Source organism: Buchnera aphidicola (Therioaphis trifolii) (genome assembly GCF_005080705.1).
GTDB lineage: Bacteria > Pseudomonadota > Gammaproteobacteria > Enterobacterales > Enterobacteriaceae > Buchnera_L > Buchnera_L aphidicola_X.
Genome location: NZ_CP032996.1, coordinates 173,014 through 288,356, shown reverse-complemented (window position 1 = coordinate 288,356; position 115,343 = coordinate 173,014). Strand labels below are relative to the sequence as shown.

At 19.6% G+C, this 115,343-nt stretch carries 100 protein-coding genes, 7 tRNA genes and 1 rRNA gene (2 of these 108 only partly in view); 49 read left to right on the top strand and 59 right to left on the bottom strand.

The genetic code is table 11. The features are described 5' to 3' along the window. From obgE to D9V81_RS01325, 4 genes are all read right to left on the bottom strand, one after another. A protein-coding gene (gene obgE / locus D9V81_RS01340) for an Obg family GTPase CgtA (RefSeq protein WP_158349518.1) crosses the window boundary here: on the bottom strand, positions 1 to 156 show its 5' end (the start). The gene continues 855 nt to the left of window position 1, outside the view; only the first 156 of its 1,011 coding nucleotides appear in the window; it begins with the start codon at positions 154 to 156; the stop codon falls past the left edge of the window. A gap of 116 nt (positions 157 to 272) precedes the next feature. Continuing rightward, positions 273 to 527 carry a 50S ribosomal protein L27 gene (rpmA, locus tag D9V81_RS01335; protein WP_158349517.1) on the bottom strand — a complete coding sequence of 85 codons (255 nt, stop codon included), beginning with the start codon at positions 525 to 527 and terminating at the stop codon, positions 273 to 275. 17 nt (positions 528 to 544) lie between these two features. Continuing rightward, positions 545 to 859, bottom strand: coding sequence for a 50S ribosomal protein L21 (rplU, locus tag D9V81_RS01330; protein WP_158349516.1), 315 nt, complete (start codon positions 857 to 859; stop codon positions 545 to 547). Between the two features lie 229 nt (positions 860 to 1,088). Then, complete coding sequence (locus D9V81_RS01325; RefSeq protein ID WP_158349515.1) at positions 1,089 to 1,343, bottom strand: BolA/IbaG family iron-sulfur metabolism protein; 255 nt, start codon at positions 1,341 to 1,343, stop codon at positions 1,089 to 1,091. A gap of 172 nt (positions 1,344 to 1,515) precedes the next feature. Between D9V81_RS01325 and greA the strand changes: the two genes are divergently transcribed. From greA to D9V81_RS01265, 12 genes are all read left to right on the top strand, one after another. Continuing rightward, positions 1,516 to 1,992 (top strand): transcription elongation factor GreA, encoded by a 477-nt coding sequence (gene greA, locus D9V81_RS01320; protein ID WP_158349514.1) that lies wholly within the window; start codon positions 1,516 to 1,518, stop codon positions 1,990 to 1,992. 124 nt (positions 1,993 to 2,116) lie between these two features. Then, entirely contained in the window at positions 2,117 to 2,743 is a 627-nt protein-coding gene (locus D9V81_RS01315; RefSeq protein WP_158349513.1) for an RlmE family RNA methyltransferase, read from the top strand. A 60-nt stretch (positions 2,744 to 2,803) separates the two neighbouring features. Beyond that, positions 2,804 to 4,603, top strand: a complete 1,800-nt coding sequence (gene ftsH / locus D9V81_RS01310) for an ATP-dependent zinc metalloprotease FtsH (protein ID WP_158349731.1) — start codon at positions 2,804 to 2,806, stop codon at positions 4,601 to 4,603. 246 nt (positions 4,604 to 4,849) lie between these two features. Then, a complete protein-coding gene (locus D9V81_RS01305; RefSeq protein WP_158349512.1) occupies positions 4,850 to 5,089 on the top strand; it encodes a hypothetical protein in 240 nt (79 codons plus the stop codon). 73 nt (positions 5,090 to 5,162) lie between these two features. Further along, positions 5,163 to 5,247, top strand: a tRNA-Leu gene (locus tag D9V81_RS01300). A 122-nt stretch (positions 5,248 to 5,369) separates the two neighbouring features. Next, positions 5,370 to 6,665, top strand: coding sequence for a transcription termination factor NusA (nusA, locus tag D9V81_RS01295; RefSeq protein ID WP_261978184.1), 1,296 nt, complete (start codon positions 5,370 to 5,372; stop codon positions 6,663 to 6,665). Between the two features lie 106 nt (positions 6,666 to 6,771). After that, entirely contained in the window at positions 6,772 to 9,255 is a 2,484-nt protein-coding gene (gene infB, locus D9V81_RS01290) for a translation initiation factor IF-2 (protein WP_158349511.1), read from the top strand. Between the two features lie 34 nt (positions 9,256 to 9,289). Then, a complete protein-coding gene (gene rbfA, locus D9V81_RS01285) occupies positions 9,290 to 9,682 on the top strand; it encodes a 30S ribosome-binding factor RbfA (RefSeq protein ID WP_158349510.1) in 393 nt (130 codons plus the stop codon). A 44-nt stretch (positions 9,683 to 9,726) separates the two neighbouring features. Continuing rightward, positions 9,727 to 10,641, top strand: a complete 915-nt coding sequence (truB, locus tag D9V81_RS01280) for a tRNA pseudouridine(55) synthase TruB (RefSeq protein WP_261978183.1) — start codon at positions 9,727 to 9,729, stop codon at positions 10,639 to 10,641. A gap of 50 nt (positions 10,642 to 10,691) precedes the next feature. Beyond that, positions 10,692 to 10,952 carry a 30S ribosomal protein S15 gene (gene rpsO / locus D9V81_RS01275; RefSeq protein ID WP_158349508.1) on the top strand — a complete coding sequence of 87 codons (261 nt, stop codon included), beginning with the start codon at positions 10,692 to 10,694 and terminating at the stop codon, positions 10,950 to 10,952. Positions 10,953 to 11,072: 120 nt separating this feature from the next. Then, entirely contained in the window at positions 11,073 to 13,163 is a 2,091-nt protein-coding gene (gene pnp, locus D9V81_RS01270; protein WP_158349507.1) for a polyribonucleotide nucleotidyltransferase, read from the top strand. Positions 13,164 to 13,310: 147 nt separating this feature from the next. Then, positions 13,311 to 14,957, top strand: a complete 1,647-nt coding sequence (locus D9V81_RS01265) for a DEAD/DEAH box helicase (protein ID WP_158349506.1) — start codon at positions 13,311 to 13,313, stop codon at positions 14,955 to 14,957. Between the two features lie 109 nt (positions 14,958 to 15,066). Here D9V81_RS01265 and D9V81_RS01260 read toward each other — a convergent pair whose 3' ends face one another. Together D9V81_RS01260 and argF are read right to left on the bottom strand one after the other, a co-directional pair. Continuing rightward, entirely contained in the window at positions 15,067 to 15,450 is a 384-nt protein-coding gene (locus D9V81_RS01260; RefSeq protein WP_158349505.1) for a Rid family detoxifying hydrolase, read from the bottom strand. Between the two features lie 41 nt (positions 15,451 to 15,491). Further along, the gene (argF, locus tag D9V81_RS01255) at positions 15,492 to 16,502 is read right to left on the bottom strand and encodes an ornithine carbamoyltransferase (protein ID WP_158349504.1); all 1,011 of its coding nucleotides are present in this window, start codon (positions 16,500 to 16,502) and stop codon (positions 15,492 to 15,494) included. A gap of 276 nt (positions 16,503 to 16,778) precedes the next feature. On the opposite strand from argF, the gene D9V81_RS01250 reads away from it, so the two are divergent. The 3 genes from D9V81_RS01250 (at position 16,779) to D9V81_RS01240 (ending at position 22,478) form a co-directional block, all read left to right on the top strand. Further along, positions 16,779 to 19,622 (top strand): valine--tRNA ligase, encoded by a 2,844-nt coding sequence (locus tag D9V81_RS01250; protein WP_158349503.1) that lies wholly within the window; start codon positions 16,779 to 16,781, stop codon positions 19,620 to 19,622. Positions 19,623 to 19,862: 240 nt separating this feature from the next. Continuing rightward, positions 19,863 to 21,257, top strand: coding sequence for an asparagine--tRNA ligase (asnS, locus tag D9V81_RS01245; RefSeq protein ID WP_158349502.1), 1,395 nt, complete (start codon positions 19,863 to 19,865; stop codon positions 21,255 to 21,257). 96 nt (positions 21,258 to 21,353) lie between these two features. Beyond that, positions 21,354 to 22,478, top strand: a complete 1,125-nt coding sequence (locus D9V81_RS01240) for a porin (protein ID WP_187306080.1) — start codon at positions 21,354 to 21,356, stop codon at positions 22,476 to 22,478. A gap of 97 nt (positions 22,479 to 22,575) precedes the next feature. On the opposite strand, the gene ptsG is transcribed toward D9V81_RS01240, so the two are convergent. The 9 genes from ptsG to D9V81_RS01195 form a co-directional block, all read right to left on the bottom strand. Continuing rightward, on the bottom strand, positions 22,576 to 24,015 hold the full coding sequence (gene ptsG, locus D9V81_RS01235) for a PTS glucose transporter subunit IIBC (protein WP_158349500.1): 1,440 nt from the start codon (positions 24,013 to 24,015) through the stop codon (positions 22,576 to 22,578). Positions 24,016 to 24,064: 49 nt separating this feature from the next. Continuing rightward, entirely contained in the window at positions 24,065 to 24,847 is a 783-nt protein-coding gene (locus D9V81_RS01230) for a TatD family hydrolase (RefSeq protein WP_158349499.1), read from the bottom strand. 31 nt (positions 24,848 to 24,878) lie between these two features. After that, the gene (locus tag D9V81_RS01225; protein WP_158349498.1) at positions 24,879 to 25,874 is read right to left on the bottom strand and encodes a DNA polymerase III subunit delta' C-terminal domain-containing protein; all 996 of its coding nucleotides are present in this window, start codon (positions 25,872 to 25,874) and stop codon (positions 24,879 to 24,881) included. Then, positions 25,835 to 26,491: a dTMP kinase gene (tmk, locus tag D9V81_RS01220; protein ID WP_158349497.1), complete on the bottom strand. Its 657-nt coding sequence runs from the start codon at positions 26,489 to 26,491 to the stop codon at positions 25,835 to 25,837. Before tmk ends, D9V81_RS01225 begins: the two co-directional genes overlap by 40 nt. A gap of 21 nt (positions 26,492 to 26,512) precedes the next feature. Beyond that, positions 26,513 to 26,749 (bottom strand): acyl carrier protein, encoded by a 237-nt coding sequence (gene acpP, locus D9V81_RS01215; protein ID WP_158349496.1) that lies wholly within the window; start codon positions 26,747 to 26,749, stop codon positions 26,513 to 26,515. Between the two features lie 80 nt (positions 26,750 to 26,829). Continuing rightward, positions 26,830 to 27,564: a 3-oxoacyl-ACP reductase FabG gene (gene fabG, locus D9V81_RS01210; protein WP_158349727.1), complete on the bottom strand. Its 735-nt coding sequence runs from the start codon at positions 27,562 to 27,564 to the stop codon at positions 26,830 to 26,832. Between the two features lie 6 nt (positions 27,565 to 27,570). Beyond that, on the bottom strand, positions 27,571 to 28,500 hold the full coding sequence (locus tag D9V81_RS01205) for an acyltransferase domain-containing protein (protein WP_158349495.1): 930 nt from the start codon (positions 28,498 to 28,500) through the stop codon (positions 27,571 to 27,573). 121 nt (positions 28,501 to 28,621) lie between these two features. Beyond that, the gene (gene rpmF, locus D9V81_RS01200) at positions 28,622 to 28,795 is read right to left on the bottom strand and encodes a 50S ribosomal protein L32 (protein ID WP_158349494.1); all 174 of its coding nucleotides are present in this window, start codon (positions 28,793 to 28,795) and stop codon (positions 28,622 to 28,624) included. A gap of 25 nt (positions 28,796 to 28,820) precedes the next feature. Next, on the bottom strand, positions 28,821 to 29,777 hold the full coding sequence (locus tag D9V81_RS01195) for an RluA family pseudouridine synthase (RefSeq protein WP_158349493.1): 957 nt from the start codon (positions 29,775 to 29,777) through the stop codon (positions 28,821 to 28,823). Between the two features lie 694 nt (positions 29,778 to 30,471). Between D9V81_RS01195 and murJ the strand changes: the two genes are divergently transcribed. Further along, positions 30,472 to 32,007: a murein biosynthesis integral membrane protein MurJ gene (gene murJ, locus D9V81_RS01190; RefSeq protein ID WP_158349492.1), complete on the top strand. Its 1,536-nt coding sequence runs from the start codon at positions 30,472 to 30,474 to the stop codon at positions 32,005 to 32,007. A 25-nt stretch (positions 32,008 to 32,032) separates the two neighbouring features. Here the strand turns inward: murJ and D9V81_RS01185 are convergent. Beyond that, positions 32,033 to 32,120: transfer RNA gene (locus tag D9V81_RS01185), tRNA-Ser, on the bottom strand. Positions 32,121 to 32,296: 176 nt separating this feature from the next. Here D9V81_RS01185 and D9V81_RS01180 point away from each other — a divergent pair. Both D9V81_RS01180 and D9V81_RS01175 read left to right on the top strand, forming a co-directional pair. After that, positions 32,297 to 32,367, top strand: a tRNA-Cys gene (locus D9V81_RS01180). Positions 32,368 to 32,371: 4 nt separating this feature from the next. Then, positions 32,372 to 32,455: transfer RNA gene (locus tag D9V81_RS01175), tRNA-Leu, on the top strand. Between the two features lie 5 nt (positions 32,456 to 32,460). Here D9V81_RS01175 and D9V81_RS01170 read toward each other — a convergent pair. After that, complete coding sequence (locus D9V81_RS01170) at positions 32,461 to 33,447, bottom strand: methyltransferase (protein WP_261978193.1); 987 nt, start codon at positions 33,445 to 33,447, stop codon at positions 32,461 to 32,463. A gap of 100 nt (positions 33,448 to 33,547) precedes the next feature. Here D9V81_RS01170 and minC point away from each other — a divergent pair, with 100 nt between their 5' ends. The 7 genes from minC (at position 33,548) to leuD (ending at position 40,143) form a co-directional block, all read left to right on the top strand. Further along, the gene (gene minC / locus D9V81_RS01165; RefSeq protein WP_158349490.1) at positions 33,548 to 34,246 is read left to right on the top strand and encodes a septum site-determining protein MinC; all 699 of its coding nucleotides are present in this window, start codon (positions 33,548 to 33,550) and stop codon (positions 34,244 to 34,246) included. A 28-nt stretch (positions 34,247 to 34,274) separates the two neighbouring features. After that, positions 34,275 to 35,087: a septum site-determining protein MinD gene (gene minD, locus D9V81_RS01160; protein ID WP_158349489.1), complete on the top strand. Its 813-nt coding sequence runs from the start codon at positions 34,275 to 34,277 to the stop codon at positions 35,085 to 35,087. 3 nt (positions 35,088 to 35,090) lie between these two features. Further along, a complete protein-coding gene (gene minE / locus D9V81_RS01155) occupies positions 35,091 to 35,330 on the top strand; it encodes a cell division topological specificity factor MinE (RefSeq protein WP_158349488.1) in 240 nt (79 codons plus the stop codon). Positions 35,331 to 35,399: 69 nt separating this feature from the next. Further along, a complete protein-coding gene (gene leuA, locus D9V81_RS01150; protein WP_158349487.1) occupies positions 35,400 to 36,950 on the top strand; it encodes a 2-isopropylmalate synthase in 1,551 nt (516 codons plus the stop codon). A gap of 60 nt (positions 36,951 to 37,010) precedes the next feature. Beyond that, on the top strand, positions 37,011 to 38,105 hold the full coding sequence (leuB, locus tag D9V81_RS01145; RefSeq protein WP_158349486.1) for a 3-isopropylmalate dehydrogenase: 1,095 nt from the start codon (positions 37,011 to 37,013) through the stop codon (positions 38,103 to 38,105). Between the two features lies 1 nt (position 38,106). Further along, complete coding sequence (gene leuC, locus D9V81_RS01140; protein WP_158349485.1) at positions 38,107 to 39,507, top strand: 3-isopropylmalate dehydratase large subunit; 1,401 nt, start codon at positions 38,107 to 38,109, stop codon at positions 39,505 to 39,507. Positions 39,508 to 39,531: 24 nt separating this feature from the next. After that, complete coding sequence (leuD, locus tag D9V81_RS01135; RefSeq protein WP_158349484.1) at positions 39,532 to 40,143, top strand: 3-isopropylmalate dehydratase small subunit; 612 nt, start codon at positions 39,532 to 39,534, stop codon at positions 40,141 to 40,143. Between the two features lie 90 nt (positions 40,144 to 40,233). Here the strand turns inward: leuD and tsaB are convergent, their stop codons facing one another. The 4 genes from tsaB to zwf form a co-directional block, all read right to left on the bottom strand. After that, the gene (gene tsaB, locus D9V81_RS01130; protein WP_158349483.1) at positions 40,234 to 40,911 is read right to left on the bottom strand and encodes a tRNA (adenosine(37)-N6)-threonylcarbamoyltransferase complex dimerization subunit type 1 TsaB; all 678 of its coding nucleotides are present in this window, start codon (positions 40,909 to 40,911) and stop codon (positions 40,234 to 40,236) included. A gap of 35 nt (positions 40,912 to 40,946) precedes the next feature. Next, complete coding sequence (locus D9V81_RS01125) at positions 40,947 to 42,521, bottom strand: TerC family protein (RefSeq protein ID WP_158349482.1); 1,575 nt, start codon at positions 42,519 to 42,521, stop codon at positions 40,947 to 40,949. Positions 42,522 to 42,583: 62 nt separating this feature from the next. Beyond that, positions 42,584 to 43,462, bottom strand: a complete 879-nt coding sequence (htpX, locus tag D9V81_RS01120; protein WP_158349481.1) for a protease HtpX — start codon at positions 43,460 to 43,462, stop codon at positions 42,584 to 42,586. A 115-nt stretch (positions 43,463 to 43,577) separates the two neighbouring features. Continuing rightward, positions 43,578 to 45,017, bottom strand: a complete 1,440-nt coding sequence (zwf, locus tag D9V81_RS01115) for a glucose-6-phosphate dehydrogenase (protein WP_158349480.1) — start codon at positions 45,015 to 45,017, stop codon at positions 43,578 to 43,580. Between the two features lie 207 nt (positions 45,018 to 45,224). Here zwf and pyk point away from each other — a divergent pair, with 207 nt between their 5' ends. Continuing rightward, positions 45,225 to 46,664: a pyruvate kinase gene (pyk, locus tag D9V81_RS01110; RefSeq protein WP_158349725.1), complete on the top strand. Its 1,440-nt coding sequence runs from the start codon at positions 45,225 to 45,227 to the stop codon at positions 46,662 to 46,664. Positions 46,665 to 46,864: 200 nt separating this feature from the next. On the opposite strand, the gene aspS is transcribed toward pyk, so the two are convergent. Genes aspS through trxB form a run of 3 tightly spaced genes read right to left on the bottom strand, consistent with a single transcriptional unit; the run spans position 46,865 to position 49,809 of the window. Further along, entirely contained in the window at positions 46,865 to 48,562 is a 1,698-nt protein-coding gene (gene aspS, locus D9V81_RS01105) for an aspartate--tRNA ligase (RefSeq protein WP_158349479.1), read from the bottom strand. A gap of 34 nt (positions 48,563 to 48,596) precedes the next feature. Then, the gene (gene infA / locus D9V81_RS01100; protein ID WP_158349478.1) at positions 48,597 to 48,815 is read right to left on the bottom strand and encodes a translation initiation factor IF-1; all 219 of its coding nucleotides are present in this window, start codon (positions 48,813 to 48,815) and stop codon (positions 48,597 to 48,599) included. Between the two features lie 19 nt (positions 48,816 to 48,834). Further along, positions 48,835 to 49,809, bottom strand: a complete 975-nt coding sequence (trxB, locus tag D9V81_RS01095) for a thioredoxin-disulfide reductase (protein ID WP_158349477.1) — start codon at positions 49,807 to 49,809, stop codon at positions 48,835 to 48,837. Positions 49,810 to 49,996: 187 nt separating this feature from the next. On the opposite strand from trxB, the gene serS reads away from it, so the two are divergent. From serS to tpiA, 6 genes are all read left to right on the top strand, one after another. Next, a complete protein-coding gene (serS, locus tag D9V81_RS01090; RefSeq protein WP_158349476.1) occupies positions 49,997 to 51,292 on the top strand; it encodes a serine--tRNA ligase in 1,296 nt (431 codons plus the stop codon). Positions 51,293 to 51,323: 31 nt separating this feature from the next. Beyond that, positions 51,324 to 52,412: a 3-phosphoserine/phosphohydroxythreonine transaminase gene (gene serC / locus D9V81_RS01085; protein WP_158349475.1), complete on the top strand. Its 1,089-nt coding sequence runs from the start codon at positions 51,324 to 51,326 to the stop codon at positions 52,410 to 52,412. A gap of 76 nt (positions 52,413 to 52,488) precedes the next feature. Further along, complete coding sequence (aroA, locus tag D9V81_RS01080; protein WP_158349474.1) at positions 52,489 to 53,778, top strand: 3-phosphoshikimate 1-carboxyvinyltransferase; 1,290 nt, start codon at positions 52,489 to 52,491, stop codon at positions 53,776 to 53,778. Positions 53,779 to 53,865: 87 nt separating this feature from the next. Beyond that, a complete protein-coding gene (cmk, locus tag D9V81_RS01075; protein ID WP_158349473.1) occupies positions 53,866 to 54,558 on the top strand; it encodes a (d)CMP kinase in 693 nt (230 codons plus the stop codon). A gap of 86 nt (positions 54,559 to 54,644) precedes the next feature. After that, positions 54,645 to 56,267, top strand: coding sequence for a 30S ribosomal protein S1 (rpsA, locus tag D9V81_RS01070; RefSeq protein ID WP_158349472.1), 1,623 nt, complete (start codon positions 54,645 to 54,647; stop codon positions 56,265 to 56,267). Between the two features lie 137 nt (positions 56,268 to 56,404). Next, positions 56,405 to 57,172 (top strand): triose-phosphate isomerase, encoded by a 768-nt coding sequence (tpiA, locus tag D9V81_RS01065; protein ID WP_158349471.1) that lies wholly within the window; start codon positions 56,405 to 56,407, stop codon positions 57,170 to 57,172. A 105-nt stretch (positions 57,173 to 57,277) separates the two neighbouring features. On the opposite strand, the gene pfkA is transcribed toward tpiA, so the two are convergent. The 5 genes from pfkA to D9V81_RS01040 form a co-directional block, all read right to left on the bottom strand. Then, positions 57,278 to 58,240, bottom strand: a complete 963-nt coding sequence (pfkA, locus tag D9V81_RS01060; RefSeq protein WP_158349470.1) for a 6-phosphofructokinase — start codon at positions 58,238 to 58,240, stop codon at positions 57,278 to 57,280. 48 nt (positions 58,241 to 58,288) lie between these two features. Beyond that, positions 58,289 to 58,990: a 2,3-diphosphoglycerate-dependent phosphoglycerate mutase gene (gpmA, locus tag D9V81_RS01055; RefSeq protein WP_158349469.1), complete on the bottom strand. Its 702-nt coding sequence runs from the start codon at positions 58,988 to 58,990 to the stop codon at positions 58,289 to 58,291. A 95-nt stretch (positions 58,991 to 59,085) separates the two neighbouring features. Then, positions 59,086 to 60,246, bottom strand: coding sequence for a dihydrolipoyllysine-residue succinyltransferase (sucB, locus tag D9V81_RS01050; RefSeq protein ID WP_158349468.1), 1,161 nt, complete (start codon positions 60,244 to 60,246; stop codon positions 59,086 to 59,088). 15 nt (positions 60,247 to 60,261) lie between these two features. After that, entirely contained in the window at positions 60,262 to 62,949 is a 2,688-nt protein-coding gene (locus D9V81_RS01045; RefSeq protein ID WP_158349467.1) for a 2-oxoglutarate dehydrogenase E1 component, read from the bottom strand. A 61-nt stretch (positions 62,950 to 63,010) separates the two neighbouring features. Continuing rightward, the gene (locus tag D9V81_RS01040) at positions 63,011 to 63,754 is read right to left on the bottom strand and encodes a Nif3-like dinuclear metal center hexameric protein (RefSeq protein ID WP_158349466.1); all 744 of its coding nucleotides are present in this window, start codon (positions 63,752 to 63,754) and stop codon (positions 63,011 to 63,013) included. Positions 63,755 to 63,909: 155 nt separating this feature from the next. Here D9V81_RS01040 and fldA point away from each other — a divergent pair, with 155 nt between their 5' ends. Next, positions 63,910 to 64,431: a flavodoxin FldA gene (fldA, locus tag D9V81_RS01035; RefSeq protein WP_158349465.1), complete on the top strand. Its 522-nt coding sequence runs from the start codon at positions 63,910 to 63,912 to the stop codon at positions 64,429 to 64,431. Positions 64,432 to 64,572: 141 nt separating this feature from the next. Here the strand turns inward: fldA and gap are convergent, their stop codons facing one another. Continuing rightward, positions 64,573 to 65,565 (bottom strand): type I glyceraldehyde-3-phosphate dehydrogenase, encoded by a 993-nt coding sequence (gene gap, locus D9V81_RS01030; RefSeq protein ID WP_158349464.1) that lies wholly within the window; start codon positions 65,563 to 65,565, stop codon positions 64,573 to 64,575. Positions 65,566 to 65,696: 131 nt separating this feature from the next. Here gap and D9V81_RS01025 point away from each other — a divergent pair, with 131 nt between their 5' ends. Both D9V81_RS01025 and D9V81_RS01020 read left to right on the top strand, forming a co-directional pair. Continuing rightward, positions 65,697 to 67,751: a DEAD/DEAH box helicase gene (locus D9V81_RS01025; protein ID WP_158349463.1), complete on the top strand. Its 2,055-nt coding sequence runs from the start codon at positions 65,697 to 65,699 to the stop codon at positions 67,749 to 67,751. A gap of 36 nt (positions 67,752 to 67,787) precedes the next feature. Next, positions 67,788 to 68,786: a beta-propeller fold lactonase family protein gene (locus D9V81_RS01020; protein WP_158349462.1), complete on the top strand. Its 999-nt coding sequence runs from the start codon at positions 67,788 to 67,790 to the stop codon at positions 68,784 to 68,786. Between the two features lie 13 nt (positions 68,787 to 68,799). On the opposite strand, the gene bioA is transcribed toward D9V81_RS01020, so the two are convergent. Next, the gene (gene bioA, locus D9V81_RS01015) at positions 68,800 to 70,089 is read right to left on the bottom strand and encodes an adenosylmethionine--8-amino-7-oxononanoate transaminase (protein ID WP_158349461.1); all 1,290 of its coding nucleotides are present in this window, start codon (positions 70,087 to 70,089) and stop codon (positions 68,800 to 68,802) included. A gap of 79 nt (positions 70,090 to 70,168) precedes the next feature. Here bioA and bioB point away from each other — a divergent pair, with 79 nt between their 5' ends. Then, positions 70,169 to 71,182 carry a biotin synthase BioB gene (gene bioB / locus D9V81_RS01010; RefSeq protein WP_158349460.1) on the top strand — a complete coding sequence of 338 codons (1,014 nt, stop codon included), beginning with the start codon at positions 70,169 to 70,171 and terminating at the stop codon, positions 71,180 to 71,182. Positions 71,183 to 71,270: 88 nt separating this feature from the next. Next, positions 71,271 to 71,939, top strand: a complete 669-nt coding sequence (gene bioD, locus D9V81_RS01005; RefSeq protein WP_158349459.1) for a dethiobiotin synthase — start codon at positions 71,271 to 71,273, stop codon at positions 71,937 to 71,939. Between the two features lie 22 nt (positions 71,940 to 71,961). Here the strand turns inward: bioD and glyA are convergent, their stop codons facing one another. The 4 genes from glyA to sohB form a co-directional block, all read right to left on the bottom strand. Next, the gene (glyA, locus tag D9V81_RS01000; RefSeq protein ID WP_158349458.1) at positions 71,962 to 73,224 is read right to left on the bottom strand and encodes a serine hydroxymethyltransferase; all 1,263 of its coding nucleotides are present in this window, start codon (positions 73,222 to 73,224) and stop codon (positions 71,962 to 71,964) included. 77 nt (positions 73,225 to 73,301) lie between these two features. Continuing rightward, a complete protein-coding gene (hisS, locus tag D9V81_RS00995) occupies positions 73,302 to 74,567 on the bottom strand; it encodes a histidine--tRNA ligase (RefSeq protein WP_158349457.1) in 1,266 nt (421 codons plus the stop codon). A 66-nt stretch (positions 74,568 to 74,633) separates the two neighbouring features. Continuing rightward, positions 74,634 to 75,707 carry a 23S rRNA (adenine(2503)-C(2))-methyltransferase RlmN gene (rlmN, locus tag D9V81_RS00990; protein WP_158349456.1) on the bottom strand — a complete coding sequence of 358 codons (1,074 nt, stop codon included), beginning with the start codon at positions 75,705 to 75,707 and terminating at the stop codon, positions 74,634 to 74,636. Between the two features lie 211 nt (positions 75,708 to 75,918). Then, positions 75,919 to 76,875 carry a protease SohB gene (gene sohB, locus D9V81_RS00985; RefSeq protein ID WP_158349455.1) on the bottom strand — a complete coding sequence of 319 codons (957 nt, stop codon included), beginning with the start codon at positions 76,873 to 76,875 and terminating at the stop codon, positions 75,919 to 75,921. Positions 76,876 to 77,020: 145 nt separating this feature from the next. On the opposite strand from sohB, the gene trpD reads away from it, so the two are divergent. The 5 genes from trpD (at position 77,021) to yciA (ending at position 82,360) form a co-directional block, all read left to right on the top strand. Beyond that, positions 77,021 to 78,031, top strand: coding sequence for an anthranilate phosphoribosyltransferase (gene trpD, locus D9V81_RS00980; RefSeq protein ID WP_158349454.1), 1,011 nt, complete (start codon positions 77,021 to 77,023; stop codon positions 78,029 to 78,031). Next, positions 78,021 to 79,382, top strand: coding sequence for a bifunctional indole-3-glycerol-phosphate synthase TrpC/phosphoribosylanthranilate isomerase TrpF (gene trpCF / locus D9V81_RS00975; protein ID WP_158349453.1), 1,362 nt, complete (start codon positions 78,021 to 78,023; stop codon positions 79,380 to 79,382). The genes trpD and trpCF overlap by 11 nt, the downstream gene beginning before the upstream one ends. Before the next feature lie 59 nt (positions 79,383 to 79,441). Further along, positions 79,442 to 80,641 carry a tryptophan synthase subunit beta gene (trpB, locus tag D9V81_RS00970; protein WP_158349452.1) on the top strand — a complete coding sequence of 400 codons (1,200 nt, stop codon included), beginning with the start codon at positions 79,442 to 79,444 and terminating at the stop codon, positions 80,639 to 80,641. Continuing rightward, entirely contained in the window at positions 80,628 to 81,434 is an 807-nt protein-coding gene (gene trpA, locus D9V81_RS00965; RefSeq protein ID WP_158349451.1) for a tryptophan synthase subunit alpha, read from the top strand. Before trpB ends, trpA begins: the two co-directional genes overlap by 14 nt. A 530-nt stretch (positions 81,435 to 81,964) precedes the next feature. Further along, complete coding sequence (gene yciA / locus D9V81_RS00960) at positions 81,965 to 82,360, top strand: acyl-CoA thioester hydrolase YciA (protein ID WP_158349450.1); 396 nt, start codon at positions 81,965 to 81,967, stop codon at positions 82,358 to 82,360. Positions 82,361 to 82,405: 45 nt separating this feature from the next. Here the strand turns inward: yciA and ribA are convergent, their stop codons facing one another. The 8 genes from ribA to mnmA all read right to left on the bottom strand — a co-directional run bounded on the left by ribA (position 82,406) and on the right by mnmA (position 91,041). Beyond that, a complete protein-coding gene (gene ribA / locus D9V81_RS00955) occupies positions 82,406 to 82,996 on the bottom strand; it encodes a GTP cyclohydrolase II (protein WP_158349449.1) in 591 nt (196 codons plus the stop codon). Between the two features lie 293 nt (positions 82,997 to 83,289). Continuing rightward, positions 83,290 to 84,192: a lipoyl synthase gene (lipA, locus tag D9V81_RS00950; protein ID WP_158349448.1), complete on the bottom strand. Its 903-nt coding sequence runs from the start codon at positions 84,190 to 84,192 to the stop codon at positions 83,290 to 83,292. A gap of 66 nt (positions 84,193 to 84,258) precedes the next feature. Beyond that, entirely contained in the window at positions 84,259 to 84,891 is a 633-nt protein-coding gene (gene lipB / locus D9V81_RS00945) for a lipoyl(octanoyl) transferase LipB (protein ID WP_158349447.1), read from the bottom strand. Between the two features lie 30 nt (positions 84,892 to 84,921). After that, on the bottom strand, positions 84,922 to 85,569 hold the full coding sequence (locus D9V81_RS00940; protein ID WP_158349446.1) for a YchE family NAAT transporter: 648 nt from the start codon (positions 85,567 to 85,569) through the stop codon (positions 84,922 to 84,924). A gap of 111 nt (positions 85,570 to 85,680) precedes the next feature. Continuing rightward, a complete protein-coding gene (locus tag D9V81_RS00935; RefSeq protein ID WP_158349445.1) occupies positions 85,681 to 87,624 on the bottom strand; it encodes an exoribonuclease II in 1,944 nt (647 codons plus the stop codon). A gap of 58 nt (positions 87,625 to 87,682) precedes the next feature. Next, the gene (locus D9V81_RS00930) at positions 87,683 to 88,465 is read right to left on the bottom strand and encodes an enoyl-ACP reductase (protein ID WP_158349444.1); all 783 of its coding nucleotides are present in this window, start codon (positions 88,463 to 88,465) and stop codon (positions 87,683 to 87,685) included. Positions 88,466 to 88,507: 42 nt separating this feature from the next. Beyond that, the gene (gene purB, locus D9V81_RS00925; protein ID WP_158349443.1) at positions 88,508 to 89,884 is read right to left on the bottom strand and encodes an adenylosuccinate lyase; all 1,377 of its coding nucleotides are present in this window, start codon (positions 89,882 to 89,884) and stop codon (positions 88,508 to 88,510) included. A 50-nt stretch (positions 89,885 to 89,934) separates the two neighbouring features. Then, a complete protein-coding gene (gene mnmA / locus D9V81_RS00920) occupies positions 89,935 to 91,041 on the bottom strand; it encodes a tRNA 2-thiouridine(34) synthase MnmA (protein WP_158349442.1) in 1,107 nt (368 codons plus the stop codon). A gap of 134 nt (positions 91,042 to 91,175) precedes the next feature. On the opposite strand from mnmA, the gene lepA reads away from it, so the two are divergent. The 5 genes from lepA to acpS are packed head-to-tail and all read left to right on the top strand — an operon-like array spanning position 91,176 to position 95,895. Further along, a complete protein-coding gene (gene lepA / locus D9V81_RS00915; protein WP_158349441.1) occupies positions 91,176 to 92,960 on the top strand; it encodes a translation elongation factor 4 in 1,785 nt (594 codons plus the stop codon). A 33-nt stretch (positions 92,961 to 92,993) separates the two neighbouring features. Beyond that, positions 92,994 to 93,953 (top strand): signal peptidase I, encoded by a 960-nt coding sequence (gene lepB, locus D9V81_RS00910; protein ID WP_158349440.1) that lies wholly within the window; start codon positions 92,994 to 92,996, stop codon positions 93,951 to 93,953. A 33-nt stretch (positions 93,954 to 93,986) separates the two neighbouring features. After that, positions 93,987 to 94,667 carry a ribonuclease III gene (gene rnc, locus D9V81_RS00905; RefSeq protein ID WP_158349439.1) on the top strand — a complete coding sequence of 227 codons (681 nt, stop codon included), beginning with the start codon at positions 93,987 to 93,989 and terminating at the stop codon, positions 94,665 to 94,667. Further along, positions 94,664 to 95,509 carry a GTPase Era gene (gene era / locus D9V81_RS00900; protein ID WP_158349438.1) on the top strand — a complete coding sequence of 282 codons (846 nt, stop codon included), beginning with the start codon at positions 94,664 to 94,666 and terminating at the stop codon, positions 95,507 to 95,509. The genes rnc and era overlap by 4 nt, the downstream gene beginning before the upstream one ends. Before the next feature lie 5 nt (positions 95,510 to 95,514). Further along, entirely contained in the window at positions 95,515 to 95,895 is a 381-nt protein-coding gene (gene acpS / locus D9V81_RS00895) for a holo-ACP synthase (protein WP_158349437.1), read from the top strand. A gap of 27 nt (positions 95,896 to 95,922) precedes the next feature. Here acpS and tadA read toward each other — a convergent pair whose 3' ends face one another. The 9 genes from tadA to D9V81_RS00850 form a co-directional block, all read right to left on the bottom strand. Then, on the bottom strand, positions 95,923 to 96,399 hold the full coding sequence (tadA, locus tag D9V81_RS00890; RefSeq protein WP_261978190.1) for a tRNA adenosine(34) deaminase TadA: 477 nt from the start codon (positions 96,397 to 96,399) through the stop codon (positions 95,923 to 95,925). 24 nt (positions 96,400 to 96,423) lie between these two features. Further along, positions 96,424 to 96,906 carry an SsrA-binding protein SmpB gene (smpB, locus tag D9V81_RS00885; RefSeq protein ID WP_410051737.1) on the bottom strand — a complete coding sequence of 161 codons (483 nt, stop codon included), beginning with the start codon at positions 96,904 to 96,906 and terminating at the stop codon, positions 96,424 to 96,426. A 58-nt stretch (positions 96,907 to 96,964) separates the two neighbouring features. Then, on the bottom strand, positions 96,965 to 97,429 hold the full coding sequence (locus D9V81_RS00880; RefSeq protein WP_158349435.1) for a nucleotide exchange factor GrpE: 465 nt from the start codon (positions 97,427 to 97,429) through the stop codon (positions 96,965 to 96,967). A 73-nt stretch (positions 97,430 to 97,502) separates the two neighbouring features. After that, a complete protein-coding gene (gene gpt / locus D9V81_RS00875) occupies positions 97,503 to 97,973 on the bottom strand; it encodes a xanthine phosphoribosyltransferase (RefSeq protein WP_158349434.1) in 471 nt (156 codons plus the stop codon). 137 nt (positions 97,974 to 98,110) lie between these two features. Next, a tRNA-Asp gene (locus D9V81_RS00870) sits at positions 98,111 to 98,184 on the bottom strand. A gap of 20 nt (positions 98,185 to 98,204) precedes the next feature. Further along, entirely contained in the window at positions 98,205 to 98,909 is a 705-nt protein-coding gene (dnaQ, locus tag D9V81_RS00865; RefSeq protein WP_187306095.1) for a DNA polymerase III subunit epsilon, read from the bottom strand. A 32-nt stretch (positions 98,910 to 98,941) separates the two neighbouring features. Then, positions 98,942 to 99,014 (bottom strand) — tRNA-Ala (locus D9V81_RS00860). Between the two features lie 9 nt (positions 99,015 to 99,023). Next, positions 99,024 to 99,097, bottom strand: a tRNA-Ile gene (locus D9V81_RS00855). 58 nt (positions 99,098 to 99,155) lie between these two features. Continuing rightward, positions 99,156 to 100,713, bottom strand: a 16S ribosomal RNA gene (locus tag D9V81_RS00850). Positions 100,714 to 101,031: 318 nt separating this feature from the next. Between D9V81_RS00850 and argS the strand changes: the two genes are divergently transcribed. Then, positions 101,032 to 102,765 carry an arginine--tRNA ligase gene (gene argS / locus D9V81_RS00845; RefSeq protein ID WP_158349432.1) on the top strand — a complete coding sequence of 578 codons (1,734 nt, stop codon included), beginning with the start codon at positions 101,032 to 101,034 and terminating at the stop codon, positions 102,763 to 102,765. 5 nt (positions 102,766 to 102,770) lie between these two features. Here argS and D9V81_RS00840 read toward each other — a convergent pair whose 3' ends face one another. Together D9V81_RS00840 and D9V81_RS00835 are read right to left on the bottom strand one after the other, a co-directional pair. Then, a complete protein-coding gene (locus tag D9V81_RS00840; protein ID WP_158349431.1) occupies positions 102,771 to 104,870 on the bottom strand; it encodes a flagellar biosynthesis protein FlhA in 2,100 nt (699 codons plus the stop codon). Between the two features lie 76 nt (positions 104,871 to 104,946). Further along, on the bottom strand, positions 104,947 to 105,684 hold the full coding sequence (locus tag D9V81_RS00835; protein WP_187306094.1) for an EscU/YscU/HrcU family type III secretion system export apparatus switch protein: 738 nt from the start codon (positions 105,682 to 105,684) through the stop codon (positions 104,947 to 104,949). Between the two features lie 137 nt (positions 105,685 to 105,821). Between D9V81_RS00835 and D9V81_RS00830 the strand changes: the two genes are divergently transcribed. Beyond that, the gene (locus tag D9V81_RS00830) at positions 105,822 to 107,510 is read left to right on the top strand and encodes a proline--tRNA ligase (RefSeq protein ID WP_158349429.1); all 1,689 of its coding nucleotides are present in this window, start codon (positions 105,822 to 105,824) and stop codon (positions 107,508 to 107,510) included. On the opposite strand, the gene dnaE is transcribed toward D9V81_RS00830, so the two are convergent. The 5 genes from dnaE to pyrH all read right to left on the bottom strand — a co-directional run. Then, complete coding sequence (gene dnaE, locus D9V81_RS00825; protein ID WP_158349428.1) at positions 107,505 to 110,987, bottom strand: DNA polymerase III subunit alpha; 3,483 nt, start codon at positions 110,985 to 110,987, stop codon at positions 107,505 to 107,507. The two genes, D9V81_RS00830 and dnaE, sit on opposite strands and share 6 nt — an antisense overlap. Positions 110,988 to 111,037: 50 nt before the next feature. After that, complete coding sequence (gene fabZ / locus D9V81_RS00820; RefSeq protein ID WP_187306093.1) at positions 111,038 to 111,469, bottom strand: 3-hydroxyacyl-ACP dehydratase FabZ; 432 nt, start codon at positions 111,467 to 111,469, stop codon at positions 111,038 to 111,040. Positions 111,470 to 111,528: 59 nt separating this feature from the next. Beyond that, the gene (gene bamA, locus D9V81_RS00815) at positions 111,529 to 113,940 is read right to left on the bottom strand and encodes an outer membrane protein assembly factor BamA (protein WP_158349426.1); all 2,412 of its coding nucleotides are present in this window, start codon (positions 113,938 to 113,940) and stop codon (positions 111,529 to 111,531) included. A gap of 67 nt (positions 113,941 to 114,007) precedes the next feature. Further along, complete coding sequence (gene frr, locus D9V81_RS00810) at positions 114,008 to 114,565, bottom strand: ribosome recycling factor (protein ID WP_158349425.1); 558 nt, start codon at positions 114,563 to 114,565, stop codon at positions 114,008 to 114,010. Positions 114,566 to 114,628: 63 nt separating this feature from the next. Next, positions 114,629 to 115,343 carry the 3' portion of a UMP kinase gene (gene pyrH / locus D9V81_RS00805; protein ID WP_158349424.1) on the bottom strand. The gene runs 5 nt beyond the window's last position, so only the last 715 of its 720 coding nucleotides appear in the window; its start codon lies off the right edge, out of view; it ends in the stop codon at positions 114,629 to 114,631.

Here is a 115,343-nt window from a genome sequence, read left to right as displayed (position 1 = left end):
ATTACGATTTGTTTTTATCCATATATTTCCACCATCTCCCCCATTTCCACCATCAGGACCTCCTTTAGGTTCAAATTTTTCTCTTCTAAAATGTGTACATCCATTTCCTCCATTACCAGCAATAACTTTTATTTTTACTTGATCAATAAATTTCATTTACTAATATCTCTTGATTAATTATTGATTTTTTTATTTATGTTGTTTTTAATTATTCCCCTTTATTATTTTTAATAAAGGAGTAATAAAATATAAATAATTTTATATTGTAAACATTAAATAATGATATTTACATATTTTTTATTTTTTAATCCTTTTTTTTTAAATTGAACTCTCCCATTTTTAAGAGCAAAAATTGTATGATCTTTTCCTAATTTTGTATTATCTCCAGGATGAAATTTAGTTCCTCTTTGTTTAATAATAATTGATCCTGAAGATACATATTGTCCTCCAAATTTTTTTATTCCTAATCTTTTAGAACGTGAATCACGTCCATTTCTAGTTGAACCTCCAGCTTTTTTTTGTGCCATAATATTTCCTATAAAAATTATTTTGATATAATATCAATAATTTTGATTTCAGTAAAATATTGACGATGTCCTTGTTGTTTTTTATAGTGTTTTCTTCTTTTAAATTTTATAATTTTAATTTTTTTTTCTCTACCATGTCTAATAATATTACCTAAAATATTACTATTAATTATATTGGGATTTCCAATTTTAACTTTTTTATTATTAACAATCATTAAAATATTATTTATTGTAAAATTTAATCCTACTTTAAAATTGATTTTTTCTAATCGTATAATTTGTCCTTTTTTTGCGGTATATTGTTTTCCTCCATGTGAAAAAATTGCATACATAAATATACTCCTTATTTTATTAAAATAAATGATATAACTATTTTTTATTAGTATTTAAATACTTTATATTTTTTTATTATAATGTATTTAATATTATTTTTTAATTTTTATATTAATATAATTAATTAAAAAATTAATTATATTAATTATAAAAATTAAAAATATTTTTAAAAATTTTTTTGACAAAGTATTATTTTTTATATAAAATTATTTACTGTAAATTTAAATTTTATTTATAATTTTTTATTTTTTTTTTTTCCCATTCTTTGATAGTAAAAGTTTCTATAGTAATTGCATGAATTTTTTTTTTTATAATATATTTTGTTAATGGTTTATAAATAATTTTTTGTTTTTCTATATTTTTCATATTTTGAAATATATTTCCAATTGCAATAATATGAATATGATCTTTATTACCTTTTAAATATATTTTTTCTAATGGAACATTATTTTGAATATGTAATTTTAATTTTTCAATTTTCATTTTTAATTTTATTATTTTATGATAATTATATTATTATTATAATATAATATTTTATTTTAATTTGTAATATAAAATTTGAATAAAATAATTTATTTTTAATATAATATAATAATTAATATTATGAATGATATTATTATAATCTTTTAAAATTTTAATAATAAGGATTTATTTTATGAAAAAAATTCCAATGACAGCGAAAGGTGTTGAAAAACTTAATATTGAATTAAGACATTTAAAAAATGTTGTTAGACCAAAAATTATTTATGCGATTTCTGAATCAAGAAAACATGGTGATTTAAAAGAAAATGCTGAATATCACGCAGCAAGAGAAGAACAAGCATTTTGTGAAAAACGAATTAAAGAAATTGAATCTAAATTGTATCATGCTCAAATTATTGATATTAAAAATATATTGTTTACTGGAAAAGTTGTTTTTGGATCAACTGTTGATATATTAAATGTAAGTACAGGAAAAAAATTTGTTTTTTGTATTGTTGGAGATGATGAATCTAATTTTAAAAATGGATTAATTTCTATAAATTCACCTATTGCAAGAAGTTTAATTGGAAAAAAAATATTAGATACTGTTTCAGTAAATACTCCTTCTGGTATTATTAAATATAAAATTTTAAATATAAGATATATTTAAGAAATATTGATAAATATTTTTTTATATTGAAATAAAAATATATTAATAATTTAATATTATATTATTTATTTTTAATAAAATAAATTTAAAAATTTAATAAAAAATATATTTTTTAAATTATTATATGAAAAAAAAAAAATCTTCTAGTTCAAAACGTTGGTTATTACAACATTTTAAAGATCCATTTGTTAAACAATCTTATAATAATAATTTTCGTTCTCGAGCATGGTTTAAATTACATGATATAAACTTAAAATATCATTTATTTAAAATGGGTATGAATGTTATTGATTTAGGTTCTTCTCCAGGAAGTTGGTCAAAATATGCTATTAAAAAAATTGGTAAACATGGATGTGTCATATCATGTGATATTAATGATATGAAACCTATTCCTGGTGTTTTTTTTTTTAAAGGTAATATTTTAAAAACAAAAATATTAAATCAATTATTAAAATTTATTCAAAATAAAAAAATTCATTTAATTATGTCTGATATGTCACCAAATATAACTGGTATATCTTCTATAGATATTCCCAAATCATTATTTTTATCTAAATTAGCTTTAAATATTGCTTTAACTACATTATCAAATAATGGAGTTTTTTTATTAAAAATATTTCAAGGATTAGGTGTAAAAGATTTTTTAAATAAATTACGAACTTTTTTTTCTATTATAAAAATTTGCAAACCTAATGCTTCACGTAGTTGTTCTCGTGAAGTTTTCATTTTAGCAAGAGGTTTTAAAAAATAATATGTATCTAATTTTTTAAAAAATAATTGTAATTGTAATGAGGTTAGTGCTTTGCGTGATATATTTAAAAATTTATTTTTTTGGTTAGTAATATTAATTTTACTAATTTGTGTATTGATTGGATTAAATATTAATAATAATAAAAAACATGATGTTGATTATACTACATTTTTATCTATTATGAATAAAAATGAAATAAAAAAAGTATCTATTAATGGAAATCATATTAATTTTATTAAAAAAAATAATAGTAAATATAATACTTATATGCCTATACATGATCCTAAATTATTAAATAAACTTTTATTAAAACATATTATTGTATCTGGTATTGCTCCAAAAAAACAAAGTATTATATTTTCCATATTTATATCTTGGTTTCCAACATTATTATTAATTGGTGTTTGGTTTTATTTTATGAAACAGGTTAAAAATAACGTTAGTAAAGGTATAAATTCTTTTGGAAAAAGTAAAACTAAAATTTTTTCTGATAAAAAAATTAAAATTACTTTTTTAGATGTTGCAGGATGCGATGAAGCAAAAGAAGAAGTAAGTGAGTTAGTAGAATATTTAAAAGAACCAATAAAATTTCAAAATTTAGGTGGTAAAATTCCAAAAGGAGTTTTAATGATTGGACCACCAGGAACTGGAAAAACATTACTTGCAAAAGCAATTGCAGGTGAAGCAAGAGTGTCTTTTTTAACATTATCTGGATCAGATTTTGTAGAAATGTTTGTTGGTGTTGGTGCATCTCGTGTTCGTGATGTTTTTAATCACGCTAGAAAAATTGCTCCTTGTATAATTTTTATTGATGAAATTGACGCTGTAGGACGTCAAAGAGGTAGTGCTTTTGGTGGGGGTAATGATGAAAGAGAGCAAACTTTAAATCAAATGTTAGTTGAAATGGATGGATTTGAAGGTAATGAAGGTATTATTTTAATCGCAGCAACTAATCGACCAGATGTTTTAGATTCTGCTTTATTAAGACCTGGTCGTTTTGATCGTCAGGTAATAGTATCATTACCAGATATTAGAGGTAGAAAAAAAATTTTAGAAGTTCATATGAAAAATATACCTCTTAATACTGATGTAGATATTATGGTTCTTGCTCGAAGTACTCCTGGTTTTTCTGGAGCAGATTTATCGAATTTAGTAAATGAATCTGCATTATTTGCTGCACGATCTAATCAAAAATTTGTTTCAATGTCAAATTTTGAAAAAGCAAAAGATAAAATTATGATTGGTTCTGAAAGACGTTCAATGATTATGACTGAAATTCAAAAAGAATTTACAGCATATCATGAATCAGGACATGTTATTATTGGTAGATTAGTTCCAGAACATGATCCTGCACATAAAGTAACTATTGTACCTAGAGGAAGAGCTTTAGGAGTAACATTTTTTTTACCTGAATCTGATATGATTAGTTTAAGTAGACAAAAATTAGAAAGTCAAATATCAACTTTATATGGAGGTCGTTTAGCAGAAGAAATGATTTATGGTACTAAACAAGTTTCTACTGGATCAGTTAATGATATAAAAATTGCTACAAATTTAGCTCGAAATATGGTAACAAAATGGGGATTTTCTGAAAAATTAGGACCTTTATTATATACAGATAATGAAGATAATAATATGATTTTTAATCCTGTTTTTTCTAATAATAAATATGTATCTGATGCAACATCTAGAATTATTGATCAAGAAATTAAATTATTAATTGAAAAAAATTATAATCGTGCAAAAAAAATATTAAATGATAATTTAGATATTTTACATGCAATGAAAGATGCATTAATGAAATATGAAACAATTGATTCTAAGCAAATTGATGATTTAATGAATAGAAAAAAAATATAAAATATGTAAAATTAAATAATAATTTTAATAATATTATTTAAATTTTTTATATTTTTTTTATATTATTAAATTATAATATAGTTATTTATAATATATAAAGATAATATATTTTATAATATTTAATTATAAATTTATAAATACCTACTATTATGTTAAATTTGAGTGATAGTAGGTAAATATTGAAATATTATTAACATTATACTTTATTATATTATAAAATAATTTTTAGGATAAAGATAAAATTTTATGTGTAAATTAATTTTTATAATATTTACTATTATTTGTTTTATTTTAATAACTTTAATTATGTTAAATCCTGCACATTATAATGATTTATTTAAATTTAATAAAAATTATTATCAATTTAGTATATGGAATTTTATTTATCATGATTCTATATTAAATACTTTAACTAAAATTTTTATTATATTATTTTTTATATTTAGTATTATAATGTGTATTTTTGATTTTTATAAATTAATATAATTATAATAATTTTTTATAAAAATATAAATATAATAAATAAAAATTATTTTAATTATATTATTATCCATAATAAACCGAGATGGTGAAATAGGTAGACACGCTATCTTGAGGGGATAGTGCTATAATATAGCATGTGGGTTCAAATCCCACTCTCGGTATAAATATAATTTTTAAATATAATGATATTTTTTATATTTTTTAAAAATATATTTAATTTTATTTAAAAATTAATTTAATCAAAATAATATTTTATTATAATATTAAATATTTAGAGGTGAATATGATAAATAAAGAAATTTTATCAGTGGTAGAATTAGTTTCTAAATTAAAATCTTTACCTCGTGAAAAAATTTTTGAAGTTTTAGAAGATGCATTAATGATAGCAACAAAAAAAAAATATACTCAAGAAATTGATATTCGAGTAAGTATTAATCGTAAAAATGGTCATTTTGATACTTTTCGTAGATGGATGATTGTAAATACAGTTAAAAATCCAACAAAAGAAATTACTTTAGAAGCAGCTCGTTTTCATAATTCAAATGTGCAATTAAGTGAATTTATTGAAGATAAAATTGATTCAATAAATTTTGATAGAATTTCTACTCAAGCAGCTAAAAAAATTATAATAAAAAAAGTACGAGAAATAGAACAATCAATGATTTCAAACAAATTTCATAATTGTAAAGGTAAAATAATTCAAGGTATTGTAAAAAAAATTTATCGTGATTATGTTATTTTAAATTTAAATAATGATATAGAAGCAATTATTTTACGTAAAGATATGTTACCTAATGAATATTTTACAATTGGAGATCGCGTACGAGGTATTTTATATGAAATAAAATCTAAATTTAATCGTATTCAATTATTTATTAGTCGTACTAGAGCAGAAATGTTAATTGAATTATTTCATAATGAAGTTCCAGAGATGCGGGAAAATTTAGTATCAATTCAGGCTATTGTTAGAGATCCTGGTTTTCGTTCTAAAGTTGTTGTTAAAACTCATAATAAAAAAATCGATCCAGTTGGTTCATTTGTAGGTATTAAAGGAGCTAGAGTACAATCTGTTTCTAAAGAATTAAATGGGGAAAGAATAGACATTATTTTATGGAGTGATAATCCTGCACAATTTGTAATAAATGCTATGGCTCCTGTTCGCGTAGTATCTATTATAGTACATTCAAATATTCATGCTATGGATGTTATTGTAAAATTAAAATATTTAGCACAAGCAATTGGTAAAAATGGTCAAAATGTAAAATTAGTATCAAAATTAAGTGGTTGGGAATTAAATATAATGACAGAAAATAATTTAAAATATAATAATAAAATGAAAATTTATAGAATTCGTTCTTTATTTAATAAATATTTAACTATTAAAAGTTCTATAATTAATATTTTAATCAAATCTGGTTTTTCATCTTTACTAGAATTAGCCTGTATTCCTTATTTAATGTTAATAGAAATTAAAGGTATTGATTCAAAAATAGCACATCTTATACAAGAACAATCAGATAATTATATAACAAAATTATTATTAAAACAAAATCATAATTTTTTTTATAATATAATTTAATTAAAATAACATTATAAGAATATTTTAATAGAATTAATTTTATTTTTTAATAATAATTTTTATTTTCTATTAATAATAAATATTATTTGACATTATAAGGAAATATATGACTAATATTACTTTACAATCTTTATCATATGAAATGAATATAACAGTATTTGAATTAATAAAAAAATTTTCTAATATTGGAATAATAAAAAAAAAAGATGATTATATCAATTTACAAGAAAAAAAATTATTATTACATTATTTATCTTCAAAAAATGAATTATCATTTAATATAAAAAATGAACAAAAAAATGTTAAATCTATTTCAGATACTTTAATACAAAATCAAGAAAAAAAAAAATATTATTCTAATATTTTAAAAAAAAATAATAATGATAATAAAATTAATAATTATAAATATGAAAATATTAATTTAAAAAAAAATTTTTCTCACATTAAATCTAATTTAATTAATACATCAATTAAAAATAAAAATAATGTTATTAAAAATAAATTAGAAAAAATAAATCAAAAAAAAGATATTAATTCAAAAAATATCACGAATTATAAAAAAAATACTGTTAATATTTTTAAAAAAAATAAAATTACATCATTAAATCAAGCTATTATAAAAAATTTATCTTCTAATAATCATTTAAAAAAATTTACTAATTTAAATTCATTAGATGATATTAATAATATTATTGAATATGATATGCATTTTAATAATAAAAAAAAAATAAAAAATAAAAATATTAAAAATAAAAATGTTGATAATATTATAAAAAATAAAAAAAAAGATTTATTACATCATAATTTTATTAAACCTAAAAAAAAAATTATTAAAAATATTTTAATTCATAAAAAAAATTTAATATCAGAATTATCAGATAAAATGGCAATTAAAAGTATTCATTTAATTCAAGAAATGAAAAAAAAAGGTAATATATTTACAAGTAATCAAATTGTTGATCAAAAAACTGCACAATTAATTGTTGAAGCAATGGGTCATAAATCAATTGTAGAAAATTTGAATATATTAGAAGAATCAATTATTCAAGAACATAAAATAATGAATAAAAATATAATAAAAACTATTAGACCTCCAATAGTAACTGTTATGGGTCATGTTGATCATGGTAAAACTTCTTTATTAGATTATATTAGATCTACAAAGATTGCTTCTCATGAAGCTGGTGGTATTACACAACATATTGGTGCTTATTATGTTCAAAATAAAAAAGGAATCATTACTTTTTTAGATACTCCTGGACATGCTGCATTTACTTCAATGAGAGCAAGAGGGACACAAATTACTGATATTGTTATATTAGTGGTAGCAGTAGATGATGGAGTCAAACCTCAAACAATTGAAGCAATTCAACATGCAAAATTAGCTAATGTTCCAATAATAGTTGCAATTAATAAAATTGATAAACCTGATTCAAATCCTGAAAAAATTAAAAAAGAACTTGTAAAATATGATATATTACCAGAAGAATGGGGTGGTGAAAATATTTTTGTTAATGTATCATCAATTACTGGTTCAGGTATTGATGATTTATTAGATGCAATATTATTGCAAGCTGAAATGTTAGAATTATTTGCTTTACCATCTGGAATGGCTAATGGTGTGGTAATTGAAGCACGACTTGATAAAAATAAAGGTCCAATAGCAACAATTTTAATTCGTGAGGGTAAATTAAATAAAGGTGATAATGTATTATGTGGTTTGCATTGGGGTCGTATACGTGTTATTAAAAATTCATTTGGAAAAGAAGTAAAATCTGTTGGTCCATCTATTCCAGTTGAAATATTAGGATTATCTGGTATACCAATAAGTGGTGATGTATTTTATTCTATAAAAAATGAAAAAAAAGCTCGAGAAATTGCATTATTTAGAAAAAATAAATCTCGAGAAATGAAATTAAAAAAAACAAAAATAGTTGATTTAAAAAATGTTTTTCAAAATTTAAAAAAAGATGGTATTTTTTGTTTAAATATTATTTTAAAATCTGATCTTCAAGGTTCCTTAGAAGTTATTTCTAATATTATAAAAAATTTATCTAATGATAATATAGAAATTAAAATTATTACTGCTAATGTTGGTAATATTACAGAAACTGATGTATCTCTTGCAATTGCTTCTAATGCAATTATTATTGGATTTAATGTCGAACCTAATATGTCAGCTAAACGTTTAATAAAATTAGAAAATGTAAATTTTTATCATTATTCTATAATATATCATTTAATTGATGATATTAAATTAAAAATTTTTGAAATTACATCTCCAAAATGTAAAGAATTAATTTTAGGATCAGCTGAAATTAGAGATATTTTTAAACCATCAAAATCTGTTTTTATTGCAGGATGTATGGTTATTAATGGTATTATAAAACGAAAAAATCCAATTCGTATTTTAAGAGATAAAAAAATAATACATAGCGGTGAATTAGAATCATTACGTCGTTTTAAAGAAGATGTTAAAGAAGTTAGTTTTGGAAAGGAATGTGGACTAGGAATAAAAAATTATAAAAATATTCGTATTGGTGATATAATTGAATCATTTAAAATTATAGAATTAAAAAATGTAAATTAAAAACTAATTATATATTATAGATATAATAAAATTTATGAAATTTTTAAAAAAAAGTAATAATAAAAGTTTTCATCGTTCTATTCGTATATCTGAAGAACTTAAAAAAGAAATATCATATATTTTAAAAAATAAATTAAGAGATCCAAGAATTCATTCATTTATTACAGTATCTGAAGTTAAAGTATCTAAAGATTTATCATATGCAAAAATTTTTATTAATGATATGGAAGATATTAAGTTTTTAAAAAAAAATATTTTAAAAAATAATGTAAAAAATATTATTAGTATTTTACAAAATGCTTCTGGTTATATTAGACGTATTTTATGTAAAAAAATAATTTTACGAAAAATTCCAATATTATTTTTTTATAGTGATAATTCTTTAATAAAAGGCATAAAAATTTCTAATTTAATTAAAAATATTTAATTTTATAATAAATATGATATTATTATATTTAAAAATAAATAATAATGTATAAAAAAAATATTAATGGAGTATTATTATTAGATAAACCAATTGGATTATCATCTAATAAAATATTGCAAAAAGTAAAAAAAATATTTTGTGCTAAAAAAGCAGGTTATATTGGTACGTTAGATCCATTAGCAAGTGGTATATTACCTATTTGTTTTGGAGAATGTACAAAATTTTCAGATTATTTAAGTAATTCTAATAAACGTTATTATGTTATAGCAAAATTAGGAATAACTACTTCAACATATGATTCTTATGGTATAATATTAAAAAATCAAATAGTTAAATTTTCATTATTTAAATTATATGAATCTTTAAAAATAATAAAAAATCAACTATTTCAAGTGACACCATCGTATTCTGCTGTCAAATATCAAGGTCGCCCACTTTATAAATATGCTATAAAAAATGATTTTATTCCAAAAATTTTACGAAAAATTAAAATTCATCAATTAAATCTTATAAAATATAATTCAAAATTTATTGAATTAGATATTATATGTTCTAAAGGAACATATATTCGTAGAATTATACATGATTTAGGAAAATTATTACAATGCGGAGCTCATGTTATTTTTTTAAGAAGATTGCAAGTGCATTCATATAAAATACATGAAACTTTTACTTTTGAACAATTAAATTATATAATAAAAAATGATTTTAATAAAAATCATAATATTATACTTAATAGTTTTTTATTATCTATAAAAAATATTTTTTTTACATTACCTGAAGTAATTATTCCTAATTATAATAATATTATTAATATAAAAAATAATATTTTTTATTCTTATAAAAAATACCCTAGTATTTTTAGAATTACTATTCAAAATAATAATAAAATTTTTATTATGGCAAAAATTGATAAAAAAAAAAATATTTTTTTTTATAAATTTTTAAATATTAATTAAAATATTTGCATTATAATTTAATAATTAAATATATTTAAGAATAATATTTTATGAAAATAAATAAAAAAGAAATTATATTAAAATATAGTATTAATTGTAATAATACTGGTAAATCAGAAGTTCAAATTGCTTTATTAAGTCATCAAATTGATTATTTAAAAAATCATTTTAATATACATAAAAAAGATTTTTCAAGTAAAAGAGGTTTATTAAAAATGGTTTCTAAAAGACGTAAATTATTAAATTATTTAAAAAATATTAATATTATTAGATATAATAATATAATTTCTAAATTAGAATTACGTCATTAAATATTATATTATAAAAATATTAAATATAAATAATTAACATTTTAATATATTATATCATAAAAAGGGCAATTGAGCTCTTTTTATGTTTTTTTAAATTTTATATAAATAAGGATATAAATTTTGTTAAATTCTATTGTTAGAAAATTTCAATATGGTAAACATACAATTACTTTAGAAACGGGTATGATGGCCAGACAAGCAACTTCATCAGTTATGATAACTATGGATGATACCGCTGTTTTTGTAACAGTTGTAGGAGATAAAAAAACACAGTTAAATCAAAAATTTTTTCCTTTAAGTATTAATTATCAAGAACGTACATATGCTGCAGGTCGAATACCAGGAGGATTTTTTAGACGAGAAGGTAGACCGAGTGAAAATGAAATATTAATTGCAAGATTAATTGATCGTCCAATTAGACCATTATTTCCTAAAGATTTTTTAAATGAAATTCAAATTATTGCTACAGTAGTATCTGTAAATCCTCAGATTAATCCTGATATTGTTGCAATTATTGGAGCATCAGTAGCATTAAAATTATCTGGTATGCCCTTTTTAGGTCCAATTGGAGCAGCTAGAGTTGGATATATTAATAATAAATATATTTTAAATCCAACAATAAATGAAATGAAAAATACAAAATTAGATTTAGTAGTTTCTGGAACAAAAGATGCTATTTTAATGGTAGAAGCAGAAGTAAATTTATTAAATGAAAAAGAAGTTTTAAATGCCATTTTATTTGGTTATCGTAAACAACAAAAATTAATTGAAAATATTTGTTTATTTGCAAAAGATGTAAAAATTAATTCTTGGAATTACAATTCTAAACATATTGAAGATCATGAATTATTTAATTATGTTTTTGAATTTTGTCAATCTGATATTATTACATCTTATAAAATTGTTGATAAAAAAATACGACATGAAAAATTAGATATAATTAAAACTAATCTTATTGAGCATTTAAGATTAAATAATATTAGTTTTATAGAATCTGAAATAGAAAATATTTTATATAATATTGAAAGAACAATTGTACGTAATAAAATACTTTATGAAAATAATCGTATTGATGGTCGAAAAAATAATATTGTTAGAGAATTAGATATTCGAACTGGAATTTTACCTCGTGTTCATGGTTCAGCATTATTCACTAGAGGTGAAACACAATCTTTAGTTTCTGTAACATTAGGTACTTCGAGAGATGCTCAAAATTTAGATGAATTATTAGGAGATAGAACTGATAATTTTTTATTTCATTATAATTTTCCTCCATATTCTGTTGGAGAAATTGGAATTGTAGGTTCTCCAAAGAGAAGAGAAATTGGTCATGGAAAATTAGCTAAAAGAAGCATGGTAGCTGTTATGCCTGAATTAGATAAATTTCCATACACCATTCGAATAGTTTCGGAAATTACTGAATCAAATGGTTCTTCTTCAATGGCTTCAGTTTGTGGTGCTTCTTTAGCTTTAATGGATGCTGGTATTCCTATAAAATCAGCAGTTGCTGGGGTAGCAATGGGATTAGTAAAAGAAGGAGAAAAATATATTATATTATCTGATATTTTAGGAGATGAAGATCATTTAGGTGATATGGATTTTAAAGTATCAGGTACAGAAATAGGAATTACTGCATTACAAATGGATATGAAAATATCTGGAATTACAGAACAAATATTACATGACGCTTTAAATGAGGCTAAAAAAGCTAGACTTCATATTTTAAAAATTATGAAGCAATATATTAGTACTCCAAAAAGTCATATTTCTGAATTTGCTCCCCGTATTCATACTATGAAAATTAATCCTGAAAAAATTAAAGATGTTATTGGAAAAGGGGGTTCAGTAATTCGTATGTTAACAGAAGAAACTGGAACAATAATTGAAATTCAAGATAATGGCATTATTAAAATATCAGCATCTATTGAAAGAAAAGCAAAACATGCTATTAAAAAAATTAAAGAAATTACTTCTGAAATTCAAGTAGGAAAAATATATAATGGAAAAGTTATTCGAATTACAGAATTTGGTGCATTTGTATCTATTGGTTTTGGAAAAGAGGGATTAGTACATATTTCACAAATAGCAAATAAGAGAGTTAATAAAGTTACAGATTATTTAAATATTGAACAATCTGTTTTAGTAAAAGTATTAGAAATTGATCGACAAGGAAGGTTAAGATTAAGTATAAAAGCAACAAAACAATCTTAAATATATAATTTATTTTATTTATAAAAAATATTAATTTATTAATATTATTTTATATATTTTTGATTATTTAAATAATTATTTATATAAATATATTTATATTAATTAATATAAATATATTATCACTTTAAAAAAAGGTATATATATTACATGATTCAAATTGATAATTTATTTTTAAAATTTGGCTTAAATTCCTTTATTTTAAAAGCACTACTTGATTTAAAATATATAAAACCCTCTCCTATTCAAAAATTATGTATTCCTTATCTTTTAAAAGGTCAAGATGTTTTAGGTATGGCTCAAACTGGAAGTGGAAAAACTGCTGCTTTTGCACTTCCATTATTAAATAATATTATTATAAATTTAAAGCATCCTCAAATTTTAGTTCTTACACCAACTCGAGAATTAGCTATTCAAGTATCAAATGCATTTTTAGAATTTTCAAAATATATGGTAAATGTAAAAGTATTACCATTATATGGTGGACAAAGATATGATTTACAGTTAAAAATATTAAAATTAGGTCCTCAAATTATTGTGGGGACTCCAGGAAGATTATTAGATCATTTAAAAAGAGGAACATTAAATTTATCATATTTAAAATCATTAGTTTTAGATGAAGCTGATGAAATGTTAAGAATGGGTTTTATAGAAGATGTTGAAAATATAATGTCAAGAATTCCTAAAAAACATCAAACAGCTTTATTTTCTGCAACTATGCCTATGATTATTAAGAAAATTGCTCATAAATTTATGACATATCCAAAAGAAATAAAAATTCAATCTAACATTAAAACACAACCAAATATTTATCAAAGTTATTGGATTGTTTGTTGTAAAAAAACAGATGGATTAATACGTTTTTTAGAATCAGAAGATTTTTCTGCTACTATTATTTTTGTAAGAACTAAGAGTGCTACTTTGGAAGTTGCAGAAGTATTAGAACGTTATGGATATAATAGCGCTGCATTAAATGGTGATATGAATCAAAATTTAAGAGAACAAACTTTAGAAAAATTAAAAGATGGTCGATTAGATATTTTAATAGCTACCGATGTAGCTGCAAGAGGATTAGATGTTGATCGAATTAATTTAGTAATTAATTATGATATTCCTATGGATGCTGAATCATATATTCATAGAATTGGACGAACAGGTCGTGCTGGACGAAAGGGGCGTGCTTTATTATTTGTTGAATATCGTGAGCAAAGATTATTAAAAAATATTGAACGTATTACTAAACAATCTATAAAGAAAATAGAATTACCTAATGTGCAATTATTAAATCAATGCAGAATCAATAAATTTCATAAAAAATTATTACAAGAAATAAATAGTAAAGATTTTAATCAATATGTTGAATTATTAAAAAAAATTAATTTAGATAATAAATATGATATAAATATATTAGCTGCAGCATTATTAAAAATAGCTCAGGGTAATCGTCCGTTAATTATTTCTGATAATCATGTTATTAATCGAAGATCGTATGTAAAAACTAATATTCAAAAAAATATATTAAATATTAAATTTCAAAATAATAAAATAAAATCAAAAATGTCTTTATATCGAATTGCTGTTGGTAAAAATGATGGAGTAGAGGTGAGACATATAGTTGGTGCTATTGCTAATGAAGGGCATATTAGTAGTTATAATATTGGCAATATTAAAATTTATTCAAGTTATTCAACTGTAGAATTATCTAATAATTTACCTAAAATTATTTTTAATAATTTATCTTATACAAGAGTTTTAAATAAACCAATTCAAATTGAATTATATAATCGAAAAAAATAATATTAAATATGTATTTTATATAGAAATATTTTAAATAAAATTAAAATTATTACTTTAATATATAAAGAAATGATAATAAATTTTATGCCACTTTGTGGCATATTTATATTTAATTTATAGCAATTGCTTCAATTTCAATTTTTGCATTTTTAGGTAATTTATTTACTTCAACACAAGTTCTAGATGGAAATTCTGAATTATTTTTTTTAAAAAATTCTTTATAAATTAAATTAATTTTTTTAATTTCATTTAAATTGGTAACAAATATAGTTGTTTTAACTATATTGTTTATTTTTAAACCAGATTTTTCTATAATAATTTTAATATTATTTAAAACTTGTTTAGTTTGTTTTATAATATCATCTGATATTATTTTTGAATTTAAATTTATTGGAATTTGACCAGAAATTATTACTATATTATTTTTTTTAATTCCCTGTACATATGGTCCAATAGGTTGAGGAGCGTTTTTTGTATTAATAATAATATGCATATTTTTCTCTAAAATTAATTAATATTTTATTTATATATTTATTATTTTAATTCTATATTTTTTTTTAATGTTGCTATCATTAAAGCTTTAATAGTATGTAATTTATTTTCAGATTGAGTAAAAATAATTTTACTATTTTTTTGAAATACTGTATTTGTAATTTCTATTCCATCATTTAAATTATATAATTTTGAAATTTTTTTACCTATTATAGTATTTTTATCATGTAAAGCTGGTAAACAATGTAAAACTTTTATATTATTATTATTTGTTAAAGATAATAATATATCATTTACTTGATATTTTTTTAATATTTGAATTTTTTCATCAAATGAATTATTTGAATCCCCCATAGATATCCATACATCAGTATAAATAAAATCAGAATTTTTTACACCTTTTTGAATATTATCAGTACATAAAAAATTATTTTTATTTTTTTTATATGCTGCTTTAAGAATTTTTATTTTTGGCCAATATTGTTTTGGTGATACTAGATGTAATTTAAAATTTAAAATTAATGATGCTTCTAATAATGTATTAGCAATATTATTAGATGCATCACCTATATATGTACATTGAATTTCAGAAAATGATTTATTTGGCATGTATTCTTGCATAGTTAATATATCGGCTAATAATTGTGTTGGATGATGTATTTTTGTTAATGCATTCCAAACAGGTATTTTAGAATTTTGAGATAATAAATTAACATTTTCATGATTAATACCTCTATAACCAATTCCATTATACATTTTTTCAAGAACTTTCACTGTATCAATAATAGATTCTTTATATCCTAAATGTATATTTTTAGAACCTAAATAACTAATATTAGCACCTTGATCAAAAGCTGATATTTCAAATGCACATCTTGTTCTTGTAGATTCCTGTTCAAAAATTAAAGCAATATTTTTATTTTTTAAATATTTTTTTTCTTGTTTTTTTTTTTTAGATTTTTTTAAAAAATTAGCTAAATTAATAATTGTAATAATTTCATTTTTTGTAAAATCAGAAATTTTTAATAAGTGTTTTTTATATAAACTATTCATATTTTTATATAAATATCATATTAATTTTTAATATTATATTTTATTATATATTATATTAATATTATTTTATATACTATATCAAAATAATTTAATGATAAAAATATTTAAAACATTATTTTATTTTTAATATATATAAATATTTAAAAAAATATTTTTTATATTTTATAAATATAAAATAAAATATTATAGTATTTTTATTAAATTAATATTATATATTTATTTAATATCTTTAATATGAATGATTATTTTATTAAGTTAATTTTAGAGATTTAAAGTATGGAAAATCAATATAATCCTAAAAATATTGAAGAAAAAATATATAAATTTTGGGAACAAAATAAGTATTTTCAAATAAAAAAACATATTAATAATAATTTTTGCATTATTATGCCTCCGCCTAATATTACAGGAAATTTACATATGGGGCATGCTTTTCAACAAACAATTATGGATATTTTAATTAGATATCATCGTATGAAAGGTTTTAATACTTTATGGCAAATGGGTGTAGATCATGCAGGTATTGCGACACAAATACTCATATCTAAAAAAATAGAATTACAAGAAAAAAAAGATTTTAGAATTTTAGGAAAAAAATTTTTTATAAAAAAATGTTTAAAATGGAAGAAAAAAAATGATAATAATATATATTATCAAATAAAGAGGTTAGGTAGTTCAGTTAATTGGAGTAGAACAAGATTTACATTAGATGATATTTCAAAAAAAGGAGTTAAAAAAGTTTTTATAGATTTATATAAACAAGGATTAATTTATCGTAAAAAAAAATTATGTAATTGGGATAAAAAATTAAAAACAGTTATTTCAGATTTAGAAATAGAAAATCGTATAACAAAAGGTAATATGTGGAATATTAAATATTTTATAGTAGATAAATTAGGAAAAATTAATAAAAAACAATATTTACCTATTTCAACAACTCGTCCAGAAACGTTATTAGGTGATACAGCAGTTGCAGTTAATCCTAATGATATTAGATATAATGCATTTATAGGATGTATTGTACTTGTTCCTATTATTAATAGATTAGTTCCTGTTATTGGAGATAATGTTGTTGATATAAAAAAAGGTACTGGTTGTGTTAAAATTACTCCTGCTCATGATTTTAATGATTATGAAATTGCTGTACGAAATAAATTGCCTATGATTAATATTTTTACTATGGATGGTAAAATTTGTAATAATTGTCATATATATGATATTCATGGTAATATTTCAACAATATATGATAAATATATGCCTTGTTATTTAAAAGGATTAAAATTAAATCAAGCAAGAAAAAAAATTATTCATATTTTAAATAAGAAAAAAATATTACATAGTGTTAATAAAATAGACATTTTTATTCCTTATGGAGATAGGAGTGGTTCTAAAATTGAACCTCTTTTAACTAATCAATGGTATTTATGTACTAAAAAATTATCGAATCAGGCAATTCAGGTAGTTAAAAAAAATAAAATTATTTTTTTTCCAAAACAATATAAAAATTTATATTTATCATGGATGTATAATATACAAGATTGGTGTATTTCTCGTCAATTATGGTGGGGGCATTCTATCCCAGCTTGGTATGATAAATTAGGAAATGTATATGTTGGAAATAATGAAAAAGAAATTAGAAAGAAATATAAAATTTCTAAAACAACCGAAATTATACAAGATAAAGATGTTTTAGATACTTGGTTTTCTTCAAGTTTATGGAGTTTTCTTTCTTTAGATTGGCCTAAAAAAAATAATTTATTAAAAACATTTCATCCAACTAATGTTCTTGTTAGTGGTTTTGATATTATATTTTTTTGGATTGCAAGAATGATTATGATGACTTTACATTGTATTAAAGATAATTTTGGGAACTCACAAATTCCTTTTAAACATGTTTATATTACTGGTTTAATTAAAGATGAAATTGGTCAAAAAATGTCTAAATCTAAAGGAAATGTTTTAGATCCATTAGATATTATTGATGGTATTAATTTAATTGATTTAATCAAAAAACGTACCAATAATAATATTAAAAATAATATTATTAATGAAATAAATAATAACACAAAAAAAATTTTTCCAAATGGAATAAAAGGTTTTGGTGCTGATGCATTAAGATTTACTTTTTCATCGTTATCTTCAATAACTCGAAATATTAATTGGGATATGAATCGACTACAAGGATATAAAAATTTTTGTAATAAAATTTGGAATGCTAGTCGATTTATTTTAATAAATGTAAAATTAGAAGATTATAATAATAATTTATATAAAAATAATACTTTATTTTTTAATATTTGGATATCATTAGAATTAAATAATATGTTGAAATTATATAAAAATGCATTTAAATCATATCGATTTGATATTGCTTCAAATATATTATATGATTTTTTTTGGCATAAATTTTGTGATTGGTATTTAGAAATTATAAAAATAGTATTTAAAATAGGTACATTAATAGAAATAAAAAATTATAAATTTACATTAATTTATATATTTAAAAAAATATTAAAAATAGCGCATCCTATTATTCCTTTTATTACTGAATATATTTGGAAAAAAATGCATAATATTTTTAATTTTAAATCTAAAACTATTATGTTTCAAAATTTTCCTAAATTTAATTCTAATATGAATAATCAATATGTTATAAAATTTATGAATTGGTTTCAAAAAATAATGTTATTTTTAAGAAAAATACGTATTATATTAAAAAATAAAAATATTATTTTATCTTTATTTATCGTTAATATTAATGAAAAATATAAAAAAATAATTTTATTAAATAAAAATATTATTAAAAAGATAGGATTATTAAAAAATATTAATTTTGTAGATTTAAATTATAAAATTCCAAAAAATTCTATGATGAAGATTATTGATGAAAATAAAATTTTTGTTTTAATTAATGTAAAATGTTATAATAATATTAAATTAAATAATTTTAATAAAGAAATAAAAGATTTAAATAAAAAAATATTATCTTTAAAAAAAATATTATTAAATAAAACATTTTTAGAAAAAGCACCAAAAGAAATAATATATCAAAAACAAAAAAAATTAAAAAAATTAATTTTAAATAAAAAAAATTATTATAATAAAGATACAATTTTATAATCATTATATATAAATAAATATATTTTTGAATTTTAAATATTAAAATAATTATTTTAATTAAAATAATGATAAATATTATTTTATATTTATTTAATATAAATATATAATATTATATATAGTGAATTTTTTAAAAAAATGTAAAAAAATAATTTTTTTAAATTATATATATGATATAATTATTTTTATTTTATTTAAATAATTAATAAAATACTATTTTTATATAAATAGGTTATGTAAAGTATGAAAAGAATTACAATTAATCAAATATATAAAAAATGTAATTTAATTAATAAAATTATTAATATATATGGATGGATTAAAAATCGAAGACATTCTAAATCTGGTATTTCATTTATTGATATTTATGATGGGTCTTGTTCTAATATCATTCAGGGTATTGTAAAAAAAAATATTATTAATTATAATGAAGTATTAAAATTAACAATTGGTTGTTCAGTTAATATTATAGGAGTATTAATTTTATCACATGGAAAAAATCAAAAATATGAAATTAAAATTAATACAATTAAAGTTCTTGGTTGGATTGATTCTCCAAATGAATATCCAATTTCTTCTAAAAATAATACCCTTGAATTTTTAAGATCTATTCCTCATCTTAGACCTAGAACGAATTTAATTGGATCTATTACTAGAATTCGAAATAATATATTTTATTCTATTCATAATTTTTTACAAAAAAAAAATTATTTTTGGATTCCTACTCCAATTATTACTAGTTTAAATTCTGAAGGAGCAGGTTCAATGTTTCATGTATCAACATTAAATAAAAATCAAGATAATAAAGATAATAATATACATTTTATAAAAAAAAATTTTTTTGGTAAAAAAACTTTTTTAACAGTATCTGGTCAGTTAACAGCAGAAGCGTATGCATGTGCAATGACTAAAGTGTATACTTTTGGACCAACATTTAGAGCTGAAAATTCTAATACAACACGTCATTTATCTGAATTTTGGATGTTAGAAATTGAAGAAGCATTTTCTACATTAACTGATATTATTAAATTATCAAATAATATAATTAAATATATTATAAAAAATATTTTAAAAAATTGTAATTTAGAATTAGAATTTTTATATAATAAAATTGATAAAAATATATTTCTTAGATTAGAAAATTTTTTAAATTCAAAAATTACTATTATTGAATATAATGATGCTATTAAAATTTTATTAAAATCAAAAACATATTTTAAAAATTCTATTAATTTTGGTATTGATTTATGTTCAGAACATGAAAAATATCTTGTAAATAATTATTTTAATGCACCAATTTTTGTTATAAATTATCCAAAAAATTTAAAAGCATTTTATATGAGATTAAATAATGATCATAATACTGTAGCTGCGATGGATTTTTTAGTTCCTAATATTGGAGAAATAATAGGTGGTTCAGAAAGAGAAGAACGAAAAAATTTTTTAAAAAAACGAATAGTAGATTTGGGATTAAATAAAAAAGATTATTTATGGTATATTGATTTACGTCGTTATGGAAGCGTTCCACATTCTGGTTTTGGATTAGGTTTTGAGAGATTAGTATCATTTATTACTGGAATTAAAAATGTAAAAGATGTTGCTCCTTTTCCAAGAACAGTAAATAATGTTTTGTGTTAAAATAAAATATCAAAATTATTTATTTTTATATATAATATTAATATTAATTTAATTTAAAAATTTTATAATCTTTTAACTAATTACATGAGAAAATATATGATAAATATTAAAAATATTATAGTAATAATTTTTTCAGCATTATTATCTATTAATGTCGCTTATGGATTTACAATATTAGAAAATAAAGATGTTAATGTGAAATTAGATGTTTTAGTAAATCAAAATAAAAAATATTCATATAATTTAAAAGATCACAATATTCAAGATAGTAAATATAATGGTTCTTTAAATGCAGTATTATTTGGTTCAAATAAAAAATTCAATATTATTACTTATTTTAAAACAAGTTTTACTTTTAATAATGATAATAATTCTATTTATACAAGAAAATATTTTTTACACCCTATGATTATAGGAATGAAGATCAAAAAAATAGGAAATATAGAATATGGAACAGATTATAATTTAATTTATGATATAAATAAATTACATAAACAATATTTTTATGACAAATTTTATCATCAATCTCCATATTTTTTAAATGATTTAACAAATCAAGTAAATAATTTTATATCTTATTATAATACCGGTTTTTTTGGATTAATAGATAACCTAACTATAACATCGCAGTATCAATATAAACATAATGATTCATTAATAGATATGAATCATGACTTATTAAGTCATTCGATTCGATATAATTTTAATAATTCTAAAGGATATATTACAGGTATTTATGTATCCAATTTAAGTCATTATTTAAATCCAATAGATTCTAAATTTTTAAAAGATAAAAACGAAGCTTATGGGTGCTCTATAAAATATATTATTCATAATACAAAAATTATAGCATCTTATTGTGTTTCAGAACATATTTCAAAGATTTCAAATCAAAATATATATTTTGATCATATTCAAAATACTGAAATTTCATCAGAATATCATTTTACTCCTAAAATTTCTACTAATTTTTATTTTATGAGAAATAAATTAATAAGTTATTTATATAATGATCAGTCTACTTTATCAGAAAATTATAATTTATTTCAAAAAGATAAAGCATTACATATATTAAATAAATTTAATATTTCTTTTAAATATCAATATAATAAAAATATGTTTATGTATTTACAAGATAAAAATGAAATATTAAATGATAATATAATAGATATATTTAAAACAAATACTATTTTAGATGGTGGAATTACATATTCATTTTAATAATTTAAAAAAATATAGAATTAATATCTTCTACTATTATTATAGTATATTTTTAATAAAGTAATAGTAGTAGAAGTTATTTTTTATGTATTATATATTATTTTTTATTTATATTATTAATATAATTATCCATTTCAGTTTTTATATTATCTGATTTGGTTCCAAAAACAATTTGAATACCTAATCCTGAAATAATTATTCCAGATGCTCCTAATTTTTTAATTTTAATTTGATTAATTTTTTTTATATCTTTTACAGTAATTCGAATTCTTGTAATGCAAGCATCTAAATGATCAATATTATCTATTCCACCAAGAGAATGAATTAATAATGGTGCTAATTGTTTTGGATTTTGAACATTACTTTCTTGAAAACTTTTTCGTCCTGGTGTTAAAAGATTAAAATATTTAATAAAACAATAAAAAATAATATAATAAATAAAACCATATGCTATACCTACTACTGGAAACAACCACACTGATTTTCCATTTGCACTTAATATTATAAAATCAATTAACCCATGTGAAAAACTAGTACCAGCATGCATACCTAATAAAATACAAATAGGAAAAGCTAATCCAGATAAAATAGCATGTATAAAATATAATATTGGAGCAGTTAATAAAAATGAAAATTCAATTGGTTCTGTAATTCCAGTTAAAAATGCTGTTAAAGCTGCAGAAATCATCATTCCTCCAACTTTTGAGCGATATTTTTTATTTGCACAATGCCACATAGCAAATGCTGCTCCAGGAAGTCCATACATCTTAAATAAGAAACCTCCTGCTAATTTTCCAGCAGTTTTATCACCTGCTATATATCTTGCGATATCACCATGAAATGTTTGTCCTAATGAATTAGTATATTCTCCAATTTGCATTTGAAATGGAACATTCCATATATGATGTAATCCAAATGGAACTAAAGCACGTTCTACAAAACCATATATTCCAAATGCAAGCATAGGATTTTGATAAGCAGCCCATGTAGAAAAAATTTGAATAATATGACTAATTGGTGGCCATATTATTGATAATAAACATCCAAAAATTATAGCAAATAATCCGGCAATCATAGGAATAAAACGTTTTCCAGAAAAAAAACCTAAATATTCTGGTAATTCAATATTTGAAAATTTATTAAATAAGTAAGCTGTAATGATACCAGAAATAATTCCTCCAAAAATACCAATATCACAAAAATATTTATGATGTAAACAAATTGATTCATTTTTTAAAACTATAGGAATAACAATAGATGTTGTTTGAATCATAATTTCATGACAAACAACTGCAGCTAATGCAGCAATTCCATCATTATTTGTAAAACCTAAGGCAATACCTATTGAAAAAATAAGAGGTATATTTTTAAATACAGCACCTCCTGTTTCTGCCATAATATGAGATACGGTTGGAGATATTGTAGTAAAATTAGCAGATCCAACACCTAATAAAATACCAGCAATTGGTAATACTGATACTGGTAACATTAATGATTTTCCTAATTTTTGTAAATTTGAAAATATATTTTTTACCATATTAAATATTTCCTAAATATATTTTTATTTAAAAATTTATGATTTTTAATTAATTAATTTTAAATAACGAATAAAAATTTTTTTTAATTATTTTTGACATGTCATATATATGAATTTTTTTTAATTTTGAAATATAATTTGCAATATATAATAAATTAGCAGGTTGATTACTTTTACCTCTATGAGGTTCTGGAGATAAATATGGAGAATCAGTTTCAATAAGTAAACGATCAATTGGTATAAATTTTGCTATTTCTTGTACATATAATGCATTTTTGAAAGTAACAATACCAGAAAAAGAAATATAAAATCCTAAATTTAATAATTTTCTTGCCATTTCTATATCTCCTGTAAAGGAATGTATAACTCCCGAACAAGATTGAAATTCTTTATTAGATAAAATATTGATTGTATCTTTTTTTGCATTTCTAGTATGTATTATTATTGGTTTATTATATTTTTTTCCTAAATAAATATGTTTTTGAAATATATCTATTTGTATTTTACAATTACTTTTTGAATAAAAAAAATCAAGTCCAGTTTCACCTAATGCAATAATATTTTTATTACAAATAATAATTTTTTCTAATTTATCAATATTTTTTAAATTTTTAATATCTTTATTTAAAGGATGAATACCGCAACTATATAAAATATTTATATATTTTTTAAAATATTGAAATGATTCTAAATAATCAGTAATAGATGTTGAAATATTTAAAATTAATTTTACAGAATTATTTTTTGCGTTTTTTAGAATTGTATTAATGTTATATTTTTTATTATTAGATCTTATAAGATTTAAGTGACAATGTGAATCAATTAAATACATAAAATATACTCATTATTTTTTATAGTATTATTTAAGAATTTAAAATTTTCCATTTAAATAATTGTTTTAGTATTAATAATTCAAAATTAATGTTTTTAATATTTATTAATTGATATCTACATTTTATCCAAGATTTTAAAATATTATTTAAATGAATATATGAATATTTTTTTGATATTTTTTTAATTAAATCTATTTGATCTATATTAATTAGATGAAAAAATAATTTTTTTTTATATTTTAATCCATCCATTAATAATAAAATTATCCAATAAATTTTAATAAAAATATTATCAGTATTAATTTTAGGTAAAAGAATGAAAAAATTATTTATATTTATTGAAATATTAATATTTTTGTAAAAATTAATTCTTTTATTCCAATTTTTTTTATTTAATGCAATATATGCTAATTCTGGATCATAATTATGTATTTGTAATGCAATTAAACAATTTTTAGTTTTAAAATTATTTTTTTTTTTAATCCAAAGTAATCCAATTTTTTCACTTGGTTTAGGTATACGATATAATAAACATCTACTTTTAAAAGTCATTTCTATTTTTTTATTATAATTATTGCCAATAAAAAAAAATGTATTTTTAGGAGGTTCTTCTATAATTTTTAATAATATATTAATTCCAAAAATTGTTAATAAATTATAATTAGGAATCCATAATATTTTATTATTATTTTGTTGTGCGGTGTTTTGAATATTATTTAATATATTTTTAATTTTTTCTATTTCTAAAATATTATTTTTTTTATTAGGTAAAAAAATATAAAAATCAGGATGATTTTTATTTTTTATTAAAGAACATCCTGTACATTTTCCACAATATTTAATTCCATTCTTTTGATTACATAAAATCCATTTACTAATAGCCCATATTATTTTATATGTATTATTAATATTATATGATTCAATAATAATTGTATGATGTAATTTATTTTTTTGATAATTATTTATAATATTTTTATAAACTAAATTTAACCATGGATACCATCCTGTTTGCATTTTTTTAACCATTTTGTAAATTTATTTTTTATATCTTGATGTACAATATCTATTTTAAGATTAGCATTAATAAGTAAACTATTTATATCTTTAGATATTAAATTTAAATAAATATTTCTAATTCTTTTAAAAAAACTTAAATTATTTTTTTCTATTTTATCTAATTTACCTCTAATAATAATTCGTTTTAATGCATTTTTTGGAATAACATCTAAATATATTGTTAAATCTGGATTATAAGAATTAACAATTATATTTTTTAAATATTGAATAATATTATTATTAATTTTATAACCCCCTCCTTGATATGCAAATGATGATAAATCATATCTATCAGAAATTATCCAAATATTATTTTTTAATGCTGGTTTAATTATATTTTGTATAAGTTGCATACGAGAAGCATATACTAATAAAAGTATTGTTTTATTATTTAATATTTCATATAAATTAATATGTTTTATAATTTTTCTTATTTTTTCTGATATTGGAGTTCCCCCTGGTTCTCTAACTATAATATATTTAATATTATGTTTTTTTAATATTTTTGCTATTAATTTACAAGCCTGAGTTTTTCCTGATCCATCTATTCCTTCTAAAACAATGAATTTACTATTTTTAAAATTCATATCTGTATATTACATAATATTTTATTTTTTATTTTTTTGAATATATTCAGTAATAAAATTAATAGTGTTAAATTTTTCAACTTCTGATTCTGGTATTTCTATATTAAATTTTTCTTCAATAGCCATGATTATTTCAATAATATCTAAAGAATCAACTTTTAAATCTGTAATTAAATTTGTTTTATCATGTATTTTTTTAATTTCTATTTCCATAATATTTGAAATAATTTTTTTTATTTTATTTTTAATATTTTTCATTTTTATTTTTTTATTTAATAAAATTTTATATATATATATATATTATATATAATAAAATTATTTTTAATAATATTATTATTTTAATTCATATACATTCCACCATTAATATGTATATTTTGTCCTGTAATATAAGATGATTCTTTAGAAATTAAAAATAATATTATAGAAGAAATATGTTTTTTAGAACCGAATTTTTTTACAGGAATTTTTAATAAAAATTCTTTTTTTTTTTTTTTTGATATAGTTTTAGTCATTCCTGATTGTATAAATCCTGGTGAAATAATATTTGCTGTAATTCCTTTTGAAGCAACTTCTAAAGCTAATGTTTTATTAAATCCAATTATTCCAGATTTAGATGCTGAATAATTAATTTGTCCTATATTTCCTATATTTCCAATTATAGAACCAATTGTAATAATACGTCCATATTTTTTTTTTATCATTTTTTTTACAACTAATTGAGTAATATAAAATATAGCTGTTAAATTAATTTTTAAAACTGTATTCCATTCTTTTAAACTCATATTAATAAATAATTTATCAATTTTTATTGCCGCACTATTAATTAATATATCAATTTTTTTAAATGTTGCATAAATTATCTTTATGCATTGAGAAATTTCACAAAAATTATTTAAATTTAAAATAATACCATAACCTTTTTTATTTAACATATTATTAATTTTTTTTACACCTTCACGATTTGTTGATGTACCAATTACTATAATATTATTATTAGATAATTCCTGTGCAATTTTTTTTCCAATTCCCCGACTTGCTCCAGTAATTAAAGCAATTTTTTTATTTTTTTTTATCATTTTTTATTTTTTTAATAAATTTAATGTTATATTAATATTTTTTAAATTATTCATTGGTATAAATTTTATATTTTTATTATTTTTATGTAATTTTGTTAAAAAATTATTTGTTCCCATTTCTAATATTAAATCTGATTTAGGTATAATAAAATCCATTGTTTTTTTCCATTGTACTGTTTGAAATAATTGTTTAATTAAAGATTTTTGAATTGTATATTTAGAAATTTGTTTTTTTATTGAAATACTATTAATAACTGGATATTTAGTTTTTTTAATAGATATTTTTTTTATTTGTTTAGAAAATTTTCTTTTTATTTTTTTCATAATAAAACAATGTGATACAATATTAGTAGGTAAATTAATAATTTTTGCACCAATTTTTTTACATTCTAAACTAACTTTTTTTATAGATGTTTTATATCCAGATATAATAATTTGTTTTTTTGAGTTAATACTGGAAATATTAACTTTATTTGTTAATAAATTTTTTTTAAAGATTTTCAATATTATATTTTTTTTTATTCCAATAACAACTTTCATTTGCATATTAAATTTTTTAGTACATTGTTTCATCATTTTTTCTCTTTTATGTATTAATTTTAATCCATCTGAAAATGTTATTGAATGACTACATATTAATGCAGAATATTCACCTAGACTATGTCCTGTTGATAAATGAGGATCTATACCACCTAAATCTTTCCAAAATCTATATATAGAAATAGAAGAAGTTAATATTATTGGTTGTATATATTCATGTTTTATTAATATATTAAATGGTTTTTTTATTAAATTCCAAATATTATAATTTAAATATTCTGATGCTTCTTCAAAAGTTTTTTTTATAATATTATTAATTTTATTTAAATGAAGTAATTTTTGATTTTTTTGTAATCCCTGTCCTGGAAAAATCATAGATATTTTTAAATTCAATATATATTTCCTATATTTAAATTATATTTACATATTATAAAAAAATATAAATATAATTTAATATAAATAAAAATTATTATATTTATATTAAATTTTATTTATATTAAAATATATATTTATATTATTTTTTTTTAAAAATTTTTTTTCCTTTATAAAATAATTTTTTTGTCATACAATGACGAATATGATCTTCTTTACTAAATTTATCTTTAGATAATAGAGGGGATATTACTTTATCATGAGATCTTCTCATTCCTCTTTTTGAACGTGTTGGTTTACTTTTTTGAACTGCCATTTTATATTATTCCTAATAAATGTATTTAATTTTTTTGTTTATTAATTTGATTTAAAAATATTTTAAATCTATTTCTTAAAGGAGCATTTAAAAAATATTGTTTTTTTTGTTTAGGATGATAAAATCTAATTTCATTAGCATGTAATAAAATTTTTTTATATTTTTTTTTTAAATGAATATTATAATCTAATTCATGATTTCCATAAATATTATCAAAAATAATTGGATAACCAATATATGCACAATGTACTCGAATTTGATGTGTTCTTCCAGTCTTAGGAATAATTTCTATTAATGTATTTTCATTAAATCTTTTTTTTACTTTTATAATACTTAAAGATTTTTGACCTAATGGATCTATTTTAACTATTTTAATTCCATTTTTTAATTTATTTTTTTTTAGTGATGCAAATATATGTTGTTTATTTATATTTAAAATACCATGTACTATAGCAATATATTTTTTAAATATTTTTTTTTCTCGAAATTGTTTATGTATATCTCTTAATATTGATTTTTTTTTTGCTAACATTAATATTCCAGATGTATCTCTATCAATACGATGTATTAATTCTAAAAATTTACATTTTGGTTTTAATATTCTAAAAATTTCTATAATACCAAATTTTAAACCACTTCCCCCATGCACAGCAATTCCAGATGGTTTATTAATTACTAATAAATCATTATCTTCAAATAAAATAGAAGATAAAATTTTTTTTTTAATATTTTTACTTAAAATAATATTTCCATATTTATTTTCTTTTAATTGTATATCTTTAAAATATGATAATGTATCATTTATTTTTAATTTATAAGATGGAAAAGTTTTTTTTTGATTAACTTTAATACATCCTATTCTTATAATTTTATATAATTTATTTTTTGAAATTTTTTGAAATTTTTTACGTATGAAATTATCTATTCTTTGTTCAGACTCATTTGCTGTAATTTTTATATTTAAAATATTTTTATTATACATTTTATTCCATAAAATATTTAATTTTATATTTTATTTATTATTTTAGTAATTTGATAAAATATTTATATTAATAATAAATTATATTTTTTTTATAAATATTATTTTTTTTATTTTATATTAAATTATTTTATATTTAAATATATAATTTTTTTATAAAAATATTATATAATTATATATTAAGATAATAATATTTATATATTATATTTTATTAATTCAAATGCATCATAAAAAATTTTTAAATATTTTTAAATAATAATTTTATTAAAAATTTTATTTTATTATTATTAAATAATATACTTGAAAAATTTTTTATTTAATGATAAAATTATTAATTTATATAATTTATTAAAAATGTTTGATATTTTAAATAATTTTATTTTTTAATTTTATATTATTTAAATTATAATTTTTTTAATATAATATTCTAAAATAAATAAATTTTTAATTAAAAAAATTAAAAATATTTAATATAAATATTATTTTAATATATTATTATCTTTAATATTATTAATATTATTTTTTAATTTTTAATTAAGATAAATTATTTAAAATAATTTTATTATTGAATAATTTTTAATTAAATATTATATTTAAATTATTTATTTTATATTATTATAATAATTTAAGTTTTTATTTAATTAATTTTTTTAATTTTTTTTATATTATAAATTAATTTAATTATTTTATTAATAATATGAATCTTTTAAAATCTTTTATTAGTATTGGTTTAATAACTTTTTTTTCAAGAACTTTAAGTTTTTTACGTGATTTTATTATTGCATATACATTTGGAGTCTCAGTATCTACTGATGCATTTTTTGTAGCTTTTAAAATACCAAATTTATTAAAACGAATTTTTGCAGAAGGAGCATTTTTACAAATTATAATCCCTATTATAATTCAATATAAAAAAAAGAGTAATAATATTGCAAAAAAATTTTTTTCTTCTATTTTAGGTTTTATGATTTTAATGTTATTTTTTTTAACAGTTTTAGGAATATATTTTTCTCCTTATATTATTTTTTTTATTGTTCCTGGTTTTTTTAAAAAAAAAATTTTATTTGAGTTAACTATTAAATTATTAAAAATTACTTTTCCTTATATTTTTTTTATTTCTTTATCTTCTTTAACAACAGCTATATTAAATATTTGGAATTATTTTTTAATTCCTGTTTTTTCACCTATTTTACTTAATAGTAGTATGATTGTATTTTCTTTATTTTTTACAAAATTTTTTCATACTCCAATACTTTCTTTAGCATGGTCTGTTATTTTTGGAGGCATTTTACAATTTACATATCAATTTTTATTTTTAAAAAAAATAAATATGTTGGTATATCCTCAAATAAATTTAAAATTATTAAAAATATCAAATTTATTAAAAAAAATGGGAATAGGTATATTAGGAGTTTCAGCAAATCATATATCTTTATTAATTAATAGTGTTTTATCTTCATTATTTATTTCTGGATCAGTATCTTGGATGTATTATGCTGATAGATTAATTGAATTTCCAGTAGGAATATTAGGAATACCACTTGGTACTATATTATTATCTTCTTTAACGAAGAGTATTGTTTATAAAAAAAAAGATCAATTTTCTAAATTAATTGATTGGGCATTAAGAATTAGTTTTATGATTGGATTACCTAGCTCAATTATACTATATTACTTATCAAATCCATTAATTATAATATTATTTCAATATGGAAAATTTACAAGATTTGATACTTTAATGACAGAAAGATCATTAATTGGTTATTCTTTTGGTTTATTAGGTTTAATATTAGTAAAAATTTTATCTCCTGCATTTTATGCAAGAAAAGATGTTAAAACTCCAATGATTATTTCTTTTGTAACAATATTATTTACACAAATTATTAATATTGTTTTTTTATTTATGAAATTAGGAAATTTAGGTTTGTCTTTATCAATTAGTTTTTCTGCTTGGTTAAATTGTATTTTATTATATTGGTTTTTAAATAAAAGAAAATTATTTAATTTACAACCAGGATGGTTAAATTTTATATTTAAAATAATTATTTCATCATTAATGATGTTTTTTGTTTTAATGATATTATTTAATATAATACCAAATTGGAATAATAAATTATTTTTTTATAAAATAATAACACTTATAATAATATTTTTATTTTCTTGGATAGTATATTTTATTATGTTATTTATTTTAGGAATTCGATTAAGACAATTTTATTTTATTTTTAAATAATTTAAATTATATTGTATATAACAATTGGAGGAGGAGGGATTCGAACTCTCGGATAAGTATTACTCATCTGCGGTTTTCAAGACCGCTGCCTTAAACCACTCGGCCACTCCTCCTAAAATAACACTTTTTAACATATATAATAAAATATAAATTATATTATATATTAATATAATTTTTTTTCAATGTAAAGTTTTTTATATTTTTTTAATAATTATTATCTAAAAAATATTAAAAAAAGTTGGACAATATATTTAATACAGTTTAAAATATTAATTGATTAATAATTTTTGGCGCGTTGACAGATCGGTTATGTAGCGGACTGCAAATCCGTATAGTCTGGTTCAATTCCAGAACGCGCCTTTTAGCCCGGGTGGTGAAATAGGTAAACACAAGGGACTTAAAATCCCTCGGCATAACAGCCTTGCGGGTTCGATTCCCGCTCCGGGTAATATTTTATATATTTTTTTTAAATGTTTGATATATATTATAATGTTGTTTTTTTTTTAAAATTTTATAATTTCCAAAATATTTAATAAATATTTGTTTACATGATATATTAGAATGTAATATAATTCTTAATTCACCATTTTTATATAAATATTTTTTTGATTTTTTTATAATTTTATAAATAATATTTAAATTATTATAATTTCCATAATGTGTTGGAGGATTTGAAATAATTAAATTAAATTTTTCATTAATGTGAGAAAATATATTACTATAATAAACACATCCTGATATTTTATTAATTTTTAAATTATATTTACTGCATAATAATGCAGTGCTATTATTATCAATAAGTGTAATTTTAATATTTTTAAATTTTTTTTTTAAAAAAATAGATAATATTCCAGATCCAGACCCAATATCTAATATTTTACCTGTAATTTTTTTTTTAAAACTAGAAATCATAATTTTACTACCTAAATCAAATTTTTTATAACCAAAAACTCCTGGTAAAGTAATAATGTTTATATTAAATACATTATATTTTTTTAAATATTTTTTTAATATAAATATTGGTTTTTTTTGAATTCTTCCATAATATAATGTACATTTTTTTTTATACTTTATTTTTTTTAAAATAATCCATTCTTTAAAAATATTATTTAAACTATTAATTCCAAAATTATTTTTTCCTATTATAAAAATTTCATTTTTAATATTCATATTAGATAAAAAATACATTAATTGAAAAATTAATTCTTTTTTATCTTTTATTAAAAAAAATATTAATGTATTATATTGAAAAAAAAATTCTTTTCTTGGAAATATTCGAAAACAAATTTTTTTTTTAAATTTATTATTTATAATTTCATTATTATAACATTTTTGTAAATGCATTTTTTTTTTTTTTATTTTTAAATATAAAAATATTTCATCTTGAATATTTCCAGATAAAATTATTTTTTTATTTTTAAATTTTTTAAAATATTGAATTAATATTTTACTTTCATCAGTTAAATATAATATAAAATTTACCTCATTAAAATAATATATATATTTTAATATATCATTAAATAAATAATAATTTAAAAAAATGTTACAAAAAAAACCAATTGAATTTAAAGGTAATATTTTTACATTTTTAGTGTTATATATTAAAAATGATACTATAGATATAGTTAAACAAGCAATATATAAAAAAATTCAAGAAGCACCTAATTTTTTTAAAAATGCTTCTGTTATATTAAATATTTCTCATTTAACACATTCAGTAAATTGGAAAAATATGCAACAAGCTATTATAGATACTGGATTAAAAATTATTGGAATATGTGGTTATATAAATTGTATTTTAAAACATACAATATTAAAATCAGGTTTACCAATTATTAAAGAAGGAAAGAATTTTTTAAAAAATATTCAATTTCTCAAAAAAAAAAATAATTTTTTAAATTATAAACAACTAAATTCTAAAATTATTACTACACCAGTAAGATCAGGTCAAAAAATTTATGCAAATAAATCAAATTTAATTATTATTAATAATGTTAGTGCAGGTGCAGAATTAATTGCTGCAGGAGATATACATATTTATGGAACAATGAGAGGACGGGCTTTAGCTGGAGTACATGGAGATATAACAAAAAATATTTTTTGTACAAAATTTTTTGCTGAAATTGTTTCAATTTCAGGAGAATATTTATTAATTGATCAAATATCATCTAATTTTTTAGGACATGGAGTTCACATTTTTTTAAAAAATAATATTTTAAATGTTAATACATTTTCATAAATTTTTTATATTTCTATGGTATGAATATATGGCTCGTATTATTGTAATTACATCAGGAAAAGGAGGAGTTGGAAAAACTACTTCTAGTGCAGCAATTGCTACTGGTCTTGCTCAACTTGGTAATAAAACTATAGTAATCGATTTTGATATTGGATTACGAAATTTAGATTTAATTATGGGGTGTGAGAGAAGAGTAGTATATGATTTAATTAATGTTATTGAGGGAGATGCAATTATTCATCAGGCAATTATTAAAGATAAATATACAAAAAATTTATTTATTTTACCTGCATCACAAACTCGAAATAAAGATTCTTTAACTAAAGATGGTATTAATTTAATTTTTAAAAAATTATTAGATATGAATTTTGATTTTATTATTTGTGATTCTCCAGCTGGAATTGAAACTGGAGCTATTTTAGCTATGTATTTTGCAGATGAAGCTATTATTATTACAAATCCAGAAGTATCTTCTGTTCGTGATTCTGATCGTATTTTAGGTATTATTTCTTCTCAATCAAATAGATCTAAAAAAAATTTATTTCCTGTAAAAGAGTATTTATTATTAAATAGATATAATCCCAAACGCGTAAAACAAGGAGATATGTTAAGTATGGATGATGTTTTAGATGTTCTTCGTATTCCTGTAATTGGAGTAATTCCAGAAGATTCTGCTGTATTAAAATCATCTAATCAGGGTGAATCTATTATTTTAAATCAAAAATCAAAAGCAGGTCAAGCATATTTTGATACAGTTAATAGATTACTTGGAAAAAAATGTAATTTTCGTTTTTTAAAAGAAGAAAAAAAAAGTTTTTTTAGAAGATTATTTTGGAGATAAATAATGTCATTATTAGATTTTTTTTTATTTCGTAAAAAAAATACAGCATATATAGCTAAAAAAAGATTACAAGTTATTTTTTCCAAAAAAAATATAATACATCCAAAATATTTTTTTAAATTAAAAAAAGAAATTTTATCTGTTGTAGATAAATATATTAAAATAACTCCCAATATAATTAATGTTAAAACAAATCAAAAAAATCCTAATATATTTATTTTAGAATTAAATATGATTACTTAAATATAAAAATATTATTTAATGATAAAAGATATATTATAAAATTATTAATAATTTATATTGGATCATTTTATGAATGACAAAGTTATTATTTTTGATACATCATTACGAGATGGTGAACAAGCTTTACAAGCAAGTTTAAGTGTAAAAGAAAAACTACAAATTGCAATAGCATTAGAAAGAATGAAAATTGATATTATAGAAGTTGGTTTTCCTATTTCTTCTCCTGGAGATTTTAATTCTGTTAGAGAAATATCTAAAATAATTAAAAATACTAAAATATGCAGTTTAGCACGTTGTATTGATAAAGATATTGATGTTGCTGCAGATGCCATGTCAGTATTAGAAGATTTTCGTATTCACATATTTTTAGGTACTTCAGATTTACATATGAAATCTAAATTAAATAAAAATTTAAATGAAATTCTTGATATGACAATACATTCTATTAAACGTGCAAAACGTTATACAAATGATATTGAATTTTCTTGTGAAGATGCTGGTCGAACTTCTTTAGATAATCTTTGTAGAGTAGTTGAACATGCTATTTCTGCTGGAGCTACAACAATTAATATTCCTGATACTGTAGGTTATACTTTACCTAATCAATTTGGTAATATTATTAAATCATTATATCAAAAAGTACCAAATATTGATAAAGCAATTATTTCTGTACATTGTCATAATGATTTAGGAATGGCAGTTGGAAATTCAATTTCTGCAATTTTATCTGGAGCTAGACAAATAGAAGGAACAATGAATGGTATTGGAGAAAGAGCAGGAAATGCAGCTTTAGAAGAAATTATTATGGCAATTATTGCTAGAAAAGATATTTTAAATGTATATACTACTATTAAAACTAAAGAAATATATAAAACAAGTAAAATTGTTAGTCAAATTTGTAATATGCCAATACCAGCAAATAAGGCTATTATTGGAAGTAATGCTTTTTCACATTCGTCAGGAATACATCAAGATGGAATTTTAAAAAATCGACAAAATTATGAAATTATTTCACCTCAATTAATTGGTTTAAAAGAAAAAAAATTAAATTTAACATCTCGTTCAGGAAGAGCTGCAGTAAAACATAGAATGAAACAAATGGGTTATAAAGATAATGAATATGATATTAATAAATTATATGTTTCATTTTTAAAATTAGCAGATAAAAAAGGTCAAGTTTTTGATTATGATTTAGAAGCTTTAGCTTTTATAAATAATCAACAAGAAAAACCAGAATATTTTCATTTAGAATATTTTAATATTAAATCTAGTTCTAGTGGTTCTGCTACAGCTTCAGTAACATTATTATGTGGAAAAAAAATTATTACTAAATCTGCTACTACAAGTAATGGTCCTATTGATGCTGTATATCGTGCTTTACATAAAATTTCTGATTATAAAATTTTCTTACAAAAATTTCAATTATTTGCTAAAGGTCAAGGTAAGGATGCTTTAGGACAAGTTGATATTCTTGTAGAATATCAATCACGAAAATTTCATGGTATTGGTCTTGCAACTGATATTATTGAAGCTTCTACAAAAGCTATGATTAATGTTTTAAATAATATTTGGAGAGCAAAACAGGTTATTTTAAAATTAAATAAAATATATGAAAAATAATATTTTATATATTATTAAAAATTTATATTTAAAAATTAATTAAAATAAGTAATAAAAAATATGAAAAAAAAATTTAATTTAGCAGTATTACCTGGAGATGGTATTGGTCCTGAAGTAATGCAAGAAGGATATAAAATTTTAAATATCTTAAAAACAAAATGTCATATAAATTTTATTATTAATGAATATGATATAGGTGGTATAGCAATTGATAAATATGGTATTCCGTTACCTAAAAATACTTTATTAGGTTGTAAAAATTCTGATGCTATTTTATTGGGTTCAGTAGGAGGTCCAAAATGGAATAATATTCCTGATGAAAAAAAACCAGAACGTGGTGCTTTATTACCTTTAAGAAAATATTTTAATTTATTTGCAAATATTAGACCAGCGATTTTATATCCTGAATTAGTGGATTTATCTCCATTACGTCAAAATATTATTAATTCTGGTATAGATATATTATGTATTCGTGAATTAACAGGAGGAATATATTTTGGAAAATCAAATAGAAAAATAGATCCTAAGCTAGGAGAATTTGCTTTTGATACTGAAATTTATTATAAATATGAAATTCAAAAAATAGCAAAAATAGCATTCGAAATTTCAAAACAAAGAAAAAAAAAAATTATATCTATTGATAAATCTAATGTTTTAGAAAGTTCAAAACTTTGGAAAAATACAGTAGAAATGATATCAAAAAAATATCCTGAAATAAAATTATCACATTTATATGTTGATAATGCAGTAATGCAAATTATTAAAAATCCAAATCAATTTGATATAATATTATGTCCTAATTTATTTGGAGATATTATTTCAGATGAATTAGCAGCAATTACTGGATCTATTGGTATGTTACCATCTGCTAGTTTAAATAATGAAAATTTTGGTTTATATGAACCAGCTGGGGGATCTGCTCCAGATATTCAAGGAAAAAATATAGCTAATCCTATTGCTCAAATTTTATCTATTGCTTTATTATTACGTTATAGTATGAATTTATATGAACTTTCAGATATTATTTTTCAATCAGTAAAAATAGCATTAAAAAAAGGTTATAGAACTTTTGATATTTCAAATAATAAAAAAGATTATGTTACTACTAATGAAATGGGAGATATAATTTCTCAAATTTTTAAAAAAGAGATATAATATGGGAAAAACATTGTATGAAAAGTTATATGATAATCATATAATTTATAAAGAAAATAATGATACATCTATTTTATATGTAGATTTACATTTAATTCATGAAGTCACTTCACCTCAAGCATTTAGTGGATTACGTTTAAATAACAGAAGTGTACATTGTTCAAAAAAAACATTTGCAACCATGGATCATAATGTTTCAACTAAAACTAATGATATAAATTTATTAAATAATATGGCTCGTAATCAAATACAAGCTTTATTAAATAATTGTCGTGATTTTAATATTCCGTTATTTGATTTAAAAAATGAAAATCAAGGTATTGTTCATGTTATTGGACCAGAAAATGGTATGACATTACCTGGTATGTTAATTGTTTGTGGAGATTCTCATACTTCTACGCATGGTGCTTTTGGAGCATTAGCATTTGGAATAGGAACATCAGAAGTAGAACATGTACTTGCAACTCAAACAATTAAACAAAAACGTTATAAAACTATGAAAATTAATATTTCTGGTACATTAAATAATTATATTACTCCAAAAGATATAATTTTATATATAATAAAAACAATTGGGGTGTCTGGAGGAACGGGATATGTAATTGAATTTACTGGAGAAACTATTACTTCTTTAAGCATGGAAGGTAGAATGACATTATGTAATATGGCAATTGAAATGGGTGCAAAATCAGGTATTATTGCTCCTGATATTATTACTTTTAATTATTTAAAAAATAAAAAATTTTCTCCTAAAGGATCTGATTGGAATAGTGCTATAAAATATTGGAAAAATTTAAAATCAGATCATAATGCTGTTTTTGATAAATCTATATTTATTAATATTAATAATCTTGCTCCACAAGTTACATGGGGAACTAATCCTGAACAGGTAATTTCAATAGATGAACCTATTCCATTAATTAAATCATTTCAAAATATAATAAAAAAAGAATCAGCAAAAAAATCTTTATTATATATGGGATTAAAAGAAGGTGTATTTTTAACAGATGTAAAAATTAATAAAGTATTTATTGGTTCTTGTACAAATTCTAGAATAGAAGATTTAAGAATAGCTTCAAAAGTTATTTATAATCAACATGTTCATTCTAGAGTAAAAGCTATCGTTGTTCCAGGTTCAAAATTAGTGAAAAAACAAGCTGAAAAAGAAGGATTAGATAAAATATTTATTAATGCTGGTTTTGAATGGAGATTACCTGGATGTTCAATGTGTTTAGGTATGAATGATGATCAATTAAATCCTAAAGATCGATGTGCTTCAACTAGTAATCGTAATTTTGAACATAGACAAGGAAGAAATAGTAGAACACATTTAGTTAGTCCAGTTATGGCAGCTATAGCGGCAATTTTTGGGAAATTTAAAGATATTAGAAAATTATTATAATATAAAAAACATTTGGAGTTGAAATTGAAAAAGTTTATTCATCATACTGGAATTATAGCTCCATTAGATTTATCAAATGTTGATACAGATGCAATTATACCAAAACAATTTTTACAAAAAATAGATAAAACTGGATTTTCAGATAGTTTATTTTATAATTGGAGATTTTTAGAAGGTAATAAAAAACATGTAAATTTAAATTTTGTTTTAAATAAATCTCAATATCAAAAATCAAGTATATTAATTACAAGAAATAATTTTGGATGTGGTTCATCTAGAGAACATGCTGTATGGGCTTTATTAGATTATGGATTTAGAGTAATTATCGCTCCTAGTTTTGCTGATATTTTTTATAGTAATAGTTTTAATAATCATTTATTGTTAATAACATTGTCTGAAAAAAATATAAATAATATATTTCATATGATTTATAATAATCCGGGAATAAAAGCAACTATAAATTTATATAAAAAAAAAATAAAAATTAATAATTTAAAATATGATTTTAAAATTGATGATTTTTATCGATCTTGTTTATTAGAAGGTTTAGATAATATTGATTTAACATTAAAAAATAAAAAAAAAATTTTGAAATATGAAAAATCAATACCTAAATTTTTAATAAATTTATATTAATTAAAGAAATTATAATTTTTAATTTTAAACTACATATATTTATTTATAAATGAAATATGTAGTTTTTAATTTTTTTATTTTTTTATTAATTTAGTAATTGGGATTGTTTAAATAATTTAATTTAATATTATTTAATAATGAAAAATTTTTTTTTTGTTTTTCCATCATAGTAATTGAAATTAAATCTTTTTCATATGATTCTTTAATTTTAATATAATGTAAAAATGGATTATTTTGATATTTTAAATATTTAAATCCTGACCCAGTAATATACCATATTTTTTTTAAAGAATTAATTTTTATTAATATTTGATTTATATTTAATATTAATTCTTTACCTATCCAAAAATTCATTTTATTTCTTTTATATTGTACCCAAAAAAAATTTTTTTTATTTGCAATTTTACAAATAATAATATTTTTTATTTTATATAAACGCCATGCTTGTTCAGCTAATATTTTTAATGATGAAATTCCTATTAAAAGAGCATTATTAGGAATTGATAATCCTTGTGCAATACTTGCAGCAAGTCGTATTCCAGTAAAACTTCCTGGACCATTAACAAATGAAATAATTTGAAAATTATTTATTTGAATATTATTACATTTTAATAATGATTCAATCATATATAAAATATTTTTTTCATGATTATTATTGCATTTTTTAATTTTATAATGAAATATATTATTATATATAATAGAAATAATATTATATTTATATGATGAATCAATAGATATTATATTATTTTTTATTTTTTTAAATTTCATATTAATAAACCAAATTAATTTTTATAAATATTTATTTATTGTATTTGTGTATTTTTAATAATTCTAATTAAATTAATTTGATATTCTGTTACTAAAATAATATTAAATTTTAATGGAGGAATAATTATAATATCTCCTGGATTAGGTACTCTTCCAAATTTATTAATTAGTAATTTTGATAAAGAATGATTATTTTTTTTATTGTATAAAAAATTTTTTATTTTTAAGACTTGACTAATAGTAGAAATATTTGTACTTCCTTTAACTAACCAACTATTTTTTTCTATGATAATAGCTGGAGTTTCATCAGCATCTGGAAATTCTCCAGCAATAGTTTCTAAAATATCTAAAGGAGTAATTAATCCTTGTACTACATTAAATTCATTAATAACAATAACAAAATTACCCTTAGATTGTCTTAAAATTTTAATTAAATTAATTGGATCTAATGTTTCTAAAACAACAATTGGGGGTGTTGTAGAAGAAAATTGTTCAATATTTTTTTTATGACGATTTAAATGTACTAATAATTCTTTTGCACGTACAACACCTAAAATATTATCTAATTCCCCCCTACATACTGGAAACAAACTATGGGGTGTATCTAATAATTTTATTTTAATTTGTTCAATAGTATTATTAGTATCAATCCATGAAATTTCTTCTCTAGGTGTCATAATACTTCTAATTGATCGAGAAGCTAAATTTAATATACTACTAATCATATATTTTTCTTCATCATGAAAATTTTCTTTTCGAATTTTTAATACATTATATAAATTATTTTTTTTAATTTTTTGTAAATTTTTATTTTTTATAATATTTTTATAATGTGTTTTATTAATAATTCTTAAAATAATTTCTGTAATACGTTGACGAATTGGTTTTAAAGATTCATATTTTGTAAAATTATGAAATGCAATTTGATTAAAAGATTCAATTATTACAGAAAAACCTATAGCGACATATATATATCCTTTAGGAATATATATTCCTATTGATTCCGAAATTAAATTTAAACCAATTATTAAAAGAAAACTTAAACATAAAACTACTATAGTTTTATTAGAATTAATAAATTTTGTTAAAGGTTTAGATGCTATTAACATTAAAAATGTAGCAATTATTACTGCAAACATCATGATAAATAATTTATTTACCATGCCAACTGCAGTAATAACAGAATCTAATGAAAAAATTACATCTAATATAACAATCTGTATAACAATTGTCCAAAATCCAGAATAATTTTTATTATTAGTTGGATTATTTAAACATCCTTCTAATTTTTCATGTAATTCAATGGTAGCTTTAAAAAATAAAAATAGTCCACCGGATAATAGTATTAAGTCACGTCCAGATAAAATAAAATATTTATTATTAAATATAGGATCAGTTAATGTAATAATCCATGATATTATTAATAATAAAATCAAACGAATAGTTAATGAAAATCCTAAACCTATTAAACGAGCTTTATTCCTTTGTTTAGGTGGTAATTTACCAGATAGAATAGCAATAAATATTAAATTATCGATACTTAATACTATTTCCAGTAAGACTAAAGTTAATAATCCAAACCATAAATTTGGATTTAACAAACATACCATTAAAACACTCCGTAAAAAATAATATAAATGATTAAATTAATCAAATTTATTTTTTATAATAATTATTCATATTTTTTTTTATGTAATGCATCAATTCTATCTTGAACAGGAGGATGAGAAGCAAATAAATTAAAAATTGCTTTAGATTGTCCATTAATACAATATGTTTTAATATCTTCTGGAGGTTGAGGTTCAGTAACTTCTTTAAATCGAATTAATAATTTAATCATTTTATCCCATCCAATACGTTTTGCGGCATCAGCATCTGCTCTAAATTCTCGATATCTTGAAAATGCCATTACAATTATACTTGCAAACATTCCAAAAACAGCCTGCAAAAACATAGAAATTACATAATTAATTAAAAAACCATATGATCTTACATAATTAGAATTTCTATTAGTAATCAATATATTCATTACAAATCTTGATACATATGTAGATACAAAAAATATAAATGTATTTATTACACCTTGTATTAACGCTAAAGTAACCATATCACCATTTACAATATGACTAAGTTCATGTGCAATTACAGATTGTAAATCTTCTTTATCCATAACTTTTATAAGTTTAGTAGAAAAAGCAACTACAGAATTATTTTGACTGTAACCTGTTGCAAAAGCATTAATAGTATTTGATTCATAAATTGCAATTTCTGGAGTTTTAATTCCTAATTGACTAGATTGATATCTTACAGCATTAACAATTAAAACTTCTATTGAAGTTTGAGGTTTATCAATTATTCTTGCATTTACTGATCGTAAAGCAGACCATTTTGATAAAAATAATGATGTAATAGAACCAGTAAATCCAACAAGAGAAGAGAAAATAATTAATCCTCTGATACTGTTAGATTCAATTCCTGTCAAAAACAAAACTGTTCCAAACATAAAAGTCACAGATAGATTAGTGATTAAAAATAGAATGACTCGTATCATATAATTAAATATCCTATTTTAGAAAAGATTATATATATATTATAATATATCATATTCATTAATAATGTTAATAATTATTATATTTAAAATGATATTTTTTTAAAAATTAATAATATTATTTTATATTTTTATTTGAAAAATCCGGCCCCCAAGTTCCTGACGGATATAATTGTACTTTCATATTATTTAATTTCCAAGAATTAATAATAGAATCTATCCATTCCCATGAAGTTTCAATTTCTTCTTGAGAAACAAATAAAGATTGATCATTTTTCATACTTTCTAATAATAATCGTTCATATGCATCTGATATTTTATTTTTTATAATACTTGTATAATTAAAATTTAATTTAGAATTTATTAATTTATAATTAGAGTTAATATCGGGCATTTTATTGAAAAATTGAATTTCTATACCTTCATTAGGTTCTAATCTTATTATTAATTTATTTTTATAATTATCATTTAAATTTTTTTTAAAAACTGAATTAGGTATATTTTTAAAATATATTACAATTTCAGATTTTTTAGATTTTAATCGTTTTCCTGTTTTTAAATAAAAAGGTACTCCTTTCCACATTTTATTATCAATATTAGCTTTAATTAAAACAAAAGTTTCAATATCACTATTTTTATCAGATCCTTTTTCATTTAAATAAGAAGTAGCTAATTTTCCATTTATTACTCCAGTAGTATACTGTCCTCTTATAGTATTTTTAGAAATATCTTTTAATTTAATTTTTTTTAATGATTTTAAAACTTTAATTTTTTTTTCTCTAATGCAATTAGCATTTAATTTTTTTGGTTGAGACATTGTAATTAAGCTTAAAATTTGTAATAAATGATTTTGTACCATATCTCTAGTTTGACCAATTTGATTAAAATATTTCCATCTACCTTCAATTCCAACTTGTTCTGCAACAGTAATTTTAATAGCTTCAATAGTGGTATTATTCCAAATATTATAAAATATTGGATTTGTAAAACGTAATGCTAATAAATTTAATATTGTTTCTTTTCCTAAATAATGATCTATTCTAAATATTTGTTCTTCTTGAAAATATTTTCTTAATTGTTGATTTGTTTCTTTTGAAGATGCAAGTGATGTACCTATTGGTTTTTCAACAATAATTCTATGAGGTTTATTATTATAGTTAATTGATCCTAATCCTTTACAAATATTATTAAATGTATTAGGAGGCATAGCAAAGTAATAAATTTTTATATTTATTAATTGTGATAATATCATTTTTAATAAAAAAAAATCTTTTAAATTAGTAACATCAACATTACAAAAATGTAATTTTTTTTTAAATATATTCCAAATTTTAATATCAATTGGTTCATTACAAAATTTATTTAATGCTTTAAATACTTTTTTAGCATATTCTTTATTATTCCAATTTGCTCTTCCTACTCCAATAATTCTTATTTTTTGATTTAATATTTTTTTTTTTTCTAATTGATATAATGCAGGTATTAATTTTCTACAAGATAAATCACCTTTAGCTCCAAAAATTACTATATCATATGATTGAATAAATTTTATATTCACATATTCCTCATTAAACAATTTATATTTTTATAAATATATTTTATTATAAAAATTAAGATATTATATTAATAATATTTTAAAAAATATTTTTAATTAATATATTAATTATAAAATTAAATTATATATTTTTTATAAAATATTTTATATAATAGTTTATTATATTTATAATTTAAATATTAATTTACTAAATTATGGTTAATTAAAATGATTTTAAAAAAAACAAGAAGAACAAAAATAGTAATTACATTAGGACCAACAACAGATGATGGTAATAATCTTGAAAAATCAATATTAGCTGGTGCTAATGTATTACGTTTAAATTTTTCTCATGGTACTCAAGAAGAACATGAAAGTAGAGCTTATCATGCATTTCGAATTATTAAAAAAATTGGATGTCATGTAGCTATATTAGGAGATTTACAAGGTCCTAAAATTCGAATATCTGGTTTTAAAAATAATTATGTCTTTCTTATTCCAGGTAATACATTTATATTAGATACTAATTTAATAAATAATGAAGGTGATGAAAAACGCGTTGGTATAGATTATAAACAATTATCATCAGATTTAAAAATTAATGATATTTTATTATTAGATGATGGTAGAATACAATTAAAAGTATTTGAAATTTATGATTCAGAAGTAGTTACAAAAGTTTTAATTGGTGGAAAATTATCAAATAATAAAGGAGTTAATAAATTAGGAGGTGGTTTATCCGCAGATTCTTTAACAGAAAAAGATAAAAAAGATATTATTGTAGCAGCTAATATTGGTGTTGATTATTTATCAGTATCATTTCCAAGACATCCTAGAGATTTAATGTTAGCTAGAGAATTATCATATAATTTAGGAAATAATCCAAAAATAATAGCAAAAATGGAAAGAGCAGAAGTTGTTTCAAATGTAAATATTATGAAAAGAATGATATTAGCATCAGATGCAATTATGGTGGCAAGAGGAGATTTAGGAGTAGAAATTGGTGATTCGGAATTAGTTGGTACTCAAAAAAAATTAATAAAATATGCAAGACAACTTAATCGAATAGTAATAACAGCTACACAAATGATGGAATCTATGATTAATAATCCAATTCCTACAAGAGCTGAAGTTATGGATGTTGCTAATGCTGTTCTTGATGGAACTGATGCAGTAATGTTATCAGCTGAAACAGCTACTGGAAATTACCCATCTGAAACTGTACAAGCAATGTCAAATATATGTAAAGGAGCAGAAAAAATACCTAGAATGAGTATTTCTAAACACAGACTTAATACTAAATTTGATAATATCGAAGAAACTATCACAATGTCTGCAATGTATGCTGCAAATCATTTAAATGGTGTACGTGCAATTATTACATTAACAGAATCTGGATTAAGTGCCTTATTAACATCAAGAATTAGTTCTGGATTACCTATTTTTGCATTATCAAAACATCAAAATGTATTAAATTTAGTTTCTTTATATCGCGGAGTTATTCCTGTTTATTTTAATAGTCAAAATAAAGGGTTAAAAGTAGCACATGATGCAATTTTATTATTATTAAAGAAAAATTTATTAAAAATAGGTGATATTATTATTATTACACAAGGAGATATTATGGGTCAATCTGGAAAAACAAATATTCATAGAATTTTAAGAGTATAATTATTTTTAATATATAAAATTCTAATATAATTTTAAATTTTAATATTTATATTATATATTAATAATTTATTATTATTTTAATAAAATTTAAATAATATTTTAATTAATTTAAATTATATAAAATAAATTTTTATTTTATATAATATTAAATTAATTAATAATATTAATATAATTAAATAATTTTTTTATAATTAATATTATTAATATATTAATTTAGATGGAGATTTAGTCATTAAACAAGTAGCTGTATTAGTTTTAGGGAATGCAATAACATCTTTTATAGATTTATTTTTTGTTAATAGCATAACAATTCTATCTAATCCTAAAGCAATTCCTGCATGGGGCGGTGTACCATATTTTAATGCATTAAGAAAAAAATGAAATGGATTATTTTTATTTATAATTGATATTCCTAATATTTCAAAAATAATTTTTTGTATTTTAAAATTATTAATACGTACAGATCCTCCTCCAATTTCATATCCATTAATTACTAAATCATAAGAATTAGAAATGACAGATTCAGGATTTTTTTTTAATATATTTATATCAATATTCTTCGGAGCTGTAAATAAATGATGTACTGCTGAAATTTTATTTTTATTTTTTTTAAACATAGGAAAATCAATAATCCAAACAGGTTTCCAAGTATTTTTTTTAATAATATTAATTTCTTGAGCAATTATTTTTCTTAATTTATGAAATAAATTATATATTACATTAGATTTTCCAGACATAATTAAAATTATATCATTATTTTTAGCTTTTATAAAATTAATAATTTCTATAATATGTTTTTGAAAAATTTTTGAAAAAGTAATAATATTATATTTTATTTTAGTATTATTAATATAAATATATGAATATTCAATATTTTTTTCTAAATTAATTAATTTATTAAATTTATCTATTTGTTTTTGTTTTAATTTTAATATTCCTTTTGGAATTATTATAGCTACTACTATACTATGTAATTTATTAAATTTATTATCAGATTTTTGAATTATATTATTTATATTATGTAATATAATAGGATTTCTTAAATCAGGTTTATCAGAACCATACTTTTCAATAGATTCCTGAAATGATATAATAGGAAATTTTTTTAAATTATAATTAATAATTTTTTTCCATAATGATTGTATCATTAATTCAGTAATTTCTCGTATTTGAATATCATTAATAAATGATGCTTCTATATCTATTTGTGTAAATTCAGGTTGTCGATCAGATCTTAAATCTTCATCTCGAAAACATTTTGCAATTTGATAATATCTATCTATACCAGAAATCATTAATAATTGTTTAAATATTTGCGGAGATTGAGGTAAGGCATAATATTTTTTTTTATGCATTCTACTTGAAACTAAATATTCTTGAGCTCCTTCAGGAGTAGATTTACTTAAAATAGGTGTTTCAATATTTAAAAAATTATTTTTATTCATAAAATTTCTTATATTTTCAGTAATTTTATGACGTATTTTTAAATTTTTCAACATATTTAAATTACGTAAATCTAAATAACGATATTTAAATCGAATTTTTTCTTCATTAATATTATGAATATCTATAGGTAAAGATTCTGATGCATTAAAAATTTTTAAATTATTAGCAATAACTTCAATTTCTCCAGTATTAATTTTTTTATTAATATTTTTAAATTTTCTTTTTTTTACTATTCCAGTTACTTGTATACAAAATTCCTGTTTTAATTTTAATGCATTTTTAAAAAGAATATGATTATTAGAATTAAAAAATATCTGTATAATACCTTTACAATCTCTCATATCAATAAAAATAAAATTTCCAAAATTTCTCTTACGATGTACCCATCCACATAATGTAACAATTGTATTAATATCAGATATTTTAATTTTTCCACAATATTTTGTACGCATCAATGTTTTTTACCTATTATAAAATTTTAATATTTTATCGACTACGAAAAATAATTCTTCCTTTAGTTAAATCATAAGGAGTAAGTTCTACTGTTACTTTATCTCCTGTTAATATTCGAATATAATTTTTTCTCATTTTTCCAGATATATGTGCAGTAATAATATGTCCATTTTCTAATTTTACTTTAAACATTGTATTTGGTAATGTATCTATAATATTACCTTGCATTTCAATGTTATTTTCTTTCATTATATTATCCTTTATTATAATGTTAAATAGTATTATTTAAATTTAAATTATTTAAATATTTTTCTGCATCTAATGCTGCCATACATCCACTTGCAGCAGATGTTATTGCTTGTTTATAAATATAATCTACAACATCTCCTGCTGCAAAAATACCTTTTATATTTGTTTGAGTTGTGATGTTTTGTTTTTTTTTATTTAATACAATATATCCATTTTTTGTTTTTATTAAATTTTTAAATATTTTAGTATTTGGAATGCTACCAATAGCAATAAACAATGCTGATGTATTAATATTTTTTGTTTTTTGTTTTTGAGTAGAATTAATTTTAATTGAAATAATTTCTTTTTCATTTACTATAATATCTGAAATAATATAATCAGTATGTAAAATAATATTTTTTTTTTTCATTATTTGATATAATCTATTTATTAAAATTTTTTCTGCTTTAAAATTTTTTTTTCGATGTATTAAATGTATTTCAGAAGCAATATTTGATAAATACAATACTTCTTCTATAGCTGTATTACCTCCTCCAACAATACAAACTGTTTTATTTTTATAAAAAAAACCATCACATGTAGCACATGTTGATATTCCTTTTCCTATAAATTCTTTTTCTTTTTTTATTCCTAAATATTTTGGTGAGGATCCTGTAGCAATAATTATTGAATAACTAAAATATTTTTTATTATGACAATTAATTTTAAAATAATTATTTATATGATTAATATTTAATACTTCATCTTCAATAATATTTGTTTGTAAAGATTTTGCATGTTTTTCCATGTCATTCATTAATTCAAAACCTGTTGTTTTTTGAAATCTTCCAGGCCAATTTTCAATTTTTTCAGTTTTTATTAATTGTCCCCCTTTATATAATCCAGTAATTAATAAAGGTTTTAAATTAGCTCTTGATGCATATATAGCAGCTGTATATCCTGCAGGTCCTGATCCAATAATAATTAATTTATGAATAATTTTATTTTTTTTATACATTATAAATACTCAATAAAAATATTTAAACATATTAATATAATAAAAAATAATATTTATATAATAAATTTTAATAATTAATTATATAATATTATATATTAATTATTAATATATTTTTTTAAATATAATAATTATAATTAATATATCAATATGTTATATTAATATTATTAATTTAATAATTTTAAATATTATGATTAATCCATATTTATTACGTCATCAAATTGATATAATTTCTAAAAAATTAGAAACTCGGGGTTTTATTTTAGATAAAAAATATTTATTTTTAATAGAAAAAAAACGTAAAGAATTACAAATTGATTTTGAAAATTTAAGACATAAATATAAAAAATTATCTCAAATAATTGGAAAAAATAAAAATATTCAAACATCTATTATAGATTTAAAAAAACAAGTTTTAAAAATAAAAGAAATTTTAAAAATTAAAAATAATGAATTAAAAAAAATTAAAAAAAAAATTAAAAAATTTACATCATTAATTCCAAATATACCTGATTCTACGGTTCCAATTGGTAATAATTATATTAATAATTTAAAAATTAAATCATGGGGTAAAATAAAAAAATATAATTTTAATGTTCAAGATCATATAGAATTAGGTAAAAAAATTAATGGATTTGATTGGTTTTCAGCAAGTGAAATGTCTGGTGCACGTTTTGTAATTATGAAAAATAAAATGGCATTATTATATCGAGCAATAGGACAATTAATGTTAGATGTACACACTATGGAACATGGATATATTGAAATGAATATACCATATTTAGTAAATAAAAATAGTATGTATGGTACTGGACAATTACCTAAATTTAAAGAAGAATTATTTTATGTATCTACAATAAATAAAAATCAAAAAAATGATAAATATATTTTAATACCAACAGCAGAAGTTCCATTAACAAATTTATTTCGTAATATGACTATTAAAGAAAATGATTTACCTATTAAATTAACTGCATATTCACCCTGTTTTCGATCAGAAAATTTATCTTATGGAAAAGATACAAGAGGATTAATTAGATTGCATCAATTTGATAAAGTGGAACTTTTTCAAATTACTAATCCTGAAAATTCTATGTTTTGTTTAGAACAATTAACATTACATGCAGAAAAGATATTAAAATTATTAAAATTACCATATAGAAAAATGTTATTATGTACTGGAGATATGGGATTTGCAGCTACTAAATCATATGATTTAGAAGTATGGTTTCCATCACAAAATACTTATCGAGAAATTTCTTCTTGTTCAAATATGTCAGATTTTCAAACAAGGCGAATACAAGCAAAATATTACCAAAATAAAACAAACAAAAAAATTTTATTACATACAATTAATGGTTCAGGATTAGCTATTGGAAGAACATTAGCAGCAATTTTAGAAAATTATCAAAATTCTAATGGATTAATTGAAATACCAGAAATATTAAGTCAAAAATATTTAAATGGTATGAAATTTCTTAATTAATTTTATAAATTTTTTTAAAATAAGATAAAATATGAATAAAAAAATATATAATTTTAGTGCTGGACCTGCTATGCTTCCAGAAGAAGTTTTAAAAAAAGTAAAAAAAAATTTTTTAAATTGGAATAATATTGGTGCATCAATAATAGAAATTAGTCATAGAAGTATAGAATTTAATGAAATAATTAAAAATTCTAAAAAATATTTAAAAGAATTATTGAATATTCCTAAAGAATATGTAATATTATTTTGTCAAGGGGGAGCACGAGGACAATTTTCTGCAATACCGATGAATTTATTAAATAAATTTAATTGCGCAGATTATATTAATAGTGGTTATTGGTCTTATCAAGCTTTTTTAGAAGCAAAAAAATATTGTTTTCCTAATAATATATATGTTAGAGAATACATTAATGGAAAAATATCAATTTCTAATATGAAAAAATGGTTATTACATAAAAATTCAGATTATATACATTATTGTCCAAATGAAACTATTGAAGGTATTTCAATATATGAAGAACCAAATTTTAAAGATAAAATAGTTATAGGAGATTTTTCTTCATACTTATTATCTCAAAAAATTAATATTAAAAAATATGATTTAATTTATGCTAGTGCACAAAAAAATCTTGGACCATCAGGTATTACTATAGTTATTATAAAAAAATCATTATTAGAATATAAAAATTCTGATATACCATCAATTTTAAATTATAAAAAGAATTTTTTATTTCAATCTATGTTAAATACTCCAGTAACTTTTTCTTGGTATATTATTAGTTTGGTATTAAAATGGGTAAAAAAAAAAGGAGGAATTGATTATTTTGAAAAAATAAATATTAAAAAATCTAATTTATTATATCAAAAAATTGATGATAGTAATTTTTATATTAATAATATTCATTCAAAAAATAGATCACGTATGAATATTACTTTTCAATTAAAAAACAAAAAATTAAATGATCTTTTTTTAAAAGAAGCAAATAAATTCGGATTAAAATTTTTAAAAGGACATAAAATAATAGGCGGATTTCGTGCATCTATATATAATGCTATGCCTTTATCTGGAGTTGAAAAATTAGTATCATTTATGATAGATTTTGAAAATAAATTTAAATAATTTTAAAAAAATTATATTAATTTTATAAAATTAAAAATAAAACTTAAATTTAATATTTTTATAGGAAAATAATTATATGAATAATTTTTTAACTTTAAATCCAATATCTGAAGTTAATGGAAATATATATTTACCAGGATCAAAAAGCATTACAAATCGAGTATTATTATTATCTGCATTATCTAATGGGAAAACTCATTTAAAAAATATATTATATAGTGATGATACTATTCATATGTTAAATGCATTAAAAATAATGGGTATAAAATATAATTTAATTAATAAAAATAATTGTATTATTTATGGATGTTCAAATAATTTTCAATATCAATCAGGTATATCTTTATTTTTAGGTAATGCAGGTACTGTAGTAAGGCCTTTAACTGCAATTTTATCTTTACAAAATAAAGAAATTATTATTACTGGTGATTTAAGTATGAAAAAACGTCCTATTAAAGATTTAATAGATTCTTTAAGACAAGGGGGAGGAAAAATTAAATATTTAGAACAAGAAAATTATTTACCAATAAAAATACAAGGAGGATTTGTTGGTGGAAAAATTATTATTAAGAGTAATATTTCTAGTCAATTTTTAACATCTTTATTAATATCAGCTCCTTTATCAAAAAAAGATACTAATATTATTATTAAAAATACATTAGTATCTCAACCATATATTGATATGACGCTTAAAATTATGGAAGATTTTGGAATTATGGTATATAACAATCATTATCAGGATTTTTATATTCCTGGAAATCAAACATATCATTCTCCTGGTGAATATTTAATTGAAGGTGATGCATCTTCAGCAACTTATTTTCTTGCTGCTGCTGCAATTAAAGGTAAAAAAATTAAAGTTATAGGTATTAATCAGGATAGTATACAAGGAGATATAAAATTTGTAGATATTTTAAAAAAAATGGGTGCTAAAATTCATTGGGGAGAAAACTTTATAGAATGTATGAAAGGTCAATTAAAAGGAATTACTTTAGATGCAAATGATATTCCTGATGCAGCAATGACTATTGCTATGTTAGGTTTATTTACAGATGGATCTACTACAAATATTAAAAATATATATAATTGGAGAGTGAAAGAAACAGATAGATTACATGCTATGTCAAATGAATTAAAAAAAATTGGAGCAAATATTATAGAAGGTGAAGATTATATTAGTATTACTCCTCCAAAAGAATTTATACACGCAAAAATTAATACTTATAATGATCATAGAATGGCTATGTGTTTTTCTTTAATAGCATTATCTAATACACCTGTTACAATTATGAATCCTAATTGTGTTTCAAAAACATTTCCAAAATATTTTTCTGAATTTAAAAAAATTAGTAATTTAAAAAAATAAAATATATTATAAAAAAATATTATAAATAAATTAAAATAATTTTATATATTTATATTCATTCAATAAATTTTATATGAGAATTTTTAAATGATAAAATTAGCTCCTGTTATTACAATAGATGGGCCTAGTGGATCGGGAAAAAGTGTTTTATCTAAATCATTATCTAAATATTTAAAATGGTTTAATTTAGAATCTGGTATTATTTATAGAATATTTGCATGTTTATTTTTAAAAAAAAATGGTTTAATTTCAAAAAATAATTTATTATCATTATTAAATGATTTAGATAATTATTTTATTTATAAAAATGGAATGATATATAATTTTATAACAAAAGAATTTTCAAAAAAATATATTATATCAAAAGAAGTAACAAATATAGCTTCAAAATTATCAACTATTTCTTATGTAAGAAAAAATTTATTAATTAAACAAAGGTTATTTCGTAAAAAACCTGGATTAATTGCTAATGGTCGTGATATGGGAACTGTTGTATTTCCTGATGCTATTATTAAAATTTTTTTAAAAGCAACATTAAAACAAAGAGTTTATAGAAGAATGTATGAATTAAAAAACAAAGGTTTTAATATTAATTTTAAAAATATATTGTTTCAAATTCAAAAAAGAGATAATAGAGATATTAATAGAAAATATTCTCCATTAAAACCAGCAAATAATGCAATTATTATAGATTCTAGTAATATGAATTGCACAGAAGTTTTTAAATTAGTAATAAAATATATTAAAAAAAATAAATATTTTAAAAAATATACTCTATAATTAGGATGATTATAGAAAATATTAACTAACCTATTTTACATGAAGTAAAAATAGTTGTTAAATTAAATTGAATTAAAAAAATATATATGAATGAAACATTTTCACAGTTATTTGAAAAATCTTTAAAAAATATCCAAACAAAAACTGGATCAATTATTTCAGGAACAGTTATTGCAATAAAAAAAGATTCAGTTTTAATTGATTCTGGTTTAAAATCTGAATCATATGTTCCTATTGAACAATTTCGAAATAAATTTGGTCATTTAGAAGTTAAAGTTGGTGATAATATTGATGTTGCTTTAGATGCTATAGAAGATGGTTTTGGAGAAACAATATTATCTAGAGAAAAAGCAAAAAAACATGAATGTTGGATTGAATTAGAAAAAGCATATGCAAAATCTGAAATTGTAATGGGAATAATTATTGGAAGAGTAAAAGGTGGATTTACTGTTGAGTTAAATGATTTACGTGCATTTTTACCGGGTTCATTAGTAGATATTAGACCTATTAAAGATACTAGTCATTTAGAAAATAAAGAATTAGAATTTAAAGTAATTAAATTAGATCAAAAAAGAAATAATGTTGTTGTATCAAGAAAAGCAGTTATTGAATCTGAAACAAGTGCTGAAAGAGATCAATTATTATTAAATCTTCAAGAAGGTATGAAAATTAAAGGTATAATAAAAAATTTAACTGATTATGGTGCATTTGTTGATTTAGGTGGAGTAGATGGTTTATTACATATAACTGATATGTCTTGGAAAAGAGTAAAACATCCAAGTGATATTGTTAGTATTGGAGATGAAATTTTTGTAAAAATATTAAAATTTGATAAAGAAAAAACAAGAGTTTCATTAGGATTAAAACAATTAAGTGAAGATCCATGGAATTCTATTTTAACTCGATATCATGAGGGTAAAAAAATCACTGGAAGAGTAACAAATTTAACAGATTATGGTTGTTTTGTTGAAATTGAAGAAGGTATAGAAGGTTTAGTACATATTTCTGAAATTGATTGGACAAATAAAAATATTCATCCTAATAAAATAGTACATATTAATGAAATTGTTAAAGTAATGATATTAGATATTGATGCTGAAAGACGTCGAATTTCATTAGGTATTAAACAATGTAAACCAAATCCATGGGAAATATTTTCTAAAGTAAATAAAAGAGGAGTACATGTAAAAGGAAAAATTAAGTCTATTACTGATTTTGGAATTTTTATTGGTTTAAAAGGTGGAATTGATGGATTAGTGCATTTATCAGATCTTTCATGGAAACATGATAATGAAAAAGAATTAAATAAATATAAAAAAGGAAATGATATTATTGCTGTAGTATTACAAGTAGATCCTGAAAGAGAAAGAATTTCTTTAGGAATAAAACAATTAAAAGAAGATACTTTTAGTAAATATATTCAAAAATATAAAAAAGATGATATTGTTCCAGGACAAGTTATTTCAATTAATAATAAAATTGCTAAAATTGATTTAGGTAATGATGTTATTGGTATTATTAATATTACAAAAAAATTAGATGTATTAAATATAAATGATTTAATTGAATGTAAATTTAATAAATTTGATCGTAAAAATCGAATTATTAAATTAATTTTATATAAAATATATAAAAATAAAAAAGATGAAAAACAAGCTTTTATAAATAAATTTAAAAATGATCCTTTTTTTAAATTAAATAAAAAATAATTTACTTAATAAAAAAACTAAATTAATTATATTAAATATATAATATTTTATATAATATAAATTATATTTCTTTTAAAGAAACTAAGTTATATATAAATATTTATTTAGTAACTTAGTTTCTTAGATTTGAGGATATTATGAATAAATTTATTATTGCAGGAAATTGGAAATTAAATGGAAATAATATATTAATATCTAATTTTATAAAAAAATTAAAAATGTTTTTTAAAACACATAGTATTATTAATACTATAATTTTTATTCCTCCGATAGTATATATAAATAATATTAAAGATATAATTCAAGAAAAAAATTTTTTTTTAGGTGCTCAAAATGTTGATTTAAATTTATCAGGAGCATTTACTGGTGAAATTTCTGTTAATATGATAAAAGATATTGGAGTAAAATATGTTATTATTGGACATTCTGAACGAAGAATATTACATTATGAAAATAATAAATGTATTGCTCAAAAATTTAAAATTTTAAAATCAAAAAAAATAATTCCAATTTTATGTTTAGGAGAAAATTTAAAAGAAAAAAATTTTAATAAATCTGAATTAATTTGTAGAAAACAAATTGATGAAATTATAACAATAGTAGGAAAAAATGCATTTCAAAATTCTATTATTGCTTATGAACCTATATGGGCAATAGGGACAGGACAGGCAGCAGATTTAAAATATGTCATTAAAATGCATAAATTTATTAAAACATATATTTCAGAAAATAGTAATATTAATATTCATGATGTTATTGTACAATATGGTGGTTCAGTTAATGAAAATAATATTGAACAATTTTTTAATACTAATGATATAAATGGAGTACTATTAGGTAACTCAGCATTAATATATGAAAAATTTACTAAAATAATTAAAATAACGAATAAATTACGTTATTAATTCATTAATAATATATATTTATTAAAAGTATTTAATATTTTTATATAAAAATATAATATATTTAGCGCCGGTGATAGATAATTTCCGGCACTTAAAAAAAATCATTTAATATAATTCTTTTGCTATTTTTAATAAATTATATTGAAATTTTTTTTTTTTATTTTTAGTTGCAACATCAATGTCATAATGAATAATTTTTTCATTTTTAATTCCAATACATTGTCCACCATATCCTTTTAATATTTTTGAAATAGCATAATTTCCCATTTTAGATGCTAAAATACGATCATATGCAACTGGGGCTCCTCCTCTTTGTATATGACCTAAAATAGTTGCTCTAGTTTCTCTATTGGTATTGTATTCAATATATTTAGCTAATTGTTCTACATCACAAATACATTCTGTAATTGCAATTATTGCATGTTTTTTTCCTTTTTTTATAGCAATTTGTATTTCTTTTAATAATAATTCTTTTTTAAATATCATATTAGGTAATACAATAAATTCACAACCTCCAGCTATGGCTGCTGATAAAGTTAAATCTCCACAAAATCTTCCCATAACTTCAACTATTGAAATACGTTGATGTGATAATGAAGTATCACGTAAACGATCAATAGCTTCTATAATAGTTTCTAATGCAGTAAAATAACCAATAGTATAATCAGTACCAAAAATATCATTATCAATTGTTCCAGGTAAACTAATACATGGTATTCCTAATTCTGTAATTTTTTTTGCACCAAGATATGATCCGTCTCCTCCAATTATTATTAATGCATCAATTTTTAAATTTTTAATATTTTTTATAGCTATAGTTCGAATATTATGATTATGAAATTCAGGAAATCTAGCAGATCCTAAAAATGTACCTCCACGATTTATCATATTAGATACATTGCTATATTTTAATTGAATTATACGATTTTCATATAAACCTAAATATCCATCATATATTCCAAACATTTCTAATTTATTATTTAAACCTGTACGAACTATAGATCTAATAGCGGCATTCATTCCAGGAGCATCACCTCCACTTGTTAAAACACCAATTCTTTTAATCATATATCATCTTATAAAAAATAAAAAAAATATTAATGTAGAATATAAAATTTATTCATTTTTTAAAAATGAATATTTTATTGAAAATTTGTTATTATTAAAATTATATATAATAGGTACTCCAGTTGGAATATGTAAATTAAAAACTTCTTGATTATTTAAATTAGATAAATATTTTACTAATGCTCGAAGAGAATTACCGTGTGCAACAACTAAAACTCTTTTTTTTTTTTTGATATCTGGAAAAATATGATCTTCCCAATATGGCAATAATCTTTTTAAAGTTAATTCTAAGCTTTCAGCAGTAGGCATATTATCTTTATATAAATTATGATATCTTTGATCATGACATATTGAATAATTTTTATCTTTTTGTATTTTTGGAGGTATTGCTGTAAAACTTCTACGCCATTGTGTTACTTGATCTGCACCATATTTTGAAATAATTGATTCTTTATTTAATCCCTGTAAATCACCATAATGTCTTTCATTTAATCGCCATGTTTTTTTAATTGGTAACCAACATTGTTCTAATTCAGTTAATATTGACCATAAAGTATAAATTGCTCTTTTTAATACAGAAGTATAACAAACATCGAATAAAAAATTATTTTTTTTTAATAATTTTCCAGCTAATTTAGCTTCTTTTATTCCTTGATTAGATAAATTTACATCAGTCCATCCTGTAAATTGATTTAATTTATTCCATTTACTTTCACCATGTCTAATTAAAACTAATTTATTTGTTTTCATAATATATCCTTTGATATTTTTATTATTTTTTTTAAAATGTAATGTAAATATTTAATAATAGAAATTATATAATAATATTTAAAATATGTTATATTTTAAATATTTAATAAAATTCTAGAAAAATCTTCTAATATATTTTTTATCATATTTAAAAAACTAACAGCTTCTTTTCCATCAATCATGCAATGATCATAAGATAATGCAATATACATCATTGGTGCAATTTTTATATTTCCATCAATAGCTATAACTCTATTATTAATAGCATGTATTCCTAAAATAGCAGTTTGAGGTGGATTAATTATTGGAGTTGATAATAATGATCCAAAAGTTCCTCCATTAGTAATTGTAAAATTACCACCTAATAAATCTGATAATTGTAATTTTCCTTCATTACCTTGTAATACAAAATATTTAATTTTTTTTTCTATGTCAGCCATAGACATTTTATCAGCATTTTTTAAAATCGGAGTTACTAATCCTTTATTTGTGGAAATTGCAATATTTATATCAAAAAATTTATAATATACTATTTCATCATTATCAATTCTTGCATTTATAGAAGGAAATTGTTTTAAAGATTCTACTACAGATTTAACAAAAAAAGACATTAATCCTAATTTTACATTATATTTTTCTTGAAAAAGAACACTATATTTTTTTCGAATTTCAATAATTGATTTCATATTTACTTCATTAAATGTTGTTAACATAGCAGTATTATGCATAGTACGTAATAATCTTTCTGCTATTCGTTTTCGTACTATAGTAATTGGTACTCTATGTTCTTTATTTAATGTAGTATCATTTATTAATAATTTTTTTTTTTTTTTTGAATAATTGAATTTAAAATCTTGATTATTAGAATTATTTAATAGATTATTTTTTGTTGCAATAATTCTTCTTAAAGAAGGACTAAGATAATTTCTTTGATTATTTGATATTTCAAAATGATTTTTTTTATTTTGAATTTTATTTTTAAAAAAAATATTTTTTTTTAAATTTTTATTTTCTTTAATTTCTTTTATATACCCTAAAATTTGTTTATTATGTACTATCGTTCCTGTAGATTGTAATATTTTTATTAAAATACCATTAACTTGTGATGGAACTTCTAAAATTACTTTTTCAGTTTCTATATCTACTAATACTTCATCTTGTTTAACAAGATCTCCTATTTTCTTATACCATTTAACAACAGTAGCTTTATTAATCGATTCAGGTAATTCCGGAACTAAAATATTTGTTTGATTCATTTAAATATCTCTTTATTAAACATTTAAAGCATCAAAAATAATTTTTTTTTGTTGATTTTTATGTACACATAAACATCCTACTGCGGGAGCAGCAGAAGAAGTACGACCGATATATTTTAAAGTATTATTAGGTATAATTTTTTTAAATTTATGATACATATAATACCATGCACCTTGGTTTTTTGGTTCTTCTTGACACCAATAAAATTGTTTATTTTTATAAAAATTTATTAATTTTAAAATTTCATATTTCGGAAATGGATATAATTGTTCAATACGAATCAAAATAATGTTTTTTATTTTTTGATTTTCTCTTTCATTAAATAAATCGTAATATATTTTTCCAGAACAAAAAATAATTTTTTTAATATTATTTTTTTTAAAATTTTTAATTTCATCAATAATTTTATAAAACTTTCCATTTTTTATTTCTAAAAAATTAGAATATGTCATAGGATTTCTTAAAAGAGATTTTGGAGTTAAAATAATTAAGGGTTTTATATTTTCACAAAACGATTGATGAATTAATATATGATACATTTGCGCTGAAGTAGAAGGAATACAAATTTTTATATTATTTTGAGAAGATAGTTGTAAAAATCTTTCTAATCGAGCTGAAGAATGTTCTGGTCCTTGTCCTTCATAACCATGAGGTAATAACATAATTAATTTAGATTTTATTCCCCATTTTTGTTCTCCTGAACTAATAAATTGATCTATAACAATTTGTGCTCCATTAAAAAAATCACCAAATTGCGCTTCCCAAATGTTAATTGTATTTTTTGAATCAATTGAATACCCATATTCAAAAGCTAATACAGCTTCTTCTGAAAGTACAGAATTACAAATATAAAACTTTCCTTGATTTTTTTTTAAATGATTTAAAGGAATATAACTTGATCCATTTTTTTGATCATATACTATAGCATGTCGATGAAAAAATGTACCTCTTCCAACATCCTCACCAGATAATCTACATGATATACCTTGAGATAATATATTTGCATATGCAAGAGTTTCTAATGAACCCCAATCAAATAATTGATCATTAAGTATCATATTTTGTCGTTCTTTATATATTTTTAATACTCTTTCATGTAAATTAATAAATTTAGGTATATAATTAATTTTCTTAAATAATAGTTCTAAATCTTCTTTTAAAATATATTTTTTTTTATTTATAAAAATATTTAAATTATTATGATTTATTTTTTTTATAAAAGTTAATCTATTTAATTTATTTCTTTGTTTTTCTATTTCGTTATTTAAATAATTACTATCAAGTTGTATTTCTGACATTAAATATTTATGATAAATTTGACAAATTGTTTTATGTTGTTTGATTTTTTTATACATTAATGGTTGTGTTACACTTGGTTCATCAGCTTCATTATGTCCTCTTCTTCGATAACAAATTAAATCTATAAAAACATCTTTTTTAAATTTATATTTAAAATCTAATGCTAATTTTGTAACAAAAATTACAGCTTCTGGATCATCAGCATTAACATGAAAAACAGGAGATTGTATCATTTTAGCAATATCTGTACAATATTGACTAGATCGTATATCTTTTATATTAGAAGTTGTAAAACCAATTTGGTTATTAATAACAATATGTAATATACCTCCAATAAAATAATTTCTTGTTTGAGACATATTTAATAATTCTTGATTTACTCCTTGACCAATAATCGCAGCATCCCCATGAATATTTATAGGTAAAATACAATTCGTATCCTTAAGTTGACATTGATCAATATAAGCACGAGAAGAACCCATAACTACTGGATTAATAATTTCTAAATGCGAAGGATTAGATTTTAAATCAATTTCTATTATTTTATCTTTTATTTTTATTTGCGATGTCATACCAAGATGATATTTTGCATCTCCAGTACCATATGATATTTTATATTTTTCAGAAAATTCATTACATAAATCAGAAATATTTTTATTTAAAATATTTACTAAAACATTTAATCGTCCTCTATGAGCCATACCAATAATAATTTTTTTTGTTATTTTATTATAAGTGTAATATATAATTTCTTTTAATAAAGAAATTAATACTTCACATCCTTCTAAAGAAAAACGTTTTGATCCTGGAAATTTAGCATGTAAATATTTTTCAAATACTTCTGATTTTATTAATTGTTTTAATATTTTTTTTTGTTTTTTTTTTGGAATTTGAAATTCTAATTTTTTTTTTTCAATATATTTTTGTAACCATTTTTTTTCATTAATATTTGAAATATGCATATATTCAATCCCAATAGATTGACAATATATATTAGTAAATTTCAAATATATTTTTTTAAAATTATTATTTTTTTTAAATATACTATCAATATTATTGATATCATCATTTCTTAAACAAAAATCATTAAATATTAATGAATATAATTTGTCTTTTGTTAAAACATTTTTTAATGGATTAGTATTTGAATATTGATGTCCATATTTTCTAATATATTTTATAAATTTTAATATTTTTAATTTTTCATATTGAAAAACGTTTTTTTCGTTATTTATTTGTAATAAATTAATATTTTCAAAATCATGTTCGTTATTTTTAAAAAATTTTTTCCAATATACAGATACTAAATTAGGATTTTTTATAAATTTTTGATAAATTTTTTCAATATATAATTGATTTAAACTACTACATTTAAAAAATTTATTATTAATTTCTTTTTTCATGTTTCACCTATTAATATAATTAAATTATTAATTTAAATTTTATGTAAATAAAAAATAAATTTTATACTGGATTATATAATTCAATAAATTCAATATCTAAATTATATTTTTTCATTAACCATATTCCTAATGCTTGAATTCCATATCGTTCTGTAGCATAATGTCCTGCTGAAAAAAAATGAATTTTATTTTCATAAGCATAATGTAAAGTATCTTCAGATACTTCTCCTGTTAAAAATGCATCAATATTGAATTCATGAATATTTTTTATAAAATCTTGGCCTTTTCCACTACACCAAGCAATATTATTAATTATATTATTTTTATTATGTTGAAAACATAAAGGTTTTCTTTTAAATTTATTATGTATTTTATTAAATAAATTTAATACAGAAATAGGAGAATTAAATTTTCCCCATAAAATTAAATCTGATATTTTTCCTAATACATTTATATTTAATTGATTAGCTATTTGAATATTATTTCCTAACGTTTTATGTATATCTAAAGGTAAATGCCAATTATATATATTAATATTATTTTCTAAAATTGATTTTAATCTTTTTTTTTTATTTTTGATAATTTTAGAACATTCATTTTTCCAAAAAAAACCATGATGTACAATAATAGCTTGAGCATTTTTTTTAATAGCAATATTAATTAATTTTTGACAAATACTTACTCCTGTAATAATTTTTTTTATATATTTTGTTCCTTCAATTTGTAAACCATTCGGTATTACATCATGAAATAAATGATTATTTAATTTTTTATTAATAATTTTTTCTAATTGAAAATTATTCATATTATTTTTCCATTTAATAAAATATTTAAAATATAATTAAATAATTAAAATCATTATTTTATTTTGATAAAATATATTTATTAATATTTTTTTTAATAATTGAAAAATTTAAAATATTTAATATGAAATAAATTATAATTTATTATGGAGATAAAATGAAAAAAATAGGAATTTTTTTTGGTAGTGATACTGGAAATACTGAAAAAATTGCAAAAAAAATTTATAATATCATTGGATCAAATAAATCAGAAATTTATGATATTGCTAATATTAAAATAAATAAAATTAATGAATTTGATGTTTTAATTTTTGGAATACCAACTTGGTATTATGGTGAATTACAATGTGATTGGGATGAATTTTTACCAAAATTAAAAAAAATAAATTTAAAAAATAAAATAATAGCACTATTTGGATGTGGTGATCAAGAAGATTATAGTGAATATTTTTGTGATGCAATGGGAATAATATATAATATTTTAAAAAAAAAAAATGTTACATTAATTGGAAAATGGCCAATTAAAGGATATAATTTTGAATCTTCTAAGGCATTATTTGACAAAAATAATTTTGTAGGATTAGTTATTGATGAAGATAGACAACAAAAACAAAGTGATGATAGAATAAAAGAATGGTTAAAAAAAATAATGATAGAAATAAAAAATATAATTATTTAAATAATAAATTTAAAAAATTATATTTTATATTTTTTATTATATAATTAAATTTATTAGGTATAAATACAGCATGTAATAATTTCATATAATAATTAAACATGCTGTTTTTTTTTCTTAAAAAATTACATTTAATTATATTAATTAAGCAATTAAATTTACTAAATCTAAAACTTTACTTGAATAACCAGTTTCATTATCGTACCAAGAAATTAATTTTACAAAATTATTATTTAAAGATAAACCTGCTTTAGCATCAAAAATTGATGTTATATGAGAACCATTAAAATCTGTAGAAACAACATCTTCATTAACATAACCGATAATATTTTTCATATGTTTTTTAGAAGCATCTTTAATAATTTTACAAATTTCGTTATAATTTGTTGCAATATTTAATTTTACAGTTAAATCTACTACAGAAACATTTGGAGTGGGAACACGAAATGCAATACCTGTTAATTTTCCTGCTAAATCAGGTAATACTTTACCAACTGCAATAGCGGCTCCTGTTGATGATGGTATAATATTTTGTAATGCACCTCTACCTCCTCTCCAATCTTTTTGTGAAGGTGAATCAACAGTTTTTTGTGTTGCAGTAGTAGCATGTACAGTTGTCATTAATCCTTCTATAATACCAAAATTTTCATGAATTACTTTAGCTAAAGGAGCTAAACAATTTGTAGTGCAAGATGCATTAGATACTATATCTTGACCAGAATATTGATCAAAATTTACACCATTAACAAACATAGGTGTATTATCTTTAGGTGGAGCTGTAATAATAACTTTTCTTGCTCCTGATATAATATGTTTTTTTGCGCTACTTGTAGTAAGAAATATACCTGTTGACTCAATAACTATATCTGTATTTAAAGTATTCCAAGGAATATTTTCTGGATTTTTTTCTGAAAAAATCATAATTTTCTTATTATTTATAAGAATATAATTATTTTTAATTTTAATTGAACCTACAAATTTTCCATGTGTAGAATCAAATTTTAACATATAAGCTATATATTTAATATCAAGTAAATCATTAATACCAACAATTTCAATATTTGATCTTTCTTGAGCTAATCTAAATACTATTCTACCAATTCTACCAAATCCATTAATACCAACTTTAATAGTCATTATTATATTCCTTATTTTCAATTTTAAAAATATTTTTAATTAAAAAATATAATTATTTTAATAATTTAATATTTTTATTTATATTATTTATATATAATAACAAATTTTTTTTAAAATGAAAAATAATTTTTATGAAAAAAAAAAAAATATTATCTTTTTTGGAAAATGATTTAGTTATTCATATTAAATATGGCATTGGACAATATAAAGGATTAAGTATTATTAAACATAATAATATTTTAAATGAATACATTACTATACTTTATGCAAATAATGATAAACTATATATACCTATTTCAAATTTATATTTAATTAAAAAATATAATTCTAATTTTAATAATAAAAAAATAATTTTAAATAAATTAGGTTGTGAAAAATGGAATACAGAAAGAAAAAGAATTTTTAAAAATATTAATGATACTGCAATACAAATATTAGAAAATCATGCAAATCGTATGACTAAATTAGGATTTTCTTTTCAAAACTATAATAAAGAATATGAATTATTTTGTAAAATGTGTCCATTTGAAATGACTAAAGATCAAAACTTAGCTATGAAATCAGTATTATTAGATATGAATAAATCAATTCCCATGGATCGATTAATTTGTGGTGATGTAGGATTTGGAAAAACAGAAATAGCAATTCGAGCATCATTTATTGCTGTAAAAAATAAAAAACAAGTTTTAATTTTAGCACCAACTACTATATTAGCTCAACAACATTATAAAACTTTTAAAAATAGATTTTTAAAATATAATATTAAAATTGGTATTTTATCACGTTTTCAAAAAAAATCTAAACAACTAATATTAATGAATCATATTAATACTGGAAATATTAATATTATTATTGCTACACATAAAATTTTATTTAATAATTTAAAATGGTATAATTTAGGATTATTAATTATTGATGAAGAACATAAATTTGGAGTTAATCAAAAAGAAAATATAAGAAAGATGTTTTCTCATATTGATGTTTTAACGTTAACTGCTACACCTATCCCAAGAACATTAAATATGGCTATTAATGGTATTCTCGATTTATCAATTATTTCAACACCACCAATAAACCGATTACCAGTAAAAACATTTGTAAAAATATATAATAAAAAATTAATTAGAAAAATTATTTTATTTGAAATTTCAAGAAATGGACAATTATATTTTATTTGTAATAAAATACAAAACTTAAAAGAAAAATTAATTATATTAAAAAAAATTGTTCCTGAAGCAAAATTTCAAATTGCACATGGAAAAATGAATAGTGAAATCTTAAAAAAAATAATGAATAATTTTTTAAAAAAAAAGTTTCAAATATTAATATGTACTACTATTATAGAAATAGGTATTGATATACCGTCAGTTAATTCTATTATTATAGAAGATGCAGAATATTTTGGATTAGCTCAATTACATCAATTAAGAGGTCGAGTTGGACGATCTAATATACAATCTTATGCTTGGTTTTTAATAAAAAATAAAAAAACAATATCATTAAATGGAAAAAAAAGATTAGAAGCAATTAATTCTAATCAAAATTTTAATTCAGGTTTTGAATTATCAAAACATGATTTAGAAATTCGAGGTGTGGGAGAATTATTAGGAAAAAACCAAAGCGGACATTCTAAAAATATTGAATTATCTCTTTATATTAAATTTTTAAATAAAGCAATAAAATATATTAAAAATAATAAAAGTTTATCATTGCATGAATTAGAACAAGAAAATCCAGAAATTAAATTATCAATTCCAACAATATTTCCTGAAAAATATATTTCTGATATTAATTTAAGATTAATTTGGTATAAGAAAATCTTTTCAATTAATAATATAGATAAATTATTAAAAATTAAAAAAAAATTAATTAATAAATTTGGAATATTACCAATAGAAGTAAAAAATTTAATTATAATGATAAAAATTAAAATTTTTTCAAAAAAAATGGGTATTTTAAAAATAAAATCTAATAAAAAAAATACTATTATTATATTTTCTAAGCAAAATAATTTAATTGATATTACTAAATTATTAAATATTTGTAAAATAGAATTTAAAAAATGGAAATTAAATGATCAATATTCTTTAAAAATATCATATTATATTACTGATGATAAAAAAAGAATAAAATGGATATTTTATATATTAAAAAAAATAAAAAATAGTATTATTATTAATAATTAATTAAATTATATTTTTTTTATAAAATTTAGGTATATTATGAAACAAATTATTTATGTAGTTACTGCTACAAATAGGGAAATTGAAGTTTGGGAATTATACTATACTGGAAAAATGATTTTAATACAAATTATTAATACTGATAACAAAGAAGGACAACCAATAACTATTTTAAAAAAAAGAAAAAAATTATATATTGGAATAAGACCAAATTATCAAATTTTAGTATATGATATTTTATTTAATGGAACATTAAAAAAAATTGGAAAAATAAATATTCCATATAGTCCTAATTATCTTTCTACTGATAAAAATGAAAAATTTTTATTTTGTAGTTATTATCATGCTGGATGCTTAAGTGTAAGTTATATTAATAATAATCATATTCCAAGTCAACCTATACAAATTTTTAATAATCTTAAAGGATGTCATTCAGTTCATGTAGATACATCAAATACACTAGTTTTAACATTAGCTTTATTAGATGATCGTATTTATATATTTAATTTAAATAATAATAATTTAAAATCACCATTAAAAATGATAAATTACGCAATATGTAAAAAAAAATCAGGTCCAAGACATTTTATATATCATAATAATAAAAAATATTGCTATAGTATTAATGAATTAAATGGAACAATAGATGTATGGAAAATTAATAATATTAAAAAAAATATTAAAAATATTCAAAATATTGATTTATTTTATAAAAATAATAATAATAAATTTTGGTCTTCAGATATCCAAATTACTTCATGTAATAATTATTTATATGCATCTGATAGAATATATAATACAATTAGTGTATTTAAAATTAATACTCAAAAAAAATTAAATTTTATGTATAAAATTTATACTACTAAACAACCAAAATCTTTTATTATAGATTATAATAATAAATATTTAATTTCTGTAGGTCAAAAATCTAATACAATGATCGTATATAGTATTTCTATGGCAAATGGATATTTAAATAAAATGTATGAATATAAAGTGGGTAAAAATCCTACTTGGATTACAAATTATAAAATATAATCATATAATAATTTTAAAAAAAAAATAATGAATTATCTTTAATAGCATATGTAATTGATTTAATTAATTTATTTAAATGAAATTTTTTAATAATATATGGAGGTGTTAAATAAATAATCTTTTTATATGGTCTAATCCAAACTCCATAATTTATAAAAAATTTTTGTATTAATTTTAAATTAATAAAATTATAACATTCAATTACAGCAATTGCACCTAAAATTCTAATTTTAGAAATTCTAGGATGTTTTAATAAAAAAAATAATTTTTTTTTAAAATATTGTTCAATATAATTAATTTGTTTTTTCCATATATTCTTTCTTAATAAAGAAATATTTTTTTTAGCAACAGAACAAGACAATGGATTTCCCATAAATGTTGGACCATGCATAATTTTATAAGGATAATTATTACTAATTTTAATAGCAATTTCTTTAGTAGTAATAGTTGCTGCTAATGTCATCATACCTCCAGTTAATGATTTTCCTATACATAATATGTCTGGAATAATATTAGCATATTGATATGCAAACATTTTTCCAGTTCTTCCAAATCCAGTAGCTATTTCATCAATAATTAATAAAATATTATACATATTACATAATAATCTTATTTGTTTTAAATATTCAGGATGATAAAATGTCATATTACCTATACCTTGTACAATTGGTTCTACAATAACTGCTATAATTTTAAATTTATTTTTTAATATAATATTAATAAAAGAATAAATATCATAATTATTCCATTTTTCTTTAAAAGATAATTTAGGTTGTTTTGCAAATAAATATTTAGGTATAATTTTATTATATAATTTATGCATAGAATTTTTTGGATCACATACTGAAATTGCAGAAAATGTATCTCCATGATATCCATTACGTATTGTTAAAAACATTGTTTTATTATTTTTTTTTAAATTACAATATTGTAATGCCATTTTCATAGCTATTTCAATAGAAACTGATCCAGAATCACATAAAAATATATTATTTAATTTTTTTGGTAGAATTTTTAATAATTCATTACATAAAAAAATTGCAGGATAATGTGTTATTCCTCCAAACATAATGTGTGAAATTTTTTTACTTTGATTTATTAATGTTTTATTTAATAAAGGATGATTATATCCATGAATTATTGCCCACCAGGATGACATTCCATCAATAATGTTTAAACCAGAATTTAATTTAAAATTTATTCCTTTTGCTGAAGAAACAAGATAACAGGGAAGGGGATTAGTAATAGAATCATATGGATGCCAAATATGTTGAGAATTGAAAACTAAATAATTTTTTTTCATAATTCATTTATATTAAAATATTAAATATTTTATCATAAATAATTAATTTAAATAAAAATATTATTTTGGAAATTAATAAATGAAAAAAAAATGGACAATAGATGAAGTAAAACAATTATTTAAAATACCTTTTTTAGAATTAATATTTAATGCACAAAAAATACATCGAAAATATTTTAATCCTAATGAAATTCAAATTAGTACTTTATTATCAATAAAAACCGGTTTATGTCCTGAAGATTGTAAATATTGTTCACAAAGTTCAAGGTATAATACTAATATAAAAAATGAAAAATTATTAGATATTACAAAAATATTAGAAGAAGCAAAAAAGGCAAAAAAATCAGGTTCTAATCGATTTTGTATGGGTGCTGCATGGAAAAATCCTAAAGAAAAAGATATGCCATATTTATTAAAAATAATTAAAAAAATAAAAAAAATGGGTATGGAAACTTGTATGACTTTAGGAAGTATTAATCAAAATCAAGCAGAACGATTATCTATGGCAGGTCTTGATTTTTATAATCATAATTTAGATACTTCAAAAAATTTTTATAAAAATATTATTACTACAAGAACATATCAAGATCGATTAGATACATTAAAAATTATTAGAAAATCAGGAATAAAAGTATGTTCTGGTGGTATATTTGGTTTAGGAGAAAAAACAATTGATCGTATAGAATTATTAATACAATTATCTAATTTAGATAAAGTTCCTGAAAGTATACCTATTAATAGATTAGTAAAAATTAAAGGAACCCCTTTAGAAAATAGTAAAAATATTGAAGATTTTGATTTTATTAAAACTATTGCAGTAACTCGAATTATGATGCCAAAATCTTATATTAGATTATCTGCAGGTCGTGAAAATATGGATCAAAATATGCAAACTATGTGTTTTATGGCAGGTGTAAATTCTATATTCTATGGATGTAAATTATTAACTACATCAAATCCAAAACAAGAAGAAGATTTAAAGTTATTTAAAAAATTAGGATTACATACTAAAAAAAATATTATTAATACTAATAAAAAACATTATTTAAATATAAATAATAAAAAAAATTATTATAATGCTTCATGTAAATAAAATTATAATATATTGTAATATTATAATTCTACCTATTTTAAATAGGTAGTAAAAATTAATTAATATTCTTAAATATAATATAAAAAATATGATAAAAAAATGGTTTATTACTGGAACAAATACTAATGTAGGAAAAACAATAATATCAACAATATTATTAAAAAAAGCATCAAAATTAGGATTTAATACAGCAGGATATAAACCTATATCGACAGGTTGTACACAAACAATTAATGGTTTAAGAAATCAAGATGCAATATTTTTAAAAAAAAATAGTAATATTAAATTTAAATATGAAGAAATTAATCCTTTTTCATTTTATAATCCTCTACCGCCTAATTTTTTAAATAATAAAAACAATCATATTACTTTAAAAAAGTTATCTATTGGATTAAAAATTATCCAAAAAAAATCAAATTGGATTATTATTGAAGGTATTGGTGGATGGTATACACCAATATTTAAAAAAATTACTCTTGCTGATTGGGTAAAAAAAGAAAAAATTCCTGTTATTTTAGTTATTAAAATGGAAATAGGATGTATTAATCATACTATTTTAACAACTCAGGCTATTTTAAATTCTGGTGTACAGTTTTCTGGTTGGTATGCTAATTGTATAAAACCTGAACCATATATTTTAAATTATATATATACAATAAACAAATTTATTAAACAACCATTTTTAGGTATGATTCCTTATTGTAAGGATATAAATGATATTTATAACAATACAATTAATATTAATTTACCAAAATAATTATATTTTTATATAAATTATATTAAAAATGTTTTATATAAACAGGATATTTTTGACATAAATCTAATACATTATTTTTAATATCTAATATTTTTTGATTATTATTATTATTATTAATAATATCTACTATCCATTCAGAAACTATTTTTGATTCTACTTCTTTAAAACCTCTTCTGGTAATAGCAGGAGTTCCGATTCGAATTCCAGAAGTAACAAAAGGACTAGTTGCATCATTTGGGATACTATTTTTATTTACAATAATATTTGCTAATTCCAATAAATATTCTGCTTTTTTTCCAGTAATATTATTTTTTTTTAAATTTATTAAAAATAAATGATTATCTGTTCCACCAGAAACGATATCAAAATTATTTTTTATAAAAGTATTTACCATTATTTTTGAATTTTTTAAAATTTGTTTTTGATATAATTTAAATGATGGATTTAATGCTTCTTTAAAAGCAATAGCTTTAGCCGCAATAACATGCATTAAAGGACCACCTTGAATTCCTGGAAATACTGCAGAATTAATTTTTTGATAAAATTTATCATCTTTATTTTTAGATAATATTAATCCCCCCCTAGGTCCTGATAATGTTTTATGTGTTGTTGTTGTTACAACATCTGCATAATTAATTGGATTAGGATATAAACCTGTAACTACTAATCCAGAAACATGAGAAATATCAGCTAATAAATATGCGTCAATATTATTAGAAATTTCTTTTAAAATTTTCCAATCTATAAATTTTGAAAAAGAAGAAAAGCCTCCAATAATTATTTTAGGTTTATATTTTTTTGCTATATATTCAATTTTATTATAATTAATATTTCCTAATTTATTTAAACCATATGTTATTGATTTATATATTTTTCCGGAAACATTAATTGAAGCACCATGCGTTAAATGCCCGCCATGAGATAAATCCATACCTAATATTAAATCTCCAGGTTTTAATAAAGCTGTATAAACAGCAAAATTAGCCTGTGAACCAGAATGAGGTTGTACATTAGCATAATCTGCTTTAAATAATTTTTTAGCTCTATTAATTGCTATATTCTCTAAATAATCAATAAAATGACAACCACCATAATATCTTTTTCCAGGATATCCTTCAGCATATTTATTAGTTAATTGAGATCCCTGAGCTTGCATAACTGCTATACTAGCATAATTTTCAGAAGCAATTAATTCAATATTTTGCTCTTGTCGAATAATTTCTTTATTTAAATATTTCCATACTTTTAGATCGGATTGTATATTTTCTGTTTGATATGTAAACATATTTAAAATCCTTAAAATTATTAATTTCTATTATTTCTATATTTATATTTAAAAAATTATATTTTAAATTATATTTTTTATAATTGTAATATATTACATATTTTATTTATTATATTTTTTTTTTTAATATCTTCATGTATTTTATTTTTTATATCATATACATTAATTATATTAATATCTTTAACAAATAATATTATTTTACAATAATATTTGTTAATATTTTTAAATATTTTTTTTAATTTTATAGGTTGAAATTCTAATAATACTTTTAATGTTGGAATTATATTTCTAATATGTTCTGATAAAAATATCGCATTATATTTTAATGTTTTTTCATAAAAAAAAATTAAAATATCATATTTTATAATATTTTTAGAAAAAATAGAAAGTGATTGAATTAATAGTAATAGTCTATCCATTCCAATTGCTAAACCAGCTGCAGGAATATTAGGACCTTTTAAAATATTTATTAATTTATTATATCTACCTCCTGCACATATTGTATTTTTTGATCCTAAATAATTAGTTTTCCATTCAAAAACAATATCATTATAATAATCTAATCCTCTAATTAAATTATAATTAATAACATATGGAATATTAAAATGATCCATTAAATTACATAATTTATTAAAACACAATCGAGACTTTAAATTAATAAAATCAATTAAACGCGGTGCTTTAAGTAATATATTTTGAATATTTTGATCTTTACTATCTAAAATTCTTAAAGCATTTTGATCTAATTTTCTTAAATAATTTTTATCTAAAACATTAATATATTTTTTTAAAAATTTTTTTAATTTTATTTTATATTTATTTCGTTCAGCAATAGAACCAATTGAATTAATTTCTAAAGTAATGAATTTTGAGATTTTTAATTGATTAAAAAATTTATTTATTAAAAGAATTAATTCTAATTCTATTTCTGGATCTGAAAATCCAAATGTTTCAATACCAAATTGATAAAATTGACGATATCGACCTTTTTGAGGACGTTCATATCTAAACATTGGTCCATAATACCATAATTTTTGTTTTTGATGATATAATAATTTATTTTGAATAACAAATCTTGCACAACTGGTTGTTCCTTCAGGACGTAGAGTTATATTTATTCCTTTTTTATCATAAAATGAATACATTTCTTTTCCAATAATATCAGTTGTATTACCAATTGATTTTTGAAATAATATTGTTTTTTCTACTATTGGAAATCTAATTTCATGATAACTATAACTATATAATATTTTTTTTAATATATTTTCTATTTTATTCCAAATTAAAATATCCTGAGGGAGGTAATCATGCATACCTTTTATAGATTTAAAAATATAATTCACATATTATTCCTATTTTAAATATATATTAAATATTTATTATAAAATTATAATATAATTTTTTATATTTTATTTAATATAATTACCTGTTAATTGTCCACATGCAGCTTGAATATCTTGTCCTCGAGACTTACGAATGGTAGTAATAAAACCATGTTTAATTAAAAATTTAGAAAATATATTTATTTGATTATTTGTACTACATTTTAAATAATTATTTGAAAAATTATTAAAAGGAATTAAATTAATTTTACTAGGTATGTTTTTTAATAATTTTATTAATTCTTTAGCATGAAAAATAGTATCATTAATATTTTTTAACATGATATATTCTATTGTTATTCCATTTTTATTTAATTTTGATTTTTTTATAAATCTTGATATTGAAGATAAAAGTAAATGAATATTATATTTTTTATTAATTGGCATTAAATGATTTCTAACATCATCATTTGATGCATGCAATGAAACTGCTAATTTAACATCTATGATATTAGATAATTTATCTATTGCAGGTATAATTCCTGATGTTGATAATACCACTTTTTTTTTAGAAATATTAAAACCAAATTTATCAAATATAATTTTTAATGATTGAATAACATTTTTTAAATTTAATAAAGGTTCTCCCATTCCCATAAAAACTATATTAGTAATTGGATTTAATTTTTTATTTTTTTTAATACTTTTACAAATTCTCCAAATTTGACCAATAATTTCTGAAACTAATAAATTTTTTTTAAAACCTTGTTCACCAGTTGCACAAAATTTACATTTTAAAATACACCCAATTTGTGAAGAAATGCACAAAGTATTTCTTTTTTTTTCAGGAATATATATTGTTTCAATAATTCCATTATTTACAGAAAATAACCATTTAATTGTATGATCTTTAGAAATTACTTTTTTAATATAATTTGGAGCTTGAATATAACTTAAATTATATAATTTTTTTTTTAAAGTATCTTTCAAATTAGTCATTTGATTAAAATCAGTACAAAAATGTTTATATATCCAATTCATAATTTGATTTGCTCTAAATGGTTTTTCATTAATTGAATACATAAAATTTTTCATTTGAGAATAATCAAAATTTAATAAATTTATTTTTTTTTTATTATTTAAATTTAATAAAATTTTCATAATTAGTATAAAATTACATTATTATAAATAATATAATATAATTATATTTTTAAAAAACATCAATAAAAAATAATTATATAAGAAATATTATAAATATATTTAAATAATAATATAATAAATGATATTAATTATTATAATTTATTATTTAAATATATTTATAATATTAAATATAATATAAATATATTTTATTAAAAAAATAATTTAATTAAAATTAATTTAATATAGTAAATATTTTTTTTAAAAAGTTTAAAATAAAATTATTAAAAATATTTCTTGATTTAATATATTTAATAGAAATAACATTAAATTTTTTCATATTTTTTAAAATTACATCTTCACTTGTATTTATCTCATCAATTAATTTTTTTTTTAAAGCTGTTATTCCAAACCAATAATCGCCATTAGAAACTTTTTCAATATTTAAATTAGGTCTCATTTTAAAAATAAAATCTTTAAAAAGTTTATATGTAATATTTAATTTTTTTTGAAAATTTAAACGATGATGATCATTATTTTCTCCAAACATTGTTAAATTTCTTTTATAATGACCTGCTGTATGTATTTCCATATCAATATTATTTTTTTTTAATAATCTATGAAAATTAGGAATTTGTCCAATTACTCCAATAGAACCAATGATAGCAAATGGAGCAGCATAAATATAATTAGCAACACATGCCATCATATATCCTCCACTAGCAGCTATTTTATCTATTACTACTGTTAATTTAATATTATGATTTCGTAATCTTTGTAATTGAGATGCTGCTAAACCATATTCATGTACTGTTCCTCCAAAACTTTCTAATTTTAATAAAACCTCATCATTAGGTTGAATAATAGAAATAATAATAGAAATTTCTTTTTTTAAATGAGATACTTCACTTGCATGAACATCACCATAAAAACTTAAAACATATAATATTGGTTTTTTATAATCCCATTTAGTGTGTTTTATAAAATTTTTTTTATTAAATTGTATTTTATTTTTAAATGATATATCAATTATATGATTGTAAAAATTAGAAATACTTTTAATTTTTAATTTATATTTTTTTTTAATATTTTTTTTAAAAAAATAAGAAACTGATATTATGAAAATAAATATTAATATTAAATAAGTAATTAATTTTAATAAAAATAAACTATATTCAAATAATAAATCCATATAATAATTCCTATAAAAATATATAAATATAAAATTATTGTATAAAATAATTATAGATATATTATATTATATATAATATTTATTAAAAAATTTAATTCTTAATAAAATTTACAATATTAATAATATTAATAATATAAAATATAAAATGAAAAAAATATTTAAAAAAATATATGCATTAAAAACATGTAATGAATTAGAAAGTTATAATTTATTTAAAAAAATTATCAAAAATAAAATATCTGTAATAAAATTAACATCAATATTAACTATTTTAAAAATAAGATTAGAATCAATTAATGAAATTATTGGTGCAATAAAATGTTTACAAGAAAATTCTATTAATTTTCCAAAACCTAAATATTTATTTGCAGATATTGCAGGAACGGGTGGAGATCATGTTAATATAATTAATGTATCTACGTTAAGTGCTTTAGTAGTTTCATCTCTTGGATTAAAAATTATTAAACATTGTAATAGTGGTGTATCTAGTCAATTAGGATCTGCAGATATATTAAAAAAAAATAATATTAATATTAAAATAAACCCTAAAGAATCTAAAAAACAATTAGATAAATTAAATATATGTTTTTTATACGCCCCTCAATATCATTTTGGTTTTAAGTATGTAACAAAAATAAGAAAAGAATTAAAAACAAGAACTATATTTAATATATTAGGTCCATTATTAAATCCCTCAAGACCAAATTATTCTGTTATTGGAGTATATTCACCTCATTTATTATTACCTCTAGCTAAAATTGTTCATCAATTAAATTATGAAAGAGTAATATTATTACATAGTCATGGTATAGATGAAATTACATTAAATTATAAAACAAAGATAGTAGAAGTTAAAAATGGAAAAATTATTTCATATAATTTATATCCTGAAGATTTTGGAATTAATAGAGTAAAAAATTTTTTGTTTAAAAAAAAAACTATTCAAGAAAATTATTTAGATTTTAAAAATATATGTAAAGGTAGAGGACCTATTGAATATAAATATTTAATTGCAATGAATGCAGCAATTTTACTTAAAATATTTGGATATGAGAATCTTAAATTAAATACAAAAATATGTTTTGAAAAAATTGAAAGTGGAGAAATTAATCAACATATAAAAAATATATCAAAAGAGAAAAATTATGACAATTAATATTTTAAATAATATTTTATATGATAAATTAAGTTGGTTAAAAATTCAAAAAAAAAAAAAATCAATATATGACATTCAAAGAAATATTACTATTTCAAATCGAAATTTTTATAAAAAATTACAATCTGAACAATCAATTTTTATTCTAGAAATTAAAAAATCATCTCCATCAAAAGGAATTATTAATAATAAATTTAATATTAATAATATTATTAAATATTATAAAAGACATGCATCAGCTATTTCTATTTTAACTGATGAAAAATATTTTCAGGGTAAATTTGAATTTTTATCTCAAGTAAGTACATTAGTTAAACAACCAATATTATGTAAAGATTTTTTTATTGATCCTTATCAAATATATTTAGCTAGATATCATCATGCTGATGCTATATTATTAATGTTATCTGTATTAAATGATCAACAATATAAATCTTTAGAATATATTGCACATCAATTAAATATGGGAATTCTAACTGAAATTAATAATATATCTGAATTAAATCGAGCAATTCAATTAAATGTTAAAATTATTGGTATAAATAATAGAAATTTAAAAAATTTAAATATTGATATCAATAGAACATATAAACTTGCTCCATTAATACCTAAAAATAAAATTATTATTAGTGAATCTGGAATAAAAAATAATCAACAAGTAAAAAAATTAAAAAATATAGTTAATGGATTTTTAATTGGTTCATCCATTATGAAATCTAAAAATATTGGTTTAAAAATTAATAGTATTTTATTTGGTAATAATAAAATTTGTGGTTTAACAAGACCTAAAGATGCTAAAATATCTAAAAAATTAGGTGCAGTATATGGAGGATTAATATTTATTCCAAATTCTTTAAGGTATATTAAATATAATATTGCAAAAAATATTATTAATTCAACAAAATTAAAATACGTTGGAGTATTTCAAAATGAAAATATTGATAAAATTAATTTTTTATTTAAAAAATTAAATTTATATGCTATACAATTGCATGGAAATGAAAATCAAAAATATATTATTAATTTAAAAAAAAAAATATACAAAAATATTAAAATTTGGAAAGCGATTTATATAGAAAAAAATCAAAAAAAATTAAATTTTAAATATATTGATTATTATTTATTTGATAATTTTAAAGGGGGTAGTGGAATAAGTTTTGATTGGAAAAAAATTAAAAATTATAATTTAAAAAAAGTGTTTTTATCTGGAGGATTATCATTAGAAAATTGTGATGCAGCATCTAAATTAAATTGTTTTGGATTAGATTTTAATTCAAAATTAGAAAAATTCCCTGGAATTAAAGATCATACAAAATTAAAAAAGTTATTTAAAAAATTAAAATCATTATAAATTAATATTATTAATTAAAAATAATATTTTAATTAATATTTATAATAGGAATTATTATTATGAATTTATTAAATCCATATTTTGGAAATTTTGGTGGCATGTATGTACCTCAAATTTTAATTCCAGCATTAAAACAATTAGAAAAATATTTTGTAAATTCACAAAATAATTCTAATTTTCAAAAAAAATTATCTTATTTATTAAAAAATTATGCAGGTCGACCTACTCCATTAACATTATGTAAAAATATAACAAAAAATACAAAAACAAAAATTTATCTAAAAAGAGAAGATTTATTACATGGGGGAGCTCATAAAACTAATCAAGTTCTTGGTCAGGCATTATTAGCAAAAGAAATGAATAAAAAATATGTATTAGCAGAAACTGGAGCAGGACAACATGGAGTAGCAACAGCATTTGCTTGTTCATTATTAAATTTAAAATGTCGTATTTATATGGGTAATAAAGATATAAAAAGACAAAAAACTAATGTTTTTAAAATGAAATTAATGGGAGCAAAAGTTATACCTGTAAAAAATGGTTCTGAAACATTAAAAGATGCTTGTAATGAAGCTTTAAGAGATTGGACAGAAAATTATAATAATAGTTATTATATGCTAGGAACAGCTGCAGGACCTCACCCATATCCTATTATGGTACGGGAATTTCAAAAAATTATTGGTATTGAAACAAAACAACAAATTTTAAATCAAGAATCACAATTACCAGATAAAATTATTGCATGTGTTGGTGGAGGATCTAATGCTATTGGTATATTTCATAATTTTATTAATGATAATGTCAAACTTATTGGAATTGAGCCAGGAGGTTTAGGAATTTTAACAGGAAAACATGGTGCACCAATAAAGCATGGAAAAACAGGAATTTATTTTGGAATGAAATCTGCTATGATGCAAAATATAGATGGACAAATTAAAAAATCACATTCTATTTCAGCTGGATTAGATTTTCCATCTGTTGGTCCAGAACATGCTTGGTTAAATTCTATTGGTAGAGTTGTTTATGATTCAATAACTGATAAAGAAGCATTAAATGCATTTATTAATTTATGTAAATATGAAGGTATCATTCCTGCTTTAGAATCTTCACATGCTCTTGCTTATGCATTAAAAATTATGAATAAAAATCCTAATAAAAAACAAATTATTGTTGTAAATTTATCTGGAAGAGGAGATAAAGATATTTTAACAGTATATAAAAATATTTCAAATCAGGAAAAATATTATGAATCGATATGAGATAATGTTTCAAAAAATAAAATTAATTAATGAAGGATGTTTTGTTCCATATATAACTATTGGAGATCCATCTATACAATCATTTTATCAAATTATTGATATTTTTATTAAATCAGGTGTTAATGCATTAGAATTAGGCATACCTTTTTCAGATCCATTAGCAGATGGAATTATTGTACAAAATGCTAATATGCGTGTTTTATCTAATAAAATTACTATTTCTAAATGTTTTAAAATTTTAAATACAATACGAAAAAAATATCCTACTATTCCAATTGGAATATTAGTTTATGCAAATATTATTTTTAATAAAGGCATTAAAAATTTTTATAAAAAATGTAAAAAAATTGATATAGATTCAGTATTAATACCTGATCTTCCTATAGAAGAATCTTCAATTTTTGAATATTATTCTAAAAAATATAATATACTTCAAATTTTTATTTGTCCTCCTAATTCTGATAAAAAATTAATAAAAAAAATAGCAAAAAAAAGTAAAGGATATGTTTATTTAATTACACATTCTGGAGTTACTGGATTAAAAAATAAAATTAATAATCCTAATTTAAATATTATTAATCAATTAAAAAAATATAATTCTAAACCAATTTTACAAGGTTTTGGAATTTCAAAAATACAACATATTAAAAATTCATTATCATCTGGAACTCAGGGTGTAATTTGTGGTTCTATAATTATAAAATTAATTGAAAAATATCATTATAATAATGATATTATGTTAAAAAAAATTAAAAAATTAATTTTTAAATTAAAATCTGCAACAATTAAATAGATTATGTTTTAAAATTTTATATTATTATAAATTATGTTATTTATCATGATATATTAAATATATTAAATTAAAAAACATTAAAAAATCAATTATGTTAAAAATATTAATAATAATAATATTTTTATTAATTATAATTAATATTATTAAAATATTAATGACAACATTTTTATCATCATTTTTTATATTATTAATAATTTCAATTTTAATATTTATTAGAAATAATTTTTATTATATAAAATTAATAATTAAAAAAAAAATAAAATTAAAAATAATATTTTTTATTATAATATTATTATTATTTTTAATATTAAAATTAAATATTTTTTTATTATTAAATCAAATCATATTATTTATAATAAAAAATTTATTATTAATAATATATAATATAATTATTTTTTTAATAATAAAAATATTAATTTTTTTTATAATAATATTTATTTTTTATTGTTTATTAAAATTATATTTAAAAAAAATATAAAAATGTTTAAATTTAATAAAATTATCATATTATAAAAAATAAAAAAATTTATATGAATACAATAAAGAAATCTATAAAAAAAAAAATAGTATTACGAACGTTAGCTATGCCATCTGATACAAATGCTAATGGAGATATTTTTGGCGGTTGGATTATGTCTCAAATGGATATGGGAGGAGCAATTTTAGCAAAACAAATTTCTAAAGGTAAAGTAGTAACATTAAAAGTTCATGAAATGATTTTCTTTAAAAGAATATCTATTGGAGATTTAGTAAGTTGTTATGCTCATTGTATAAATATTGGTAATACATCATTAAAAATTAAAATTGAAGTATGGATAAAAAAAATTACTTCTCAACCATTAGGATCTAAATTTAAAATTGCAAAAGCTATATTTACTTATGTAGCTATTGATAAAAATGGTAATCCAAGATTTATTTTTAAATAAAATTTTTAATTTTAAAAAAAATTAGTTATTATATTTATTTTTTTATTAATTAGGAATTAAATGCCCCATTTTATTAATTTTAGTATTTAAATATTTTTCATTTTCAGAATTTTTTTTAATAATTAAATCAATTCTCTTTACAACATGAATACCTGAATTATTTAATATTTTTACTTTTAATGGATTATTAGTTAATAATCTAATTTTATAAATATTCATTAATTTTAATATATCCGAACATACAGTAAAATCTCGTTCATCAGCTGAAAAACCTAATTTATGATTTGCTTCTACTGTATCTAATCCACAATCTTGTAAATGATATGCTTTAATTTTATTTAATAAACCAATATTACGTCCTTCTTGTCTATGATAAATTAATATACCCTGACCTTCTTTAGCAATTAACATTAATGACATTTTTAATTGTTCACCACAATCACATCTTAAACTAAATAAAGAATCTCCAGTTAAACATTCTGAGTGAATTCTAACTAATAATGGATGATTTTTTGTAATATCTCCATAAGTTAAAACAACATGATGCTTATTTTTTAAAATTTCTTCAAATCCAATTATTATAAATTTTCCCCATGGTGTAGGTAAAATAGCATCTTGTATACGTTTAATTTTCATATTTACTCTTATAAAATAAAATAATATTCATTATTTTAATACAATAAAATATTTTATTTAAATTTTTAATTATATTTTAAATATTTTATTTAAAATATAAATGTATTTTATAATTAATAATAATTATTATTTAAAAATTTTTTAAATAATATTTTTAAAAATATTTTAAAATGTTTTATTTTTTATTTTAAAAATTAAATATTATAATTTTAATAATAAAATTTAATAAATATAAATAATTTCATTATATAATTTAATAAAAAAAAATAATTAACATAATAAAAATATAATAATTATTTTATTTGTTTATTTGCATGATATGAAGAACGAACTAATGGACCACAAAATGCATTAGTAAATCCCATTGATAATGCTTGATTTTTATAATATTGAAATTCTTCAATTGTAATATATTTTTTAACTGAAATATGATTTTTACTAGGTTGTAAATATTGACCTAAAGTTAACATATTAACACCATTTTCTCTTAAATCTTTTAATACTTGAATAATTTCTTCTTTTGTTTCACCTAATCCTAACATTAAACCAGATTTAGTAGGAATATTTGGATTTTTTTGTTTAAAATAATTTAATAAATAAAGTGATTTTTGATAATTTGCACCTGGTCTAATGATTTTATATAAACGAGGAACATTTTCTAAATTATGATTAAAAATATCTGGAGGATAAGTAGATAAAATATCTATTGAATATTTTATTGAGTTTCGAAAATCAGGAACTAAAATTTCAATTTTTATTTTTTTATTAATGCGTAATTTTTTAATACACTTTACAAAATGTTTAGCTCCTCCATCTTTTAAATCATCACGATTTACCGAAGTAATTACTATATGTTTAATTCCCATTTGAAATACTGTCTTTGATAATTTATATGGTTCATTTTTATCAATAATATTTGGTCTACCTTTTTTTACTGCACAAAATGGACATTTTCGAGTACATATATTACCTAAAATCATAAATGTTGCAGTTTTATTATTAAAACATTCTGGTAAATTAGGACATAAAGCTTCTTCACAAACAGTATGAAGAGAATTTGTTTTTAAAATATTTTTTATCTTATTAATATAAAAAAATGATTTTGGTAATTTAATTCTAATCCAATTTGGTTTAGATAATTTTTTATTTTTTAAAAAAATATTTTTTTTTAATTTTATATTATTTAATTTATTCATTTGATTTTTTTTAATTTTATTTATTAATATTATATTAAATGATATTGAATTATATTTATAAATAATTTATGTTAAAAAAATAAAAAAATTTTTTATTAAAATTTTTCTTACAATTTCTAAAGAAATATGTTTATTAATATCATACATATGAGTCATAATAATTGTACTATCGCCACATGGATGAATATATTTAAATGGTTCTAAATTCATTTTAATATTTAAAGAAAAACCATGTAAAGTAAAATATTTTTTAATACGTAATCCAATAGAACAAATTTTTTTTTTTTCTACATATATTCCTGGAATAATTCCGGTATTACCAATAATAGAAAAATAATATAATGTATTTAATACAACATTATTTATTATAGATAATAATTGTCTAATATTTATTTTTAATCTTTTTAAATTTAATAATAAATATACAACTTGTTGTCCTGGACCATGATATGTTATTTTTCCACCTCTATTAGTATATAATATTGGAATATTATTAATATTTTTTTTTAAACTATTATATTCAAATTGTCCTTGTGTATAAATTGGATAATGTTCTACAAACCAAATTTCATCTAATGTATTTTCATTTCTAAAATTTGTAAAATAAGTCATTTTATTAAAAATATCTTCCCAAGAAGATAATTGAAAATTTCGAATAATAATATTATTTTTTTTTAAATAATTATTTATTAATTTCATAAAATTAATAACATTATATTATTAAATAAATTATAACATTTTTGTAAAAATAGTAATAATACTAGAAATAATAAATTCAATTCCTAATGACATTAATAATAATCCCATAATTCTTGTTAATATATTAATACCTGTTGATCCAAGAATTTTAATAAAAATAGGAGCAATTTGGAAAAATATCCAACAAATAAAAGAAAATAATAATATTACTAAAATACAACCCAATTTATTATTCCAATTATTATGATGTGTACTCCATATAATAGTAGAACTAATTGCTCCTGGACCAGCAATTAATGGCATAGCTAAAGGTATAATACTAATATTTTCTTTGTTATAAAAAAATTTATTTTTATTTTTATTTTTTATTAAATTATTCATTAAAGTTCCATGAATCATAGATATTGAAATACTAATTATTAATATTCCTCCAGCAATTCTAAATGATTCTATAGAGATTTCAAAAAAATTTAAAATCATATTACCTAAAGATAATGAAATAATTAAAATAAAAGCTGCAGTTATATTTGAAATAATATTTATTTTATTTCGTTCTTTAGTAGATTGAAAACCTGTCATTGCTATAAAAATAGGAATCATACCAATAGGATTAATTACAGCAAATAAACCTAAAAAAAAATGTAAATAATTTTTAAAATCTATATTTAAATTATTCAAGAAATCTCCTAAATATTTTTTATGTTAAAAAAAATAAAAATTTGATATTTTATATAAAATTATAATTCAATTATTAAATATATTTAAAATAAAAATTTATTTTAAATATATTTATAATTTTATATATGGTTTAGCAATTATAATATTTTCATGAGTATTAATATTTAAAATTATTACTTTTATTACATCAGATATTCGATATAATATTTTATCTTTAAAATATAAAATTCCATTTTTTCGATCACATATAAAATTTTTATTGTAATGATACATATATGTAATAGGAATAAATATATTTGCACCATTAATTAATAAACGTGCTTTTATTCCAGAATTTAAAATATCAAAAATGTTTGCTATAAAAATTTTATTAAAATAATTATTTTTTTTAAAAAATTTTATATATAACCAATTGGTTATATTTTTTTTAATTGTTTGATGCCGTCTTTTACAATTAATAATTTTTGATATAATATTATTATTAGGTTTTTTTGAGGGATATCCTAAAATAATATTTTTTAATAATCTATGATTAATCATATCACTATATTTTCGTATTGGAGATGTCCAAGTTAAATATTGATTGAATCCTAAAGCAAAATGAGGTTTAGGAATTGTACTAATTGTTCCTAATGATTGATATCTTCGAATTCGATAATTTATATAATTATTAGAAAATGAATTTAATACACGATATAATTCACAAAATCCCATTAAAGTAATAATTTTTTTATAATGAATATTAATATCATATTTTTTAAGAATTAAAGAAACATGTTTAGCATTTACCGTATTAAAACCTAAATGAATATTATAAATTCCAAAACCTAAATGTTTAGATAAAAAATTTGCTGCACTAACATTTGCAATAATCATAGCTTCTTCAATCATTTTATGTGCAATATTTCTATATTCAACAGAAATTTTTATAATATCATAATTATCAGAAAGATGAAATTTATATTCAAGCGTATCTTTAAAAATTAGTGCATTTTTTTTTCTCCATAATATTCTTCTATTACATAATTTATATAATAAATTAATTTGATTAATAATTTTATTATTATCAGGTTTCCAAATTCCAATACCATTAATCCAATTTGAAACATTATTATAATTTAATTTAGCATATGATTTAATAAATGCTAAAAAAAAATTTATTTTTTTAGATATATTACCATACTGATCAATAATAACCTCACAAGCTAAAACTGGTTTCTTTAAATTAGGATGTAAAGAAAACATATCTTCTGATAATATTTTTGGTAACATAGGAATATCAAAACCTGGTAAATAATTTGTAAATAATCTATTTGAAGCAATAATATCTAAATCACTATCTGGATTAATATAAGAAGTAGGATCTGAAATAGCTATAATAATTTTAATATTTTGATTATCTATTTTTTCAACAAATATAGCATCATCTATATCTTTTGTAGAATCATTATCTATAGTAATAAATGTTAAGTCAGTTAAATCTTTTCGAAAAATATTTTTATTAAAATTTAAATTATTAATATTAAATTTAGGAAAAAAAACTTTAACATTATAATATGTTAAAATTACTTTCCATGGTAATAAATTATCATTTTTTGAAGAAATAAATTTTATTAATTTTGCATTAAAATCTTTATAATTATCTAATTTATGTTGTATTAATTTTGCAAAAAACCAATCTCCTTTTTTTATTACACCAAAATTTTGATTATCAAAATGACAAATTATTAATTCTTTTAAAAAAGGATAATGAGGTTGAATAAAAATTTTTAATCCTATTTTTATAATTGTACCTATAAAAATATCTAAAAATGATTTAATTAATATTAAAGGTTGTGCAAATTTTTTATTTTTTTTGACACAAATTTTTACTAAAATTTTATCTCCATTTATTACTTTTTTAATATATTTGGATGGAATAAAATAATTAATTTTAAATTTTGATTTTAAAAAACCAAATCTATTATCATGTTTTTCAACAATACCTATTACTTTCTGATCTTCTAATACTAATTTATTTTTTAATTGTAATAAAAAATTTTTTTTTTGTAACATAAAATATACCTAAAATATTAAAAAAAATAAAATTTTTAATTAATAATTTTATATTAAACTAATATAAATGATTCATCATAGATGTACTTAAACCTCCATCAACATAAATAATTTGTCCTGTAATACCACTAGATAAATTTGAACATAAAAATGCTGCGGTATTTCCAATTTCTTCAATTGTTACTAATCTTTGAATAGGAGAAAAATGTTTTGAATAATTTAATATTTTTTTAAAATTTGGAATATTATATGATGAAATTGTTTTAATAGGTCCAGCAGAAATAGCATTAATTCTGAATTGATTTTTTTTAAAATTATTTGATATATATTTAACATTAGCTTCTAAAGAAGCTTTTGCAATTCCCATTACATTATAATAAGGTATTACAATTTGTGATCCTAAATATGTTAAAGTAACTATTGAAGATCCAATATTTAATCTATGTTTACATTCTTGTATCATAGATATTAAACTATAAGAAGTAATATAATTTGTTTTTATAAAATCTTTTTTATTAATTGTTTCAAGATAATTTTTTGAAAATTGTATTTTTGGACTATATGCAATAGAATGTACAAAACCATCAAATTTATTCCAATATTTAAATAATTTAAAAAATAATTTTTTAATATTATTTAAATTATTAAAATTACAAGTTATTACAATATTTGAATTTAAATTTTTAGCAATTTTTTTAATTTTATATTTATTTTTTTTATTTAAACATGTAAAAGCTAATGATGCTTTTTGATAATTCATTGCTTTAGCAATTCCATATGCAATAGATTTTTTATTTAAAATACCAGTAATTAAAATTTTTTTATTTTTTAAAAATCCCATATTTTCCTTTTTTTTGTAAATATATTATATATTAATATAATATTATTGATTTATTTTCTCTACTAATTGTATTGCATAACCTATGTAATTTTCTGGATTAATTTTTTTTAATCTTTCTTTTTCAATATTAGGAATAGTTAATTGATCAATATATTGATGTATTTTATTAATATTGATATTTTTATTTCTTGTTAATTTTTTTAATTTTTCATATGCATTAGGTATTTTAAATTTACGCATAATCGTTTGAATAGGTTCAGCTAATAATTCCCATTTATTATTTAAATCATTTTTAATATTTAAATAATTTATTTTAATTTTTTTTAAACCAGACAAAATGGAATCATATGATATAATACAATAACCAAAAATTACTCCTATATTTCTTAAAACGGTAGAATCACTTAAATCGCGTTGCCACCTTGATATAGGAAGTTTTAAAATCATATAATTCATTATTGCATTTGATAATCCTAAATTACCTTCAGATTTTTCAAAATCAATTGGATTTATTTTATGAGGCATAGTTGAAGAACCAACTTCAGTATCAATAATATGTTGATTAAAATAATTTAAACTAATATATCCCCAAATATCTTGATTAAAACTAATTAAAATAGTATTAAATCTAATCATACAACTAAAAATTTCAGAAATATAATCATGAGGTTCTATTTGTGTAGTACATGGATTCCATTGTAATCCTAAATTTGTAACAAAATGTTGACTAATTTTATACCAATTAACATTAGGATAAGCTGATATATGTGCATTATAATTTCCTGTTGCTCCATTAATTTTTCCTAAAATAATAATATTTTTTAATTGTATAAATTGTCTTTTTAATCGATAATAAAAATTTACTATTTCTTTTCCTAAAGTAGATGGAGTGGCAGGTTGACCATGTGTTCTACACAATATACTAATATTTTTAAATTTATTAGATAATAATTTAATATATAGTAAAATTTTTTTCCAATATGGTATTAATATTTTAAAAATAGATTTTTTAATCATACATGCATATGCTAAATTATTAATATCATCTGAAGTACAAGCAAAATGAATAAAATTAATTATTGAAAGATTATCAGGAATTTTTAAAGAAATTTTTTTTCTTAAAAAATATTCAATAGATTTTGTATCATGAGAAATAATTGTTTCTATTTTTTTTATTTCTTGAGCATCATGATAATCAAATTTATTTATTATATTATCTAAAATATTATTAGTAACTTTATTAAATTTAGGTAATTCAATAATTTCTGGAATTAAAGATAATTGTTTTAACCATTGAATTTCAATTTTTAATCGAAATTTTAAAAATGCATATTCACTAAATATATTTTGTAATATTAATGTTTGTTGATAATATCGCCCATCTAAAGGAGAAATTGCTAATAAAAAAAAATTATTCATTTAATTAATCCAAATATTTCAATTTTATAATTTTAATTAAATAATGATATTTAATTACATAATATCGCTTTATTAATAATACCACCCCCTAAACAAATTTCTTCAGAATAAAAAACAACTGATTGTCCAGGAGTAACAGCGAATACCGGTTTTTTAAAAAAAACTTTTACAGAATATAAATTTATAACAGAAATGTTACAAGATATATCTTTTTGACGATATCTCGTTTTAACTGTACAAAAAAAATTATTTGATATATTAATTTTACTAATCCAATTTACATTAATAGCAATTAATTCTTTATAAAATAATTTATTATTTTTATAACCTTGTACTACAGTTAAACTATTTTTCATTAAATTTTTTTTCATTACATACCAAGGTTTATTTATTTTATCATATTTCCCTCCAATACCAATTCCTTTTCTTTGTCCTATAGTATAATTAATTAAACCATTATGAATACCTATAATATAACCATATTCCGTAACAATATTACCAGAACGACTATAAATAAATCGACTTAAAAAAGTAGACATTTTACATGGTCCAATAAAACAAATACCAATAGAATCTTTTTTTTCTGAATTATGTAATTTTATTGATTTTGCTATTTTTCTTACTGTTTTTTTTTTTAGATGTCCTATTGGAAATAATATTTTTTTTAATTTATTACTATTAATTGTATATAAAAAATAACTTTGATCTTTATTAGTATCTTTACTTCTTAATAACATTGGTGTTCCATTTAAATATTTAATTTGAGCATAATGTCCAGTAGCAATATAATCTGCTTTTAATGTATAAATAACAAAATTAAATAATACACCAAATTTTATTTTTTTATTACATAATATATCAGGATTAGGTGTATTTCCTTTTTTATGTTGAAATAAAAAATCTTTAAATACATGATTCCAATATTCTGTAGAAAAATTTATTTCATGTAAATAAATTCCTATTTTTTTACATATTTTTCTAACATCATTTAAATCTTTAGAAGAAGCACAATAATTTAAATTATCATCTTCTTCCCAATTTTTCATAAAAATACCTTCTACTATATAACCTTGTTGTAATAAAAGATATGCAGATACTGAAGAATCCACACCTCCAGACATAGCAATAATAATTTTTTTATTTTTTTTAATTTTCATAAAAAATATAATATAGTAATTATAAATTTAAATTTAATATAAAATTTAATTAATAAAATGATTGTATAAATATACTAAAATGATTTATGATATTATATATTATAAAAATATTTATATTAAATTAAAAATAAAATATGAAAAATATACGGAACTTTTCTATTATTGCACATATTGATCATGGAAAATCAACACTTTCTGATCGATTTATTCAAATATGCGGGGGGTTAACAAAAAGAGAAATGTCAAATCAGGTATTAGATTCTATGGATTTAGAAAAAGAAAGAGGTATTACTATTAAAGCTCAGGGTGTAACAATCAAATATATTAATCAAAATAATAAAACATTTTATTTAAATTTTATTGATACACCAGGACATGTAGATTTTTCATATGAAGTTTCTAGATCTTTAAGTGCTTGTGAAGGTGCATTATTAATTGTTGATGCCTGTCAGGGAGTTGAAGCACAAACATTAGCAACTTGTAATATGGCATTAAATATGAATCTTGTTGTTATACCTATATTAAATAAAATTGATTTACCAACAGCTAATATTCAAAAAACAACTAAAGAAATTGAAGATATTATTGGTATTTCTTCAAAAGATATTATTAAATGTTCTGCAAAAACTGGAAAGGGGATAATTGATGTTTTAAATAAAATTATTACAGATATTCCTGCTCCAATAGGTTCTTTACATACTAAATTACAGGCTTTAATTATTGATTCTTGGTTTGATAATTATTTAGGAGTTATTTCTTTAATACGAATTAAAAATGGAATTTTAAAAATAAAAGAAAGAATACAAATTGTTAGTACAAAAAAAAATTATTTTGTAAATCAAATGGGTATTTTTACACCAAAATCAAAAAATAAAAAAATATTAAAATGTGGAGAAATTGGATGGATTACTTGTGGAATAAAAGATATTACAGCTTTTTCTGTCGGAGATACAATTACTTTATATAATAATCCTACAAAAAAAATAATATCTGGATTTCAAAAAATAAAACCTAAAATATTTGCAGGGTTATTTCCAGTAAATACAGAACAATATGAAGTTTTTAGAACAGCATTAGGAAAATTAAGTTTAAATGATTCTGCATTATTTTATGAACCAGAAAATTCACATGCTTTAGGTTTTGGATTTAAATGTGGTTTTTTAGGATTATTACATATGGAAATTATACAAGCAAGATTAGAAAGAGAATATAATTTAAATATTATCGCTACATCTCCAACAGTAATTTATGAAATTGAAACTACAAATAAAAATATTATTTATTTAAATAATCCATCTAATTTATCAAAACTACAAAAAATTAAAGAATTCAGAGAACCAATAGCAGAATGTAATATATTAACACCACCTAAATATATTGGTAAAATTATTAATCTCTGTTTAAAAAAACGTGGAATTCAAAAAAATATTACTTATTATGAACATCAAGTAATATTAAAATATGAAATACCTATTTCAGAAATTATTATAAATTTTTTTGATCAATTAAAATCAATATCTAGTGGATATGCATCTTTAGAATATAATTTTAAATATTTTAAAAAAACTGATATAGTATGTTTAAATATATTAATTAATTCTGAGAAAATTGATGCATTATCTTTAATATTACATCGTGATAATATATATAGAAAATCAAAAAAAATAGTTGAAAAAATAAAATCATTACTTCCTAGACAACAATTTAATATTTCAATTCAAGCTGCTTTAGGAAACAATATTATTGCCAGTTCAACTGTAAAACAATTAAGAAAAAATGTTTTATCTAAATGTTATGGGGGGGATGTTAGTAGAAAAAAGAAATTATTACAAAAACAAAAAATAGGTAAAAAAAAGATGAAAAAAATTGGAAATATTAAAATTCCAAAAGAAACTTTTTTTTCAATATTGTCTAATTAATAAATAATAATTTTAAATATTAAGGAATATAATATGAATTATATTATTTTAAATTTTTTTTCAATATTAATATTTATGACTGGAATATTTTGGTTATATTCAAAAATAATAAAATTAAATAATAAAAATGGAGATTTTAATAGAAATATAGAATTACAAAAACAAAATTATCAATTAAATCAAAAAAAGAAATGTAAAATAAATAATATATTTAAAAGTATAGGATCATTATTTCCTATATTATTTATAGTATGTATAATACGTTGTTTTTTTTATGAACCTTTTTATATTCCTTCAGAATCTATGCTACCAAATTTATTACCTGGAGATTATATTATAGTTAAAAAATTTTTTTATGGAATAAAAAATCCATTTACAGGAAATATAATAATAAAATATCATGATTTTAAAAGAGGAGATATTATTGTTTTTAAAAATCCAAATAATCCATATCAAAATTATATTAAAAGAATAATTGGTATTCCTGGTGATAAAATAATATACGATCCAATTAATAAAATAATAACAATTTATGAAAATTATAATAATATTAATAAAAGAAAAATAATTTTTAAACATTATGTTTTTAATAAATATAATACTAATGCAATAGAAAATACAAATATAAAAAAAAATATTGAAGATATAAAAAAAATAAATAATAATTGCAATATTTTAAATCATCATTCTATGATTTATCAAGAAGTACTTGATAATCATAAATATAATATTTTAATATCTCATAAAGATAAAAGTAATATGCAAGAATATTATAAACAAAAAAATCAATCATCAGCAATATGGATAATACCACCTAAACAATATTTTGTTTTAGGGGACAATCGTGATAATAGTTTAGATAGTCGTTATTGGGGTTTTGTTCCTGAAAAAAATATTCTTGGAAAAGCTGATTATATTTGGATGAATTTAGAAAGAAATGAAAATAAATGGCCTATTGGAATTAATTTAAATCGTATTGGAAAAATTTATTAAAAAATATAAAAAAATTAACTTTCTTAAATTAATATGAGCTATCCCGTGATAAAAATACTGCAAAAAACAATAGGTTACTTTTTTAAAAAAAAAGAAATTTTAAAACAAGCTTTAACACATTGTAGTGCTAGTAATAAAAATAATGAAAGATTAGAATTTTTAGGAGATTCAATTTTAAGTTTTATAATTTCACATACATTATATAAATATTTCCCAGATATTAATGAAGGGGATATGAGTCGAATGAGAGCAAAATTAGTTAAAGAAAATACTTTATCAAAAATAGCACGTGAATTTCAATTAGGAAAATATTTAACTTTAGGACCTGGAGAAACTAAAAACGGAGGACATAAAAGAAAATCTATTTTAGCAAATTCAGTAGAAGCATTAATTGGGAGTATTTTTTTAGATAGTAATATTGTTATTATAGAAAATTTAATTTTGAAATGGTATTCAATGCGATTAAAAAAAATTCATCCAAAATACATAAGAAAAGATTCAAAAACAAAATTACAAGAATATTTACAATCCAAATATCTTCCATTACCAAAATATATTATAATACAAGTATATGGTGAGGCACATAATCAATTATTTACAATACAATGTAAAATTAAAAATATTAAAGAATATACTATAGGGTTTGGTTCTAGTAAAAGAAAAGCAGAACAAAATGCAGCAAATGCAGCATTAATAAAATTAGGAGTACAATGAAAAAAAATATCACTTATTGTGGTCATATTGGAATTATTGGAAGAACAAATGTTGGTAAATCCAGTATTTTAAATAAATTAATTAATAATAAAATTTCTATTACATCTAAAAAATCTGGAACAACTATTAATAATATTATTGGAATTAAAACAATTCAACAATATCAATATATTTATATAGATACTCCAGGAATAGAAATAAAAAAAAAATATTTTAAAAAAAATATACTTAACAAAAATAATTACTTAAAACTAATTATTTTTGTTATTAGTACAATAAAATGGTTAGAACCTGAAGAAAAAATATTAAAAATATTAAAAAAAATAAATATATCAACTATATTAGTAATAAATAAAATTGATTATATAAATAATAAAAAAATATTATTACCATTTATTAATAAAATAAAAAAAAAATATAATTTTATAGCAATTATACCAATTTCTGCAAAAACAGGAGAAAATATTGATGCACTTAATACTATAATAAAAAATAATATTCCACAATCTAAATATATATATTCTAAAAATGAAATTACACCATTATCAAAAAAATTTTTAATATCTGAAATTATTAGAGAAAAATTAATTCGATTTTTAAATCAAGAAATTCCATACTTAATTAAAGTAATAATAGAATCATATTATATTGATAAATTTAAAATATGTAATATTGTTGCTTCAATATTTACAAAAAATTTAAGACAAAAAAAAATTATAATTGGAAAAAATGGAAAAAAAATAAAAATGTGTCATTATTTATCAAAAAAAGATATAGAAAAATTGTTAAATATGAAAGTCAAATTATATTTAAAAATTAAATTATTCAATTTAACACAATAAATAACATGTCAATTATAGGAATTGGATGTGATATAATTGATTTAAATAGATTAAATAATGTTTTTAAAAAATTTGGAAAAAAATTTTTAAAAAAAATTTTATCAAAAAATGAATTAAATGAATTTTTAAAAACAAAAAATAAAATAAATTTTATAGGAAAAAGATTTGTTATAAAAGAAGCTGCATCAAAATCTATAGGAACAGGATTTCAAAATGGTATTAATTTTAAAAGTTTTGAATTATCTCATGATAAATATGGAAAACCTAATATAATTTTTTTAAAAAAAGCAAAAAAAATTTTTAATAAATTAAAAATTAAATATGTACATGTTAGTATTACAGATGAAAAAAAATATATTTTTGCAGTAATTATTATTGAAAGATAAATAAATTTTAAATTTTATATTTCAAAATTATCTTTTATTTTTAAAAAAATTTTTTATTAAATTTGTACAAGGTTTAAAAAAAATTGATTCATTTATTTGAATTTTTTTTTTTAATTTTTTAAAAATAAATTTTGTACTATATTCTTGTTCTTTTTTAAATTTACAATTTGTTCCTAATACCAATCTTTTAATACGACTTCTAATAATAGCTCCTAAACACATTAAACATGGTTCTAATGTTACATAAAGTGTAGCATTATTTAATCTATAATTTTTTATTGTTTTTCCACCTTCTTGAAGAGCAATCATTTCAGCATGTGCAGTAGGATCATGATTTGAAATAGAACAATTAAAACCAGATCCAATAATATAATTATTAAATACTAAAATAGCCCCTACAGGAACTTCACCATTAGTTCTAGCTTTATTAGCTAGAATTAATGCATATTTCATCCAAATTATATCTTGATCAATTATATTAGAATTTAAAACATATTTTTTCATATTTTAAATAAATTGTAATTTTTTTTATTTTAAAAATTTTTTTATAATTATATTTTTTTTAATATTCCATTCTCTATTTTTTATATTCATTCTCTTATCTTTTTTATTTTTTCCTTTTGCAACAGCTATTTTTAATTTACACCAGGCTTTTTTCCAATATAAAGATAAAGCAATTAAACTATAACCTTTTGTTTTATATTTTCCATATAAAAAATATATTTCTTTTTTTTTTAATAAGACTTTAATATTTCGATGTAATTGATATCGTTCATCTATATTAGAAATTAAACAAGGTTGTATATCTAAACCAATTAAGTATAATTCATTATTTTGAAAAAATAAATATCCATTACTAATATTTACTTTTTTTTTTCTTAAAGATTTTACTTCCCATCCTTGTAATATTAATCCAGATTCAATAGTTTTTTCAATAAAATAATTATAATATGCCTTTTTATTTTCTGTAATTTGAGATATTTTTCCAAAATTTTTATTTTTTAAAATTATCATATATTATTTTTTTTATAATTTAAAAAAAAATTAAATAAAATAAATATTAAAAATATTATTTTGAAACTAAAACCATAGCAGGTCTTAAAAGACGTTTATGTAAAAGATATCCTTTTTGCATAATTGTTATAATATAATTAGATTTTATTTCTTTAGAATATGAAATAGCAATTGCTTCATGTATTTTAGGATTAAATTTAATATTAGTTTGATTAATAACAGTAATATTATATTGTTTAAATAATTGAAAAAAATATTTCAAAATATTTTTTAATTCTTTAGTAATGAAATTTAAGTTTTTATTTAAAGAAGATAAATGAATTGATTTTTCTAAATTATCAATATCAGATAAAATATATTTTATAATTTTTGATAAAGAATATTTATGTGTATTATGAATATCTTTTTTAATTCTATGTAATATAATTTTTAAATCTTTTTCAGATTTTTTTTTAATAAAAGAAATATTTTTTTTTTCATCTAAAATTAAATTATTAACATGATTTATTGTATTTTTCATAATATTATATTAATAGTTTAAATACACTATAAAAAATATAGTATATTATAAATTATATAAAAATTTTTTAAAATTAAATAATTTTAGATTCTTTAATTAAAGGAGCAACATACGATATAGCCATATCCCAGGGTTGTTCAATCCAAACATTTTGAGGAATATCAATAATATAATTATCAACTAGTTTACGACCTTTAGGTTTTGCAAAAACAGTTATAAAATACGCCTTAGGATATATTTTTCGAATTAATTTTGCTGTTCCTCCTGTATCAACTAAATCATCCATAATTAAAACATTATCACCCTTTAAATTAGATTTTTTAATTAATTTTATTTTTTTTAAATAATTATCATTATAACTAGAAATACAAATAGTATCTACATAACGAATACTTAATTCTCTTGATAATAAAGTTGCAGGAATTAATCCCCCACGACTTACCGCAATAATTTTTTCCCATTTTTTAATATTCATTATTTGGTAAGCTAACTTTTTAGTATATATTTGTAACATATCCCATGTAACAATAAATTTCTTATTCATAAAAAAATATATAACTTTTAATTAACATAAATTAATAAAATAATAAATTATTATAATTAAAAAATCAATAATTTTTTATTAAAAAATTAAATATTATTTTAATAATTTAAAATAATTTAAAATATTAAAAAAATAAACGGTGCGGACGGGATTCGAACCCGTGACCTCCGGCGTGACAAGCCAATATTCTAACCAACTGAACTACCGCACCAAAAAATATTATAAAAAAATTTAATTCATCCATAAACAATTATTATTTTTTTCCATATTTTTTAAATATTTTAAATGTTTTTGATTTTCAAAATCTGATGCTTTTAAAACCCGTAATGAATTATTTAATTTATTTTTATAAATATTACATTTATTATCTTGATCTATAAAATTATTAAATTTTATTTTTTTTTGAAAACTAGTCATTCGTAAATATAATTTAGCTAATAAATTAGCATCTATTATGGCACTATGTAATTTTCTATTAATAGTATTAATTTTATATCTACTACATAAAATATCTAAATTATTTTTTTTTCCTGGAAAAATTTTTCTAGCGATTTTTAATGTATCAATTATTTTACAATATTTATTTATTGTATAAAATTTATTATTTAATTTTTTAATTTCATAATTTAAAAATGAAATATCAAATTCTTCATTATGTACTATAATTTCTGAATTTTTAATATATTGAATAAAATTGTCATAAATATCTGAAAATTTTGGTTTATTAATTAAAAATTTTTTTGTTATTCCATGAACCTTAAAAGCTTCAATATCAATTTCTCTTTCAGGATTTAAATATACATGAAAAAAATTTTTTGTTATTTTTCTATTAATAATTTCTATTGCTCCAATTTCTATAATTTTATGATTCTTATATAATAATCCAGAATCATTCATTCCAGTTGTTTCAATATCGATTGATATTTTACGATTCATTATATTATTCATAAATTTATTTTTATAAATATTGGAGCTAAGCGGGATTGAACCGCTGACCTCCTGCGTGCAAAGCAGGCGCTCTCCCAGCTGAGCTACAGCCCCGGTTCTTATTAGGCTTAAGTGGACTTGAACCACCGACCTCACCCTTATCAGGGGTGCGCTCTAACCAACTGAGCTATAAGCCTATAAATATTTTAATCAGATAATTCATGTGGGCACTATAAAAATTAATTGCATTTTATTTAAGGAGGTGATCCAACCGCAGGTTCCCCTACAGTTACCTTGTTACGACTTCACCCCAGTTATGAACCACAAAGTGGTAAGCGTTTTCCTTTTTTATGGGTTAAACTACTTGCTTCTTTTGCAATTCACTTCCATGGTGTGACGGGCGGTGTGTACAAGGCCCGGGAACGTATTCACCGTGACATTCTGATTCACGATTACTAGCGATTCCGACTTCGTGGAGTCGAGTTGCAGACTCCAGTCCGGACTAAGATACACTTTATGAGATTTGCTTGTCTTTACAGAGTAGCTTCTCTTTGTATGTACCATTGTAGCACGTGTGTAGCCCTGGTCGTAAGGGCCATGATGACTTGACGTCGTCCCCACCTTCCTCCGGTTTATAACCGGCAGTCTCCTTTGAGTTCCCGGCCGAACCGATGGCAAAAAAGGATAAGGGTTGCGCTCGTTGCGGGACTTAACCCAACATTTCACAACACGAGCTGACGACAGCCATGCAGCACCTGTCTCATAGTTCCCGAAGGCACTTTTTTATTTCTAAAAAATTCTATGGATGTCAAGACCAGGTAAGGTTTTTCGCGTTGCATCGAATTAAACCACATGCTCCACCGCTTGTGCGGGCCCCCGTCAATTCATTTGAGTTTTAGCCTTGCGACCGTACTTCCCAGGCGGTCAACTTAATGCGTTAGCTTCGGAAGCTATCTCTCAAGGAAACAACCTCCAAGTTGACATCGTTTACGGCATGGACTACCAGGGTATCTAATCCTGTTTGCTACCCATGCTTTCGCACCTCAGCGTCAGTATTCGTCTAGGAGGTCGCTTTCGCCACAGGTATTCCTCCAGATATCTACGCATTTCACCGCTACACCTGGAATTCTACCTCCCTCTACGATACTCTAGAATATTAGTTTTAAATGCAGTTCCTAAGTTGAGCTCAGGGATTTCACATCTAACTTAATAATCCACCTACGTGCTCTTTACGCCCAGTAATTCCGATTAACGCTAGCACCCCCCGTATTACCGCGGCTGCTGGCACGGAGTTAGCCGGTGCTTCTTTTTCAGGTAACGTCACAAAAAATAATTATTAGTTATTTTTCTTTCTTCCCTGACGAAAGTACTTTACAACCCGAAGGCCTTCTTCATACACGCGGCATAGCTGCATCAGGCTTTCGCCCATTGTGCAAGATTCCCCACTGCTGCCTCCCGTAGGAGTCTGGACCGTGTCTCAGTTCCAGTGTGGCTGGTTGTCCTCTCAGACCAGCTAGAGATCATAGCATTGGTAAGCCATTACCTTACCATCAGGCTAATCTCGTCTGGGTTCATCTAAAAGTGTAAGGCTCATTTCAAATAAACAAGTCCCCTACTTTAGTTTCTCAACATTATGCGGTATTAGCTATCGTTTCCAATAGTTATCCCCCTCTTTTAGGTAGATCCCCAGATATTACTCACCCGTTCGCCGCTCGCCGACAAGAAAGTAAACTTTCTCTCGCTGCCGCTCGACTTGCATGTGTTAAGCTTGCCGCCAGCGTTCAATCTGAGCCATGATCAAACTCTTCAATTAATAATTATTATTTTAATAAAAAAATAATAATTTAAAGCTTTTTAAGATTTAACATTTTACTAAAAAAGTTAGTAAAATTATATTTGGCTATTAATTTTTTGTGCCCACATGAATTATCTGACTAATTTTTAAAGAGCGTATTTAATGTACTTCTAAATATATATTACATGATTCCAAAAATATGTCAATATATTTATTAATTTTTTTTTATTTTATTTTTTTTTAAAATTGTTAAATTTAAAAAATAAAAATAAATTTAAAAGAATATTACAATATATCTATTAACAATAAAAATAAAAATTATTAAATAAATAAAATATGAATATTGAATTAATTTTAAAAAAAGATATAAAAATATGTGCATTAAAATCTAAAATACCTAAAAAATTTATTTCTTTTATTCAAATAACATCAAAATCTAAAATTGGAAATTATCAAATTAACGGAATAATAAAAATTTCAAAATTATTAAAAATAAATACAGAAGAATTATCAAAAAAATTTATTTATTATTTACAAGATAATAATATTTATAAAAAAATAAAATATTCTGCTCCAGGATTTATTAATATTTTTTTTAATGAAATATGGTTATCAGAAGAAATTGAAAAAATAATATATTCAAATAGTTTAGGAATACCAAAAGAAAAACCTAAAAACATTATAATAGATTATTCATCTCCTAATATGGCTAAAGAAATGCATGTTGGACATTTAAGATCAACAATTTTAGGTGATGTTATGGCACGAACTTTAAGTTTTTTAAAACATAATGTAATTCGTATTAATCATATTGGAGATTGGGGATTTCAATTTGGTTTATTAATTGCATATTTAAAAAAAAAATACATAAATCAAATAAATAAAAAATTATCATTAAAAGATTTAGAAAAATATTATCAAAAATCAAAAAAATTATATGAAAATGATAATACATTTAAAATTAAAGTAACAAAATGTATATTAAAATTACAAAATAAAAATCAAAAATATATAAAGTTATGGAAAAAAATTGTAAAAATTACAATAAAACAAAATAAAAAAATATACAATCAATTAAATATAACTTTAAAAAATAAACATAATATTGGAGAAAGTTTTTATATTAAATATTTATCAAATATTATACTTGATTTAAAAAAAAAAAAAATTGCAACAAAAAAAAACGGTAATACTATAATATATTTAAAAAATATAAAAAATAAAAATGGTCAACCTATGGGAGTAATTATTCAAAAAAAAGATACTAGTTTTTTATATTCTACTATTGATTTAGCATGTTTAAAATATCGAATAAATAAACTAAATGCAAATAGAATTATTTATTATACAGATGTACGTCAAAAACAACATTTAAAACAAATTGAAATAATTGCAAAAAAAGCAAAATATATACCTAAAAATTTTAATTTAGAACATCATATATTTGGAATGGTTCTAACAAAAAATAATAAACCATTTAAAACTAGAGATGGAAAATTAATTAAACTATCTTCATTAATTAATGAATCAATAAAAAAATCAAAAAAAATAATAAAACATAAAAATCCAAATTTCAATAAAAAAAAAATATCCCAATTATCAAAAATTATTGGAATTAGTGCAATAAAATATGCAGATTTATCAAAAAATAGAGAAAAAAATTATATATTTAATTGGAATAATATGTTATCTTTTCATGGAAATACAGCTCTTTATATACAATATACATATACTAGAATTCAATCAATTATTAGAAAATCTAAATTTTCTCCTTTAAAAATAAATAAAAAAATTATATTAACAAATAATATTGAAATTAAATTATCTATTAAAATATTACAATTTGAAGAAACAATTCAAAATATTAAAAATAATGGTATGCCACATATTTTATGTTTATATTTATTTCAAATATCTTCGCTATTTTCAATTTTTTATGAAAAATATCCTATTATTTATGCTAAAAGAATTAATATACAAAAAAGTAGATTAAAATTATCATTTTTAATAGCAAGAATAATTAAATTAGGATTAAAATTATTAGGAATAAAAACTGTAAACTATATGTAAAATTTTTAATTTTGTAATTTAATAGTATTAATAATAAAAATTTTTTTTTCATTTGATATTTCTAAATCAGATAATACAATTAATCTAGGAAAATATTTTTTTAAAAAGTAAGATAAAAACATACGTATTTTATGTCTAACTAATAAAATTAATGGTAAATTCATAGAATGTTGTTTTTTTAAAACTAAATTTATTTTTTTTAAAAAAAAACTATTTAAATCACTTTGAATAAATTTTTTTTTATCTTTCATGATATTTAATATTGAATTTTCTAAATTTGGATCTAAGTTAATAACATATATTTTTTTATTATGAGAGATAAAATTTTGAGTTATAAATTTATTTAAAGATAAACGAACTAAACTTGTTAATTTATCAGAATTTTTATGAATTAAAGAATGTTCAATTAACGATTCTAAAATAGTTCTCATATCACGAATAGGAATATTTTCAAAAAGTAAATTTTTTAATATTTTATGTAAACATGTTATATTAATGATATTTGGAATTAATTCTTCAGTTAATTTTGGCATTTTAATAGAAATATATTTTAATAATTTTTGTACTTCTAATCTTCCAAATAAATCTTTTAAATTAGAATACATAATATTATTTAAATGTTCAACAATTATTGATTGTGAATTCATAACATGATATTTTTTTTGTTTAGCATAATATTTTAATTGGGGTGTAATCCAAAAAGCAGGATATCCAAAAATTGGATCAATAATTTTATGATCTGACAATATTTCATTAATATTGCATTTATTAATTGCTATGAATTTATTAGGAAAGATTTTCCCAGAACCTAATTCTATACCATGTATTAAAATACGATAATGATAAGGTAATAAATGATTATTACATACAATATTAATTTTTTCAGGAAGAAATCCAATTTTTTTTGCAAAATCTAAACGTAATTTTGATATATGAAAAAATAAATTATTACGATTATCATTATTAATCATTGGATAAAGAAAAAAATCTAATTCTATTTTAATTATATCTTCAAAAGTTACATTTTTCCAAGATAAAATATTTGATTCTTTATTATTATTTAAATTTATAAATTTATTTTTATTTATTTTTAAAAAATTATATTTTTCATATTGAAAATAATATAAAAAATATGCAATAATAATTAATAAAAAAGCAAATAATAAAAAAATTAAATTTGGCATTCCAGGAATTAATCCAAAAATAATTAATATTAAACTACTTAATATAAATATTTCAGAATTAAAAAAAATTTGATTAATTATTTGTTCATTAATATTTTTATTATTACTTACTCGAGTTAAAATCACTCCACAAGATATAGAAATAACTAATGCTGGTATCTGAGCTACTAAACCATCTCCAATAGTTAATGTTGTATATATCCTACTAGCTTCATATAACGTCATATTATGTTCAATTAAACCAACAACTAAACCTCCACAAATATTAACAATCATAATTAAAATACTAGATATTGCATCACCTCTTATAAATTTACTAGAACCATCCATAGCACCATAAAAATTTGCTTCTTCTTCTATTTTTAATCTCCTAATTTTTGCTTGTTTTATATTAATTAAACCAGAATTTAAATCAGAATCAATTGCCATTTGTTTTCCTGGCATACTATCCAAAATAAATCTTGCACTTACTTCAGCAATACGACTAGAACCTTTTGTAATTACAATAAAATTAATAATTATTAAAATAATAAATATTATTATACCAATTAAAAAATTATCTCCAATTAAAAAAGAACCAAAAGATTTAATAACATGTCCTGCAGAAAATGTACCAATATGACCTTTTAATAAAATAATTCGAGTTGAAGCAATATTTAAAGATAATCTAAATAAAGTTAAAAATAATAATATAGTAGGAAAAATTGAAAATTCTAAAGTATTTTTTATAAAAAATGATATTAATAATACTATTATTGACATAGTAATATTAAAAGTAAAAAAAATATCTAACATAAAAGATGATAAAGGTAATATCATCATAAATAAAATTATTAATATAAAAATTGGTCCAATCCATTCTTTCCAAAATATTTTTCTTAAAAATTTAAATATTAATAATATATTAAAAATACTTAACATAATATATACTCATTATAAATTAATTACACTTAAATTATAATATTGAAAATATTATATTTAAATATTAATTAATTTTTCATTTTTTTATTTTTTTTTTAATATCAGAATTACCTTTTTCATTTTTATATTCATCTTCAATTTCTTTTCTACTCATTTTTAATGTTTTATAATAATTAAACTTTTTCCAAAAAATATCAAAAATTACTATTGGAATAATACTAATAAACAATAAAATCAAAATATTAATGATAATATGTATACCTAATATAAAAGATGAAAAATAAGGTAAATAACTTAAATTAATTATTTTTATAAAATATATTTTAAAATAAAATATAAATATTATAAAAAATATTAATAATTTTAAAAATATTTTTAAAAAATTAATATATAATTCAATGGAAAATATATTATCAATAATTTTTAAAAAATTAATATTAAAATTATTAAATTTTATAAAATTTAATTGAATATAAAATCCATTAAAAAAAAATGAAGTAGTTAAAATTAAAAAAAATATTAATATATAAAAAAAAGAAAATAAAAAAAATATTTTATATAATTCAATCATTATAATATATGAAAAAAAATTATTCTTAATAATAAAATGATTAAATGAAAAACTATAAAACATTAATTTAAAAAAAATAATTAAAATTTTATTACTATAAAAAAAACCTGTAATAAATAAAGATATTAATAATATAAAAAAATTTAATTCATTAGAATAATTTTGAATACCTTTTTTTTTAACTTGTTTAATTCGATTATATGTAGGTTCTTCAGTTTTATCTTGTATATCATCTGAATTCAAAATATATACCTTAAATAAATAATAAAAAAATTAGTTATATAAATTTTAAAAATAATTTTAATAAAATTAATTCCATTTAAAATAATAAATTAACATTAAAAATTATAATCATTTCAATAACTATTTTAATTAAAAAAATGCGAACAAGTAAATATTTATTATATACATTAAAAAAAATACCAGATCATATTGAATCTACTAGTCATCAATTAATGTTAAAATCGGGATTAATTAGACAATCAAATTCTGGAATATATACCTGGTTACCAAATGGATTAAAAGTTTTAAAAAATATAAAAAAAATCATAAGAACTGAAATGGATATTGTAGGAGCAAATGAAATTTGTTTTCCAATTATGCAATCAGATGAATTATGGAAAAAAAGTAATCGATTTAAACAATATGGAAAAGAATTAATAAAATTATACGATAGAAATAATAATTGTTTTATATTAAGTCCAACATATGAAGAAATGGTAACAGATTTTATTAAACAAGAAATTATGTCATATAAAAAATTACCAATTACATTATATCAAATACAAACAAAATTTAGAGATGAAATTCGACCAAGATTTGGAATTACTAGAACTCGTGAATTTATTATGAAAGATGCATATTCTTTTCATGAAAATATGGATTGTTTAAAAAAAAAATATAAAAAAATGCGTTTAATATATGAAAAAATTTTTAAAAAAATGAATATTAATTTTTATTCAGTAAAAGCTGAATGTGGAATTATTGGTGGAAATTATTCTCATGAATTTCAAGCATTATCAAAATCTGGAGAAGATAAAATTATTATTTCTTATAATAAAAATAAAAAAATAAATAATATTAATCTTTTAACAAAAAAATTTATCGAAAATAATTTTTTTTATAAAAAAAAAATTCATGTAAAAAAAATAAACAATAAAAATAAATATGAAATAAAAAATATATGTAATAATATGAAAAAAAATATTATTAAAAATTTTATTATGAAAATTAATAAAAACAAAAATAATTATTTCATTGGGTGTATGATTCGGGGTGATCATTTATTAGATATTAATAAAATAAAAAAAATAAAAAATTTAAATTTAAATAATAAAAACATTATTTTCGCAACAAAATCAGAAATTAAAAATATATTTTCTAAAAAAAAAAATAATAATTTATTCTTTTTAATTATAGATATTCATATATTATATTTAAAAAAAATAATTCCATTAAATATTATTAATGACAAATATTTTAAATTTAATATTTTTGATCAATATTTTAAAAATATAAAAGTTGATAATATCATTATTAATAATAATAAAAAATATAAAATCAAAAATTGTATTGAAATAGGGCATATATTTCAAATAGGAAAAAAATATTCTAAAATTATTGATGCTAAAATTTTAAATATTAATGGAATAAAGAAATTTATACATATGGGATGTTATGGTATTGGAGTTACTAGATTAATTTCAACTATTATTGAACAAAATCATGATAAAAAAGGAATCATTTGGCCAAAAAATATTGCTCCATTTCAATTATTAATTATACCTATTAAAAATAATAAATGTAAAAAAATTCAAGAAATATCAGAATATTTATATTATAAATTTAAAAAAAAAAACATTAAAGTATTATTAGAAGATCGTAATGAACAAACTGGAGTAATATTTTCTGATGCTAATTTAATTGGTATTCCTAATATTATTATTATTAATAAAAATACTATTAAAAATCAAACTATAGAATATCAGGAAAGAAAAAATATTGATAAAAAAATTATTATTCATATTAATAATATTATAAATTTTATTATTAAAAAAATAAAATTATAAAAAACTTAAATGTACACCATTATCACCTAATAAATTTTTTAATTTAACAATTAATTTTTCACTTAATATAACATTCCATCGATTATGTAATTTAACATTTGAATGATTATTATTTAATTTATAACAAATATATATTGGAATATTTCCACCTAATGAAAATAATATATTATTTTTAATATCATGTAATATTTCTTTATAAAAAATATTTTGATAAATAATTAATATTATTTTTTTTACATAAATATTTCTGGCATCATCAAGACTAATCATAGAATGAGCTATTAATCGGGTTTTTCTAATATTATTTTTTATAATAATTTTACCTAAAATAATAATTATAGCATCTTTTTTTAATATATTTTTATATACTTTAATTAAATGATCAAAAATTATAACTTCAAAATTATTACATTGATTTGTTATTTCTAAAAATATAATATTTTTATTTTTTTTTGTTATTTTAAAATGTATAGATGATATTATTCCAAATAATTTAATTAAATTAAATTTACAATTTTTATTTTTATTATTTTCAAATATATTACTATAATAATTTAATTCACGAAGATATTCAATAATAGGATGTCCAGTTAAATAAAATCCTAATACATCTTTTTCATAATCTAATTGTTTTTTATAAGAAAAATAATTAGATTGATTTGTAGAAGATAAATAATATGATGTTAAATGATTATTTTTTTGCTTTTTTAATAAATTTAATTGATTAATATTTTTAAAAATATCATATTCTTTAGATAATTTTATTGCTTTAGGTATTAAATAAATTAATATATATCTTTTTATTTTAAAACAATCAAAAGATCCTGAAAAAATTAATTTTTCTAAAATTCTTTTATTAATAAATTTTGATTTAATATTTGTACAAAAATCAAAAAAACTATTAAATTTTTTAATTCGTTTTCTAACAGAAACAATTTCTTGTACAACAGATTTTCCAACACCTTTAATACCTCCTAAACCATAAATAATATCAGAATGTGAATTCACTTGAAAATGATACATACTGATATTAATATTAGGAGGAATTATTTTAATTTTTAATCTTAAACATTCTTGAATAGAAATTTTAATTTTTTCAATATTATCAATATCAGCATTCATAACAGAAGACATAAATTCAGAAGGATAATTCGCTTTCATCCATAATGTTTGATAAGAAATTAATGCATAAGCAGCTGAATGTGATTTATTAAATCCATAACCTGAAAATTTTTCTAATAAATCAAAAATTTTACTTGAAAAATCATAAGATATATTATTTTTTTTAGCATTTTTTTGAAAATCAATACGTTGTTCTGCCATTTCCTTAATTTTTTTTTTAGACATAGCACGTTGTAATATATCTGCTTTAGATAATTTATAACCTGATAATACTTGAGCGATTTTTATTACTTGTTCTTGATATAATATAATTCCATAAGTTGATTTTAAAATTGGTTTTAAAGATTTATGTTGCCATTTAATATCAGGATAAAAAATAGGTTCTCTACCATGTTTACGATTAATAAAATTATCTACCATACCAGATTGTAATGGACCAGGTCGAAATAATGCAATCAAAGAAATAATATCTTCAAAACAATCAGGTTTTAATTTTATAATTAATTCTCTCATACCATATGATTCTAATTGAAATACTGAAATAGTATTTGCAGTTTGTAATAATGTAAAACTTTTTTTATCATTTAATGGTATTGAACTTAAATTAATAAAATGATTGTTTTTTTTTAAAGATTTATTAATCATTTTAATTGCAGAATGTATTATAGTTAATGTTCTTAAACCTAAAAAATCAAATTTTAATAATCCTACATGATTAATATCATCTTTATCTAATTGTGTGATAAAAACATTATTATCACATTGTAAAGGAGTAAAATTAGTTAATTTATCTGGAGAAATAACAACACCCCCAGCATGTTTACCTGTATTTCTAACAACACCCTCTAATCTTAGAGCTATGTCAATTAAACGTTTAATTTCAATATTTTTTTTATATAATTTTAATAAATGAAATTTTTTAGATAATGATTTTTTTAAAGTAATACCAATATCTAAGGGTATCAATTGAGAAATTTTATTTACAAAACCATAAGGATAACCTAAAGCTCTTCCTACATCTCGTATTACTGCTTTAGTAGACATTGTTCCAAATGTAATAATTTGAGCTACATTTTCTGTTCCATAAAATTTTGAAACATGTTCAATAACTAAATCTCTTTTTTCCATACAAAAATCAATATCAAAATCTGGCATAGATTTTCTTTCAGGATTTAAAAAACGTTCAAAAATTAAACCAAACTGTAAAGGATCTAGTTCAGTAATTTTTAAAGCATAAGCAACTAAAGATCCAGCACCAGATCCTCTCCCTGGGCCAACTGGTATATCATTATCTTTAGCCCATTGTATAAATTCCATAACAATTAAAAAATATCCTGGAAAATTCATTTTATTAATAATTTTTAATTCTAAAAATAATCTTTTTTGATATTTTTTAAATATATTTTTTCTAATTTTTTCTTCTGGATATAAAATAAGTAATCTATTTTTTAAACCTTGAATACTTTTAGAAATTAAAAAATCTTTTTCATTAATATGTTTTATTGGAAATTTAGGTAAAAAATATTTTTTATTTTCAATATTGACATTACATCGTTTTGCAATTTCAATACTATTTTGTAATGCTTCAGGAATATCATGAAATAAAATACACATTTCATGTTCATTTTTCATAAATTGATCATTACTATAATTTAAATAATTTTTTTTATAATTTATAGTTTTTTTTTGATCAATAGCCAATTTAATATTATGAATATCAAAATCATCTTTATTAATAAAACACACATCATTCGTTGCAACAACAGGAATATTTTTTATTTTTGAAATTTCAATGACAAATTGTAAATATTGTTCTTCATATATACGATTAGTACGATGTATTTCAAAATAATAATAATCTAAAAAATAAGTATTATAAAAATCTAAAAATAAATTAATAATGTCATATTCTTTATTAATTATATATTTTCCAAAATCACCATTATATCCTCCTGAAAGAATAATTAAACCTTTTCTATATTTAATTAACCAATCTTGTTTTATAAAAATATTATTTAAAGAAAAATTATTTTTTTTTAAATGAGCTTTAGATATTAATAAAATTAAATTTTTATAACCTATTTTATTAGTAGCTAAAATATTAATTTCAGAAGTAATATTTTTAATAAAATTAAATTGTATTTTTAATTTAACACCAATAATTGGTTTAATACCATATTTAATAGCAGATTTATAAAATTTAATAACACCATAAAAATTAGAGGAATCTATCATTCCTATTGCTGGCATATTTAATAAAAAAGATTTTTTAACTAATTCTTGGGGTTTATTTAATCCACTAGTAATAGAATAATCACTCCTGGTATTTAAATGAATAAATTTAGGTTTTATCATATTTTAATATATAACTTTATATTAATGAATATTAAATAATTTTAAAAAAATTAAAAATATAAAACATATTTACAAATAATATTAGCACAACAAATAAAATTATTTTCAACAAAAACAGTACCTTTAAAAAAAATAAATTTTTTATATTCTTTTAATAGTTTTACTTTTATTATTAATTGATCTCCAGGTAAAACAAATTTTTTAAATTTTACTGAATATATTTTATTAACACAATAAAAACCATTTGAATTTTTATTTTCGGGATGATTAATTGATGCTAAAATTATAGAAGACTGTAAAATTGATTCTAATATTAATACCCCTGGAAAAATAAATTTATCAGGGGAATGTCCTTGTAAGAGGGGATCATTTAAAGTAATATTTTTAATTACTTTAATAGTATTTTTATTATTACAACATTGAATACGATCAATTAATAAAAATGGATATCTTTGTGGTATAAATTTTAAAATATTTTTCATAAATTTATATATAATATTCATTTAAAATAATGTTATTTTAATAAAATTAATTTTAAATATTAATTATTATAAATATTAAATTGAAAATTTTTTAATAAATCTGTTAATTCATATAATATAGGATATGAATATGAAAATTTTAAAGGTCCAATTGGAGACATTATAATAGTTTCAATTCCTGTTGAAGCACGTACATTATTAATAATATTGATATTTTTAATATTATGAAATACATTATATATAGAATCATTCCAATGTACATTCCAAATATTTCCACAATCAAAAAATAAAGAAGTTTGTAAAAAATTATTATAATTTTTTAAAATAAATAAATTTGGTATTATTAAATCAATTTTACTAATAATAAAACTATTACCACCTATTTTATGATTTAATTTTACTAAATTAGATGTATTATCATTTACATTATCATTTTTATCTACACATGAAATTTCAGGTTTAATACTATTATTAATAAACCCTCTTATATTATTTTCTCCTTCCATGTAAAAACGTTCATAATTTGGAATATCATTTATGTTCAACGAAGATTCTATACCAACATGAATACGAGTTTTTAAAGTACATCCTAAATTTTTAAATATAGAACTATAATTTTCTAAAGAAAATACCTCTTTATGAAAATTTTTAAAATATTTGTTAAAGAATAACTTTCCTTCAACAGATACTGAACTACCAGATTTTGGAAAATTTACATTAGGTAAAGTATTATATAACCATGAATATAAAATTATAGTATTAGAATTATTTTTATTTAAAATAACTTGATTATTATTATTATTATTCATTTTTATAAATCGGAAATCTTTCCAAGAAAAAAAAGAATTACCTAAATGTAAAAAATTTTCTTTATTATAATTTAAACTTACATTCATAATATGATTTTTAAAATTTTGAAATTTTAAACCTGTTTCTGAACCATAATTTTGATTCATTAAATAATAAAATTTATTATCTTTACTTTTCTCAAGATGATAAAAAATACGATTATTTAAAGTAACATTTTTAAAAATGTTTGGATATTTTAATGATAAATCAATAGAATTTTCATCATTATTATGAAAAGTATTAACTATTGTTTGAATTCCGTAACCTAAATAATTATTATGTTGTAATTTTAAATTAATATTTATTCCATTAAAAATATTATATCCTACATCTGTATTAATATCATTCAATTTTTTTTCTTTAATTTTATATATAATATCTATTTTATCTGAAAAATGTTTTGATGGATTAATATCAACAACAACATTTCTTATATATCCAGAATTTTCAATATCACATTTTATTTGTTTTAATAATGGTAAATTTACATATGAACCTAATGATATATCTTTAATAAAATTATTTAATATTTTATCTTTAGTAAATTTATTTCCTTTAATTTCAATTTTATTAACAGTAAATCTTGGTCCTAAATTAATATAAATATGTAAAATTATAGATTTATTTTTTTTATTTAAAATAGAACAAGTATTGATATTAAATTTTAAAAAACCATGATTTAAAAAATAAATTTTTAATTTATTTTTAAAATTTTGAATATCATATAAATTATATTTATCATGTATTTTTATATTTGATAATTGATCATAAATTTTATTTGTATAATTTTCAAAATCTCCATGAAAAATTATAGAAGATATATTATATTGATGACCTTCATCAATAATAATATTTATTGATAAATCACGTTTATTTTTTGATAATACAAAATTAACTTTTTTAATTTTAAAATTAACATATCCATTTTCATAATAAAAATGTTTTAATTTTTTTAAATCCATCTGAAAAATATCATTATCATATGTATTATTATTAAATATTTTTCTTTGAAAATAATTTGGATAGGATTGAAATAATGAAATAATAAAATTTTTTGAAAATAATTTATTCCCAAAAATATGAATATCTTGTAATATTCTGTAATTTCCTTCAAATATATTAATTTTTAAAATGACTGAATTATATTTTATAAATTCATAATCAATATTAATTTTTGCATCATATAAACCAATATTATTATAAATATTTTTTAAATTATTTTGTAATTGATTTATTAATTTTTTATTTAACATACTATGAACTTTAAATCCTAAAAATTTACATTGATTTAAAATTGTATGTTTATTAATCTCATGATTTCCAAAACAAGAAATATTTGAAATAATTGGATCATTTTCTAATATAAATAATGAATTATTATTGTTTAGATTTGTTTTTATTGTATTATTTAAAATATTTTTAGATGATAATTTTAAATTTGTATCATGAATCTTATTTAATAAATTTTTTTTAATATTAATATTTTTAACAGTATTATATTTATTTAAATGATATATTTTTTTTAAATTTATATTATGTATTGTTTTAATTTTAATATTAGCTTCAGAAATACTAATTGTATTACAAAAAAATAAATAAAATAGAAATATAAATCTTATCATAAAAATTTTCACTTTACATTTAAATTAATAAAAAATTTTAAAAAATAATATAATAAATATTTTTATTTTATATTTTCATAATTTCTAATTCTTTTTTACTTAATAAAGAATTAATTTTATTAATATAATAATTTGTTAAATTTTGTATTTCATTTTGAATATTATATTCTATATCTATATTAATAGTTTTATTCTTTACTGATTTTTTTAAAAAATTATTTGCATCTCGACGAATATTTCTAATATTAATACGAGTATATTCCGATTCTATTTGAATGTCTTTAACAATTTTTTTTCTCCTTTCTTCTGTAATTGGAGGTACAATAATTTTAATAAAGTTATTATTTACTATTGGAGTTACACCTAAATTTGAATGAAATATTTTTTTTTCAATTTCTCGAATAATATTTTTATCAAATACAGTTATTTTTAATGTATTAGAATTTTCAATTGTAATATTTGATAATTCTTTTATTTTTTTTTTCACACCATAATATTCTATTTTAATTTTATCTAATAATTTAGTAGAAATACGACCAACACGAATATTATTAATATTAATATTAAATTTTTCTATACATTTTTCCATACGAAGTTTTATATTTTTAATAATATCATATTCCATATATTCATCCAAATAAAAATTTTAAATAAATATATTATATATAATAAAAAAATAATAACATATTTAAATATTATTATGAATTATTGTGCCTTCTTTTTCTCCAAATAAAATACGTATTAAAGCCTTTTTATTATAAATATTAAAAATACAAATTGGAATATTATGATCTCTAGCTAATATAAATGCTGTTAAATCCATAATTTTAAATTCATTTTTTAAAACATCTTGATAATTTAATTTATCATATAAAATAGCATTTTTATAATTTTTGGGATCTTTAGAATATACACCATTGACTTGAGTACCTTTTAAAATAATATCAGAACACGTTTCAATTGCTCTTAAACATGCAGCTGAATCTGTTGTAAAAAATGGATAACCAAAACCCCCGCAAAAAATTACAACAACAGAATTAGATAATAAATTTATAGCTTTTTCTAAATTATATTTTTCACATACATCATTGACAATATTAGAAGACATTAAACATACAGAAATATTATATTTATTAAATAAATCTTTTAAAAATAATCCATTAATTACAGTTGATAATATTCCAATATAATCAGCTGTAATTCTATTAATACCGATTTTAGTTAATTCAGATCCTCTAAATAAATTACCTCCACCAATTATAATACTAATTTCAATACCATGTTTAATTAAATATTTAATATCTTTAATAATATTAAAAATAATAGAATTCTGAAATTTTTTATTATTAATATTTTTAATAACTTCTCCACTAATTTTAAATAAAATACGTTTATATATAAAT

Excerpts from the sequence above, each read along its gene's own strand:
- aspS (WP_158349479.1), bottom strand. The coding sequence starts at position 48,562 with ATGCGTACAAAATATTGTGGAAAAATTAAAATATCTGATATTAATACA.
- minE (WP_158349488.1), top strand. The coding sequence starts at position 35,091 with ATGTCATTATTAGATTTTTTTTTATTTCGTAAAAAAAATACAGCATAT.
- bamA (WP_158349426.1), bottom strand. The coding sequence starts at position 113,940 with ATGATAAGATTTATATTTCTATTTTATTTATTTTTTTGTAATACAATT.
- glyA (WP_158349458.1), bottom strand. The coding sequence starts at position 73,224 with ATGTTTACATATCAAACAGAAAATATACAATCCGATCTAAAAGTATGG.
- gap (WP_158349464.1), bottom strand. The coding sequence starts at position 65,565 with ATGACTATTAAAGTTGGTATTAATGGATTTGGTAGAATTGGTAGAATA.
- lipA (WP_158349448.1), bottom strand. The coding sequence starts at position 84,192 with ATGAATAAATTAAATAATATAAAATTAAAAAAAAATATTTTTTTAAAA.
- D9V81_RS00930 (WP_158349444.1), bottom strand. The coding sequence starts at position 88,465 with ATGGGATTTTTAAAAAATAAAAAAATTTTAATTACTGGTATTTTAAAT.
- bioD (WP_158349459.1), top strand. The coding sequence starts at position 71,271 with ATGATAAAAAAATGGTTTATTACTGGAACAAATACTAATGTAGGAAAA.
- tadA (WP_261978190.1), bottom strand. The coding sequence starts at position 96,399 with ATGAAAAAATATGTTTTAAATTCTAATATAATTGATCAAGATATAATT.
- fldA (WP_158349465.1), top strand. The coding sequence starts at position 63,910 with ATGAAAAAAATAGGAATTTTTTTTGGTAGTGATACTGGAAATACTGAA.
- rpsA (WP_158349472.1), top strand. The coding sequence starts at position 54,645 with ATGAATGAAACATTTTCACAGTTATTTGAAAAATCTTTAAAAAATATC.
- trpCF (WP_158349453.1), top strand. The coding sequence starts at position 78,021 with ATGACAATTAATATTTTAAATAATATTTTATATGATAAATTAAGTTGG.
- dnaE (WP_158349428.1), bottom strand. The coding sequence starts at position 110,987 with ATGATAAAACCTAAATTTATTCATTTAAATACCAGGAGTGATTATTCT.
- trxB (WP_158349477.1), bottom strand. The coding sequence starts at position 49,809 with ATGTATAAAAAAAATAAAATTATTCATAAATTAATTATTATTGGATCA.
- lepB (WP_158349440.1), top strand. The coding sequence starts at position 92,994 with ATGAATTATATTATTTTAAATTTTTTTTCAATATTAATATTTATGACT.
- leuA (WP_158349487.1), top strand. The coding sequence starts at position 35,400 with ATGAATGACAAAGTTATTATTTTTGATACATCATTACGAGATGGTGAA.
- D9V81_RS01250 (WP_158349503.1), top strand. The coding sequence starts at position 16,779 with ATGGAAAATCAATATAATCCTAAAAATATTGAAGAAAAAATATATAAA.
- murJ (WP_158349492.1), top strand. The coding sequence starts at position 30,472 with ATGAATCTTTTAAAATCTTTTATTAGTATTGGTTTAATAACTTTTTTT.
- rpmF (WP_158349494.1), bottom strand. The coding sequence starts at position 28,795 with ATGGCAGTTCAAAAAAGTAAACCAACACGTTCAAAAAGAGGAATGAGA.
- pfkA (WP_158349470.1), bottom strand. The coding sequence starts at position 58,240 with ATGATTAAAAGAATTGGTGTTTTAACAAGTGGAGGTGATGCTCCTGGA.
- D9V81_RS01260 (WP_158349505.1), bottom strand. The coding sequence starts at position 15,450 with ATGCATATTATTATTAATACAAAAAACGCTCCTCAACCTATTGGACCA.
- D9V81_RS01225 (WP_158349498.1), bottom strand. The coding sequence starts at position 25,874 with ATGGTTAAAAAAATGCAAACAGGATGGTATCCATGGTTAAATTTAGTT.
- D9V81_RS01125 (WP_158349482.1), bottom strand. The coding sequence starts at position 42,521 with ATGGTATGTTTGTTAAATCCAAATTTATGGTTTGGATTATTAACTTTA.
- D9V81_RS00880 (WP_158349435.1), bottom strand. The coding sequence starts at position 97,429 with ATGAAAAATACAATAAATCATGTTAATAATTTAATTTTAGATGAAAAA.
- mnmA (WP_158349442.1), bottom strand. The coding sequence starts at position 91,041 with ATGAAAATTAAAAAAAATAAAAAAATTATTATTGCTATGTCTGGAGGT.
- D9V81_RS01195 (WP_158349493.1), bottom strand. The coding sequence starts at position 29,777 with ATGTATAATAAAAATATTTTAAATATAAAAATTACAGCAAATGAGTCT.
- D9V81_RS01025 (WP_158349463.1), top strand. The coding sequence starts at position 65,697 with ATGAAAAAAAAAAAAATATTATCTTTTTTGGAAAATGATTTAGTTATT.
- D9V81_RS00935 (WP_158349445.1), bottom strand. The coding sequence starts at position 87,624 with ATGTTACAAAAAAAAAATTTTTTATTACAATTAAAAAATAAATTAGTA.
- rplU (WP_158349516.1), bottom strand. The coding sequence starts at position 859 with ATGTATGCAATTTTTTCACATGGAGGAAAACAATATACCGCAAAAAAA.
- yciA (WP_158349450.1), top strand. The coding sequence starts at position 81,965 with ATGAATACAATAAAGAAATCTATAAAAAAAAAAATAGTATTACGAACG.
- htpX (WP_158349481.1), bottom strand. The coding sequence starts at position 43,462 with ATGATACGAGTCATTCTATTTTTAATCACTAATCTATCTGTGACTTTT.
- sucB (WP_158349468.1), bottom strand. The coding sequence starts at position 60,246 with ATGAATCAAACAAATATTTTAGTTCCGGAATTACCTGAATCGATTAAT.
- D9V81_RS01020 (WP_158349462.1), top strand. The coding sequence starts at position 67,788 with ATGAAACAAATTATTTATGTAGTTACTGCTACAAATAGGGAAATTGAA.
- D9V81_RS01305 (WP_158349512.1), top strand. The coding sequence starts at position 4,850 with ATGTGTAAATTAATTTTTATAATATTTACTATTATTTGTTTTATTTTA.
- gpt (WP_158349434.1), bottom strand. The coding sequence starts at position 97,973 with ATGAATAAGAAATTTATTGTTACATGGGATATGTTACAAATATATACT.
- serC (WP_158349475.1), top strand. The coding sequence starts at position 51,324 with ATGAATAAAAAAATATATAATTTTAGTGCTGGACCTGCTATGCTTCCA.
- argS (WP_158349432.1), top strand. The coding sequence starts at position 101,032 with ATGAATATTGAATTAATTTTAAAAAAAGATATAAAAATATGTGCATTA.
- frr (WP_158349425.1), bottom strand. The coding sequence starts at position 114,565 with ATGGAATATGATATTATTAAAAATATAAAACTTCGTATGGAAAAATGT.
- asnS (WP_158349502.1), top strand. The coding sequence starts at position 19,863 with ATGAAAAGAATTACAATTAATCAAATATATAAAAAATGTAATTTAATT.
- trpA (WP_158349451.1), top strand. The coding sequence starts at position 80,628 with ATGAATCGATATGAGATAATGTTTCAAAAAATAAAATTAATTAATGAA.
- trpD (WP_158349454.1), top strand. The coding sequence starts at position 77,021 with ATGAAAAAAATATTTAAAAAAATATATGCATTAAAAACATGTAATGAA.
- acpS (WP_158349437.1), top strand. The coding sequence starts at position 95,515 with ATGTCAATTATAGGAATTGGATGTGATATAATTGATTTAAATAGATTA.
- minC (WP_158349490.1), top strand. The coding sequence starts at position 33,548 with ATGTTACAAAAAAAACCAATTGAATTTAAAGGTAATATTTTTACATTT.
- truB (WP_261978183.1), top strand. The coding sequence starts at position 9,727 with ATGTATAAAAAAAATATTAATGGAGTATTATTATTAGATAAACCAATT.
- D9V81_RS00830 (WP_158349429.1), top strand. The coding sequence starts at position 105,822 with ATGCGAACAAGTAAATATTTATTATATACATTAAAAAAAATACCAGAT.
- ribA (WP_158349449.1), bottom strand. The coding sequence starts at position 82,996 with ATGAAAATTAAACGTATACAAGATGCTATTTTACCTACACCATGGGGA.
- acpP (WP_158349496.1), bottom strand. The coding sequence starts at position 26,749 with ATGAAAAATATTAAAAATAAAATAAAAAAAATTATTTCAAATATTATG.
- bioB (WP_158349460.1), top strand. The coding sequence starts at position 70,169 with ATGAAAAAAAAATGGACAATAGATGAAGTAAAACAATTATTTAAAATA.
- cmk (WP_158349473.1), top strand. The coding sequence starts at position 53,866 with ATGATAAAATTAGCTCCTGTTATTACAATAGATGGGCCTAGTGGATCG.
- trpB (WP_158349452.1), top strand. The coding sequence starts at position 79,442 with ATGAATTTATTAAATCCATATTTTGGAAATTTTGGTGGCATGTATGTA.
- aroA (WP_158349474.1), top strand. The coding sequence starts at position 52,489 with ATGAATAATTTTTTAACTTTAAATCCAATATCTGAAGTTAATGGAAAT.
- greA (WP_158349514.1), top strand. The coding sequence starts at position 1,516 with ATGAAAAAAATTCCAATGACAGCGAAAGGTGTTGAAAAACTTAATATT.
- dnaQ (WP_187306095.1), bottom strand. The coding sequence starts at position 98,909 with ATGAATCGTAAAATATCAATCGATATTGAAACAACTGGAATGAATGAT.
- D9V81_RS01325 (WP_158349515.1), bottom strand. The coding sequence starts at position 1,343 with ATGAAAATTGAAAAATTAAAATTACATATTCAAAATAATGTTCCATTA.
- nusA (WP_261978184.1), top strand. The coding sequence starts at position 5,370 with ATGATAAATAAAGAAATTTTATCAGTGGTAGAATTAGTTTCTAAATTA.
- bioA (WP_158349461.1), bottom strand. The coding sequence starts at position 70,089 with ATGAAAAAAAATTATTTAGTTTTCAATTCTCAACATATTTGGCATCCA.
- D9V81_RS01045 (WP_158349467.1), bottom strand. The coding sequence starts at position 62,949 with ATGAAAAAAGAAATTAATAATAAATTTTTTAAATGTAGTAGTTTAAAT.
- D9V81_RS00840 (WP_158349431.1), bottom strand. The coding sequence starts at position 104,870 with ATGTTAAGTATTTTTAATATATTATTAATATTTAAATTTTTAAGAAAA.
- fabZ (WP_187306093.1), bottom strand. The coding sequence starts at position 111,469 with ATGAAAAATATTTTAAAATTTATACCACAAAGATATCCATTTTTATTA.
- tsaB (WP_158349483.1), bottom strand. The coding sequence starts at position 40,911 with ATGAAATTTAAAAAAATAAAAAATAATATAATATCTATTGATTCATCA.
- minD (WP_158349489.1), top strand. The coding sequence starts at position 34,275 with ATGGCTCGTATTATTGTAATTACATCAGGAAAAGGAGGAGTTGGAAAA.
- tpiA (WP_158349471.1), top strand. The coding sequence starts at position 56,405 with ATGAATAAATTTATTATTGCAGGAAATTGGAAATTAAATGGAAATAAT.
- D9V81_RS01265 (WP_158349506.1), top strand. The coding sequence starts at position 13,311 with ATGATTCAAATTGATAATTTATTTTTAAAATTTGGCTTAAATTCCTTT.
- lepA (WP_158349441.1), top strand. The coding sequence starts at position 91,176 with ATGAAAAATATACGGAACTTTTCTATTATTGCACATATTGATCATGGA.
- leuB (WP_158349486.1), top strand. The coding sequence starts at position 37,011 with ATGAAAAAAAAATTTAATTTAGCAGTATTACCTGGAGATGGTATTGGT.
- leuC (WP_158349485.1), top strand. The coding sequence starts at position 38,107 with ATGGGAAAAACATTGTATGAAAAGTTATATGATAATCATATAATTTAT.
- argF (WP_158349504.1), bottom strand. The coding sequence starts at position 16,502 with ATGAATAGTTTATATAAAAAACACTTATTAAAAATTTCTGATTTTACA.
- D9V81_RS01230 (WP_158349499.1), bottom strand. The coding sequence starts at position 24,847 with ATGTATTTAATTGATTCACATTGTCACTTAAATCTTATAAGATCTAAT.
- rpmA (WP_158349517.1), bottom strand. The coding sequence starts at position 527 with ATGGCACAAAAAAAAGCTGGAGGTTCAACTAGAAATGGACGTGATTCA.
- D9V81_RS01040 (WP_158349466.1), bottom strand. The coding sequence starts at position 63,754 with ATGAATAATTTTCAATTAGAAAAAATTATTAATAAAAAATTAAATAAT.
- D9V81_RS01240 (WP_187306080.1), top strand. The coding sequence starts at position 21,354 with ATGATAAATATTAAAAATATTATAGTAATAATTTTTTCAGCATTATTA.
- serS (WP_158349476.1), top strand. The coding sequence starts at position 49,997 with ATGATTAATCCATATTTATTACGTCATCAAATTGATATAATTTCTAAA.
- ptsG (WP_158349500.1), bottom strand. The coding sequence starts at position 24,015 with ATGGTAAAAAATATATTTTCAAATTTACAAAAATTAGGAAAATCATTA.
- rlmN (WP_158349456.1), bottom strand. The coding sequence starts at position 75,707 with ATGAAAATTTTATTAAATTTAAATAATAAAAAAAAAATAAATTTATTA.
- rnc (WP_158349439.1), top strand. The coding sequence starts at position 93,987 with ATGAGCTATCCCGTGATAAAAATACTGCAAAAAACAATAGGTTACTTT.
- sohB (WP_158349455.1), bottom strand. The coding sequence starts at position 76,875 with ATGGATTTATTATTTGAATATAGTTTATTTTTATTAAAATTAATTACT.
- rpsO (WP_158349508.1), top strand. The coding sequence starts at position 10,692 with ATGAAAATAAATAAAAAAGAAATTATATTAAAATATAGTATTAATTGT.
- lipB (WP_158349447.1), bottom strand. The coding sequence starts at position 84,891 with ATGAAATTAATAAATAATTATTTAAAAAAAAATAATATTATTATTCGA.
- gpmA (WP_158349469.1), bottom strand. The coding sequence starts at position 58,990 with ATGAAAACAAATAAATTAGTTTTAATTAGACATGGTGAAAGTAAATGG.
- D9V81_RS01315 (WP_158349513.1), top strand. The coding sequence starts at position 2,117 with ATGAAAAAAAAAAAATCTTCTAGTTCAAAACGTTGGTTATTACAACAT.
- tmk (WP_158349497.1), bottom strand. The coding sequence starts at position 26,491 with ATGAATTTTAAAAATAGTAAATTCATTGTTTTAGAAGGAATAGATGGA.
- infB (WP_158349511.1), top strand. The coding sequence starts at position 6,772 with ATGACTAATATTACTTTACAATCTTTATCATATGAAATGAATATAACA.
- purB (WP_158349443.1), bottom strand. The coding sequence starts at position 89,884 with ATGAATAATTTTTTTTTATTAGCAATTTCTCCTTTAGATGGGCGATAT.
- rbfA (WP_158349510.1), top strand. The coding sequence starts at position 9,290 with ATGAAATTTTTAAAAAAAAGTAATAATAAAAGTTTTCATCGTTCTATT.
- era (WP_158349438.1), top strand. The coding sequence starts at position 94,664 with ATGAAAAAAAATATCACTTATTGTGGTCATATTGGAATTATTGGAAGA.